Annotated in this window: 97 protein-coding genes and 3 pseudogenes (1 of these 100 running past the window's edge); 49 read left to right on the forward strand and 51 right to left on the reverse strand. The window is 62.4% G+C overall.

The window, feature by feature from the left end:
• Positions 1-28: 28 nt before the first annotated feature.
• Together icd and VLJ37_08280 are read right to left on the reverse strand one after the other, a co-directional pair.
• Positions 29-1,288, reverse strand: a complete 1,260-nt coding sequence (gene icd / locus VLJ37_08275; GenBank protein ID HSA59666.1) for an NADP-dependent isocitrate dehydrogenase — start codon at positions 1,286-1,288, stop codon at positions 29-31.
• 15 nt (positions 1,289-1,303) lie between these two features.
• Entirely contained in the window at positions 1,304-2,434 is a 1,131-nt protein-coding gene (locus VLJ37_08280) for a citrate/2-methylcitrate synthase (protein HSA59667.1), read from the reverse strand.
• A 131-nt stretch (positions 2,435-2,565) separates the two neighbouring features.
• Here VLJ37_08280 and VLJ37_08285 point away from each other — a divergent pair, with 131 nt between their 5' ends.
• Entirely contained in the window at positions 2,566-4,206 is a 1,641-nt protein-coding gene (locus VLJ37_08285; GenBank protein HSA59668.1) for a ChaN family lipoprotein, read from the forward strand.
• 2 nt (positions 4,207-4,208) lie between these two features.
• The gene (locus VLJ37_08290; protein HSA59669.1) at positions 4,209-4,676 is read left to right on the forward strand and encodes a polyketide cyclase; all 468 of its coding nucleotides are present in this window, start codon (positions 4,209-4,211) and stop codon (positions 4,674-4,676) included.
• On the opposite strand, the gene VLJ37_08295 is transcribed toward VLJ37_08290, so the two are convergent.
• Genes VLJ37_08295 through VLJ37_08305 form a run of 3 tightly spaced genes read right to left on the reverse strand, consistent with a single transcriptional unit; the run spans position 4,654 to position 7,930 of the window.
• Entirely contained in the window at positions 4,654-5,460 is an 807-nt protein-coding gene (locus VLJ37_08295) for a methyltransferase domain-containing protein (GenBank protein ID HSA59670.1), read from the reverse strand. The two genes, VLJ37_08290 and VLJ37_08295, sit on opposite strands and share 23 nt — an antisense overlap.
• Positions 5,461-5,502: 42 nt before the next feature.
• On the reverse strand, positions 5,503-6,576 hold the full coding sequence (locus VLJ37_08300; GenBank protein HSA59671.1) for a hypothetical protein: 1,074 nt from the start codon (positions 6,574-6,576) through the stop codon (positions 5,503-5,505).
• A 37-nt stretch (positions 6,577-6,613) separates the two neighbouring features.
• Positions 6,614-7,930: an inositol-3-phosphate synthase gene (locus VLJ37_08305; protein ID HSA59672.1), complete on the reverse strand. Its 1,317-nt coding sequence runs from the start codon at positions 7,928-7,930 to the stop codon at positions 6,614-6,616.
• A 191-nt stretch (positions 7,931-8,121) separates the two neighbouring features.
• Here VLJ37_08305 and VLJ37_08310 point away from each other — a divergent pair, with 191 nt between their 5' ends.
• The gene (locus tag VLJ37_08310; protein HSA59673.1) at positions 8,122-8,463 is read left to right on the forward strand and encodes a hypothetical protein; all 342 of its coding nucleotides are present in this window, start codon (positions 8,122-8,124) and stop codon (positions 8,461-8,463) included.
• Positions 8,464-8,520: 57 nt separating this feature from the next.
• Here VLJ37_08310 and VLJ37_08315 read toward each other — a convergent pair whose 3' ends face one another.
• Positions 8,521-10,059, reverse strand: a complete 1,539-nt coding sequence (locus VLJ37_08315; protein ID HSA59674.1) for a YifB family Mg chelatase-like AAA ATPase — start codon at positions 10,057-10,059, stop codon at positions 8,521-8,523.
• A gap of 84 nt (positions 10,060-10,143) precedes the next feature.
• On the opposite strand from VLJ37_08315, the gene VLJ37_08320 reads away from it, so the two are divergent.
• Entirely contained in the window at positions 10,144-11,682 is a 1,539-nt protein-coding gene (locus tag VLJ37_08320) for an NCS2 family permease (GenBank protein ID HSA59675.1), read from the forward strand.
• On the opposite strand, the gene VLJ37_08325 is transcribed toward VLJ37_08320, so the two are convergent.
• Both VLJ37_08325 and trxB read right to left on the reverse strand, forming a co-directional pair.
• A complete protein-coding gene (locus VLJ37_08325; GenBank protein ID HSA59676.1) occupies positions 11,657-12,340 on the reverse strand; it encodes a DUF2461 domain-containing protein in 684 nt (227 codons plus the stop codon). The genes VLJ37_08320 and VLJ37_08325 overlap by 26 nt on opposite strands.
• Complete coding sequence (gene trxB / locus VLJ37_08330) at positions 12,340-13,272, reverse strand: thioredoxin-disulfide reductase (GenBank protein ID HSA59677.1); 933 nt, start codon at positions 13,270-13,272, stop codon at positions 12,340-12,342. Before trxB ends, VLJ37_08325 begins: the two co-directional genes overlap by 1 nt.
• Positions 13,273-13,356: 84 nt before the next feature.
• On the opposite strand from trxB, the gene VLJ37_08335 reads away from it, so the two are divergent.
• Together VLJ37_08335 and VLJ37_08340 are read left to right on the forward strand one after the other, a co-directional pair.
• Positions 13,357-14,502, forward strand: coding sequence for a hypothetical protein (locus VLJ37_08335; GenBank protein HSA59678.1), 1,146 nt, complete (start codon positions 13,357-13,359; stop codon positions 14,500-14,502).
• Between the two features lie 41 nt (positions 14,503-14,543).
• A complete protein-coding gene (locus VLJ37_08340) occupies positions 14,544-17,369 on the forward strand; it encodes a hypothetical protein (GenBank protein HSA59679.1) in 2,826 nt (941 codons plus the stop codon).
• A gap of 11 nt (positions 17,370-17,380) precedes the next feature.
• On the opposite strand, the gene VLJ37_08345 is transcribed toward VLJ37_08340, so the two are convergent.
• From VLJ37_08345 to VLJ37_08355, 3 genes are read right to left on the reverse strand one after another with little or no spacing between them, the layout of a single operon-like run.
• Complete coding sequence (locus VLJ37_08345) at positions 17,381-17,833, reverse strand: single-stranded DNA-binding protein (GenBank protein HSA59680.1); 453 nt, start codon at positions 17,831-17,833, stop codon at positions 17,381-17,383.
• 10 nt (positions 17,834-17,843) lie between these two features.
• Positions 17,844-19,781: a hypothetical protein gene (locus tag VLJ37_08350; GenBank protein HSA59681.1), complete on the reverse strand. Its 1,938-nt coding sequence runs from the start codon at positions 19,779-19,781 to the stop codon at positions 17,844-17,846.
• Positions 19,782-20,582, reverse strand: coding sequence for a DUF3142 domain-containing protein (locus VLJ37_08355; protein HSA59682.1), 801 nt, complete (start codon positions 20,580-20,582; stop codon positions 19,782-19,784).
• A 72-nt stretch (positions 20,583-20,654) separates the two neighbouring features.
• Between VLJ37_08355 and glmU the strand changes: the two genes are divergently transcribed.
• The 3 genes from glmU to VLJ37_08370 are packed head-to-tail and all read left to right on the forward strand — an operon-like array spanning position 20,655 to position 25,457.
• Positions 20,655-21,983 carry a bifunctional UDP-N-acetylglucosamine diphosphorylase/glucosamine-1-phosphate N-acetyltransferase GlmU gene (glmU, locus tag VLJ37_08360; protein ID HSA59683.1) on the forward strand — a complete coding sequence of 443 codons (1,329 nt, stop codon included), beginning with the start codon at positions 20,655-20,657 and terminating at the stop codon, positions 21,981-21,983.
• 2 nt (positions 21,984-21,985) lie between these two features.
• A complete protein-coding gene (glmS, locus tag VLJ37_08365) occupies positions 21,986-23,821 on the forward strand; it encodes a glutamine--fructose-6-phosphate transaminase (isomerizing) (protein HSA59684.1) in 1,836 nt (611 codons plus the stop codon).
• A gap of 16 nt (positions 23,822-23,837) precedes the next feature.
• On the forward strand, positions 23,838-25,457 hold the full coding sequence (locus tag VLJ37_08370; protein HSA59685.1) for an AsmA-like C-terminal region-containing protein: 1,620 nt from the start codon (positions 23,838-23,840) through the stop codon (positions 25,455-25,457).
• 184 nt (positions 25,458-25,641) lie between these two features.
• On the opposite strand, the pseudogene VLJ37_08375 reads toward VLJ37_08370, so the two are convergent.
• Positions 25,642-25,863 (reverse strand): annotated as a pseudogene (locus VLJ37_08375) (sigma factor-like helix-turn-helix DNA-binding protein).
• A 1,464-nt stretch (positions 25,864-27,327) separates the two neighbouring features.
• Positions 27,328-28,275 (reverse strand): annotated as a pseudogene (locus tag VLJ37_08380) (DEAD/DEAH box helicase family protein).
• An 82-nt stretch (positions 28,276-28,357) separates the two neighbouring features.
• Here VLJ37_08380 and pcrA point away from each other — a divergent pair.
• Positions 28,358-30,514: a DNA helicase PcrA gene (pcrA, locus tag VLJ37_08385; GenBank protein HSA59686.1), complete on the forward strand. Its 2,157-nt coding sequence runs from the start codon at positions 28,358-28,360 to the stop codon at positions 30,512-30,514.
• Here pcrA and VLJ37_08390 read toward each other — a convergent pair.
• The 6 genes from VLJ37_08390 to VLJ37_08415 all read right to left on the reverse strand — a co-directional run bounded on the left by VLJ37_08390 (position 30,498) and on the right by VLJ37_08415 (position 37,589).
• Entirely contained in the window at positions 30,498-31,835 is a 1,338-nt protein-coding gene (locus VLJ37_08390; protein ID HSA59687.1) for a hypothetical protein, read from the reverse strand. The genes pcrA and VLJ37_08390 overlap by 17 nt on opposite strands.
• Before the next feature lie 54 nt (positions 31,836-31,889).
• The gene (locus tag VLJ37_08395) at positions 31,890-32,384 is read right to left on the reverse strand and encodes a response regulator (GenBank protein HSA59688.1); all 495 of its coding nucleotides are present in this window, start codon (positions 32,382-32,384) and stop codon (positions 31,890-31,892) included.
• Between the two features lie 197 nt (positions 32,385-32,581).
• Positions 32,582-32,971, reverse strand: a complete 390-nt coding sequence (locus tag VLJ37_08400; GenBank protein HSA59689.1) for a type II secretion system protein — start codon at positions 32,969-32,971, stop codon at positions 32,582-32,584.
• A gap of 12 nt (positions 32,972-32,983) precedes the next feature.
• A complete protein-coding gene (locus VLJ37_08405) occupies positions 32,984-33,838 on the reverse strand; it encodes a shikimate dehydrogenase (protein HSA59690.1) in 855 nt (284 codons plus the stop codon).
• Positions 33,835-34,806 carry a bifunctional riboflavin kinase/FAD synthetase gene (locus tag VLJ37_08410; GenBank protein HSA59691.1) on the reverse strand — a complete coding sequence of 324 codons (972 nt, stop codon included), beginning with the start codon at positions 34,804-34,806 and terminating at the stop codon, positions 33,835-33,837. Before VLJ37_08410 ends, VLJ37_08405 begins: the two co-directional genes overlap by 4 nt.
• Entirely contained in the window at positions 34,803-37,589 is a 2,787-nt protein-coding gene (locus VLJ37_08415) for an MXAN_5808 family serine peptidase (protein HSA59692.1), read from the reverse strand. Before VLJ37_08415 ends, VLJ37_08410 begins: the two co-directional genes overlap by 4 nt.
• A gap of 75 nt (positions 37,590-37,664) precedes the next feature.
• On the opposite strand from VLJ37_08415, the gene VLJ37_08420 reads away from it, so the two are divergent.
• The 3 genes from VLJ37_08420 to VLJ37_08430 are packed head-to-tail and all read left to right on the forward strand — an operon-like array spanning position 37,665 to position 41,042.
• A complete protein-coding gene (locus VLJ37_08420; protein HSA59693.1) occupies positions 37,665-38,228 on the forward strand; it encodes a hypothetical protein in 564 nt (187 codons plus the stop codon).
• 10 nt (positions 38,229-38,238) lie between these two features.
• Entirely contained in the window at positions 38,239-39,522 is a 1,284-nt protein-coding gene (locus VLJ37_08425; GenBank protein HSA59694.1) for a hypothetical protein, read from the forward strand.
• Positions 39,519-41,042: a PAS domain-containing sensor histidine kinase gene (locus tag VLJ37_08430; GenBank protein ID HSA59695.1), complete on the forward strand. Its 1,524-nt coding sequence runs from the start codon at positions 39,519-39,521 to the stop codon at positions 41,040-41,042. The genes VLJ37_08425 and VLJ37_08430 overlap by 4 nt, the downstream gene beginning before the upstream one ends.
• A gap of 1 nt (position 41,043) precedes the next feature.
• Here VLJ37_08430 and VLJ37_08435 read toward each other — a convergent pair whose 3' ends face one another.
• Complete coding sequence (locus VLJ37_08435; protein ID HSA59696.1) at positions 41,044-41,433, reverse strand: response regulator; 390 nt, start codon at positions 41,431-41,433, stop codon at positions 41,044-41,046.
• Positions 41,434-41,543: 110 nt separating this feature from the next.
• Between VLJ37_08435 and VLJ37_08440 the strand changes: the two genes are divergently transcribed.
• Genes VLJ37_08440 through VLJ37_08460 form a run of 5 tightly spaced genes read left to right on the forward strand, consistent with a single transcriptional unit; the run spans position 41,544 to position 46,740 of the window.
• On the forward strand, positions 41,544-43,994 hold the full coding sequence (locus VLJ37_08440; protein ID HSA59697.1) for a DNA translocase FtsK: 2,451 nt from the start codon (positions 41,544-41,546) through the stop codon (positions 43,992-43,994).
• Positions 43,984-44,607, forward strand: a complete 624-nt coding sequence (locus tag VLJ37_08445; protein HSA59698.1) for an outer membrane lipoprotein carrier protein LolA — start codon at positions 43,984-43,986, stop codon at positions 44,605-44,607. The genes VLJ37_08440 and VLJ37_08445 overlap by 11 nt, the downstream gene beginning before the upstream one ends.
• Before the next feature lie 2 nt (positions 44,608-44,609).
• Positions 44,610-45,317: a ComF family protein gene (locus VLJ37_08450; protein ID HSA59699.1), complete on the forward strand. Its 708-nt coding sequence runs from the start codon at positions 44,610-44,612 to the stop codon at positions 45,315-45,317.
• Complete coding sequence (locus VLJ37_08455) at positions 45,314-46,096, forward strand: inositol monophosphatase family protein (GenBank protein HSA59700.1); 783 nt, start codon at positions 45,314-45,316, stop codon at positions 46,094-46,096. The genes VLJ37_08450 and VLJ37_08455 overlap by 4 nt, the downstream gene beginning before the upstream one ends.
• On the forward strand, positions 46,093-46,740 hold the full coding sequence (locus VLJ37_08460; GenBank protein HSA59701.1) for a tetratricopeptide repeat protein: 648 nt from the start codon (positions 46,093-46,095) through the stop codon (positions 46,738-46,740). The genes VLJ37_08455 and VLJ37_08460 overlap by 4 nt, the downstream gene beginning before the upstream one ends.
• 2 nt (positions 46,741-46,742) lie before the next feature.
• On the opposite strand, the gene VLJ37_08465 is transcribed toward VLJ37_08460, so the two are convergent.
• Both VLJ37_08465 and VLJ37_08470 read right to left on the reverse strand, forming a co-directional pair.
• Entirely contained in the window at positions 46,743-47,471 is a 729-nt protein-coding gene (locus VLJ37_08465; protein HSA59702.1) for a hypothetical protein, read from the reverse strand.
• Between the two features lie 73 nt (positions 47,472-47,544).
• On the reverse strand, positions 47,545-48,171 hold the full coding sequence (locus VLJ37_08470; protein HSA59703.1) for a hypothetical protein: 627 nt from the start codon (positions 48,169-48,171) through the stop codon (positions 47,545-47,547).
• Positions 48,172-48,295: 124 nt separating this feature from the next.
• Here VLJ37_08470 and VLJ37_08475 point away from each other — a divergent pair, with 124 nt between their 5' ends.
• From VLJ37_08475 to VLJ37_08500, 6 genes are all read left to right on the forward strand, one after another.
• The gene (locus tag VLJ37_08475) at positions 48,296-50,191 is read left to right on the forward strand and encodes a hypothetical protein (GenBank protein ID HSA59704.1); all 1,896 of its coding nucleotides are present in this window, start codon (positions 48,296-48,298) and stop codon (positions 50,189-50,191) included.
• A 218-nt stretch (positions 50,192-50,409) separates the two neighbouring features.
• A complete protein-coding gene (locus VLJ37_08480) occupies positions 50,410-51,357 on the forward strand; it encodes a hypothetical protein (GenBank protein ID HSA59705.1) in 948 nt (315 codons plus the stop codon).
• On the forward strand, positions 51,357-52,127 hold the full coding sequence (locus VLJ37_08485; GenBank protein ID HSA59706.1) for a hypothetical protein: 771 nt from the start codon (positions 51,357-51,359) through the stop codon (positions 52,125-52,127). Before VLJ37_08480 ends, VLJ37_08485 begins: the two co-directional genes overlap by 1 nt.
• Positions 52,124-53,023, forward strand: coding sequence for a hypothetical protein (locus tag VLJ37_08490; protein HSA59707.1), 900 nt, complete (start codon positions 52,124-52,126; stop codon positions 53,021-53,023). Before VLJ37_08485 ends, VLJ37_08490 begins: the two co-directional genes overlap by 4 nt.
• Before the next feature lie 100 nt (positions 53,024-53,123).
• Positions 53,124-55,847, forward strand: a complete 2,724-nt coding sequence (locus VLJ37_08495) for a protein kinase (GenBank protein ID HSA59708.1) — start codon at positions 53,124-53,126, stop codon at positions 55,845-55,847.
• Positions 55,825-57,438: a sigma 54-interacting transcriptional regulator gene (locus VLJ37_08500; protein ID HSA59709.1), complete on the forward strand. Its 1,614-nt coding sequence runs from the start codon at positions 55,825-55,827 to the stop codon at positions 57,436-57,438. Before VLJ37_08495 ends, VLJ37_08500 begins: the two co-directional genes overlap by 23 nt.
• 27 nt (positions 57,439-57,465) lie before the next feature.
• Here VLJ37_08500 and VLJ37_08505 read toward each other — a convergent pair whose 3' ends face one another.
• On the reverse strand, positions 57,466-58,911 hold the full coding sequence (locus tag VLJ37_08505) for an aspartate aminotransferase family protein (GenBank protein ID HSA59710.1): 1,446 nt from the start codon (positions 58,909-58,911) through the stop codon (positions 57,466-57,468).
• A gap of 40 nt (positions 58,912-58,951) precedes the next feature.
• Here VLJ37_08505 and VLJ37_08510 point away from each other — a divergent pair, with 40 nt between their 5' ends.
• From VLJ37_08510 to VLJ37_08525, 4 genes are all read left to right on the forward strand, one after another.
• Positions 58,952-59,764: a hypothetical protein gene (locus VLJ37_08510; protein ID HSA59711.1), complete on the forward strand. Its 813-nt coding sequence runs from the start codon at positions 58,952-58,954 to the stop codon at positions 59,762-59,764.
• Between the two features lie 113 nt (positions 59,765-59,877).
• Positions 59,878-60,261, forward strand: coding sequence for a hypothetical protein (locus VLJ37_08515; GenBank protein ID HSA59712.1), 384 nt, complete (start codon positions 59,878-59,880; stop codon positions 60,259-60,261).
• Positions 60,262-60,327: 66 nt separating this feature from the next.
• Positions 60,328-61,029, forward strand: a complete 702-nt coding sequence (locus VLJ37_08520) for a ferredoxin (GenBank protein HSA59713.1) — start codon at positions 60,328-60,330, stop codon at positions 61,027-61,029.
• A gap of 2 nt (positions 61,030-61,031) precedes the next feature.
• Positions 61,032-61,868 (forward strand): TatD family hydrolase, encoded by an 837-nt coding sequence (locus tag VLJ37_08525; GenBank protein ID HSA59714.1) that lies wholly within the window; start codon positions 61,032-61,034, stop codon positions 61,866-61,868.
• Here VLJ37_08525 and VLJ37_08530 read toward each other — a convergent pair.
• The 3 genes from VLJ37_08530 to VLJ37_08540 form a co-directional block, all read right to left on the reverse strand.
• Positions 61,842-63,074: a hypothetical protein gene (locus VLJ37_08530; protein HSA59715.1), complete on the reverse strand. Its 1,233-nt coding sequence runs from the start codon at positions 63,072-63,074 to the stop codon at positions 61,842-61,844. The genes VLJ37_08525 and VLJ37_08530 overlap by 27 nt on opposite strands.
• On the reverse strand, positions 63,071-64,024 hold the full coding sequence (locus VLJ37_08535) for a glutathione synthase (GenBank protein ID HSA59716.1): 954 nt from the start codon (positions 64,022-64,024) through the stop codon (positions 63,071-63,073). Before VLJ37_08535 ends, VLJ37_08530 begins: the two co-directional genes overlap by 4 nt.
• A gap of 114 nt (positions 64,025-64,138) precedes the next feature.
• A complete protein-coding gene (locus VLJ37_08540) occupies positions 64,139-64,411 on the reverse strand; it encodes an HU family DNA-binding protein (protein HSA59717.1) in 273 nt (90 codons plus the stop codon).
• A gap of 274 nt (positions 64,412-64,685) precedes the next feature.
• Here VLJ37_08540 and gyrA point away from each other — a divergent pair, with 274 nt between their 5' ends.
• The gene (gene gyrA / locus VLJ37_08545) at positions 64,686-67,121 is read left to right on the forward strand and encodes a DNA gyrase subunit A (protein HSA59718.1); all 2,436 of its coding nucleotides are present in this window, start codon (positions 64,686-64,688) and stop codon (positions 67,119-67,121) included.
• Positions 67,108-67,548 carry a DUF192 domain-containing protein gene (locus VLJ37_08550; GenBank protein ID HSA59719.1) on the forward strand — a complete coding sequence of 147 codons (441 nt, stop codon included), beginning with the start codon at positions 67,108-67,110 and terminating at the stop codon, positions 67,546-67,548. Before gyrA ends, VLJ37_08550 begins: the two co-directional genes overlap by 14 nt.
• Positions 67,549-67,552: 4 nt before the next feature.
• Here VLJ37_08550 and VLJ37_08555 read toward each other — a convergent pair whose 3' ends face one another.
• Together VLJ37_08555 and VLJ37_08560 are read right to left on the reverse strand one after the other, a co-directional pair.
• On the reverse strand, positions 67,553-68,566 hold the full coding sequence (locus VLJ37_08555; GenBank protein HSA59720.1) for a peptidylprolyl isomerase: 1,014 nt from the start codon (positions 68,564-68,566) through the stop codon (positions 67,553-67,555).
• Between the two features lie 81 nt (positions 68,567-68,647).
• The gene (locus VLJ37_08560) at positions 68,648-68,923 is read right to left on the reverse strand and encodes an acylphosphatase (GenBank protein HSA59721.1); all 276 of its coding nucleotides are present in this window, start codon (positions 68,921-68,923) and stop codon (positions 68,648-68,650) included.
• Positions 68,924-69,033: 110 nt separating this feature from the next.
• Between VLJ37_08560 and ruvX the strand changes: the two genes are divergently transcribed.
• Positions 69,034-69,474, forward strand: a complete 441-nt coding sequence (gene ruvX, locus VLJ37_08565; protein HSA59722.1) for a Holliday junction resolvase RuvX — start codon at positions 69,034-69,036, stop codon at positions 69,472-69,474.
• On the forward strand, positions 69,471-70,433 hold the full coding sequence (gene mltG / locus VLJ37_08570; protein HSA59723.1) for an endolytic transglycosylase MltG: 963 nt from the start codon (positions 69,471-69,473) through the stop codon (positions 70,431-70,433). The genes ruvX and mltG overlap by 4 nt, the downstream gene beginning before the upstream one ends.
• A gap of 46 nt (positions 70,434-70,479) precedes the next feature.
• Here the strand turns inward: mltG and VLJ37_08575 are convergent.
• Both VLJ37_08575 and VLJ37_08580 read right to left on the reverse strand, forming a co-directional pair.
• Positions 70,480-71,241 (reverse strand): annotated as a pseudogene (locus VLJ37_08575) (FAD:protein FMN transferase).
• Between the two features lie 21 nt (positions 71,242-71,262).
• Positions 71,263-72,774, reverse strand: coding sequence for a hypothetical protein (locus tag VLJ37_08580; GenBank protein HSA59724.1), 1,512 nt, complete (start codon positions 72,772-72,774; stop codon positions 71,263-71,265).
• 280 nt (positions 72,775-73,054) lie between these two features.
• On the opposite strand from VLJ37_08580, the gene VLJ37_08585 reads away from it, so the two are divergent.
• From VLJ37_08585 to VLJ37_08595, 3 genes are all read left to right on the forward strand, one after another.
• Entirely contained in the window at positions 73,055-73,384 is a 330-nt protein-coding gene (locus VLJ37_08585; GenBank protein HSA59725.1) for a hypothetical protein, read from the forward strand.
• Positions 73,377-73,835 carry a hypothetical protein gene (locus tag VLJ37_08590; protein HSA59726.1) on the forward strand — a complete coding sequence of 153 codons (459 nt, stop codon included), beginning with the start codon at positions 73,377-73,379 and terminating at the stop codon, positions 73,833-73,835. The genes VLJ37_08585 and VLJ37_08590 overlap by 8 nt, the downstream gene beginning before the upstream one ends.
• 311 nt (positions 73,836-74,146) lie before the next feature.
• On the forward strand, positions 74,147-75,166 hold the full coding sequence (locus VLJ37_08595) for a hypothetical protein (GenBank protein HSA59727.1): 1,020 nt from the start codon (positions 74,147-74,149) through the stop codon (positions 75,164-75,166).
• Here the strand turns inward: VLJ37_08595 and VLJ37_08600 are convergent.
• On the reverse strand, positions 75,141-76,007 hold the full coding sequence (locus tag VLJ37_08600) for an FAD:protein FMN transferase (protein ID HSA59728.1): 867 nt from the start codon (positions 76,005-76,007) through the stop codon (positions 75,141-75,143). The genes VLJ37_08595 and VLJ37_08600 overlap by 26 nt on opposite strands.
• 308 nt (positions 76,008-76,315) lie before the next feature.
• On the opposite strand from VLJ37_08600, the gene VLJ37_08605 reads away from it, so the two are divergent.
• A complete protein-coding gene (locus VLJ37_08605) occupies positions 76,316-78,133 on the forward strand; it encodes a long-chain fatty acid--CoA ligase (GenBank protein ID HSA59729.1) in 1,818 nt (605 codons plus the stop codon).
• 180 nt (positions 78,134-78,313) lie between these two features.
• On the opposite strand, the gene VLJ37_08610 is transcribed toward VLJ37_08605, so the two are convergent.
• The 3 genes from VLJ37_08610 to VLJ37_08620 form a co-directional block, all read right to left on the reverse strand.
• Positions 78,314-79,204 (reverse strand): hypothetical protein, encoded by an 891-nt coding sequence (locus tag VLJ37_08610; GenBank protein HSA59730.1) that lies wholly within the window; start codon positions 79,202-79,204, stop codon positions 78,314-78,316.
• Between the two features lie 294 nt (positions 79,205-79,498).
• A complete protein-coding gene (locus VLJ37_08615) occupies positions 79,499-79,717 on the reverse strand; it encodes a hypothetical protein (GenBank protein ID HSA59731.1) in 219 nt (72 codons plus the stop codon).
• 35 nt (positions 79,718-79,752) lie between these two features.
• Positions 79,753-79,974: a hypothetical protein gene (locus VLJ37_08620; GenBank protein HSA59732.1), complete on the reverse strand. Its 222-nt coding sequence runs from the start codon at positions 79,972-79,974 to the stop codon at positions 79,753-79,755.
• Positions 79,975-80,247: 273 nt separating this feature from the next.
• On the opposite strand from VLJ37_08620, the gene VLJ37_08625 reads away from it, so the two are divergent.
• Positions 80,248-81,270 (forward strand): hypothetical protein, encoded by a 1,023-nt coding sequence (locus VLJ37_08625; protein ID HSA59733.1) that lies wholly within the window; start codon positions 80,248-80,250, stop codon positions 81,268-81,270.
• A 171-nt stretch (positions 81,271-81,441) separates the two neighbouring features.
• On the opposite strand, the gene uvrA is transcribed toward VLJ37_08625, so the two are convergent.
• Positions 81,442-84,294 (reverse strand): excinuclease ABC subunit UvrA, encoded by a 2,853-nt coding sequence (gene uvrA, locus VLJ37_08630; protein ID HSA59734.1) that lies wholly within the window; start codon positions 84,292-84,294, stop codon positions 81,442-81,444.
• A gap of 168 nt (positions 84,295-84,462) precedes the next feature.
• On the opposite strand from uvrA, the gene mgtA reads away from it, so the two are divergent.
• Positions 84,463-86,994, forward strand: a complete 2,532-nt coding sequence (gene mgtA / locus VLJ37_08635) for a magnesium-translocating P-type ATPase (GenBank protein HSA59735.1) — start codon at positions 84,463-84,465, stop codon at positions 86,992-86,994.
• Positions 86,991-87,737 carry a ZIP family metal transporter gene (locus tag VLJ37_08640; GenBank protein HSA59736.1) on the forward strand — a complete coding sequence of 249 codons (747 nt, stop codon included), beginning with the start codon at positions 86,991-86,993 and terminating at the stop codon, positions 87,735-87,737. Before mgtA ends, VLJ37_08640 begins: the two co-directional genes overlap by 4 nt.
• Positions 87,738-87,766: 29 nt before the next feature.
• On the opposite strand, the gene VLJ37_08645 is transcribed toward VLJ37_08640, so the two are convergent.
• Genes VLJ37_08645 through mfd form a run of 5 tightly spaced genes read right to left on the reverse strand, consistent with a single transcriptional unit; the run spans position 87,767 to position 95,057 of the window.
• Positions 87,767-89,140 carry a phosphoglucomutase/phosphomannomutase family protein gene (locus tag VLJ37_08645; protein HSA59737.1) on the reverse strand — a complete coding sequence of 458 codons (1,374 nt, stop codon included), beginning with the start codon at positions 89,138-89,140 and terminating at the stop codon, positions 87,767-87,769.
• Positions 89,137-90,021 carry a 4-hydroxythreonine-4-phosphate dehydrogenase PdxA gene (pdxA, locus tag VLJ37_08650; GenBank protein ID HSA59738.1) on the reverse strand — a complete coding sequence of 295 codons (885 nt, stop codon included), beginning with the start codon at positions 90,019-90,021 and terminating at the stop codon, positions 89,137-89,139. The genes VLJ37_08645 and pdxA overlap by 4 nt, the downstream gene beginning before the upstream one ends.
• Positions 90,018-90,626 carry a SurA N-terminal domain-containing protein gene (locus tag VLJ37_08655; protein ID HSA59739.1) on the reverse strand — a complete coding sequence of 203 codons (609 nt, stop codon included), beginning with the start codon at positions 90,624-90,626 and terminating at the stop codon, positions 90,018-90,020. The genes pdxA and VLJ37_08655 overlap by 4 nt, the downstream gene beginning before the upstream one ends.
• 4 nt (positions 90,627-90,630) lie before the next feature.
• Positions 90,631-91,590, reverse strand: coding sequence for a peptidyl-prolyl cis-trans isomerase (locus VLJ37_08660; GenBank protein HSA59740.1), 960 nt, complete (start codon positions 91,588-91,590; stop codon positions 90,631-90,633).
• On the reverse strand, positions 91,587-95,057 hold the full coding sequence (gene mfd / locus VLJ37_08665) for a transcription-repair coupling factor (protein ID HSA59741.1): 3,471 nt from the start codon (positions 95,055-95,057) through the stop codon (positions 91,587-91,589). Before mfd ends, VLJ37_08660 begins: the two co-directional genes overlap by 4 nt.
• 123 nt (positions 95,058-95,180) lie before the next feature.
• Here mfd and VLJ37_08670 point away from each other — a divergent pair, with 123 nt between their 5' ends.
• A complete protein-coding gene (locus tag VLJ37_08670; GenBank protein HSA59742.1) occupies positions 95,181-96,533 on the forward strand; it encodes a hypothetical protein in 1,353 nt (450 codons plus the stop codon).
• On the opposite strand, the gene VLJ37_08675 is transcribed toward VLJ37_08670, so the two are convergent.
• Genes VLJ37_08675 through hisA form a run of 5 tightly spaced genes read right to left on the reverse strand, consistent with a single transcriptional unit; the run spans position 96,530 to position 99,294 of the window.
• On the reverse strand, positions 96,530-96,868 hold the full coding sequence (locus tag VLJ37_08675) for a histidine triad nucleotide-binding protein (protein ID HSA59743.1): 339 nt from the start codon (positions 96,866-96,868) through the stop codon (positions 96,530-96,532). The two genes, VLJ37_08670 and VLJ37_08675, sit on opposite strands and share 4 nt — an antisense overlap.
• On the reverse strand, positions 96,865-97,245 hold the full coding sequence (gene hisI / locus VLJ37_08680; protein ID HSA59744.1) for a phosphoribosyl-AMP cyclohydrolase: 381 nt from the start codon (positions 97,243-97,245) through the stop codon (positions 96,865-96,867). Before hisI ends, VLJ37_08675 begins: the two co-directional genes overlap by 4 nt.
• Positions 97,242-97,817, reverse strand: coding sequence for a peptidylprolyl isomerase (locus VLJ37_08685; protein ID HSA59745.1), 576 nt, complete (start codon positions 97,815-97,817; stop codon positions 97,242-97,244). The genes hisI and VLJ37_08685 overlap by 4 nt, the downstream gene beginning before the upstream one ends.
• Positions 97,787-98,563: an imidazole glycerol phosphate synthase subunit HisF gene (gene hisF / locus VLJ37_08690; GenBank protein HSA59746.1), complete on the reverse strand. Its 777-nt coding sequence runs from the start codon at positions 98,561-98,563 to the stop codon at positions 97,787-97,789. The genes VLJ37_08685 and hisF overlap by 31 nt, the downstream gene beginning before the upstream one ends.
• Positions 98,557-99,294 carry a 1-(5-phosphoribosyl)-5-[(5-phosphoribosylamino)methylideneamino]imidazole-4-carboxamide isomerase gene (gene hisA, locus VLJ37_08695; GenBank protein HSA59747.1) on the reverse strand — a complete coding sequence of 246 codons (738 nt, stop codon included), beginning with the start codon at positions 99,292-99,294 and terminating at the stop codon, positions 98,557-98,559. Before hisA ends, hisF begins: the two co-directional genes overlap by 7 nt.
• Positions 99,295-99,347: 53 nt before the next feature.
• Here hisA and VLJ37_08700 point away from each other — a divergent pair, with 53 nt between their 5' ends.
• Positions 99,348-100,103: a hypothetical protein gene (locus VLJ37_08700; protein HSA59748.1), complete on the forward strand. Its 756-nt coding sequence runs from the start codon at positions 99,348-99,350 to the stop codon at positions 100,101-100,103.
• A 9-nt stretch (positions 100,104-100,112) separates the two neighbouring features.
• On the opposite strand, the gene VLJ37_08705 is transcribed toward VLJ37_08700, so the two are convergent.
• Positions 100,113-104,555 carry a sigma 54-interacting transcriptional regulator gene (locus VLJ37_08705; GenBank protein ID HSA59749.1) on the reverse strand — a complete coding sequence of 1,481 codons (4,443 nt, stop codon included), beginning with the start codon at positions 104,553-104,555 and terminating at the stop codon, positions 100,113-100,115.
• A 172-nt stretch (positions 104,556-104,727) separates the two neighbouring features.
• Between VLJ37_08705 and VLJ37_08710 the strand changes: the two genes are divergently transcribed.
• From VLJ37_08710 to VLJ37_08745, 8 genes are all read left to right on the forward strand, one after another.
• A complete protein-coding gene (locus VLJ37_08710) occupies positions 104,728-105,105 on the forward strand; it encodes a hypothetical protein (protein ID HSA59750.1) in 378 nt (125 codons plus the stop codon).
• A 2-nt stretch (positions 105,106-105,107) separates the two neighbouring features.
• Positions 105,108-105,722 carry a hypothetical protein gene (locus VLJ37_08715; GenBank protein ID HSA59751.1) on the forward strand — a complete coding sequence of 205 codons (615 nt, stop codon included), beginning with the start codon at positions 105,108-105,110 and terminating at the stop codon, positions 105,720-105,722.
• Between the two features lie 26 nt (positions 105,723-105,748).
• The gene (locus tag VLJ37_08720) at positions 105,749-106,768 is read left to right on the forward strand and encodes a hypothetical protein (GenBank protein ID HSA59752.1); all 1,020 of its coding nucleotides are present in this window, start codon (positions 105,749-105,751) and stop codon (positions 106,766-106,768) included.
• An 8-nt stretch (positions 106,769-106,776) separates the two neighbouring features.
• Positions 106,777-107,001 (forward strand): hypothetical protein, encoded by a 225-nt coding sequence (locus tag VLJ37_08725; GenBank protein ID HSA59753.1) that lies wholly within the window; start codon positions 106,777-106,779, stop codon positions 106,999-107,001.
• On the forward strand, positions 106,998-107,513 hold the full coding sequence (locus VLJ37_08730; protein HSA59754.1) for a hypothetical protein: 516 nt from the start codon (positions 106,998-107,000) through the stop codon (positions 107,511-107,513). Before VLJ37_08725 ends, VLJ37_08730 begins: the two co-directional genes overlap by 4 nt.
• A gap of 167 nt (positions 107,514-107,680) precedes the next feature.
• Positions 107,681-108,202: a hypothetical protein gene (locus VLJ37_08735; GenBank protein HSA59755.1), complete on the forward strand. Its 522-nt coding sequence runs from the start codon at positions 107,681-107,683 to the stop codon at positions 108,200-108,202.
• A gap of 65 nt (positions 108,203-108,267) precedes the next feature.
• Positions 108,268-109,014, forward strand: a complete 747-nt coding sequence (locus tag VLJ37_08740) for an ABC transporter ATP-binding protein (GenBank protein HSA59756.1) — start codon at positions 108,268-108,270, stop codon at positions 109,012-109,014.
• Between the two features lie 6 nt (positions 109,015-109,020).
• Positions 109,021-109,794: an ABC transporter permease gene (locus tag VLJ37_08745; protein HSA59757.1), complete on the forward strand. Its 774-nt coding sequence runs from the start codon at positions 109,021-109,023 to the stop codon at positions 109,792-109,794.
• A gap of 118 nt (positions 109,795-109,912) precedes the next feature.
• Here the strand turns inward: VLJ37_08745 and VLJ37_08750 are convergent, their stop codons facing one another.
• The 5 genes from VLJ37_08750 to VLJ37_08770 all read right to left on the reverse strand — a co-directional run.
• On the reverse strand, positions 109,913-110,350 hold the full coding sequence (locus tag VLJ37_08750) for a hypothetical protein (GenBank protein ID HSA59758.1): 438 nt from the start codon (positions 110,348-110,350) through the stop codon (positions 109,913-109,915).
• 135 nt (positions 110,351-110,485) lie between these two features.
• On the reverse strand, positions 110,486-111,235 hold the full coding sequence (locus VLJ37_08755) for a hypothetical protein (protein ID HSA59759.1): 750 nt from the start codon (positions 111,233-111,235) through the stop codon (positions 110,486-110,488).
• Positions 111,232-113,040, reverse strand: coding sequence for a BatD family protein (locus tag VLJ37_08760; protein HSA59760.1), 1,809 nt, complete (start codon positions 113,038-113,040; stop codon positions 111,232-111,234). The genes VLJ37_08755 and VLJ37_08760 overlap by 4 nt, the downstream gene beginning before the upstream one ends.
• Positions 113,024-114,856, reverse strand: a complete 1,833-nt coding sequence (locus VLJ37_08765; GenBank protein HSA59761.1) for a VWA domain-containing protein — start codon at positions 114,854-114,856, stop codon at positions 113,024-113,026. The genes VLJ37_08760 and VLJ37_08765 overlap by 17 nt, the downstream gene beginning before the upstream one ends.
• Positions 114,853-115,343 carry the final stretch of a VWA domain-containing protein gene (locus tag VLJ37_08770; GenBank protein HSA59762.1) on the reverse strand. It continues 514 nt past the right edge of the window, so the window shows 491 of its 1,005 coding nt (coding positions 515-1,005); the start codon falls outside the window, past its right edge; its stop codon occupies positions 114,853-114,855. Before VLJ37_08770 ends, VLJ37_08765 begins: the two co-directional genes overlap by 4 nt.

Genomic DNA, 115,343 nt, shown 5'->3' on the forward strand with positions numbered 1-115,343 from the left:
GGGGGCGAATACAAGATTCGCCCCTGCATTACATATTTTTGACGATTTCCTTGCCGAACCCGGAGCAGGAGACGAGGGTCGCGCCCTCCATCAGGCGGTGGAAGTCGTAGGTGACTGTCTTTTTGGAGATCGTCTTTTCCAGCGCCGTGACGATCAGGTCCGCCGCCTCCTGCCAGCCCAGGTACTCGAGCATCATGACGCCGGACAGGATCACCGAGCCTGGGTTCACCTTGTCCTGGCCCGCATACTTCGGCGCCGTGCCGTGGGTGGCCTCGAAGATGGCTCGGCCGGTGACATAGTTGATGTTGCCGCCGGGGGCGATTCCGATGCCGCCGACCTGCGCGGCCAGGGCGTCGCTGATGTAGTCGCCGTTGAGATTGAGCGTCGCGATCACGTCGTATTCATCGGGGCGGGTCAGAATCTGCTGTAGAAAAGCGTCCGCGATGACGTCCTTGATCAGAAGTTTTCCAGCCGGCGGTTTCCCCTGGCAATCCTCCCAGCCCACCGTTTGATCGCCGAACTCGCGCTTGGCCAGCTCGTAGCCCCAGCGCATGAAGGCGCCTTCGGTGAACTTCATGATATTGCCCTTGTGGATCAGGGTGAGGCTCTTTCGCTTGTGAGCCAGCGCGTACTTGATCGCGGCGCGCACGAGACGCTCCGTGCCCTCCCTGGAAACGGGTTTGATGCCGATGCCCGAGGTCTCGGGGAACCGGATCTTCTTGACGCCCATGTCCTTTTGGAGGAACTCCAGGACCTTCTTGACCTCCGGCGTGCCGGCCTCCCATTCGACGCCGGCGTAGATGTCCTCCGTGTTTTCCCGGAAGATCACCATGCCGACCTTTTCCGGGTGCTTGACGGGCGAAGGGACGCCTTGAAAATACCGGACCGGACGGAGACAAACGTACAGGTCGAGCTCCTGACGGAGCGTGACGTTCAGGCTGCGGATCCCCTTGCCCACGGGCGTCGTGAGCGGGCCCTTGATCGCGACCAGGTACTCCTTGATGACGTCCAGCGTTTCAGTCGGGAGCAAATTCGGAGGGCACTCGGCCCCGTAGACCTTCTGCGCCTTCTCGCCCGCGTAAACCTCGAACCACTGGATCTTCCGCTTGCCCTTGTAGGCCTTTTCGACGGCCGCGTCGAAGACGATCTGCGACGCGCGCCAGATGTCCGGGCCCGTCCCGTCGCCTTCGATGAAAGGGATCACCGGCTGATCCGGGACGATCAGCCTTTCCTTCTCAATGCGGATCTTCTCCCCGGACTGGGGCCTTTTCAATTTGGATGCGCTCATAGGGTTCCTTGGTGGTTAGCGTTGATCGATGGGGACGTATTTCAGGCCCCTGGGCCCGATGTACTCGGACTGGGGGCGAATGAGGCGGTTGTTCCGGTATTGCTCCAGGATGTGGGCCGTCCAACCGGCCGACCGCGACATGGCGAAGATCGCCGTGAAGAGATCCACCGGGATGCCCATCGTCTGGTAGAGAGTCGCCGAATAGAAATCGACGTTCGGATCGAGGCCCTTCAACTCCTTCATGATCTTCTGGATCTCGACGGACATATCAAACCACTTCATCTGGCCGCTCTTGCGGCTGAACGCCTCGGACATCGCCATGAGGTGTTTCGCGCGCGGGTCGATCGTCTTATAGACCCGGTGCCCGAAGCCGAAAATGACGCGCTTGTTGGCCAGTTCGTTCTCGATGTATTCGCGGACGTGCGAAATATGCCCGATGGCGCGCAGGGTCTTGATGACTTCCTCGTTGGCGCCTCCGTGCAAGGGGCCCTTCAGGGCGGCGATGGCCGCGGTCACGGCCGAATAGATGTCGGAAAGCGTCGCCGCCACCACCCGGGCGGTGAAGGTGGACGCGTTGAACCCGTGCTCGGCGTGGAGGACGAGGGCCATGTCCATGGCCCGCGTCGCCTCCGGAATGGGGTCCTTGCCGGTGAGCTGGTAAAGGAAGCGCTGGGCGACCGACTGGCCCGGCTTGGGCGGGACGTACTGGTTGCCCTTGCGGAAGCGGTCGAAGGCGGCGACCAGGGTCGGGATCTTCGCGATGATCCGGAGGGCCTTGTTTTCGTTCGCCGACATCGAGCGGTCGCCGGCCTCCGGATCGAAGTGGGCGTGCATGGAGACGAAGGTGCGCAGCATCCCCATTCCCGAGAGGCGGGGTGCCAGCCTCTTCAAGGTCTCCATGATCTCGTACGGGATCTCCGCGTTCTCGTCGAGCGTCATGCGGAGTTCATTCAGTTCCGACGACGTGGGCAGGCGCATATGGAGCAGGAGATGGATGACTTCCTCGAACGAGGCGTTATCGGCCAAATCGCGGATGTCGTAACCGCAATAGATGAGTTCGCCCTTCTGTCCGTCGATGTCGCAAAGCTTGGTCTGGGCCGCGACGATGTCTTCCATGCCGGCCTTGAACGTGGGTTTTTCCGCCACGATGAAATCCTCCCGAAAACTATGAAAGCCTGAATCGCACCTCTTAGGTGTAAGCCAAGTTTCTATCCCGGCATCTTCGAATGTCAATCGAACTTTCGGCCCGAATGTGCTAGATTTTATTGATAATCATCATGCCGTCGCCGAATTCCATTTCGAAGGCGCTCTCACCCCGCCAGGAGCTATTGAAGATCCAGAAAAAGATTTTTACCAAGAACGACGAGATCATCCGCAGCCAGGCCATGGTGCGCGAGCGGGGATTCGATCTCTACGAGCGCCGTTACAAGCGGCGCGTCCGGACCTACGAAGCCCCTTCCGGCGCCGGAGAGCTGATCGACGCCATCCGCGAGAGCGACATCGTCTACATCGGGGACTATCACACCAACCCGCAGTCGCAGCGGACGTTGCTCCGGATCCTCAAGCAAGTCGTCGGTCTCGTTCCGCGGCTGGGCGTGGGTCTCGAGCTCGTCCAGAAGCGGCATCAGCGGCACCTCGACGACTATCTGGCCGGCCGCGTCTCGGAGGATACCTTCCTGGAACGGATCAAGCTCCGCAAATACTGGTATTTCGACCTGTGGGAGAATTTTAAACCGATCTTCGACTTTGCCCGTTTTCACAAGATTCCGGTGTTCGGCATCGAATACTCCCTGGGGGGCGACGCCACGCTCACCAAGCGGGACCGGGAGAGCGCGCGGATCGTCGCCTCCGTCGTCGAGGGCGAACCCGACCGCAAACTGATCGTTTTTGTGGGCGACCTGCATACGGCCCCCGAGCACCTGCCGGCCGAGGTCGGACGCGTCCTTCAAACCAAGGGCCTCCGCAAAAAGGACCTGATCGTCTACCAGAACAGTGAGGCCATCTACTGGCGCCTGGCCGAGAACGGGATCGAAGACAAGGTCGAGATCGTGCGCGTGAGCGAACGCGAATTCTGCGTGATCAACACCCCTCCCATCGTTTGGCAGCAGACCTTCCTGAACTGGCTCGAGCACGAGGAGGGCGAGATCGACTACACCGATGCCCGGCACAGTTTTCTGGACCTTCTCCACCGGATCGCGGAGTTTTTGGAGCTTCGCGTCCCGCGGAGGGCGGAAGACGTGGAGGTGTTCACCTGCGGCGACCTGAGCTTCTTGAAGGCGCTCCGGGAGGAGGGGAGCTTTTCGAAATCGGACATCCAGAGGGTCAAACAGCAGATTTTGGCCTCGGAGAGCTACTGCATTCCCCAAAAAAATTACGTCTATCTCGGCAATCTTTCCCTCAACCACGCCGCGGAGGAGGCGTCCCACTACCTCAAGTATCTGAGCGCCGGAAAGGAGTTCCCGCGGGATCCCGTCGACGCCTTCTACGCCAACGTCATCCACGAGGCGGTTGGATTTTTCGGCTCGAAGATCATCAATCACAAGCGGAAGTGTTTCCACGAGAGGGAATACGCCGGTCTCATCTCTTACCTGACCTCCGAATCGGCCTCCCGGGAGCGCCATCGGGAGCTGGAGATCGCCCTCCTGGTCCTGCGCCACCGGGAGATGGACAAACGCGGGATTTCCATCCGGTCCCGCCAGTTCTTCCGGTCCCGGCACGACCTTTTCTTCGGCGTCACCCACGGCCTGGGATACATGCTGGGCGACCGGCTCTACTACGCGATGCTGGACGGCCGGGTCTCGAAGCAAGAGATCCGCGAGCTCTACTACGACGCCATGGGAAAAGAGGGGGAGCCGTTCGATTTGTACCGTAAATGGGCTCGCCGCCTGCGGGGTGTGAAGATTCCGAAACGAGTGTGACCATGCAAGCCGCCGATTACCATTTCGTCACCCATTGGAAGATCCGAGGTCCGATCCGCCTGGTCTTCGACATCCTCAAGGAAGGAGAGTCCTATTGCCGATGGTGGCGGCCCGCCTACGTGAGAACGGATGTGGTGGGGACGAAGAAGGTTCGTGCCTTGGTCCGGGCGAGGCTTCCTTACACGCTCGATTTTACGACCGAACTTGTCCGGGAAGTCCCGCCGCATGAAATCGAGATCCGCGCCTCGGGGGAACTTTCCGGACGCGGACTTTGGAGGCTGGAGGAAAACTCGTGCGACGTCGCCGTCACTTTTTACTGGGATGTCCGCGCCGAGAAGGCTTGGGTCAAGTTTCTCTCGCCGGTCTTGAAACCGCTCTTCCGATGGAACCACGACTGGGTGATGAGGACGGGGGAGGGTGGGTTACAGGCGGAAATCGACCGCCGGATCAGATCTTCGTCGCCCGCGTGAGCAGGTATTCGTGGCGCACGATGTTGTCGGCCGTGTAGGCCGCGATCAGGTCGGCCGATTCCTTCAAATAGGCCTGAAGTTTCGACGGTTCCTTTTGGAGCGCGTCTACGGTCCTGACCATGGGACCGATCTTCGACATTTGCCACGCCATCAAATGCTGGGGGCTGAGCGCCGGGATGGCCATGATGCCGCGCTCGAAGAAGATGTCCTTCACGCGGTCGCCCAGCCGTTCGCGCACCGGGTTGACGTCCCCCCAGAGCGTCGGAGCGGGGACGCCCTGAGGCGGCGGGACGTATTTTGATGTGAGCGCGAGGGTGCGGCCGATCAATTGTTCCGGCGGCCACGTCGCGAAGGCGATCGTCCCCCCAGGCTTGAGGACTCGCAGCATCTCTTTGACGACGACTTCCGGCCGCGGCGCGAAAATGTGGCCGAACTGACTCAAGACGACGTCGAAGGCGGCATCCGGAAACGGGAGTTTCTCCGCGTCCCCTTCCATCCACTCGATGTCCTTTAATTCCGCGACGGCCGCGTTCCGCCGGGCCTGTTCGAGGAGCTCGGGGGTGAGGTCAAGACCCGTCAGTTTTGCTCCCAGCCGCGCCGCCGTGATGGCGACCACGCCGGTCCCCGTGGCCACGTCGAGCACCTTTTGGCCGGCGCGGACGCCCGCGAACCGGACGAGATGACCCGCCGGCTGGGCCGTGAAGACCGCCACTTCTCCGAAGTTGCCGAGAGCCCACGTCTCGCGCTGCTTCGCCTTGAACTCCGCGATGGGATCCGAAGCCATGACCTTCACCTCCTACAAATCGAAGTTTTCGGCAAGACGGTTCTATCGAGGCGGTCTCGCCCCGAATTTGTTCGAGAACACGAAGACGTTGTCGAAGTCCGAGAAGGTATCGCGGACGAAGCACAGGCCCCGATCGCAAGGGCCCCGCTTGTAGAACCTTTGCGAGACCGCCTGATCGTCATCCGCCGCAAACACGTTGTGATGGATCCAGGCCCCCTTTTGGGGCCTCCCCTCGATGTGAACCGCGCCAATGGCGGAATCTCCATTATAGCCTCGGTAATAAATCGAGTTGTGATGGATCCGTATGACGCTTCCGCCGATGACGCGGTCGTTGACGGCCTGCGCGTGCATGTCCAAGGCATAATGCGCGTAGCCCGCCGCGTTCTTTTTACGGCCGGTGAAGACGTTGTAGGACGCTTCGTAGCCCGTCCCGGGGCGCCCTGTCGCGGCAATGGCGTGTCGGTTGGTGTCGAAGAGATTGGCCTCGACGCGGACCGAGGCCTGGTCGACAACGATTCCATATCCGAGACCCCCCCTCTGATTATGGTGAATGAAGCTGTGATGGACGTAGGCGCCGTCGGCCCCGGGATTGAGCGAGACGGCCGCATAGGGAAAACGGCTGAGCTCGCAATTATCGATCTCCAAACCTGCGAAGGCGCCCTTGATGCCTCCCACCGGAGGGGGGGTATAGGGATCTTTGCCGCCGATGCCGCCGTCGGGGCCTTGGAGCCTCAATCCGGTGATCCGGATGCCGGGACCCCCGGCCAGAAAGACGAGCCGGGCGTCGGCGCTGGAGGTGTAAAGCAGGGCGCCTTTCGAGCGTCCGCGCCCCCGGCCGCTCGCCAAGGTCATGCCGGACGGGATCTGAACCTCGGACTCCCCCGTCATATCGATCTTGGCGCCGTCTGAAATATAGACGATCCCGCCGCTCCCCATCGCAGACAGGGCGGCGAGAAGCTCTTTCTTCGTTTTGACGACGATGGAGGCGTCGGCCGCGGACACGATCCGGGAGTAGCCTTTGCCTCCTCCGATCGGGTCTCCCGTCGGATTGGATTCGGCTCCGTAGGTTTCGGGGTCGGGCGTCTGGGCGAAAAGCGGGCCTGATAGGAGGCCCACCAGCGAAACGAGGAGAATGGCACTGCGAACGGAGGGTCTACTCGTAGTATTCGAGCCCCAAATGGGTGATTTGCTCCTCGCCCATGAGGTAGCGAAGCGTGTTCTTCAGCTTCATCTCCTGGATGAAGAGGTTGTGCTCGGGGTAGAGGCCGGGGGCCGTCATCGGGCTCTTGTAGTAGAAGGAGAGCCATTCCTGGATGCCCTTCATGCCGGCGCGTTGCGCGAGGTCGGTGAAGAGGACCAGATCCAAGACGAGCGGCGCTGCCAGGATGGAATCGCGGCAGAGGAAATCGACCTTGATCTGCATCGGGTAGCCCATCCAGCCGGTGATATCGATGTTGTCCCAGCCTTCCTTGTTATCGCCGCGCGGCGGGTAATAATGGATGCGGACCTTGTGATACATCTTGCCGTAGAGTTCGGGATACAGCTCGGGCTGAAGGATCGTCTCCAGGACGGAGAGCTTCGATTCCTCCTTCGTCTTGAACGAATCCGGATCGTCCAACACCTCGCCGTCGCGGTTTCCCAGGATGTTCGAGGAAAACCAGCCTTCGATGCCCAGCATGCGGGCCTTGAAACCGGGCGCCAGGATCGTCTTCATGAGGGTCTGGCCTGTCTTGAAGTCCTTGCCGGAGATGGCGCAACCGTTCTGGAGGGCCAATTCCTGAATGGCCGGGATGTCGACCGTCAGGTTCGGGGCCCCGTTGCAGTAGGGGATCTTCGACTTCAGCGCCGCGTAGGCGTAGATCATGCTGGGGGCGATGTCCTTGTTGCTCTCTTCGAGACCCTTTTCAAAGTTCCTGAGCGACTTGTGGACTTCCTGGGGTTGCAGGTAGACCTCGGTGGACCCGCACCAAATCATGACGACGCGGGAGAGGTTGTTCGTCTTCTTGAATGCCTCGATGTCCGCGATGAGCTGGTCGGCCAGGTCCTTCTTGTTCTTGCCGGTCTTGACGTTCGATCCGTCGAGCTTCTTCACGTAATGCTTGTCGAAGACGGCCTTCCAGGGCTTGACCTTCTCCAGTTCGGGCTTCAAGGCGTCCAGATCTTCCTTCTTGAGGACTTGGGCCTTCTTGGCCGCTTCATAGGCGTTGTCCGGGAAGATGTCCCAGGCGCCGAAGACGATGTCCTCCAATTTCGCCAAGGGGGCGAATTCCTTGATCAGGGGATGGCGCTTCTCGGTGCGTTTGCCGAGGCGAATGTGGCCCATTTGGGTGAGAGAACCGATCGGTTTCGCGATGCCCTTTTTGAAGGCCTCGACGCCGGCGATGAAGGTGGTGGAGACGGCCCCCAGTCCCACCAGGAGGATGCCGAGTTTACCGGTCGCGGGCTCGATCTTCGTGCCTTTTTCGATCATACGATGCTGCTCCTTGCGGTTTGAGTTGAAGGGTGCCTCGTAGCAGGCGGGAAGTCCCCGTGTAAACCCCAAACTTATAGGGTCTTTCGGCCCGATTCGCCGATTGGTTCCGTCCTTTTTTTGGACGCCAAATGGGTTTTTCCGCAACTTCTCGGCGGGGGGGTGCGAAATAAAAGTCACAAGGAGTGAACGTGCTCGTTGGTTGGTTCAAAAATCTGTTCGGCGCCGCCCGCCCGGAAGAGGTCGGACAGGGGGCCCAGGCCTTCGAGAAGAAGGCCAAGGTCAACCTGATCGATATTACGGACGGGGTCTCCTTGACCGAGGAGGCCCGCAAGCGGTCGACCGAGCTTTTGTCGATGATTCGGAGAGGGGGAGTCCAAATCGATCGGCTTCGCCTGTGGCTGACCGCCCGGCGGAAGATCAAGAACAACATCGCGGATTTTTACGACATCCCGGACATCATGGACGAGGTGACGGAAAAGATCCTCGATGCCGCTCAGGAAGATTCACGCCTGCGGAAGATGTTCGGCTAGCTACCGCTACGAGCCGTAGCGAGCGCTGTCCCGCGGGAAGCGGGGCTAGGACTCCCTTTACATTCCGTAATTTCGATCGAGGCTCCGGTAGTGGATGGCCTCCGCGAGGTGTTGCGTTCTTATCCGCGGCGCCGCCTCGAGGTCTGCGATCGTCCGCGCCACTTTGAGGATGCGGTCGTAAGCCCGCGCCGAGAGGGAGAGCCGGGCCACCGCCTTTTCCAGGAGACCGGAGCCCTCGGCGTCGATCTCCGCGTGTTTTCGCAAGAGTCTTCCCGTCATCTGCGCGTTCGCGTGGATCTTCGATGCTCCAAACCTCTTTTTTTGGATCTCCCGGGCCTTGAGGACGCGGCCGCGGATCCTTTCGGACGACTCGCCCTCGGCCACGGCGGTCAGCTCGCCAAAAGGGACGGGTGGGACCTCGATTTGGATGTCGATCCGATCCAACAAGGGGCCCGAGACGCGGCCGCGGTATTTCTGGACTGCGACGGCCGTGCACACGCATTCCTTGAGTTTTGATCCCAAGAATCCGCACCGGCAGGGGTTCATCGAGGCGATGAGCGTCGCCCGCGCGGGGAACGTCAGGGTCGTGAGGGCGCGGGCGATCGTAATGATCCCGGATTCGAGGGGCTGGCGGAGGATCTCCAGGACGTTCCGCGGGAATTCCGGCAATTCGTCCAGGAAAAGGACCCCGTTGTGCGCGAGACTGACCTCGCCGGGCCTCGGATGCGTCCCGCCGCCGGCCAACCCCGCCGTCGAGATCGTGTGATGAGGCGAGCGGAAGGGGCGTTCGGTTACCAAGGTTTCCCTTTCCCGGAGTAAACCCACCACGCTGTAAACCTTGGAGGTTTCGAGGGCCTCTTCAAAGCTCATCGGCGGCAGGATGGTGGGAAGCCTTTGCGCGAGCATCGTCTTGCCCGAGCCCGGCGGGCCGATCATCATCACGTTGTGCCCGCCGGCGGCGGCGACCTCTAGGGCCCGTTTGGCCTGGGTTTGGCCTTTGATTTCCGAGAAATCGAGGGCGTGGAGGGAGGGGTGGGGGGATTGGGGAGAACGGGCCTGTGCGGGGCCTTTCGGCTCTAGAGGTCGCTCGCCGGTGACGTGCCCGACAACGTCGGCCAAATGCCGGACGGCGAACACGGAGACCTCCGGGATGACGGAGGCCTCATGGGCGTTTTTCTCGGGCAGGATGAGCTTTCTTATTTTCTTTTTCTTGGCCAGGAGCGCGATGGAGAGGGCGCCGTGGATGGGTTTCACCTCGCCGTGGAGCGAGAGTTCCCCCAAAAAGAGGGAGTCCTCCAGCCGTTCGGGGGGGATCAGCTCGGACGAGGCCAGCAGCCCCAGGGCGATGGGGAGGTCGAAGGCGGTTCCCTCCTTTTTGACGTCCGCGGGCGCCAGGTTGATCGTGATCCGGCGCCTTTCGAACGAGTAGCCGGAGTTTTTGACGGCGGCGATGACCCGGTCGCGGCTCTCCTTGACGCTCGATTCGGGGAGCCCCACCGTATTCCAGTTGGCGAGCCCCTGGGCGATGTCCACTTCGACCTCGACGAGAAACCCGTCGATCCCCAACAGGCCGGCGCTGAAGACTCGCGACAACATGACGACATGAGAAAGCAAGGGGCGTGCCAATAATTTTGAGCTGAGCTTGAAAGCAAAAGGGTTCGGAATTAAGGACGGTCGGGTATGAAAAACAGACTCTTCGTGGGGCAGGACCTCGATGGCTTCTTTGGCCTCGCGATCGACAACCTGATCCAACTCCTGCTGATCCAATCCCTTTTGATCGGCCTCTGCCATTTTCCGCCGGAGATCGTCTACGGGCGCATCCTGCCCGGTGCGGCGTTATCGGTGCTCTTCGGGAACTTCTATTATTCCTGGCAGGCGCGGAGGTTGGCGAAGAGGGAGGGGAGGAGCGACGTCTGCGCCCTTCCCTACGGCATCAACACCGTCAGCCTCTTCGGTTTCATCTTCTTCGTCATCCTGCCGGTCTATCAGCAGACCCGGAACGCCGAACTCGCCTGGAAGGTGGGGCTGCTCGCCTGCTTCCTGAGCGCCGTCCTGGAGATCGTCGTGAGCTTCTTCGGGGCGTGGATCCGCAAGGTCACGCCGCGGGCGGCTCTCCTCTCGGCCTTGGCGGGGATCGCCATCACGTTCATCTCGATGGACTTCGCCTTCAAGATCTTCGCGCGCCCCCTGTTGGCGTTGGTGCCGCTGGCGATCATCCTGGTGACCTATTTTTCGGGCCGCCGTCTTCCCTTCGGGATCCCGGGCGGCCTCTATGCCGTCGTCATCGGCTCCGCCATGGCCTGGGCGGGCGGGGTGATGTCGGCCGATCGGGTCGCGCAGGCCTGGGCGGAGATCCGATTCTACCCGCCGCAATCTTCCGTCGCGGAACTTTGGGAGATCCTGAAGAGCCCGTACGTGTTCACCCACCTCTCGATCATCGTCCCCATGGCGCTCTTCAACGTGGTCGGCTCGCTCCAGAACATCGAATCGGCGGAGGCGGCGGGGGACGCCTATCCGACGCGGAGCTGTCTCGTCGCCAACGGCCTGGGCTCCGTCGTGGCGGCCGCCCTGGGGAGCTGTTTTCCCACCACCATCTACATCGGCCACCCCGGCTGGAAGGCCATGGGGGCGCGGGCCGGATATTCGGTGATGAACGGCGTCTTCATCGCGGCGATCTGCCTCTTTGGGGCGGTGAACCTCGTCTCCACCGTCATGCCGCTGGAGGCGGGCATCGCCATCGTCCTTTGGGTCGGCATCATCATCATGGCCCAGGCCTATCAGGCGGTGCCGTCGCAGCACGCGCCGGCGGTCGCCTTGGGGCTGATCCCGGCGCTAGCCGCCTGGGCCTTGCTCATCGTCCAAGGGGCCCTGATGGCGGGCGGATCGAGCCTGTCGGCCCTTGGGGTGAACGGGACGATTCAAAGCTATTCGCTGACCGGCATCATCGCCCTCAATCAGGGGTTCATCCTGAGCTCGATGATCTGGGCGGCGATCGCGGTCTCGCTGATCGACAACGAGTTCGTGAAGGCGTCGCTGTGGGCCTTGGCCGGCGCGGTTCTGTCGCTCGTCGGTGTCATCCACACGTATAAGATCGAGGGAAACGACGTCCTTCAGCACTACGGCTGGACGGTGGGTTGGCCCCACGCGGCCGGCTACGCCATGGCGGGGATTCTCTTCCTCCTGGCGAAAAGCCTCAGGAAAGATCCAGCGCACGCGTAAGAAAATCCACGAGACGCTTCATCCTCCGGCAAGCGTTCGCCACTTCCTTCAGGACGTCGTCGCGGCAGACGTGTGCGTCTTGCATGGGGATCCAGGTTAGAAAATCCTTCCGCTTGATGTCCGCGATGCACGGATGCTTCGGATCGAAGCCCTTCGGGGGGCGCTTCAACACGTCACCGTCGAGGACAAAACCCTTGCGGGCCTTTTTCCACGCCTTCGGCGCGGCGGCGATGGCGTTCCTCACCTTCGCCAGGGCGATGGGGTCGGGATGCCAGAGGCCGGCGGCGATGAAGCATTCCTTCGGTTCCAGGTGGAAGTAAAAGCAAGGCGCGTGCGCGTCCCGGCCCGCGAAGCGGTGGCGGAACTGCATGCCGATATGGGTCTTGTAGGGCGTCTTGTCCTTGGAAAAGCGCGTGTCCCGGTAGATGCGGAAGAGGGAACCGCCCGACGCACGCGGGTCGGCGACGAAGCCGGGAGCGACCGAGGGTAAAACGACCGCGAAGTGGGCGATGAAGCGGAGGGCCGGATCGCGCACGACAGCTTCGTAACGGGCCTTGTTGGCCGCAAACCACTCCCGGTTGTTGTGCTTGGCCAGGTCCTTGAGGAACTTGAAGAGGTCGGAGGAGAAGAACTGCTCGGCTGACGCGCTTTTTGCCATCAGTGCCCTTTGTGCCCTTCAGCCTCGAGGTAGCGTTCGCAATCGATCGCCGCCTGGCAGCCGGATCCCGCGGCGGTGATCGCCTGGCGGTAGACGTGGTCCTGGACGTCGCCGCAGGCGAAGACGCCGGGGACGTTGGTCTTCATCCCGTCCTTTGTGATGATGTAGCCGTTCCCGTCCATGCCGATCTGGCCCTTGAAGAGCTTCGTGTTCGGATCGTGCCCGATGGCGACGAAGAGGCCGGCGACCTTGAGCGTCGAGGTCTCGCCGGTCTTGACGTTCTTGAGCTTCAGACCCTCGACCTCCTTCTCGCCGATGACGTCCTCCACGACCGTGTCCCAGATAAAGGAGACCTTGGGATTCGCCCTGGCCCTGTCCTGCATGATCTTAGACGCCCGAAGGGCGTCCCTTCGATGAATCACGGTAACGCGCGTGCAAAAGCGTGTGAGAAAGGTCGCCTCTTCGATGGCCGAATCGCCGCCGCCCACCACCGCGACCTCCATGTTCCGGAAAAAGGCCCCGTCGCAGGTCGCGCAGGTGGTGACGCCCTTGCCCATGAGCCGCCTTTCGTTCGGCAGCCCGATCAGGCGGGCCGAGGCGCCGGTGGAGATGATGACGGACTGGGCTTGATACTTCTCGTCTCCCACCTCGACGACAAACGGTTTTTTGGAGAAATCGACCCGGGTGACGTCCTTGGTGAGGTAGCGCGTGCCGAAGCGCTCGGCCTGTTTCCTTAAATCGGCCATCATCTCGGGGCCCAAGACGCCCTCCGGGTAGCCGGGAAAATTTTCGACCTCCGAGGTGAGCATGAGCTGGCCGCCGGCCTGATAGCCCTCGATCATGAAGGGGTTCAAGTCCGCGCGCGCCGTATAGATGGCCGCTGTGAGCCCCGCGGGTCCGCTTCCGATAATGATGACATTCTCGACCGCCATGTGAGTTTCCTCCCAAAAGGAAGGTCAGCCTGCCCGAAGACGATTTCGCCCGCAACTCCTTTCACCCCCCGGCGATGGACTCTCGTGATCCCGTCTTCCCATTGGGGCCTCTATCAAGGCGTGCTCGGGGCGTTGGCCTCCTCCCAGCAGGTCTCCCTCTTTTTCTTCGCGGGGGCCGCCTCGGCCCTGGAAACCCGGGCGGGTTTCGAGACGGCGACGGGTTTCTTGAGAACCGCGGATTGGTCCCAGGGCGAGGCCCTGAGGCGAAGGGTCGTCGGGTTCTTGGAGCGGCGCGATGTCGCCGCCGCCTTGATGCCCCACATCCAGAACCTCGCTCGGTTCGCCGGGGTGGACCCGGGAACGGCCTTGCCGGAGGCTCTTCCGGAGCGCCGGGCCCCCTGGTGGTTCGAGGCCAGACACCCGCTCAAGTCAGGTCGAGGCATGGTTCCGATCGAGGACGGCGCGCTTGCGATGGGGGACGAGCGTGCCCTGGACTGGCTCCTCAAGGTCAGGGACTTGGTGGAGACAGGCGGTTGCCCGCCCGGTTTCAGCGCCTCGCCGCACCTCATCTGGATTCCCGAACGTTCCGCCCAGGCCACCCAGCTCAACCGCCACGGCCTCGTCTATCGCCCGGAGGACGAAACCTTCGAGACGGTCAATGCGCCCGGACGCATCAGGATCCGCGCGCTTTTTCCCTATCCCCTGCGTTTGGGGCGCGAGCAGCGGACCGTCGCGATGGCCCTGACGACCTTTCAACACCAATACTGGTCCGAGACCCCGGAGGGCCTTGAGGCTAGGCTGGGGGCCGACCTCATGTCCCGCCTCCCGGAAAAAGTCTTGGTGCACCAACATCATTTCATCCACCCCCAGGCCATCCTCCTGCCGGGGTTCGGCCAGGCCCTGGCCGCCCAGTTCGGCGCCCGGTTCGTCTTCCTTCAGGCCGGGAGGGTCTGGTTGGGACGGCCGACGGGGGAGGGCGTCCAGGACCGGACCGACGAAGCGCCCGAGGAATGGATCGCCTACTTTCGGCGGCTGGCGGGGATCGAGACCTTTCATCAGAGGCCTCCCTCCGAAGAGTCCGTGCCCGAGGAATTGCCCGAAGGCGGACCGGGACAGAGGGTGGAGAGGATGATCGCCCCGACCAACGAGGAGGGGCACGTCGCCTTGGACGCCACGCAGCCTTTGATCCCCCTGGATTCGGCCGGGAATGAGCCCAAGGGCTCAGAATAATTGACAACTTTCTGATTTTTCAGGCGAATACCCACTTCGCCATGAGCGGTTTCCCGAGTTTTACCTATGTCCCGCCCGCCTGCCTCGAGCTCATGCAGCGCGTCGTGACCGCCCTGCCGGGCGCCAGCGTCCCCTCCCTCCTCCAAAACACCTTAGCGTTGACCGACCTTTCGGCGCGGGGCTTGGGTTTCGAGCACGATCTCATTCGCCGCGCCTTGTCGGACCCTTCGACCTTGGATCAGGCTCTCGCCCTTTACCAAAGGCCCGGCCGACTCTTTTACGCCGTCGCGCCGCACGCCGAGGAGCTTCGTTCGGCCTTGGGGCTTTCGATTGAAATGCCCGAAGCGATCATCGACCGTCCCGAGGATAAGAGGGCCCAATTCGCCTGGCAGCGCTTCGCGGCGTTGGAAAAGGGTGCGACGGAGTTCGTGGACCAAGGCGTTTTCTACGATCCCGTCAGCGCGATGTCCCACGGCGTGATCCATTATCTCGACCGCGAGGGACAGAACGACCGCCGCCTTCAGCGCCGGGCCCGCGGCGAGGACTGGACGCCGCCGCCGTCCTTCGGGGTGCTGTCGCGCGAAAGTCCCGAGCGTTTGGAACAATACAATCGCTGCGAGAACGACCATCTCGGCGACCTGGCCTTCGACTATCCCCCGGAGTTGCAGATGGTCGTCGTTCCCAGGGTCTACGCCCCGCTCTTGCGGAGCCGCATGGAGTGGCAGGTCGTCATCAACGCCTCGGACCAGTTGAAAGGCGCCTTCACGCCCGAAAAGGCCCGCGAATTGCCGAAAAGCGTCCGCCTCCTGACGGGCATGAAGGGGCTCCCCGGCGGAAGGACGCCTCTGGAACTCTTCGACGACGTCCTGAAAGAGGCGGGACTGGAAGTTCCCGTGAGCGACGCCATGGGCTACGCCTCGGCGTCCCGGATCGTCCGCGAACAGAGGCTCAACCGGGCCGGGAGACGAGGGCAGGGGGACCTTCTGGAGATCGTCCTCTCGGACCCGCACACCCTTAACGCCTTGGAGATCGCAAAACGCTGGACCAACGCCGGCGACCGCGGCGTGCGGCAGGAGACGTACAGAGGCGTCCCCCTCGTCGTCGTCGAGAACCTGAATTTGCGCCCTCCTTTGAAGGTCACCATCGTCTCCGACCGGGACGTCATCCGCGCCAACGAAAAGGCCTCGATCGACAAAAACCTCCAGGCCATCAAACTGGGCAAGGATCTCTTCGAGCGGATGCTTTCGTCCGTCATGGACGGACAGATGGGCGACCCGCTCCTCTACAGGGAGTTCGCCAAGTTTTACGAGGAACGGATGGAGCAGGCGGAGTACGACATCCTCGCGGCGATGGAACTTGAGGACATCCCGGAGAACAAACGGGTCATTCTGCCCGGCGTCCGGAAGGACCTCTACGGAAGCTGGACCACGACGTCTTTCGAACCCCTCTATCAGCTCGTCCAAAAGATCTTCAACCCGGAGACGCCCGAGCACGAGTGGCAGGAGGCGATGGTCCTCTTGAAGCTCAAGATCGGCGAATACTACTCCGTGAGAAACCCCCAATACGGCTTCTGCATGGCGGTGGACCGGGCCGCCGTGATGGCGGGCCGCTACTTGAGCCGCGAAAAGCTCGTTCAGACGGTCGAGAGGCTCCGCGCCAAAGGCCTCTTGGTGGATCAGGACGGAAAGCCGCTCAGCCATGAAAAGATCGACCGGAAGGTGGGCTTGAGAGCCACCCCGAACGGAGCCCACTTCTTCTTCAGCACGATTCCGCAAGGGCTTTCGCCCGAGGGACTCCAGATCGCCGAGCAGCTCCCCAACCGTCACGGAAGAAAGAGGATCAAGAGGCTCCCCAAGAGCTATGAAGAGGCACACCTCCACGTCGAGCGCCTCCAAAACAGCGTCTTTTTTGATCCGGAGATCTACAGTCAGATCGTCGACCTTTCCCGGGAATTCGGCGGCATTTTCGCGGGAGCCCCCGCGGCGCAGCGTTTGAAATATTTGAGCCTGCTGGAGGCCCTGAACAGCCATTTTGAAAAGGCTCTCGGCGCGTTGATCGCGAGCAAGCACGTCTACCCCCGCATCCACGACACGCAGGAACTGTTGAAACAACTCGTCGTCCGGATGAGAATCCTGATCGGAAGGGTCCGTGAAAATTCCGATTTGGGGCCGGAGGAGATCGCCCTTTTGAACCAGGGCATGATCGAGACGTTAACGGTCGCCAATCTTTTCTTCATGTTGCCGCCCGAGGAAATGGAGAACGAGGTGCGGCACCTCTTGAGGCGGCTGAAGGCCGTCCTGCATTATGCCAAGAGCGGGGATATCGAGGATCTCTTTCCGCTGAAAAGCGGCGATTCCGCCAGCGGCGAACCGGGCGTGAATGCGATGCTCGCCGAGCTCAAGCAATCGATCTTTCCCGCGGTGAGCGGGGGGCTCATCGAGCTGACCTACCGGATGAACGTCCGGCTGCACTCGGGCGGCGAGGCGGTGGAAAAGAAACACGTCATGGACGCCCTCCAGCAGATCGCAGGCTCGCTGAAGGACGCCGTGAAGAGCCTGGACGGGGCGGATTTCAAGCCGCGTTCCTTCCTGGACGGAGTGGCCAACACGCTGGACGGCATCGCCAAGGACTTTCAGGCCAACAAGAAGATTTCAAAGCTCCAGAGGCTCTTCATCTATCAGGCCCTGGTGGAATGCCTCATCCACACGCGGCGTTTCCTGGTGCTGCCCCCGGACCGGGCGGGCCTGGAGTTCCAGTACACGGTAAAGCGGTTCCTGAAGATCCACGGCTTCGTCCAGGGGACCGTCGAAAGTCCGTTGTGGTTTTTCGGAAACGGAAATTCCAACCCGCCTCCTCCCGCCGGATAGGGAAAGCAAGATCAGAACGGAATATCGTCCTCGTCGCCCAGGATTCCGGGGCCGGCCGCGGGGGCTTCGTTGGAGGGTGCCTCGGGTTCGGAATGGCCGCCGGCGCCCGCGGAGCGTCCGCCGCCTCCACCGCCGGGTCCGCCCAGGAACTGAACGGTATTGGCGACGATCTCGGTGGTGCGCTGCTTCTGTCCTTCCTTGTTCTGCCACTCGCGGGTCTGGAGACGTCCTTCGATGTAAACCTGACGGCCCTTCCTGAGGTACTCTTTGCAATTCTCCGCCTGTTTTCCAAAGACAACGATGCGGTGCCACTCGGTCTTCTCGCCCGGATTCCCGTCCTTGCCGGACCAGCGCTCGGTGGTGGCGATGTTGAAGTTGGCGACAGGCTGCCCGCTGGGGAGGAAGCGGACCTCGGGGTCGCTGCCTAGGTTGCCGATCAGGATGACTTTGTTGATGGATGCCATGGAGGAGGTCCTAGTTCCCTTTCCTGCCGATTTCAAGCCCCACGGTTCGAATCGTCTGGGCCTCGGGGCTTTTGTCCAAAAAGGCCTTCCAGCCCTCGGAATAGTTGTTCGCCCAGTTCACCAATGCGTTGTAGGTTTTGTCGGCTTCCTTGAGAACCGCCTTGGCTTGAGGAGCCTTGCCGCCCGCCTTCTCCAGCCAGGCCGCGTAGGCCTTGAGCGCCAGGTAGGGCTCGAGGGACGTGAAGTGCGCCAACAGCAGCTGGGCCTCTTGATCGCCCGTCCAAGGGAGGGAGGTGTCGGTTACCGAGGACGCTCCCCCCTGAGCCAGGTCCGGGTGCCCCTGGGCGTACTCCAGGGACCCGAAGCGGCCGAAGAGCGAGCGGTACCAGACGGTGTCGGGCTTGTAGAAAAGCCTGCCGTCGTTCTTCCCGAGGAAACGCGCCCAGGCGAGACGCCCCGCGGGGCTCTGATCGGAGGCCAGCTTCGCGGCGCCGCGCCAGAGCGCGGCCTGGTCCGGATTGACCGCGCCGACGAGCTTGGCCCCGCCGTTCCAGTCGCCCCGGGACGCCAGGCGGATCGCGAGCGCCAGCCGCGCCTCCGACCGGACGGCCTCTTGAGGGTTGTCGGCGAGCGACTTCAATGAGGCGTCGTCCAACAGGACGCGAATCAGGTATTTTTTCGAATCCATCGGAAGCTTTTCCAAGGCCATGATCTTGGCCCACTCGCGCCGCATCAGATAAAGCTTGGCTTGGACGGCCTGGCTGAAGGCGTTGGGTTTCAAGGACTCGGCCTCCGCCAGGGCCTGATCGTAGTTGCCGGTCTTGTAGAGCGCCAAGAGACGGAATTGTCCCCAGAGCTGCGTCGGGTTCCCGGGGGCATCCGGAAAACCCTCGGGGAGGGGCCTGTCCTTCCGCGCGAACTGGCCCGCCTGCTTGAGAAGGCGCTCCTGGAGATTGACGGACCACGGGGCCCCCGCGTTCGATTCCGAGAGCCGCCAAAGGGTCGTCCAGGTCTTGGAGTCCTTATCATCGAACCAAGGAGCCAAGGCCGCCAAAAGCACGGGATCCTGCGGAACGTCCTGAAACTCGGGGATCAAGGATTGCTTGAGCAAGAAACGCATCTCGGCCAGGGCGCGGATGGGTCGGCGGCGGTAGACATCGAAGACGATATTCCACGCCTTCCTGCCCTCGTCCTGAAGGTAGTAGAGCCGGAGCTTGGAGAGGCGGACGAGATCGGCGAGAGGGTGGTCCGGAAAATCCTTGATCCACTCGTCGTGAAGGGCCTCGAGGGCCTTCCAGGATTCGGGCGCCGTTTTCTTTTGAATCTCCTCCTTCCATCCGTCCGGGATCTGCGTGCGCATCGCCTGCTTCAGGGCGATGAAACGCAACGTCCCCAGTCGCGCCCTGAAGTAGCGGTTCATGTCCTCGAGGGAGGACCGGCCGAAGATCGTTTTCATCTCGACGACGGCCAGCGCCTGCGCGAACACGCCCTGATTGTTCTCCGCCAGGGCGACCGGCAGGTTCATGACCCGGTCGAAGAGACCCTGGGCCTCGGCCGTGGCCTTGTCGTACTCCCCGCCCCGCAGGGCGGCGTTCAAGCCTTCCGCGCTCAAGGGCTCGGGCGGTTGGTATTCGACGTAGACGCCCTTGGCGTCGGTCGTCCCGTTGAACTCGTAGGAAAGCTTCCAGAGGACATCGAATTCACGGGGGCGGTTGAGGCGGAAAGGCTGCAGAAAGAGAAGCTCCGGGACCGTGGGCAGGTCCTCGATGAAGCCGCAGGCGCTGTCCCCCTCGCAGGGGACGACGGTCAGCCACTGCATGATCGTATCCGGAGACTGGAGGGGGATGTCGATCTCGTCCATTGCAGGACCCCCGCAGGCGAGGGCCCGGGTCTGGCCGAGCGCGAAGGGGAGCAGCAACAGGAATGTGAGGGCGATGGTCTTCTTCATTCAGAGCACTTCCTTGACTTGGGCGATCCAGGGAAGGCCCGCCGGAAAGATCCAGGCCCCGCGATAGAGTGCGCTTTTGGAAAAAAGAGGAAGGCTGCGCAGCCATTCGCGGTGTTGTGTGACCTCCCCCGAGCGCGATTTCCGCTCGAAGGCGCCGAAGCCCATCTGAAACGGAAGACCCTGCCTCTCGAGATCCCGAAGAACGGCGGCGGGTCGGCCGTCCGCGAAGGCGTCGCCGGTATCGAAGACCTGCAGGACCTGGCCGGCCACGGTGTCCCGGAAGAGGGCGCCGAAGCGGGGATCGCGAAGGTGGTCGATCAAGCTCGTGATCCAGACCTCCGTCCCATGAAGTGAACCCTTCTTGAGGGCCCGCAAGGCCTCGGACCAGTTCGCCAGGCGGCCGGAGGGGCAATCGTAGTCCAATTGGACGACGGCCGGGAGAAGACCTGAGCCTTTGACGTGGTCGAGGATCGAGCCGATCTGCCGGTCCAGTTCCTCGGAGGTCCTCGGGGCCGGCTCCCTCCACGCCTCATGGACGGAGTCGTCAAGGCGGATGACGATGACCGGGGATGGGATCCGCGCGGGGGAGAGGGCGAGCCGGCCCTGGAAATGCCCGTCTCTCCAATCGATCGTCCCGGCCCAGACGGCGGCCTGCAGTTGCGGCAACGATTTCCGGCCCGTTTCGAAAAGCCGCCGGTCTTGAGAGGACCAGATCCATTGGCCGATGGGATGGGCCGGCCGCCCGATGCGAGGGCTTAAAAAGAGGCCGGAGGCTAGAAGTAAGAAAATGAGCGATTTCAAATGAATACAGTTCGTTTCAATAGGCCTTGACCCTTCCCAAGGCGGGACGATACTGAACCGGCTTCCTAGCTTATGTCAGAAAAAATTGCAGTCCTCATTTTGGCCGCCGGCAAGGGAGAGCGCATGCGCTCGGACCTGCCCAAGGTCCTCCATCCGCTCGGGGGGCGGCCCCTCCTGGCCTATGGTCTGGAGACGGCGAAGGCCTTGAAGCCCTCCAAGATCGTGGTCCTGACGGGACACGCGGGCGACCGCGTCCGCAAGGCCTTCGCCGGCGAGAAGGTGACCTGGGCCGTCCAGCCCAGGCAGATCGGGACCGCCCACGCCGTCTTGTGCGGATTGGAGGCCCTGAAGGGCCGGGGCCCCCTTTTCATCCTCTATGGAGACATCCCCCTCCTGAGGCCTGAAACCTTGCAACGGATGAGGACGGCCTTCTCGGAAGAGGACGCCTCGCTGGCGATCCTCACCGCGCGTCTGGAAAATCCAAAGGGCTACGGCCGCATCGTCCGCGAAGGCAACGGGGAGATCACGCGCATCGTCGAGGAGAAAGAGGCGGAGGATTGGGAGCGGGAGATTCGCGAAGTCAACACGGGCATTTATCTCGCCCGTATCGAGGACGTCCGCGGCCCCCTCCAAAAGGTGAGGAAGAGCATCGTCAAAGGGGAATATTATCTCACCGACCTCGTCGAGGAATTGATCGCGGAGGGGAAGAGGGTCGTGACCGTCGGGGCGGAGGATGAAGACGAGGTCCGCGGCGTCAACACCCGCGCCGAGCTCGCCCGGGCGGATGCCGCTCTGCAGGATCGGATCCGGCTCCGCTGGATGGAGGCGGGCGTGACGATGATCGCGCCCGAGACGATCCGGATCGACGCCCGCGCGCGCCTGGAGCCGGACTCCGTTTTGCACCCCGGGGTCGTGATCGAAGGTTCGTCGAAAGTGGCGCGGGGCGCTGAAATCCTTCCCTACAGCGTCATCGAAGAGAGCGAGATCGGCGCCGGCGCCCGGGTGGGTCCCTTCGCGCACGTCCGTCCCGGTTCGAAGATCGGTCCCGGCGCTCATGTGGGCAACTTCGTCGAGCTCAAAAAAACCTCGCTGGGAGGCGGGGCGAAGGCGAACCACTTGGCGTATCTGGGCGACACCTCCGTCGGAGCGCGAGCGAACGTGGGGGCCGGAACGATCACCTGCAACTACGACGGCTTTCACAAGTACCCGACCGTGATCGGCGAGGAGGCCTTCATCGGGAGCGACACCCAACTCGTGGCCCCTGTGAAAGTCGGCAGGAGGGCTTGGGTCGGGGCCGGCACGACGGTGACTCAGGACGTGCCGGACGGGGCCCTGGCGGTTTCGCGCCTGAAACAACAGAACATTCCGGGATACGATTCGAACAAGAGAAAGAAGAAGTAATTATGTGCGGGATCGTCGGTTACGTCGGCGCTCAGAATGCCACGCAAATCCTCGTCGAAGGCCTGAAAAAACTCGAATACCGCGGCTATGACTCCGCGGGCGTCGCCGTTCTTCACGCGAATGAATACGCCGTCATCCGCGCCGAAGGGAAGCTCAGGAATCTCGAGGCGAGGCTCAAGGAGACGCCAGCCTCCGGCTCGATCGGCGTCGGTCACACGCGCTGGGCCACCCACGGGAGGCCCACCGAGAACAACGCGCACCCTCATCGCGCCGGGCCGATCGTCCTCGTCCATAACGGCATCATCGAGAATCACGCCCGGCTGCGGGATTTTCTCAAGTCCAAGGGCCACTCCATGAAGTCCGAGACGGACACGGAGATCGTCTGCCACCTCATTTCGCAGCGTCTCTCCGAGGGGTTGCCGATGCGCGAGGCCTTTCAGAAGGTTCTGACCGAGATCGAGGGCTCCTACGCCCTGGTGGTCATGAATCAGGCGGAGCCGGATCGCCTCTACGTCGCCAAGAAGGGCAGTCCGCTGGTCGTGGGATTGGGGGAGGGCGAAGGTTTCGTCGCCTCGGACGTCCCGGCGCTTCTGGCCCACACGCGCCAGGTCCTCTTCTTGGAGGACCTCGACCGCGGCGTCGTCACGCGGGGCCGCGCCGAGATTTGGGACGCGGCGGGGCGCAGGGTCGAGAGGCCGATCCGCCACATCACCTGGAGCCAGGAGATGGCGGAAAAAGGCGGCTACAAACACTTCATGCTCAAGGAGATCTTCGAGCAGCCGCGCGTGGTCGTGGACACCCTCACCGGACGGGTCTCGGATGATCACCGGAGGATTTCCCTGGACGAGGCCGAGAGCCTCTTTGAAGGAAGACGCGCCTCCGCATGGAGTTCCGTCACGGTGATCGCCTGCGGGACGTCGTATCACGCCGGTTTGGTGGGAAAGTATTGGATCGAGGAGTTCGCGCGCGTCCCGGTCACCGTCGACCTGGCCTCGGAATTCCGCTATCGCAACCCGATCCTCGGGAAGGAGTCCCTGGTCATCGCCATCAGCCAGTCCGGAGAGACCGCGGACACTCTGGCGGCGCTTCAGATGGCGAAGGAAAAGGGGGCGGCCGTCCTCTCGATCTGCAACGTCGTGGAGTCCTCGATCCCGCGGGCCTCCGACGTCACACTCTACACGCGGGCGGGCCCCGAGATCGGCGTCGCCTCCACCAAGGCGTTTACCACCCAGCTCACGGTCCTGCTCCTTTTGGCCCTTCGCTGGGGGGAGGCGCTGGGACACGTGACCCCGGCCCTGATGGCAGAGGCGATCACCGCCCTGGCGCGGGTTCCGGAGGAGATGGAGCGGCTGCTCAAGGCCCAGAAGGCGGTGGCGGACGTGGCCGAGTGCTACGCGGAGGCCGGGGGCTTTCTCTTCTTCGGCCGGGGGCCGAACTATCCCGTGGCCCTGGAGGGGGCCTTGAAACTCAAGGAGATCTCCTACATCCATGCGGAAGGTTACGCGGCGGGCGAGATGAAGCACGGGCCGATCGCCCTGATCGACTCGCGGATGCCGGTCGTGGTGTTGGCGCCCCGGGACAAGACGTATGAAAAGATCCTCTCGAACGTCGAGGAGGTGCGGGCCCGCGGGGCGCTGGTGATCGGTGTGGGCGCGGAGGGGGACCGGGAATTCAAGTCCAAGTGCCGCGACTTCATCGGCGTCCCCGAGACGCCCTGGTACGTGACGCCGATCCTCTATACGATTCCATTGCAACTGCTCGCCTATCACATCGCCGATTACAAAGGGACCGACGTGGATCAGCCGAGGAATCTCGCGAAAAGCGTCACCGTCGAATAACCGCGAAGGAGTCGATGTGAAGAAAATCGCCGTCATCGTGGGAGCGATCGTAGCCCTCTTGGTCGTCGTTCCCTTCTTCGTCCCGAAAAGGCTCTATCTGGGTTGGGCGATCACGGCCGTCGAGTCGCGTTACCCCGTCAAGCTCAAGATCGAGGACGCCGGGTTGTGGCTCTTGCCGCGCGTGTCCGTGAGCCTGAAAAACGTGACCGCGACGAGCACGGAGCCTGGCGCGGAAACCTTGATCAAGGCCGGACGCCTGAGCGTCGGCATCGGGTGGCTCGATCTCCTTGCAAAACGGCCCGCCTTGATCATCGGCTTGCGGGACGCGGTCATCGGAGACAACCTCCGGGCCGACGGGGACATTTCGACCGACCTTGTTCCCGCGGAGTCCGGCCGGCCCGGGCGGCTGAAGCTGGCCTCGCGGAACCTGTCTCTCTCGGCCCCGGGAAGCCTGGCGATGAAGAATGAAAAGGTTTCCTTCGAGTCGGATCTTTCAAAACACGGTTCGAAGACGGAGATCAAGAACGGGACTCTCAAGGTCGGGCCCCAATCCTTTGCCGTCGGCGGTTCGCGCTCCGATAACGGCGCCCTGAATCTCACCCTGGCCTCCGACGACCTGAACTTGGGCTACCTGAAGAAGATCCTCCCGGGGCTGAAGGGTCTCCCGCCGGTCGAGGACGCCGGATTGAAGGCACGGTATGTGACGGACGGGTCGCCACGTTCGAAGCCGACGATTTCGGGCGACCTCACCGCCAAGAAGGTGAGCCTGGACGACCAGGAGCTGAAAAACGCCTCGGCCAGTTTCGTCTATCGCGACCCGTTCCTCAAGATTTCGAACCTCAAGGCGAACACGCTGGACGGGACCTTGACCGGCGGCGCGGCCCTGTCGATGGCGCCCGGCGCGGAAAGCTACGACTTCGACATCGACGTCAAGAACGCCGCGGTGAACCAGCTCTCTTCGGTCGGCAAATTGGTCCAGGGCCGGGGCGATCTGGCGCTGAAAGGTCGGGGCCAGGGCTTCGACCGGGACCGCTTTGTGAAATCGTTGCGCGGGGACGGCAACCTGAACGTGCGCGAGGTCCGCATCCCGGCCCTGGGCGTGTTTCAGTCGATCGCCTCGTCCCCGGTTTGGGCGCTGCTCAAAAAGATTCCCGGCACCTTGGATGACTCCGCCTTGCAGGGCCTGAAGGGGTTGGATTCCAAGATGCACGACCTGGCGGGCGCGTTTCAGATCGTGAACGGCGCGATACAGGTTCCCCGCGTCAATCTCCAATTTCCCAACGCCGTCACGTCCCTCGGCGGCGGGATCGGCCTCGACAAGACCTTGGATTTTTCGGGCAACGTTTCCCTCGAACGGGCCCTGGTCGGAACGTTCATCAAGAACCCCCGCGTCTTGGACGCCCTCACGAAGTCGGGGCCGCTGGCCGTTCCCATCAAGGTGACGGGCAGCGTATCGCGTCCGGTGGTCCTGCCGGATGCCGGCGCCATCCGGTCCAAGCTCCAGACGGCGCTTGCGCAGGGGGTGCAGGAGAAGGCCCGGGAGACCGTGGAGAAGGCCGTGAAGGAGGGCCAGTTGCCGAAAAAGGAAGACCTGCCGACAAAGGAGCAGCTCAAGGATATTTTGAAACAGTTCTAAGGAATCTGAAAAGATACCGCGAATAATGCCTTGAGAATTGCCCTATCCCTCGAATAAGTTAAATCTCCTCTGTTGCCGACGCCTTTTTCTTCACATTGATTTCCGGTTCCTCCGACGCCGGCTCTGTCGCCTGTAGCTTTGCCCCCAGAATGCGCGCGGCATAAAAGTCGGTGTCCTCATAGTAGAATTCCTCCAACAGGTTTCTACGGCTGGGATGACGAAGCCTGCGAAGGGCTCTTGCCTCCATCTGCCTTACGCCCTCGACGCTGAGTCCCAAGTAAAGAGCCCCCACTTCGTCCAACATGTGATCGTCGCCGTATTTCGTGTCGTAGGATTCATACACCGAGTCTTCGAGCCCGAACCGGAGACGGAGGACATGTTCCTCCCTGAGCGTTAGGGTCTTCAAGCAGATCCGAATATTCCGTCCTCCCTCGAACAGGCCGGCGAACTCCTCCGGAGTGGGCAGCGGGTCGTCCATGAGGAGTTGGACGCCCAGGAGCGCCCGCGCGGCGAGGGGACCGTCGAAGGGATCAGGGCCCTCAACGGGCACCGTCTCGAAATCGTAGGCGTCTTCCTGTAGCTTCGCCCCCTCCTCGCCCAAAAGAAAACCCATCTCCTCCGGCGTGGCGACACCCGACCGTGTCAGCAGATCGTGGACGGCCCGGAGTACGGCGGGTCTCAGGGCTGTCCTCTCCCCCCTGAAGAGTTGAATGAAATCCTGTTGGCAGGAACGATCGCACAAGACGCTCCCGACGCTTCCCTTTCCCAAGAGCAAGACTGCCATCCGCACCCATTGAATGAGCTTTCTCGTTGCCGTGTTTGCCGAGTTGTCGATCGGATAGAGTTCGCTGATGATCCGAAAGCTGTCCCGCTTCCAGGCCCCTTCCAAGGCCGGTCCGACCTTGGCCGCGAGGGCCCGGGCCTCGGCGATGCTTCTCGGCATTTCCCCATAGAGATACCGGTCGAGCGTGTCGAGGCTAATGCCCAAATCGCGTGCCATCAACCCCGGGTCGCCGTCGTAGCGCTTCAGGGCCTGGCGAATGAGCTTGGGGAAGAGGATAGGCTGAATAACCTTGTCGCCCGTCCGGACATACTCAAAGCGGAGGAACGCTCCTCTTCCTCCTCGGACCGCTTGAACCTGGAGTGAGGGCTTCCCTCCGTGACCGTTCCCGGGTTTGTCTATGAGGGGATCGAGGACCTTGCCCGTCTCGGAGTAATCGGGGATGCCGAAAAGGCGGGGGAGACTTGCCGGGTGGGAGAGGGGGCGGCCCTTTCCCTGCATGTCAACGACCAGGATCGTCCGCTGGGGCTCGTCCTCCGATCTTCCCAAGGGCCGTCCGATCTGCTGGCCGTAGCGGCGGAGCGACCCCCGCTCGAATGTGTTGATGACGCCGGCCGTCCCCCGGGCGCGATAGCCGTGCGATAGTTTTCCGATGGAGGCGAGGACCCTTGGGCCGTCCTCCCGTTCATAGGCCTGAACGACGCGCCGGACCTCGTCGTCCGTCATGCCCGAATGAACGGCGGCCGCGATGCCGCGCCCCAGCCGGTTGTTGAAAACTCGCGCGAGCCTTTCGGCATGCTCGATCGTGGCGACGTTCACCATCACCCTCTTGCGTTCTTTCTTTCCGATGAACCGGTCGATGTAGACCCGGACGATCGCATCGTCGTAGGCCTTCGAGGCGACGGGGACGAGAAGCTCCTCTCCGTCGATGACCTTTCGCTCCATCGGGATCACATCTTCGTATTGGAGGCGCACGCCGTGGACGCGGTGCAAATAGCCCTTGTTGATGAACCAGGGGAGGCCGTGGGAGACGATGGGCGTGTCGGCGCCGAAAATAGGAAGGAGGGAGACCTGATCGGCGGTGAGCCCCAGGAGGTATTTCCCCGTCGTCCTTTGAAGAAAACCCTGTGTGTCCAGAAAGCCCAGGTGCCTCAGGATATTCCTCCACATCTTCGCGCGCGCGAACGTCGCTTCATCGACGACGACGAAACCGAATTCCATGGGGTTCAGTCTCTTGAGGTGACTCGGCTTTCCCAACGTATAGGCGCTGGCGAGGATCAAGTCGTGATCGCCGGAAAAATCCTTGCGATCGCCGTCGATCACGCCGACCTTGCCCGGAAAGGTGGAACGGAGATCCGAGAGGATCTGGTCCTTGATGATCTTGTAGGGCACGACGACGAGGGTCTTCTTGCCGGGAAAGAATGGGACGGCCGCTTGGGCCAAGGGGCCGATGACGAAGGTCTTGCCCACCTGCCACGGGTCGCGGATCAGGCCCCGGTCGGCCCCGGTTTGGATCGAGCCGATGACCGCATGGAAATAGGCTTCTTGATAATCCCGGAGAGTGAGGCCCACGGCGTCGGTCTCGATATCGAGTGCAGTTTCTTGAGCGGTCGCGCTGACCTCTTCGGTCTCGTCCTCTTCTTGAAATTCCGCGTCGGCTCTTTCCGGTTGCAGGCTGGGTTTCTGATGGGGCGTATCCGGCCGGACCCTAGAGCTGGCGCGCGGAAGGGCGGCGGAGAGGCGACGGTCGGCCTCCGAGATGAGTTGCAACCGCTTGAAACACAAACTGGCCTCCCGGTGAAAGCGCTTGAGCGCGGGATCTGTGAGCACCGATCGGATGATCTCTCCCGCGACCTGCGGGGAGGCGGCCGCCTGAGATTGAAGGAGACCATAGGCGTCGGAGAAACGTTCATGGCCTTGATCGATCATTCGGAGGGTCAACCGCGCCAGGTCGTCGCCGGCGCCGATCATGGAGGCATGGCCCAAGGCGGGCGACGCCATCGTGGAGGGGAGGTTTCCGGCAAGGATAGGAGGCATGACGGCGAGGCTTATCGATGCGAGGTTGAACTTGTTGATGAGAGACTGGCATGCCTATAATTTCTCTGAGAATGGATAGTCTTTGGAATTAAACCCCGAACAACTCAAGGCCGTCGAGCACACCGAGGGCCCGCTTCTCATCTTGGCGGGCGCCGGGACCGGCAAGACCCGCGTCATCACCCACCGGATCGCTTATCTGGTCCAGGAGAAGGGGGTCGCGCCCTGGAATATCCTGGCCGTCACCTTCACCAACAAGGCGGCGGAGGAGATGCGCCACCGGGTCCACGCCCTGTTGGGACTGGGCAAGCACGACATCTGGGTCTCGACCTTCCATTCCACTTGCCTGCGGATCTTGAGAAAGAGCCTCCCGCCGGGGGAGAACCAGTTCGTCATCTACGACGACGACGACACGATGACCCTCATCAAGAAGTGCATGGAAGACCTGAAGATCGAGGACCGGGCCCTGCCGCCCCGGGCGGTCTACGCGCGGATCGCCGCCGCCAAGAATGAACTGGTCTCCGCCGAACAATACGCCAACGGGGTCGAGGATTTCTTCGAGACAAAGGTCGCGGAGGTCTACAAGCTCTATCAAAGGCGCCTCCACGAGAACAACGCCTTGGACTTCGGGGACCTCATCTTCCGCACGGTGCGCCTCTTTCAGGAATCGCCGGACGTCCTGAAGCGCTACCAGGACCTCTTCCGCTACATCCTGATCGACGAGTACCAGGACACCAACCGGGCCCAGTACGTGCTCACAAAGCTCCTGGCGGACAAGCACAGAAATCTCTGCGTCGTCGGCGACGACGACCAGTCGATCTACCGCTGGAGGGGCGCGGACATCGGCAACATCCTGAACTTCGAGGAGGACTACCCCGGCTGCCTCGTGATCCGCCTGGAGCAGAACTACCGTTCGACGCAGACGATCCTGTCGATCGCCAACCAGGTCATCGCGAAGAATCGGGGACGCAAGGGCAAGAACCTCTGGACCGGCGAGAAGGGCGGCGAGAAGGCGGTCGTCTTCGTCGGCGCGGACGACCGGGAGGAGGCCCGTTTCGTCGTCGAGGAGATCGTCCGCCGGCAAAAGGCCGAGCGCCGCAAATACAACGATTTTGCGATTTTTTACCGGACCAACGCCCAGTCACGGGGCTTTGAAGACGAGCTCCGCAAGAACCGCGTCCCCTATACCATCTTCGGCGGCATGAAGTTCTACGAGCGGAGGGAGATCAAAGACGTCTTGGCCTATTTGCGCGTGCTCGTGAACCCGAAGGATTCGGTGAACCTGAAGCGCATCTTTAATGTTCCGCCGCGCGGGCTCGGGACCAAGTCGGAGGAGTCCTTGGAGGCCTTCGCCTCCGAGTACGAGATCCCGCTCTACGAGGCGATGGGGCGGGTTTCCGAGGTGGCGGCTCTGAACTCCGGCGCCAAGAAGAAGATTTTGGAATTTCATGCCTTAATGGAGGCCCTTCGGGCGTCCCTTAACCGCGGCGGTGGTGTCGCGCAGGTCATGGAAAAGGTCATCGACGACACCGGCTACCGCGAAATGCTGGAGGCCGAGGGGACCGTCGAGGCCGAGGGGCGCCTGGAAAACCTGGACGAGCTCTTAAACGTCGGCGAGGAATTCACGAAGGCCAATTCCGAGTTGAAACTCGCCGATTTTCTGGACCAGATCGCGCTGGCCGGAGACACCGACAACTACGACCCCGCCCAGGGGATGGTCCCGATGATGACGCTCCACCTGGCCAAGGGCCTCGAGTTCCCCGTCGTCTTTCTGGTCGGCTTGGAGGAGGGGCTCTTTCCGCATTCGCGTTCGCTGGATGACCCCGAGGAGATGGAGGAGGAGCGCCGGCTCTGTTACGTCGGCCTGACCCGGGCGCGGAAAAACGTCTTTCTGACGCTCGCGGCGCGGCGCCGCCTCTACGGGGGCGAGCAGTTCAACCTGCCGTCGCGGTTCCTGGAGGAGATGCCGGAGGAACTTTTGCAGAAAACGGAAACCGGCGTGCGTTTCCGGAAGGCAGAGGACTTTTTCCATGACGACTTCGCGACCCACGATTTCGACCAGTCGCCTCAGGAAAATTCCTCTTATCGGGTGGGTCTGACCGTCAAGCACCCTTCCTTCGGCGTCGGCGTCGTGAAGAAGCGGGAAGGGAAGGGGGAGTCGGAGAAGGTGACCGTCTACTTCCAGAACGGCCTCGTGAAGACCCTCGTCGTGAAATACGCGAACCTTACAGAATTCGAATAACGACGCCCGAAGAGAGTTTGACGAGGTTCCCGCGGTCCAAGAATTCCTTCTCGCCCTTTTTGCCCTGCCTGTAGATGTCGGAGGCCGGATCGTCGCCGGTGATGACCGTCACGTCTCCGTCGAGGGCCGTGATCGTGTAGAGCCCCCCTCCCTTGGAGCCGATGAGCGCATGCATGCGCGAGACCGGCGAGGCGGTCCTCCGGTCGCGGATCGGGACGTACATGAGGCGCAGATTGAGGTTTTTCTTGCGCATCACTTCCAGCGCTTTTCGAATCCTCTCCCGGACCGCAGGCTCATTCTGTCCTCCGTCGCGTCCGAGCACGTAGACCAGGTCCTCGGAAGGCAGGGAGAGGGAGTGGAACCCCACCGCCGCGTTCCACCGTAAGGGCGTCGGGAGGGCTTGTACGGCGCCGGAGTCCTTATCCATGCCGTCCCACAGATGGGCCATCGGCGCCGGTTCCCAGGGCAGACTCTGGGGCGGGACGCCTCCGATTTCCTCGGGATCTCTTCGGAGCTGGGCTCCCATCATATTTCCCACCGACGTGCCACCCGGCATAGCCGTGGCGGGCGCCGCCGGCTGCGCACGCGGAGCGCGGGGTGCCGCCGGACCTCCCGGCTGCCCCGTGAAGCCGGTCATGGAGGCCTGCACAAAACTTCCGGCGTCCGCCACGGTCCGCGTGGTGTGCGCGACGTGCGTCATCCCCCTCACGATGTCCCCCTCGGCCCGCTCCAAGACCATGATCCACTGTTCGGGGATACCCATGCTCCGGAAGATTTTCGGGAAATCCGTGTAGCCGTCCCGCACGCCGATGCCGGCGACCACATGGCGTCCGGAGGCGAACATGCGCTCCACCACGGCCCGGACATCCGCCGGGCCTTTGTGTCTCGATCCCTGATCGGCGCCGTCGGTCATGACGAAGGTCATCGTGAAGACGTCGTGGTCCCTGTGCCGATCGGCATAGACGGCGGCGGCGCTCAAGACCTCCTGCAGGACGGCGAACGTCTGGTCGAAGAGCGGGGTTCCTTGATTGGGATTGTAGTTCCCCTCGTCCATGCGGACGGCGTCCTTGGGTTTGCTGAAGCCGAACAGTTCGGTGCCGTTCAGGTAACGGGTCCTGACCTGAACATTGGCCGGGGATTGGGCGAAACCTTTCAGATATTCATTGTGGCCCCGGCGGATGGCCGGCGCGTTGCCGTATTGCGTGATGGAACCCGAATCGTCGGGCATGAGCGTGACCAGGAGCAGGGGAGGGAGGCTGGAGACCTGCAAGACTCCGGTTTGTAAGGGGATCAGGCCGAGGGGATTGACCGGGGTCGACATGGGGGCCTCCTGAACGTGACCCCTCTTCGACCGGAATTCGCAAATGTTGCTTTTTTAAAGGCTCCAAAGGTGGACGCGGGCGTCGTCCAAGGTCTGGGCGGAGTCTTCCTCGTCCTCGAGCAGGGTCTCGTCGTCCTCCATCACCCTTTGAACGAAATGGAGGACTTCCTGGATGCTGTTGTAGGGCTTGAGGAGGACGTGGATGTCCTGGGTGCCGACGTCGAGCCGGAGGCGCTTGAAGTCGCAGACGTAGCCGGTGGTGAGGACGATGCGGGGGTGGGTCGCGTCCGCGCGCGGCATGTGTTGGAGGCGCTGGATCACCTCAAAGCCGTCCATGTGCGGCATGACGATGTCGCAGATGAGGAGGTCGGCGCCCGAGCGGTCGATCTCCTCCAGGGCGGCCTCCGGATTGGTCGTGGCAAAGCAGTCGAACCCCGCTCGTTGCAGGATCCTTTTCCAGGCCCGGAGGAGGATTTCGTTGTCGTCCACCACAATGACGCGGCGGAGCGCTTCACCCTCCCCCCGGAGTTGAGACGCCGTGTGGGACATACCAAGAGACTTCACAGCAAGCCGGATGCCAGAAACCGAGGGGACATTCCAAGCCCAGGAAAAGCCCTATCTAGCTGATATTTCTATTGAAAATAGTTGTATTCGGCTGAATACGCGCGCGGAAAAAGGGTAGATTTGCACTCCCGGCCACGTCTTTTTTGACATTTCGCCCGGCGCGGGCAAGGCCCGATGCCTCGCTATTTCCTCGCGTCGTCGCTGATCTGCGTGATCCGGCCCGATTCGTCGATCGACGCCTCGTCCAGGGTGGGGTCCTTGTCGATATTGCCGGAGCATTGGAAGACGAAGGACCGCTTGCCGGATGCGACCAGCCGGTAGTCGTAACGGCCCTTGCCCTGGGGGGCCCAGCCGAGGTCGGCCATGTCCGTCGCGAAAGAACCGGCCTTTTCGCGGCGGACCTTCTGAGCCTCGTAAAAGGAGCGCAGGTTGGCCGTGCACTCCTCCTGCCGCGTGCGGATCTGGTGCTTGAGAAAGCGGGGGACGAAAAACGCGGCAGCCAGGGAGAGGACGGCCACGACGACCATCAGTTCGATCAAGGCGAAGCCGCGGTGTTGAAGAAATCGTTTCATGGAAGGCCGCTTCTAACGCCGTTTCATCGCGTCGAGAAGCGCTTTTTTCATCACCTTGAGGTCGGGCTTGCGCCCCGTCCACAGGCGGTAGGCCAGGGCGCCCTGGTGGAGGAGCATGCCGTCTCCGGTGTGGATCGTCAGGCCCCGGCGCGCGGCGGCCTTGAGAAGGGGGGTCTTGGGGGGCTTGTAGACCAGGTCCGAGACGACCGCCGTTTTCTTAAGGTTCGCCAGGGGGAGTCGCGGAAACGCCGTGCCGTCCAGTCCCACCGACGTGGTGTTCACGAGAAGGTCCGTCGCCGGAAAGCGGCTCGCCAAGACCTTCGTCTCGAGAGGGATCGCCGAGAACGCCACGCGGCGGAATTTTTTGGAAAATTCGCGCGCCAGGGCCCGGGCCCGGGGGAGCGTCCGGTTGGCGATCAGGATGATTTTCGCGCCGGCCGCCGCGAGGGCGTAGATGACGGCGCGCGCGGAACCTCCCGCCCCCAGGACCAGGACCGACTTCCCCCGGGGCCGGAATCCCGCCTCCTGAACGAGCGATCGGAGGTAGCCCGGCGCGTCCGTGTTATACCCCTTGAGCCGCCTGCCCGAGACGACGACCGTATTGACCGCCCCGATCGCCTTCGCCTCCGGTGAGACCCAGGAGAGGTGCTTGAGGACGGCTTCCTTGTGGGGGATCGTGACGTTAAAGCCCGCGAGAGGCAGCAGGGGGACGTCCCGCACGAAACCTTTCAGCCGGTCCGGCGTCACGTGAAAGGGAAGGTAGAAAAACCGGAATCCCGAACGGCGAAGGACCGCGTTGTGCATGGCCGGCGAAAGGCTGTGCGCGATGGGGTCGCCGACGATGCCGAGGAACCTGAATGCCGTCACTTTCTCTCCGCGAAAACTCTTGCCGCCATTTGGATGTCGCTCCGGATCTGGTTGGCCAGGTCCGAGGGCGTGGCAAACCGGATCTCCTCGCGTATTTTTTGCAAGAACTCGACGCGGATCCTCCGCCCGACGATGTTCCGGCGGAAACCCTCCAAGATGTGGGTCTCGATGGTCACGGGACCCGAGCCGAACGTCGGGTTGGGGCCGATGTTCGTGACGCTCCGGAAGCGCCTGCCTCCCGCGGTCGCAAACGACACGTAGACGCCGGTCGGGAGGATCGCGTCGTTCTCGGAATCCAGGTTGGCGGTATGGAGGCCCAACTCCTTGCCGCCGATCCCCCGGCCTTTCACCACCTTTCCTTCGATGAAGTAGGAACGGGCGAGCAATTCCTCCGCCCGCGGCAGGTCTCCGGCCGCAAGGAATTGGCGGACCTGAGTGCTCGAGACGAGGGTCTCGCCGACCAGAAAAGGGGAGACGACATGGACGTCGATGCCGACCCGGCGCGCCAGGGCCTCGAGGGTTTCGGCCGTTCCCGAGCGCCTCACGCCGAACGTGAAATTGTAGCCCGCGAACAATTCCCGCGCCTTGAGGCGCTCGACGATGACGCGCTCGAAGAACTGCTCCGGCGTCTGCTGGGAGAACTCCTTGGTGAAATTCTGGACGACGACCCGGTCGATCCCGCAGTCTTCGATCAGCGCGACCCGCTGGCGGATCGTGTTGATCATCTTGGGGGCGGCCGAAGGAGCGACCACCGTCACGGGGTGAGGGTCGAAGGTGTAGACGACGCTCGTTCCGCGAACGGCCTTCGCCCGCGCGACGACCTGCCGGAAGATCTCCTGGTGACCGCGGTGTACTCCGTCGAAGACGCCGAGCGCGACTACTGAGCGGGGGGACCTGCTGGCAGGCTCCCCCCGGGCCCCCCGACCGGCGCCTTCGCGCGAAGTGAATTCGACGCTCGGGCGCGTCACTTCTCTCTCCAGACGATCCATTGTTTTCGGGAGGTTAGCTCCCGGTCGTCCTGGGCGGCCAAAGTGATCAAGTTCGCGCCCTTCTTGAGGGGCAGCTTGGTCTCGAAGGCGAGCGTCTTGGAGGCATTGGACGGGGTCTGGTAGAACGCCTTGTTTTCGCCGACGAAGACGAAGAGGTGGCGAAGCTCCACGTCGTCGGTCGCCGCGCCTTTGAGCGTGTAGGTGTCGCCCGAGACCGTGAGCGGCAGATTCTTCCAGTCGAGGTCGATCACCGGCGGGGCCTGGAGGACTCCCTGGGACGGGAGCGGATTATCGGCGTTTCCGGAAAAATCCAGCCGGTCGGAGAGATCTTCGCCCAGATGCATGTCGTGGATGTTGAGGTCGAACGACAGTTCCCCTTTCAAGGTCTCCGGCACTCGGAACGTGAGCGCGACCTGGGACTCCCCGCCGGGCGGGATCGGCTTCAATTCCTCGCGGCCCTTTTCGATGAACGTTTCCTCCCCCTCCACCTTCTTGAGGTTCACGACGGGCGCCTTGCTCTCCCCCTTGCCGCCGTTCTTGACCGTGACGTCGAGGGTCACCGTTTCGCCGCGATCGGCCTTGCCGTTGCCGTTCCCCTTCGAGCCCCGGGTCCCATTGTCGATCAGACGATAGGAATATTCGAAAAGCGGGGCCTCAGGCTCCTCGATCTGGAGCGAAAGGGCGGGCGCCTTGGGAACGCGCCCTCCGTCCTCCTGAAAGACAATTTCCACGGGAATCTTCCGGCGATGCACGAAATCCGGGATCTTGAGGGGCGACTTCCAGGAGCGGGTCTGCCCCGGACCGACCGTACCCAAGGGGAATTCGAGGTTGGCAAAGAGGGGATCCTCGCTCTTGGTGACGGCGGCCAGACGGCGGAAAGGCCCGTCACCCTTGTTTTCCACGGTCACTTTGAGGAACCCGGACTCGCCGGCCGAGAGCCCCTCGCGCGGCCTTTCGTTCTCATCCAGAAGCTCGACGGTCGCGACGCCGGAGGGCTTTCCCGTCCTGCCGCCGGCGGACCAGTCCACGCCCAACGCCTCCAGCGCCTTTTGGATCTTGTCCTCCTCGGACTTCTTCAGCTCTTCCAGGAGCGGCGGGAGGGCCCCGATCACGCTCGGGCGCAGGATGGCCCGGTCGGACGGCATGTATTGGGCCAGGTTCAAGGACAATTCCAAGATGCGAGCGGCCATCACGACCGGGAAATCGCCGGAGAGGTCGATCTTGCCGGCGTTGTCGTCCTCATCATCGGTGCCGTCCCGGTCCTTGTCCGGGGCCAGGTAGGTCATCTGGACGGGAGGGGGGGGGAGGCCGGGGTCCTTGTGCTCCTCTTCATCCCCGTCGTGCATCTCCTCCAAGTCCAGTTCGCGTTTTTTCACGTCCTCGAACAGGTCCACGCGGCGCGTGAGCTTGCCCTTGTCGTCGGTGAGCTTGGCGGGGACCGTGGCGGGCTGCAGCCCGACGTCGGGATTGATGCCCTTGGATTGAACGGCGTAATCCTTGGCAGTCAGGTATTTTGCGATGGTGAGCTTGAGCGCCGATCCGTCCTTCAGGTCATAGACCGTCTGGACCGAACCCTTGCCGAAGGACCGGTTGCCGATGACAACCGCGCGGTCGTTGAACTGGAGGGCTCCTGCGACGATCTCCGAGGCCGACGCGCTGTTCTCGTTCACGATGACGACCAGCGGGATCCCCTCTCCGCCGTCCCCGGGACCGGCCTTTTCCACTTCGAGCGTCTCGCCGCGCGCGCCGACGGTCTTCACGATCACGCCCCGGGGAAGGAAAAAGTCGGAAAGGGCGACCGCCTGGTCGAGGAGACCTCCGGGGTCGTTCCGTAGATCCAAGATAAGGCCTTCGATCCGGTTGCCGCCGGACTCGAAGCCCTTGAGCGTCTTGGCGAACTGCTCCATCGTGTCTTCCTGAAAATTCTTGACCTTCACCAGGCCGAAGCGCTTGTCGTCGAGAAGACGTCCGGCGACCGACTGGATGTGGATCAGGGCGCGGGTCAGGGTGAACTTGAGAGGATCGGCCGCGCCCTCGCGTGTGATGACGAGAGAGACCTTGCTGCCCACGGGACCCCGGAGCTTCTCCACCGCCTCGGTCAGACCCATGTTGATCGTCGACTCGCCGCCGATTTGAACGATCTTGTCCTTGGCCTTGATCCCGGCCCGGTACGCCGGGGTGTCCTCCAGGGGGGCGAGGACGGAGAGGTCGCCGTCCCGGATGCCGATCACGATCCCTAAACCTCCGAAGTTGCCCTTGGTTCCGATCCGGAATTCGTTGAAGACCTTGGGCGAGAGATAGTTCGAGTGCGGGTCGAGCGTGTCGGTCACGCCCGTCATGGCGAGGGTGAGGCGCTCTTGGGCGTCGAGCTTGCCCTTGTAGAAGAGTTCGAGAAATCCCAACATTTTGGACAGGGTGACCGGGAGCTCGTCCAGCGAGACCGGATTGGAGACGGGCAGCGCAAGTTTTTTGTCGCCCATGAGGAGCGTCAACTCCTTGGACTTTTCCTTGACCAGAAAGGGAGGGATGTTACGCACGAGCTCCTTGACCGCCTCGGAGAGCATCTTGCCCGCGTTCACGGCCTGGGGATCGACGTAGTTCTTCTCGATGAAATCGATCGCACGGGAGACGACCTTCATCTCGCGCAGGGGCACGTTCTCGGGCGAAACCTTGTCGTCGGTCTTGACCCGGACGGTCAGAAAGCTCACGCCTGCGGCCACGAGGAGGAAGACGGAGGCCCAGGTGATTTTCGAAAGATTCATTCCTGATTCATTAGTAGCTGGGGGCGGCGCTTTTTCAAGTGAAAGTTCGTTCATGTTTCTATAGACTTATTGTTTATGCTTCGCCGCGCCCTTTTCATTTTTTTCTTCTTCGTCGTCATGACGGCCCCCTTCTCCCGTGGAGGGGCCACGACCGTCCTTCCTTTGAGTCTCGAGCGCTTAGCCGCCCAGGCGGAGCGGATCTTCGTGGGGCGTTGCCAAGGCGTTTCGACCGAGCTGGACGAGCGCGGCGTCCCGGCGACCTACGCCCGGTTCCAAGTGGAGGAAGGGCTGAAAGGCGTCGCCGGCGGCGGAACGGTCCTGATCAAGCAATTCGGGGCCTCCCGGCCCGAGCTGAAGGTGGCGGAGGGCGAAAGCGTGCTCGTTTCCCCCAAGACGATGACCTTGGCCGGCGCCTCTTACCGGCCCGGGGCCTCGTATCTCCTCTTTCTCTATCCCGAGAGCGACTGGGGATTCACCTCGCCCGTGGGCGGGGGACAGGGACGGTTCGAGATCGACGGCTCCGGCGCGTCGGCCCTCACGGTCAATCCGCTCGACAACCGGTTTTTGAAGACGTTCCGGGATGGGCCGGTCCCGCTGGACCGGATGATCGGAGAGATCAGAACGATCGTTGATCGATGAGGTTTGATCGATGAGGGCGCTGGTTTTCATCTTGATTCTTGTCCTGCCGCTTCCGCTTCGAGCGGCGGGGCCGATCCTCGTGGATACCGAGGTGACGGGACTTCCCGTGCTTTGGAAGGACGGCGTCGTGCACGTGAACCTCGAGAGCGGGGCTGACGCCACGCTGGGCACCCTGTCCAACGCCGAGGCCGTCGCCCTCGTCCGCGAGCTGTTTGACGACTGGACCGTGACCGCGATCGGCGGCGTGGCGACGGCCGATGTCAATTTCGCGGAAGGCGAGACCCTGGGCTCCGTCGACGCCTCGAACTTGAATGACTATTTCACCTACTGCCCGCCCGGGAAGGCCTGTCCCACCGAGGACCCGCCGTTCGTCTCCGGAAGCGCGAGGACGGGTCAAAGCCCGATTCTCTTTGACGACGACGGGTCGATCACGGATGCGATTCAGGGCAAGGGCGCGAGCTTGAGCATCTTGGGATTCGCCGGCCCGCGGGTCGTCGAGCGGGAGGATGGCATCCTCACTATTACGGAGGGTCAGGCGGTCCTGAACGGAAAATTCATCAACGGCACGGACGCCGCCGCCGATCCTGAAGTGCCGGTGGAGGATTTCAAGGGGGCGATCTTCCACGAGATCGGCCACATGATCGGGCTGGATCACACGCAGGTGAACCTGGGCTCCGCCGTGAAGTACTTGAAGGGGGACCAAAGCGAGTCGGAGGCCATCCCCACCATGTTTCCGCTCTTCATCGACGGCGCGGCGCAACTCACGCCCCATTTCGACGACCGGGTGGCGATCTCGTCGCTGTATCCCGCGACCGCCTTCGACGCGGGATTCTGCCGGATTGACGGGACGGCCTTTCGCGCGGACGGGACGACCGAGCTGCAGGGGGTGAACGTCATCGCCGCGAACGAGGCCGACCCCCTCTCGGAGTCCACCAGCTTCGTGTCCGGCTCGCTCTACACGGGGACTTCACCTGACTGCGATGCCGCGGCCGGCGGTTTCGTCATCGCCGGTCTTAGGCCCGACGTCTCTTATACGCTCAAGTTCGAGCCGATCAGCCAGGCCTTCACGGGAGGCTCGTCGATCGAGCCGTGCGACCCGCCCCAAAAGGATTTCGAGGCGGCGGCGCTTCCCGGAGTCTTTCGCTGCGCCGCGGGCGGCGAGACGATCACCGTGGGAAGCGAGTCGACGACCGACGTCGTGACCACCAAGGCCGTCGCCGTCTCTCCGCCGTCTCCCCCGGCGTCCTCCGGAGATGGAGGGGGCTGCGCACTCGTCCCTCCATCACGGCCATGAACGCATCGGAACTACAGTGTACCGGCCTCCTCGAGCTGATCTTGAACAGCTTGGGGGAGGGCGTCATCGTGGCCGACACGGCCGGAAAAATCCTGCTCTTCAACCCGATGGCCGAGAAGATCACCGGGCAAAGCGCGGAGAATACGCATTACGAACAATGGAGCGAGACCTACGGCATTTTCCGTCCCGACGGCGTGACGCTCTTCCCGACCGATGAGAATCCCCTCATCCGGGCGATTCGCGGGGAATCGACGGACGAGGTCGAGATGTTCATGAGGAACCCGAAGATTCCGAACGGGGTCTGCCTGCGTTCGACCGGACGGCCGATTAGAAACGAGAGGGGCGAGATAGTCGGCGGGGTCGTGGTCTTCCAGGATATTACGGATCGGTTTCTGTCCACGGAGCGCGAGCTTCAGAAGAGCTTATCCCTCTTGAAGGCCACGCTGGAATCGACCGCCGACGGCATTCTCGTCGTGGATTTGCAGGGCCGGATCGTCAGCTACAACCTGCGATTCGTCCGCATGTGGAGGATTCCGGACGAAATCATGAAACGGTCCGACGATGACGCGGCCCTGGCCTTCGTCATGGATCAGCTCGTGGCCCCGAAGGATTTTCTCTGCAAGGTGCGCGAGCTCTATGCCACGCCCGAATCCGAGAGTTTCGATATTCTGGATTTCAAGGACGGGCGCATCTTCGAGCGGTATTCCAAACCGCAGATCATCGGAGGAAAGCCCGTCGGCCGCGTGTGGAGCTTCCGCGACGTGACCGCCCGGCGAAGGGCGGAGGAAGAACTCCGCGTCGCCTACGAGGAACTGAAAAAAGTCGACCAGATCAAGACGAACTTCGCCTCGATGATCTCGCACGAGCTCAAGACGCCTCTCGCCGCCATCCAGGAAAGCGTGGGCATCGTCCTGGACGGCATCGACGGGCCCCTGGAGCCGGCCCAGCGCAAGACCCTCGACATCGCCAAGGTGAACGCCGAGTGGCTGGGGAGGCTCATCGGCAACTTTCTCACGTTCACGAAGATCGAATCCGGGCGGATGGACCTCAGGGTCTCGTCCGTCGACGCCAGGAAGATCGTGGAGGAGGCCTGCCAACTGATGAAGCCGCTGGCCCAAAGAAAAGGGCTTCAGTGCCTCAAATTTCTTCCCAAAGAGGCCGTTTGGGTCCGTTGGGACGCCGACAAGATGAAAACGGTGGTTCTGAACCTGTTCGACAACGCCGTGAAGTTCACGGAGGCGCCGGGAAGCGTCCGTGTCCGGCTCGAAAGCGCCGGAAACGAGGTCACGATCGAAGTGGAAGACACGGGCATCGGCGTCCCGGTGGAGGAGCGCGATTCGATCTTCGACATGTTCGCCCAAGCGGCGTCGCGCCTGCCCTGGAAGACGGGGGGGTTCGGCATCGGGCTCTCCATTTGCAAATTCATGGTGGAGAGGCACGGGGGGCTCATCAGGTTGGAAAGCACGTGCGGCCGGGGCAGCCGCTTCACCGTCAAGCTGCCGGCGGAGGTAACCTCTTAGTCTAGTTCGGCGAGGCCTGGTGGATGTAATCGTTGATGGTGTTCACGAGGATCGTCGGGTCGTACGGTTTCGCCAAGAATCCCACCGCGCCCTGGTCCATGACGAAATCGACGACCTCCTTGTCGTTGAAACAGCTCAGGACGAGGATGGGGGGGACTTTGACCCCCTCCGGGAGCCAGTGGCGGGCGTTATTCAAAAAGACCGTTCCGTTTGCGTCCTTGAAACCCAAATCGAGCAGAACGAGATCGGGGCGGTTTTCTCTCAGCCGGTGCAGGGCCGATTCCACCGTATAGGCGGATTCGCAGTCGAACCCTTTGCTCTCCAGCCTCTTGCGGAGCAGCTCCTGAAGGTCGCGATCGTCTTCCACGATGAGAACGCACTTGCGGGGCATCGATGTCTCTCCCACGGAATCAATAATTTTATCAAATAAATCAACATCGTCCAACCAAATTGGTCTTTGACAAGACTTTCCGGTTTCCGGTAGTTTTTACGCGCACTTTCATGTCGTCACGCGCAAAAAAAGGCTTTGAACGGGGGGCCCGCGGGGAAGGTCTCCCCCGCGGACACGCCAAGGAGATCTACGGCGTCCTGTCGCTCGCCGCGGCCGTATTTCTGACGCTCTGCCTCTTCTCGTACAATGCCGCCGATCCGTCGTTCACGACGCTCGCCGTCGGGCGGAATGTCCAGAACCTGGGCGGCGTGGTCGGCGCCCATCTCTCGGACCTCCTCATGGCCCTCCTGGGCTACGGGGCGTACTTGATTCCGTTCGCCCTCCTCGCGGTTGCGGTGACGCATTTCGCCCAGCGCAATCTGAAGGACCTCCGTTTCGGAGGGCTCCGCATCCTTTCCTACGCGGCCCTCATCCTTTTTTGCTCGCTCTTCAGTCACCTTCGGTTCGGCGAAGTCATGCTGGGCGGCCGCGAGATGGACGCGGGAGGCCTCCTCGGCTGGTGGGGGGGAGTGCGTCTCGCGAGGCTCTTCGGGAGTCTGGGGGCCTATCTCTTCACCGTCTCGGGGATTCTCCTTTCGGTTCTCGTCATCACACGGCTGTCGCTCGTGCAGGCGGCGCAGTTCTTCCGGGGCATTTTCTCCTTCCTCACGCAAAAAGCCGTCGGCGCGGTGACGACGGCCTTGGTGGTCGCTTGGGCGCGGTTCCGCAAAAACGTCTCCCGGCTCTTCGAGGGGCTGGGCGCCCGCTGGAAGACACGCAAGAAGACGGCCCCGCTGGTTGTCAAGGGCGAGCCCAAGATCATCCACGGAGCCGGCGCTCCGCCGTCGCCCGCGCCGCCGCGCCCCGCGCCCCCCCTCAAGATTGTCCCCCTGGCGCCCGAGAAGAAGGAGGAACCTCAAGTCGCAAAAAAGACAGATGAGGGGTATCGGGGAGAGAGCGGAATCTCTCCCCGATTGGAGTCGGCATCCGGCTCGGCCGGTGACGACGGACCGCAACCCAAGATCTTGCCGCGCGTCGACCTACAAGAAGCCAAGAAACTCGACAAACGCGACCAGTTGGACCTGATCTCGCCGATCGTCGCCGACTTTCAGCTCCCTCAGCTCTCCTTCTTGGACTCCGAGAGCCAGGAGACGGTGAAGGTGGACGAGGAGAGCCTCAAGCTCAACTCGAAGGTCCTCGAGAAAAAACTCATGGATTTCGACGTCGAGGGACGGATCACGGAGATCCATCCGGGGCCGGTCATCACGATGTACGAGTTCGAGCCGGCGGCCGGCGTGAAGGTCAACAAAATCGTCAACCTCGAGGACGACCTTTCGCTCACCATGGGAGGCAAGAGCGTGCGCATCATCGCGCCGCTCCCCGGCAAGGCCGCGGTGGGCATCGAGATCCCCAACATCACGCGGGAGACCGTGTGGCTGAAGGACGTGATCGGGCATCCCAAGTTCCTCAAGGCCGACTCGCCGCTGACTCTCGCCCTGGGCAAGGACACGGAAGGCATCCCTTACCTTGCGGACCTGGGCAAGATGCCGCACCTCTTGGTGGCCGGCGCGACCGGGGCGGGCAAGAGCGTTTGCGTGAACTCCATGATCCTCTCGCTCCTTTACAAGGCGACCCCTCAAGACGTGCGCCTGATCATGGTGGACCCGAAGATGCTCGAACTCTCCATCTACGGGAACATTCCGCATCTCCTGTTGCCGGTCGTGACGAACCCGAAAAAGGCCTCGATGGCGCTCCGCTGGGCCGTGCGCGAGATGGAGAGGCGCTACGAGGTCCTCTCGCACAAGGGGGCGCGGAACATCGCCGGCTACAACAAGCAGGTGCCGAAAGAGGAGAAGATGCCGTACATCGTCATCATCATCGACGAACTGGCGGATCTGATGATGACGGCCGCAAAGGACGTGGAAAACTCCGTCGCGCGGCTGGCGCAGATGGCGCGCGCGGCGGGCATTCATCTGGTCCTCGCGACCCAAAGGCCGTCGGTGGACGTGCTGACCGGACTGATCAAGGCGAACTTCCCGGCGCGCATTTCCTTCAAGGTCTCCTCCAAGCACGATTCGCGGACGATCATCGATACGGTCGGCGCCGAGCATTTGCTGGGCTATGGGGACATGCTCTGCACGATCGGGGGCGCCGGGGGGCTGTTGCGCGTCCATGGGGCGTTCGTGTCCGAGACGGAAATCGCGCGCGTGGTGGACCACTGGAAGTCGCAGGGCCAGCCCGAGTTCCTGGACGAATCGGTGCTCAAGCCCATGGAGGAGGAGGGCGCGGCGGGGGGCGTCGGCGGCGACGACGACCACGACGAGCTCTACGATCAGGCCGTTCAGATCGTCACGGAGACGCGGCAAGCCTCCATCTCGATGATCCAGCGGCGCTTGAGGATCGGCTACAACCGGGCGGCGCGGCTGATCGAAAAAATGGAAGCGCAGGGAGTCGTCGGGCCGGCGGACGGATCGAAGCCGAGAGAGGTTTATGCGGGGAATCTTTCTTCGAATGACGGCTAATGCCGCGGTGATTGTCATCGCGTCCGCCGCCCATGCGGGATCCGCCGGAGGCGGATTGGCGGAACGCGTCCAAGACGCCTACCGCAATACCGAATCGTTTTCGGCTTCGTTCACCCAAAAAACGGTCGTCGAGGTCCTGGACCGCGAAGTGTCGGAATCCGGAGAATTGGTGTTCTCCAAGCCGGGCCGGTTTTCGATCCGGTACGGGGGCAAGCGCGAGCGTCACTACCTCTCCGACGGCGAGACCCTCTGGATCTATCACCCCAAGGACAAGGAGGTCGAGGTCATCGACCACGTCCAGGACGTGGTCTCCAAGGAAGCGTTGGCTTTCTTGGGCGGCTTGGGCGAGATGTCCAAGGAGTTCAAGGTGTCCGAGGGAAAGGACGATTCGTTGACGCTGGTTCCCCGATCGAAGTCGTCTCCGTTCTCAAAGATCATCCTGACCGTCGATCCCGCCGACCATCTCGCGCGCGGCGCGACGCTCTTCCCCAAGGGCGGGAACAAGAGCGAGTACGTCTTTTCCGCCGTGCGCGCGAACGAACCCGTCTCCGAATCCACCTTCAAGTTTTCCAAGAGCGGCGTGAGGGAGATACGCCCGCTGGCCGCCGAATGATCATGCCCGTCTTCTCCCGACTCCTGAGAGCCCCCCTGGCGATGCTTTTTCCGCCGCGCTGCGAGGCCTGCGGTGACTTCATCCGGCCCGGGGACTCCCTTTGCGGCGTCTGCGAGGCCCGCTGGCCGGCCTTGGGCTCCCCCTCGTGTCCGGTCTGCGCCGAGCCTTTCGCCGCCGGCCCCGATCATCGTTGCGGCCGCTGCATCACCGACGCGCCCGCTTTCGACCGTCTCCGGGCCTCGGGCCGGTACGAGGGATTGCTCCTCGAGTTGGTGGTCCGTCTCAAGTACCGGGGCGAGGAGAAGCTGGCGGGACTGTTGGGGGACCGCATGGCGGGGTCGACCGCCTTCGGGGGCGTCGACTTGCTCCTCCCCATTCCCCTGCACGCGGGGAGGCTCCGCGAGCGCGGCTTCAACCAAGCGGTCCTGCTGGCCCGGCGGCTCTCCCGGCGGACGGGCCTGCCGATGAACCCTTTTCTCCTGAGAAAGGTCCGTCCCACGCCCGCTCAGGCGACGCTCTCCGTGGAGGAGAGGCGAAAGAACCTCCGGGGCGTCTTTCAATTGAAGGAGCCGGGACGCGTGGCCGGTCTGCATGTGATGCTGGTCGACGACGTGGCCACGAGCGGCGCGACGCTTCACGAGGCGGCGCGCGCTTTGAAACAGGCGGGCGCGGAGCGGGTCGAAGCGGTCGTGGCGGCGAGGGCGTTATGAGGAGCCGTTTCCTGAAGACGGCGGTCCAGGCGGCCAAAGCGGCCGGTGCGATCCAGAAAAAATCCTACGGCAGGGTCCGCAACATCGATTACAAGGGGGAGATCAACCTCGTCACGGAGGTCGACCGCGCCTGCGAGGAGAAGATCCTCAAGATCCTCCGGACAAACCATCCCGATCACGACATCCTGACGGAAGAGACGGGTGCCCATCTCAAAGGCTCCGACTACAAGTGGATCGTCGATCCGTTGGACGGCACGACGAACTACGCCCACGGCTATCCCTGCTTCTGCGTCTCGATCGCCCTCGAGCACGAGGGCCGGATCATCGCCGGAGTCGTCTATCACCCGATCTTGGACGAGCTCTTTTGGTCGGTCCGGGGCGGGGGAGCGTTCCTGAACAAGAAGAAGATCCGGGTCTCGTCGATCAAGGCCCTCAATCGGGCCCTGCTCGCGACCGGTTTTGCCTACGACGTCCATACGGCCAAGAACGACAACATCGACCACTTCACGAACTTCCTCAAGACCGCCCAGGCCGTACGGCGCGACGGCGCCGCGGCGATCGACATGTGTTACATCGCCTGCGGACGGTTCGACGGCTTTTGGGAGTTGGGGCTGAAGCCCTGGGACGTGGCGGCCGCTTCTCTCATTCTGGAGGAGGCGGGCGGACGCTCGACGCTCTTTGACGGGAAACGCCTGGACCTCTACGCCGACCAGATTGTCGCTTCAAACGGCTTTATCCACCGCCCAATGGTTGCTATACTGGCTCGAGGCAAACGATGACCGATCCCGACAAGGAAAACGTCTCCAAGGAGATTTACGAGGCCTTCCGCCGCATCAAGGAAAAGGATTTTGAAGGCGCCGAATCCCTCTTGAAGAACGGCCTGGAGAAGGCGGAGACGGAGAAGAACGTGACCCAGTCGGCGCTCTTTTTCTCGAGCCTGGGGGTCCTCTCCAAGATCAAGGGCGAATTCAAGGACGCCTGGCGCTACTACGAAAAGGCGGAAAAACTCCTGCCGGAAGACCCCGCGCTCAAGATCATCATGGCCAAACTGTTGATCGACCGCTTCGCCCAGTACGACAACGCCCTGAAGAAGCTGAAGCACGTGCTCAAGGTGGCCAAGGGCAGCGCCTCGTTCGAACACCAGGCCCACGCGACGATGGCGATGGCCTACCTGAAGAAGGGCGAGAAGAAGAAGGCGATCGAGATGCTGGACGAGGCGATGGTCGATGATTTCGCGAACGTGACCTCGGCCGAGAATCTCAACTTCGACGTGATCGAGGCCTTCCTCTCAAGAAACCTCGAGATCGATCGCTGCCAAAAGTACGTGGAAAAGGCCTTGGCCCTCGCGCGTTCCCGCCGCGAGGTCCGTCCCGTCCAATTTTTGGAAAAACTCCTCGAGAGCTTCGAAGTGACGGTCCATTAAAATCAAAGCGGCCCGTGAGAGAAGACGCCGCCCGGCGGGGCGGACGGGTTCTCGTCCGCCAGTATCCACCCCATTCCCAAATCCCGTGCGGCGACGGCGCCCTCCAATCCGTTGGTTTGGAGGACAAAACGCGCCCACGGGCTCGGGGCCCAGCGGAGGTCCGAGGCGTCGAAGGCGCGCGTGACCTGCAGGGCGCCCAAGGCCGCCAATTCCCCGGGATGCGAGGCGAAGTAACGCACTCGCCCGTGGTCGATGCCGGCGTCGCCCTGCTTCCAGAGGTCTTTCAAACGGACGAAGCCGCGGGTCTGGAGGCGACCTTTGGCATCCAGGGCATGTGTCCGCAGGTACGTGGGCTCTTCATCGGTCAGGGGATCGGTGCAGTGCTTGTAGGAGCGGAAGACGGCCGGCATCTCCAGGCGGAAGGCCGCTTGAAGGCCCTGGCAGCGGGGGGCGAGGTAGAGCTCCCCGGACTCGTAATCCGGCTGGTGGAGGAGAAAGAGCCCCAGGCAGGTCTCCCCCGTCGGGGATGTCGCCTGGAGAAGGCGCGAGTGCTGCATCAACGAATTCCAAGGGTTTTGAGGGTTTCCCCGGAGGCCGAATTCCTGCGCCGTCCGGATCCAGTTGACCTCCAGCATGGGTTCGAAGGCCGGCCCGCCCGGACGGGCAAGCGACTGGAAGAAGGCGAGGGACTGAAGGGCCGCGACGGCTTGAGGGGGAGAGATCGTGAGCACGCGTCCATTTTCGGTCGCCCGTGAGATAAGTTGTGTGACGGTTCCTGCGGCTGCAATTCTAAGCGCAAAGCCCCTACAGGTCCGGCGGAAGGAGAAAGGTCGGGCCGAGGCGGAAGTTGAGGATGTATTCGAAGTCGCCTCCGACGGGGTTATCCACGGCGGCGAAGTAGTTCCGGATCTCGACGCGAAACGCGAGCCAGGAAATGTTCGGCCGAATCTTCATGCCTCCGCCGACGAATCCGCCGATCCGGTTCGATCCGTCGAACCGGACGACGCCGGCGCCGAGGGAGGTGAAGAGGTCCGCCTCGATCATCGATTTGCCGCTCCGGAACACCGACGGCATCGTGACGACGAATGCGCCGTCCATCATGTAGACGTTGTCATTAGCCACCGTCGCCCCGAAGGCGCTGGATCGATCCGGGTTGGACGGACTCCAGGCAAAGTCTCCGGCGATTCCCAGGGTGTTCGTGAAATTGAACTGCAGATTGCCGCCCACGACGAAGGAGTGATTCAATTTCTCGCCCAAAAAATCGCCGCCGTAAGGGGAGAGTTCAAAGCGGCGGCTGACGGCCTTGCGGCGGTCGTAATCGAGGGCGTCGGGGATCTCCTCTTGGTGCTTGTCCTTGGCGCGGGCGGCGACGGACACGAGGAGGAGGGCCAGGAGCACCAGAAGGTTAATGACGCTTAACGTTTTCTTCATTTCTTCATCCCGCCCCCCTCGGACCTATAGAGAAAGATCAATCAAATCAACGAATTAAATTCCTCTTTTGGAGCCCCTGCCTGGCACGCCCCCTGCACTCTCGATCGCTGGGAGATAAACACCTATGAAGACGACGAATCGCATCTTGTCCGGCTGTGGAACCCTGGGGGCCCTGTTATGGATGCTCGCCTCTTGCGGGGGCGGCGGGGCCTCGGGTCTTCGGGTGGAACCGTCCGAGACGCGCGCGTCGGAGACGGTCCTCCTGATCGGAGAAGGATTGGAAGAGGGGGACACGGTTTGCTTCGCCCCCAAGGGCAAGGGCTCGGGTTGCGGCTTTCCCTCGGTCCTGGAAGGGTTGGAGCCCACGGGGGACAAAGACGGCGAGATGCGGGCGCGCGTGACCATTCCCGGCCTCATCCTTCCCGGGGACTATGAGATCAGGATCGGTCGCGGCGATGACTTCAGCGAAAGCGCGGACCTGACCGTTCTGCCGCGCAACGGCGCGGATAAGGACGGCGACGCGGGCGAGGCCCCGGCGCCTGAAGGAGACGGCGGCGAGGTCATCACGCCGGACAACCCCTCGGGCGGGACGAGTCCCGATGTCCCCGACCCGACGACGCCTCCGACCCCGGCCCCGGTCGACGAGCCTTTTGGCCTTTCGCTCGACGGCACCCAGAACCTGACCGAGACGCGGCTGGACCTGATCCGCGTTCAATACAAGGCCACCGGGCCCGTGGCCTCGCTTTACCTCTACGCCCCCTTGAGCCCCGACGGCGATTGCGAGGGGGACCTGGTGATCGACCCCTCCGGAAACGACCTGAATGCGGGAAGCGCGAATTACTTCAAGTACGAGCCCCTCTTGAACGGCACGGCCTGCGACGAGGCCCTGGGCAACTGCCGCGGTTTCACGGCCCAGCCGGCGGCGCCCCTCCACTGCCGGATCGACCTGGCGCAGAACTCGGGCGTCTTCTACACGCGCCTCCGCCACCCGAACGCGACCTACACCCTGGTCGCGCAATCGAGGGACGGCGGCTTCCTCGAGACAGCAAAGACCTTCACGGCTGCGGAGCCCACCTTGACCCCCAAGATCGAGATCTCCGCGACCAAGCCCCTCATCATGGTCCGGTTCGACTTCGCTCACGCGATTTCCGATCCCTCCTTCACGATCTCCGGCGCCTGCCTTCCGGACCCGGCGGCGCCGAGGATCGTCACGAGATATCCCAACGGCAGCGGGACCTTTCAGCAGGGTTGCCGGCTCACGCAAAAAGAGACCGCGATCTCGATGACCGTGCCCGGCCTCGGGGCCTCCACGATACAGGCCGTCACGGTGAAGCTGGGCTACCCCGAGACGAAACTCCAGAAGGGGGCGATCTCTTCGTTGCCGAGCGAGCCGGGCGCGATCAACCTGTATCCGAGCCTGGAACGGACCTACGATGTGACGGACGTCGCCACGGGAAACGTCTTGTTCACCGGCTCCATCCCCTGGGCGCAGGAGATGAAGCTTTACGTCCGGACGTCTCAGAGCTTCATGCAGGAGGCGAAATATGAGATCCTCCGTTCCGTACCGGCGAATTCTGCGGAGGCGCTCGGGACGGTCTTCAAGGATGTCGTCCGCGACCACACCCACAGCGCTTGGCGGCTCTCGGTGGTCGATTTCGACGGCCAGGAGCACGAAGGAGCCTCCGTCTCGGCGGGCTACGAGTCGGAGCTCATCGACGTCAAGGTCCAAACCGGGCGAAAATGGTACGACCCCGCGGGTGTCTTCCGGTTGAGTGGGGAGTTCACGGCCAGGCACGCCAAATCGCTCGAAGTCCGCTGCAACATGCTTGACGGTTCGGGCAGAAAGATCGGCTATTTGGACGAATCGATCCCGTTCTCTCCGGACGTTTACGACAGCCAGACGGTCAAGGAGGAGTTCGTCGTACGCGGCGAGGGTGCGGAGTGTTTCTACGTGATGATCGATTTTGACGGCCAATGGGTCCCGTGGAACGAAGGGCGGGCCGAACGGTACAGCAAATAATGAGGTAAGGCGTCCCGCTTCCCGCGGGACAGCGCTCGCTACGGCTCGTCCCGAAACCACAAAAACTACTGGCTCGGGACGTCCCTTGCCTTCAAAGATCTAAGGGGAAAGGGACGTAGAGGTCGCTAGTCAAAACACGTGCCAAAAATTCTGAAAGGGGCTTATAATAATTGACAATTCCAGGTATGTTTCCGTCGATAATCAAAATGATAATCACTATGCTTCGGAAAATACTTCTGATTTTGGCGGTCCTTTCCGTCTCCGGCGGGGCCTCCGGCTGTCTGACCGGGACCGGACGGACGGGGGGAGCGCCCGGGACCGGCCCCATGCTGGCGCCCGTGACCGACGGAGTCGGCCGATCCGAGGGGGGAGGGCTGCCTTCCTCGGGCATGGGCGGCGGGGATGTCCCGTCGGGGGTGACGGACCGGGGAGGCGGTGACGGAGCAGGCGATCCCTCCGACGGCTCGACGACCGACGCGACCAGTGACGCGCCGATCGTCGTCTCCGGCCTGCCCCTCGGCATTTCGCCGGCCCCGCACTGCATTCAGCCGGGGACCTCGCTCTATTTTTCGCCGGTGCAATTGGCCGTGACGGGCGCCGTCGACGGCCTCGGACGGATCGAGATCCTCGTCAAGACCGAACTCTTGGCGCAAAGCGGCACCGCCGTGCCCGGGCATGTCATTGACCGAGTCATTCCCTTTTCGGCCCCCGAGGATCCCCTGAAACAGTACGGCCGGGCGGCGACCTTGGACGGTTGCCTCTTCGCTAGGCTGTATGCCCCTCCGTCGGCGGCCGGCAAGTTCGTGAGGATCGCGACGGCCGAGCCCATCTGCCAGTCGGACTGGGATTTGGAGCCGGTGGTGGGGTCGTCCTACTCGTTCCGGATCAAGGATCAAGGGGCCGGCTCGGACCCGCAGGCGACGGGGGCAGTCAACACGGCCGGCGATGCCATGGCCATGACGATGACCAAGGAAGGGAGTGAAGGACCGCGGGTGAATGTGAAGCGATTCGGGGGCGGGAGTTCAGCGCAGGCGTCCCTGGAATTCGCCATCCCGGCGATGACGCCCGTGTCGTCCCTCCCCGATTGCGGCGGCCTCGACACAGGGATCCCGCCTGTCACGTCCCCTGCCGTCAACAAGGGCACCTTGATGGAGAGGGCTCCCTAATGCGTCGGTTCGCGCTCATTCCCGCCATGGCGGCTTTGTGCCTCGCCGGCTGTCCGGCGCCGGGCGCGACGTCACGGGGCGGCGGATCGTTCGTCTCCGCGGTCTCACCCGACGGGGCGGCGGGGCCCGACGGCCGCATCGGCGTCGCTGCCGCGGACGGGGGTGCGGAAGGCGACGCCGGAGGCCCGGCGCCTGCGGACACAAAGGGCACGTCCTCCGATGAAACCTCGGAGACTCCGGTCAACATCGTCGGCGTGCCCATCGCCATGACGCCGGGCGACTTGTCTTGCATCGATTCAAGCAACCAGGTTTCCTTCAAGGATCTCGAGACGGCGGTCACCGGCCGGATCGATGTGGAGGGGAGGCCCGAGACGTCGATCAGGGTGCGCCTCGTCGGTTCTTACGGGGGGATCCAAATGCGAGGGGCCGTCTCCGTCCACGACACCGCCTTTCCCGATTCGGATCCGTGGCGGATCGCTACGGGTTCCAACGGCTGCATCATGCTGAAGATTTATGCCCCGCCGGGACGCGTTCTCCGGTTTCTGGCCTCGGTGCCCTGCTGCCAGCCGGATCTGGGCGTCGGGGAGGCGACCGAGGCCATGGCGGCATTGAAGATCGGGCCCGGCTGTGCGCCTAAGACCGCCGAAATGGCGTTGACGATCCCGGGTGAGACGGAAGCCAAATCCGTTTCGCGCTGCGACGGTTGGACGGGAGAGTTCGGTCAGCCGGCCTCCCAAACGGAGTCCGGGGTGATGGAGATCCGCCGATGATCCCTAGGAAAGGCATCCTGAGGACGTTTTGCACCTTGGCCCTCCTTTCTCATCTGGGATTGGGGTGCCTGGCGAAGGGCGCTCAGACGGCGGGGGGCGTGAGCCTGACCCCCTTTGCCAACCCGACACCGGGCGGCATGGCCGGTCCCGAGGCCTCAGGCGTTTCATCGGCCATGGGAGGTCCCGACGCTGGGATTACGGACGGGGCCGGCGAGTCGGACCCGTCGGGTGGGGAGGTGAGGACCGAGGAAGGGACCGTCAGCGATACGCCGATCACCGTGGTTGGGGCGCCGCGCGGCCTCAGCGGCAAGGGCTCGGAGAACTGCAAAGAGACGGGCTTCACCCTCTGCTTCGCGGACGTGAAGGTCGTCGACCTAGGGCCGGAGCCGGAGACCGACCGCCGCCAGTACCGGATTGAAGGGTGTCTCCTCAAGAAGTTCGGCGACTCGGGGCCCTTCGTGGGGGTGAAGAACAATCCGATTGAATTTCAGGACCTCCTTTTTCCCGAATTGGTTCTGAAAAGCACTTCAACCGGCACAACGTGCGACATCCAGCAACCGAGCGTCGTGGCCGGCCGGCCGAACCCGGCCCCGCGCGTCCGCCTCAAGGCCGCCTACTGCGGGAGGGTGACAACCTTGGATCTCCCGCTTCCGGAGCCGGCTTCCTCCCCCCTGACGTTCGACCCGTGCGGCGCGCCCGGGCCGACCGATGTCTCTTCGGGCGGCGACGGGGGAGGGAAGACGAACGACGACGTCAAGGGAGGGATCCAGACGGTGCCGCCCAGCACAACGGAAACGCCCCCGTCCCCCCCCGAAGATGAGCCGTCGGGTCCGGCCGATCGCCTCGAAGTGTCCCCCGGGTATCGGAGACCCTTGGGGGAGATCGTCAGCCCCTAGAAAAATAGCTTGTTTCTAAAAAGAATATCTTTTCTTGTAGTCATTTTCTTATCATTACGATAAAATAGTTTCTGTTTAGTAACTAACCCTTGTGTTTCTGATGGGAACTGCTTCTTCAGACTATCGTATTGAGAGATCGTTGGGCCGGGGTGGGATCGGCGAGGCCTTCCTGGCCCTCGAGACGGCCACCGGGAGGCGGGGCGTCCTCAAGCGCGTCCTCAAGTCCTCGCTCGCCAAGAAGATCGATTCGCTTCGGAAGGAGTTCGAGACCCTGAGCCGTCTCGCGCATCCCAACATCGCGCGCGTCTTTGCGTCCGGCGAGGACGACGAGGCCGTCTTTTTCTTCGAGGAGTTCGTGGACGGCAGCGACCTCTTCGCGGCCACGCTGGCCGCGGACTACAACCAGATCCTCTCCTGTCTCGTCCAGGTCCTCCGGGCCCTTCACTACCTTCACGGCCAAGGTCTCCTTCACGGCGACCTGAAGCCGGAAAACATCCTCGTCGTGCGCGGCGCGCCGCTCTTTCGCGATGACGCGGTCAAACTGATCGATTTCGGCCTCGCCCGGCATCTGGAGGACGTCAGTCCCAAGGACAAGCCGTCCGGCACCATCCATTTTCTGGCGCCGGAGGCGCTGGCCGGCAAGGGCTATGACCACCGCGCGGACCTCTTCGCCCTGGGCGTTTGTCTCTATAAGATGCTCGCGGGGCGATACCCCTTCGAGGAAGAGCGCGGGAACTTGAGCCGTCTCATCGACGCCCAGCTGAAAAAGACGCCGCCGGAGCCCAGGACCTTCCGCGCGGACCTCTCGCCGGGCCTGAACGACCTGACGATGAGGCTCATGAAGAAGGATCCTTCGGAGCGCTTTGAAGACGCGCGCCGCGTCCTGGAGGCCTTGAACGCCGCCGAAGGAGAGTCGTTCGCGCTTCGGACCGTCTCCGAGATCAAGACCTCGTTGCACAACCGCCGATCCTTCTTCCGGGTCAATCCTCCCGAAGAGACGGCCGGCGATGAGGCCGCGAAGCCGTGGGCGCGCGAGGAGACGGAAACCTTCCTGAAGGACCGATTGATGACGGATCCCCTGCCGCCGGAGGTCTTGGAGGCGGCCGTTCGGATCGCCGGGTGTGTTCCCCTTCGCGTGATCACCCTCGTGGAGTTCTGGCTCGCGGACGGAACCCTTCGAGTCGACGGGGACCGCGCCGTCTTCGATGTCGCGCGCCTCTCCTCCGCCCGGAGCTTCGACGACGTCGTGGCGATGAGGCTTTTGAACCTGGAGGCGAAGAAAAAGGAGATCCTCTCTCTTTGCGCCTTTTCCCGGGTCCCCCTCTCGGCGGAGCTGGTCCGGCGGATCACGGGGGACGCCTCCGGGGACGCCGCCGCGCTTCTCGATCAGCTGGAGAACGAGGGCTGGCTCGTCCGCGGGCTGGACGACGGCCGGGACGCCTTCCGCGTGGAGGGCGAACGGCGGGACGAGCTTATCCGCTCGCTCGCCTCGGCCGCGACGCCGGCGGAGCTCCTCGCGCTGGTCCGTGAAACCTATCTGGCCGGAAATCATCTCCGGGCGCGCCTGCATTTGGAGGAATGGCTCCGGCGTTTCGGGGAAGGCGTCGAAGGCGCGCCCCGCCCGTTGCGCCAGGAACTTTTTGAAACGGCCTCCCTCGTCCTCCTCGAGACCGGCGATCTCGACCGGGCGGACGCCTTCGTCCGGCGTCTCCTCGAACTGCCCGATCTGACCGACGTCCAGCGGGGCAAGGCGTTCAATCGCTTGGGATGGATCGCGCATAGCCGCGGCCGTTACGCCGAGGCGGAGGCGATCTTCCGCCAGGCGGAGGCCCCCTGGGAGAGATCCGGCGACCCCCGGGGCCGGATGTCCGTGCGGAATTTTCTCGGAATGACCCGGCAGGCGCTCAAGGACTTCGAAGGGGCGATGGATCTCTACCGCCAGGCGCTGGGTCTCCTGCCGCAGGGCGACGAGTGGCGGCCGGTCATCCTCATGAACATGGGACTCTGCGCCCAGGAGGCGGGGGCGTTCGACGACGCCCTCGCTGCGATGGAATCGGCCCTTCGGGAATCGGAAACCGGCGCGAGCCTCCAGACGCGCGCGGCGATCTTGGGCAATCTGTCCCATCTCTATCTCACGCTCGGGCGGCTCGACCGGGCCGGGGCGCTGGGACATGCGTCCCTCAAACTCGCGATCGAAAACGGGCTGACGGGGCTGGAGGGCCAGAATTACCTCTTTCTCGCGCACGTGGCGGACAAGGAGGGCCATGTCGAGGATTTCGGCCGATACGTCCAAAAGGCCCGGGGGGCCCTCGGGCGGGCCGGCACGGCGGCGGAGCGGGCGCGGGCGGCCCTCTACGACGCTTATTACCGTTTTACGGCGGGGGACGACGCCGGATGCGCCGCCGCCGTGGAGGACATGAGAAAAAATCACCCCGGGGATGCCGAGATCCTCGCCCAATGCGACCTCCTGGAGGGCAAGATGGCCGCAAGGGCGGAGCCGGCCGACGTCAGGCGGGGAGAAGCCGCCCTGGAACGGGCCCGGGGCTATTACACCGCTCGGAACGACGACGCGAATCTGACGGAGATCCTGAGCGCCCTCGGCTGGCTGCTTCGCGCGGAACGCCCCGGGGACGCGGAGGCCCGCCTCCGGGAGGCGCTCGAGACCTTGGACCGGCTCGCGGCGCGCATTCCCGAGGCGTGGCGCGGGAGTTTCTTCCGCGACCGCAAGAGGGAAAAAATTCTGGAGACTTTGGAGCGATTGAATCTTAAAACGACCGACACTTTCAAGGGAGGGGGCCCCCATGGCGAACGCAGGACTCATTGAGATCGCGCGCATCAACCGATTGCTCGCGTCCGAACAAAACGTGAACTTTCTGCTCGAGACGATCCTGGAGATCTCCCTCGACCTCCTCAAGGCGGAGCGGGGTTTCCTGCTCCTCTTGGAGGAGAGCGGCTTCAAGGTCCGCGTCTCGCGAAACATGGACCGGCAGAGCCTGGAGGAGGGGACGGACGAGGGCCGGTTCAGCACGACGGTCGCCCGCGAGGCCGCCGTGACTGCCAAGTCGGTCCTCGTGACCAACGCCCAGGAGGACGACCGGTTCCAGGACGCGGACAGCGTGATCGAACTGGACATCCGCGCCGTGATGGCCGTGCCGATGCGGATGGGCGCGGACGTGATGGGCGTCATCTATGTGGACAACCGCCTGAGCGAGGGGGAATTCGACGCAAGCCATCAAACCCTTCTCGAGGGCTTCGCCGACCAGGCCGCCCTGGCCCTCCGGAACGCGCGCCAGATGGAGGAAATCCGCCGGCGCGGACGGGATCTGGAGGTCTCCCAAAAGCAAATCCAAGAACTGAACGACCTGCTCAAACAACGCCTCGACGTGACGGAGCAGGAATACGCCGCCGTCCGGGAGCGATACCGGCTGCAGCAGGAGGAGATGCATCTCCGGTACGCCTACGACCAAATCGTCGGAAAGAGCCCACGGCTCCGCGACGTCCTCAAGGTTCTGGACCGTGTCACGGACTCGGACGTGACCGTGTTGATCCAAGGCGAGAGCGGCACCGGAAAGGAACTGATCGCCCGAGCCCTGCATTACAACGGCCCGCGAAAGGCGGCCCCGTTCGTGGCGGAAAACTGCGCGGCCTTCTCCGAGCAGCTGCTCGAGAGCGAGCTGTTCGGGCACAAGAGGGGGAGCTTCACGGGGGCGACGGCCGACAAGAAGGGGCTCTTCGAGGTCGCGGAAGGGGGGACGGTCTTTTTGGACGAAATCGGCGAACTCTCGTCCTCCATGCAGTCCAAGCTGCTGCGAGTGCTTCAAGAGCGCCAGATCCGTCCCATCGGCGGCAACGAGTACCGAAAAATCAATGTCCGCGTCATCGCCGCCACCAACCGGGATCTCAAGGCGATGGTCAAGGAAGGCAAATTCCGGGAAGACCTCTACTACCGCGTCAACGTCGTGAAGGTCGTCCCGCCGCCTCTCCGGGACCGCAAGGAAGACATCCCCCTGCTCATCGATCACTTTCTCAAAAAGGTCGAGGAGGAGACGGGGGCGAAGATCAAGGTTCACCCCAAGGCGATGGGACTTCTCCTCCGTTACGACTGGCCGGGAAACATCCGGGAGCTCTCGAACGAACTTCAGCGTTGCGCCGCGATGGGCCTCAAGATCATCGACGCCGAGTCGCTCTCGGACAAGCTCCGGGAGGAGTTCACCCTCGGCCCCAGGGCGACGTCGCTCGACCAACAGGTGACGAGCCTGGAGAAGAACGTGATCGTGGAAACCTTGAAGAAACACCATTACTCGCGCCTCAAGACCGCAAAGGCCCTGGGCGTGTCGCGCATCACGCTCTACAAGAAGATGAAGAGCTACGGGATTCTGGCGAAGAAGTCGGATTATTCGCGGGTGAGCGCCTAGGCATTTGTCTCAGCACTGCTGGGACGGTCAATCCAGAAGAGGCTCTAGAGAAATTTCCTTCGGCTCGACGCCCTTTCGTGACGCCAGCGCGTTCTTGGCGAGCATCATGCCGGTCTCCCACGCCCCGCCCGGGAATTTGTGGCATTCGGCGACGACCTCGGCCAAGGATTTGGCGAAATAGTCCACGTCCGCTTCGGTCATGACGAGGGGGGGCAGGAGCTTGACCAGGTCGATGTCGTGGCCGGCCACCTGCGTGAGGATCCGGTGCTTGGCCATGAGCGGGACGACGATCATCTGGCCGAAAAGGCCCTTGTTCGCGGCGTGGATCATCGCCCAGGCGGCCTTGAGCTTGAGGGACTTGGGGGACTTGAACTCGATCCCCACCATCATTCCCTTGCCGCGGACCTCCTTGAACATCTCGAACCCGCCGCAGGTCTCGCGGACCTTCTCCAAAAAGAGATTCCCGAGGCGCTCCGCGCGCTCGAGGAGCCTTTCCTCCTCGATCAGGTGAAGGGTCGCGAGACCTGCGCCCATCGCCAGCGTGTTTTTCCCGAACGTGTTCGAATGAACCACGCAGCGGTCCATCCGGGAAAAAACCTTCTTGTAGACGTCCCGTTTCATGAGGATCGCCCCCGCAGGGACGAAGCCGCCGGAGAGGGCCTTGGCGACCGTCACCAAATCCGGTTCGATGCCCCAGTGCTCGTAGGCGAACCAGCGGCCCGTTCGTCCGAGGCCGGACTGGACCTCGTCCGCGATCAGGAGCGTGCCGTACTTGCGGCATAGTTCTTGGGCCTGGGGAAGAAACGAATCCTCCGCCACGTAGACGCCCTTGCCCTGGACCGGCTCGAAAATGAAGGCCGCGACGTCCCTCTTCCTGAGCTCGCGCTCGAGAGCGCCGAGATCGTTGCAGGGTATCATCGCACCGGGCAGCAAGTCTCCGAAGCCGGACCGGAACTCGTCGTTCCCGTTGGCCGAGAGGGACCCCAGCGTCAGTCCGTGAAAGGCGTGGTCGAGGTAGAGGATTCGCCCGCGGCCCGTCGCTCCGCGCGCCATTTTGATCGCGCCTTCGACCGCCTCGGTGCCGGAGTTCGTGAAAAAGACGGTGTCGTGCAGCCCCGGCACCAAGCTCAGGAGTTTTTCGGCCAGGAGTCCGGCGACGAGGGCGCAGTCCATCTGGACCATGCTGGTGAGGTCCATGTCGAGAAGGTCTTTGATCGTCTGCTTGATCCGGGGGTGATTGCGCCCGATCGAGAATACGCCGTAGCCGGAGAGGAGGTCCAGGTAGCGGGTTCCTTCGTCGTCGTAGAGGTATTGGCCCTCGGCGCGCCGGTAGACCTTGTCGAAGCCGATCGTGCGCAAGACCTTCACGAACTGCGGGTTGACATGCCGTTCGTGCAGCAAGTAGTTCTCACCCCAGCGCTCTTCGAGTGTCTTCTTGATGTCGAAAGGCATGACGTCGATGGCTACCAACATGAAATACAAAAGGAAAGCTGCTTTTTTGCTCCTTTTGATGGTGTCGTTCACGAGTGATTCGTTCGCATCGGCGCCGGAGGAGGACCCTGTTCTGAAGTGCCCCGAGGCCGATGCGCCTCCGCCGCCGATCTTGGATGCCGACCTGCCGAAGGTGGTCTCCCTCCTGGAATCGCTCAAGGACACGCAAGGCCGGACGGTCTGGAAGACGACCCCCGAGCTTTTGGCGGATTTGAAGGACGTCTTCACGTCAACGCCCCGCAAGACGAAGCTCGAGCAGTTCTTCCAGCTCCTGTTTCTGATTCAGAAACAGGCGGGGGACCGGACGCTTCCGCTGACCGTGGAGCCACCGGTGATCACCGATCTCCTGCTTGCCGCCAAGGTTTTTACGGACCCGGCGTTTCCCAGGCGGATCACGAGCGTGGAACTCAAGCGGAGCGGGTCGAGCGGGGCGCCTCTTTATAAGGTGCAGTTCTCGGACCAGGAGGTTCGTTTTCCCATCAATCAAGGCAAGGGATTCCAGACTTGGGACCAGGGCATGTGCCAGATCGCCAAGGAGCTCGTGTTTTATCCCGGCTTCTCCTTCCGCATCCGCACCGCCCGGAACTCCAAGAACCTCATCGTGGAGCAGTTCGACAAGGTCGAGATCTTCGGCCAGTTCGGAACGCGCAAGATCTTTTCGATCGACTTAAGCTACGTCGATCTGGAGAAGGTGGAATTCATCGCCGGCACCGACCAGGGCAAGGTGAAGGCCCGCGTCGCCCGGCGGGAGTTCGAAGTGAACAAGCATTCCAAGCTCTTCAAGTTCATCGGGACGATGATCCCGAATACCTCCAAGCAGCGCATTGACTGGTAGTTCCGAGAAGCTCATACTTCCTCCAAAATCAAACCAGACAATGCCGCTTCCCGCGGCACGTTGCGTCCGCCAATAAATCGTTGGCAGACGCAATGGAAAACAGAGGAGGGTTTATGGGACAGATCGCCAAGCACGTGTGGGTCAAGGCGGAGAACAAGCCCGGGACGCTCGCCAAGGTGACGGCGCCTCTCAAGGAGGCCGGCGTCAGCATCACCGCCTGCTGCGCCTGGGGCGAGGGGAATCAGGCCAACGTCACTCTCCTCACCGAAAACAACGCCAAGGCCATCGAGGCCTTGAAAAAATCGGGTTTTTCCCCAACCGAGCAGGAGGTCGTGACGACCGTCCTGCCTCATCGGGTCGGGAGCCTGGCCGAGGCGGCCCAGAAATTGGGACAGGCCAACATTGACATCCAGTTTTGCTACGGCACCACCTCCGGAGGCAACGCGCTCGCCGTCTTCGTGACGAATGACAACAAGAAGGCCGCGGGATTGATCTAAGCCAAGTGCCCGGCTTGACAAGCAGTTCCGTCCTTGGAATACCTGACGGACCTTAAGGAGAGCCCTATGGCCGAAGCGGCCCCCTCGATGGAAGAATACGCGGTCAGCGAGGCGTGCATCGCCTGCGACGCCTGCTGCAACGACTTTCCCGACATCTTCGTGATGAACGCGGATCACACCCGCGCGATCGCCAAGAATCCCTCACCCAAGGGCAAGTTCGACCCTTGGGACATCATCTATGACTGCCCCGTCGACGCCATTTCACTCATCAAGGGCGAGCTGCCGCCTCCGCCGGAGGGGAAGAAAAAGAAGACGGAAGCCGCCGTCGCCGATGCGGGACCCGTGGAAGACAACCGGCCTTGGGAGATTCGATGGAGCGAGGCCCAGCAGCTCCGGGGCGAGGAGTCCTACTGGGAACGCATGAAGCGCTACGGCATGGCGACGACGATGGAGGAGACGGGCAAGCAGATGCTTCTGCGCGTGGCCTTGCCCGAGCGCGTTCCGGATCACGCCCTCAAATACAAGTGGAACCTCCCGGACAAGATGCCGGACTACAAGTTTGACATCCAGCTCGCCCGGGACGGAAGGGCCCTCAAGCTCAAGGGCTGGCTCGACGACCAACGCGTGCGCAAGCTCTGCGGCGTCGCCAATTCCTTCCCCGACCGGTTCTTGAGGGAACTCGAGTTGCCCGCGAAGGCCAAGGAGCTCAAGTTCAACTACAATCCCCAGGACAAGGTCCTGGACGTCGTGATCGACAAGGCCGTTTGACCGTGTTGATCGATTCCCACGCGCATATCCATTTCAAGGATTTCGAAGGAAAAATCGACGACTTGTTGAACCGCGCGCGCGACGCGGGCGTCGGGGCGATCGTCAACGTCGGCACCGACCTGGCCTCCAGCCGCGAGGTCGTTGTTCTCGCCGGGAAGTACCCGCAAATCTTCGCCGTGGTCGGCGTCCATCCGCATGACGCGGCAACGATGAAGGAAGGCGACCTTCAAGCGCTTCGTGAGCTCGCGCAACATCCAAAAGTCGTTGCCGTCGGAGAGGTCGGCCTCGATTATTACTACGAACACTCGCCGAGAGAGGTCCAACAGGCGAGGCTCGCCGACTTCATCCGCCTGGCGCGGGAGGCGGGCAAGCCCCTCGTGATCCATTGCCGGGACGCTTCCGGAAGCCCTCGGGAAGCCCTTCCCGGGCTGTCGACGCCCTCCGGTGCTGTAGACGCTTTCGAGGATTGTTTCCGGATCTTCGACGCCGAGGACGCCTGGGGCGTTGGCGGTGTCTTCCATTGCTTCACGGGCGATGCGAAGACGGCGGCCTTCATCGCGTCGAAGGGCTTTTACGTTTCCTTTTCCGGCATCGTGACCTTCAAGAAGTCGACCGCGCTTCAGGAGGCGGCGAGAACCGCGCCCATGGACAAGATCCTCATCGAAACCGATTGCCCGTTTCTGGCCCCCGAACCGCACCGCGGCAAGCGCAACGAGCCGGCCTACGTCCGCCTCGTGGCGCAAAAGATGGCCGAGCTTCGGAATGTCCCGTTCGACGAGTTGAGCCGTCGTACCGCCGCCAACACGAAGGCACTATTCCGTGCGCTCCTCGACCAATGAGGGGCCCAAGTGGTCGTCTAGCTCCATCAGGAAATCGCCCGGATCTCGTCCTTTCTTCCTTTTATCGATCGCCGCCTTCACGTAGGCCCGGGTCGCGGCCCCGGCGGATCGAAAACGGTCGGTCACGATCTCGAAGACTCGCCGGTTGGCCTCGGCAAAGGCCGGGCCCTCACGGATGAAGTCCTCCGGATCGCTGTTCGACTTGCCCTTGTCGCCGTCGGAATAGAACTCCTCGCGGCCCGTCAGGGCCTTCCCCGTCATCGCCGCGATGGCCCTGGAGAGATCCGGATAGAGGCGGTTGGAGGCGTCCCGAAAATCTCGGGATTTGTCCAGGTTCGTGCCCCGGAGGGCCGAAAGGGCCTTGTCCCTCATGCCCCCGTCGCGGCCCTGGGGGTCGGCCACGTAGGTCTCGAAGAAACGGTGGGCATTGGAGACGACGTGGACGAAGCTCCCCATGAACCCCTTTTCGTCCCAACCCCAGGAGAGGAGGACCCCCAGGCCCTGCTTGAGGAGGACCGGCGTGATCTGTCCTGTGTGAAAGGGCTGGTGGAGGTCTTGAAGGTAATGGAGGCCCCCCGCCAGGAACCTCCAGCCCCAGTAATCCTCGTCCAGGGCGAAGGCGAGACCCGAGAGGTCAAAGTAGATTTCGATCCTTCGGGAGGCCTCTCCGATCGCGCGAAAGGGGAAGCCGAAGGTCGAGACCGGATGTTTGAGGGAAAACGGGGGCTTTTCCATGTGCCGGAAGGCCTGGGAGTTCGGGCCTTGGATCGCCCCGAACCACTTCTGGTCGGGGAACATCGGCTGCGGATTTCCCTTCCCGTCGCGGACAAAGAGGTCCTGGTCCCGGCCGTCGTCGGCGTCCGTCGCGTAGAGGGACAGGATCTCGATCGGCGTGAGGGTCTTTTTGCCCTGGGGAGAGCCTTCCGGGTCGCGGAGGGACTCGACGGCGCCGATGTCGATCTTCGGGTTGATCTTCAAATAGTAGGAAAACTGCCAGGCGTCCCCCAATTCCGGGCGAATCGACCGAAGCTTTTCCAAAAAGGAGGAAAGGGGGTGGATCTCGACGGACTCGTCCAACCTCCAGTCACGGGAGACGTCCTCCAGGGCGAGCCGCGCCATCTCCCGGTGGTCGCTCAGATTCCAGCCGAGGGCGTTCAGCGGAAGACAAACGGCCAAGAAGGCGAGAGAAAGGGTCCGGCTTTTCATCGGCTCCTCAAATTGTCCTCGAAGAGATCGACGATCTGCCGCTCGTGCCGCTTCCCGTCGGTCTCGTTCCATTCCCAGAGCATGCCCGGGCTCGTGATGTTGACCTCGGTCAGTTTTTCGCCGATCACGTCGGCGCCCGCAAAGAAAATCCCATTCCTCCTCAAAAAGGGGCCGAGGCGCGCGCAGAGCCTCTTTTCGCGCGCCGAGAGGCGGGTTCTCCTGAGCCGGGCCCCCAGGTCGGGATTGGCCAGGAAACCGCCGGGAGGGGGGATGCGCCGGAGGGCCCCCAGGGGCCTTCCGTCGATGAGAAAGATCCGTTTCTCCCCCCGGGAGACCTCCGGGAGGAAGGCCTGGACCATGACGGGTGCCCGGCCCCCCCGGGTCATCTTGCGGACGATGCGGTCAAAGTGGGGATGGCTCGTATCGGCGCGTTCCACGCCCCGCCCCCCGAAGCTGGAGAGGGACTTGAGGACGACCGTTCCACCGATCTTTTGAGCGAACCGGCCGATGGCCTTCGCGTCGGCCGTCACGCGCGTCGGAGGGATCCAATCCGGGAATTCGAGAATGATCAATTTCTCGTTCCAACGGGCCAGGGACCGGGGGGCGTTGCAGACCCACGTCGGAGACGGGACACGGGACAATAGACGGGCCGCGCGCAGGTACGTCCCGTCAACGGGGGGGTCTTTTCTCATGACGATGAGGTCGAAGGCGGAGGCCGGCAGGAGGCGCTCCTTGGAGAGCCGGAAATAGGGCGATTTTTCCAGGACGGCGGCCGGATTGGCCCGAATCCGGACCTCCCGGCCCTTCGTCCCGAGCTTTTGAGGATCGGAGACGAAGACGGCGTGGCCGCGGCGTTGAAACTCGAGCAGGAGGAGGTGCGAGCTGTCTTTGCGGAGGTTGTACGGTCCGTTCGGCCCTTTGAGGGGGTCGAGAATGCCGAGGATTTTCATACGTTGGAAAAGACAAAGGCCCCATGACGTCTTCCGACGCCAGGAGGCCTTCGTCAAGCTATTGGCTAGCTTCCTTCACGAGCCGTAGCGAGCGCTGTCCCGCGGGAAGCGGGATTAGCCCACCGCCTTGCGCAGTTCCTTCCCCGCCTTGAACTTGGGGACGCTGCAAGCCCGAATATTGATCTCCGCCCCCGTCTGGGGGTTCCTCCCTTTGCGAGCGCGCCGCTTCGAGACGGAGAATGTGCCGAACCCCGTCAAGGCGATGCGATCGTTCTTCTTGAGCGCCCGGGTGATGTTGCCCGTCACCGAGTTGAGCGCCTTTTCCGCGACGGCCTTGGAGCACTTGCAGTCCTTGGCCACCGCGGCGATCAATTCCGCTTTGGTCATCTGGAATCACCTCCTTCCTGTATAATTATGTCTAACGCACGCCGGCAGCGGCTTTCCCGCCCACGCTGCCCGCTAAGCCGCCATTGTTCTATCTCGGCGGTCCTTGTCAATGAAATTTAGGGGAGGATTTTTACTTTTCCCTTTTTTTGCCGAAAAACCGCCAGGCCTTGATTTTTCTGGGCTTGCGGTCGGCTAGTTGGCACGAGTTTTGGATTGCATTTGGCCCAAAAAAGCGGCAAAAAACCCGCACGATAGCGAACGGAGGAAGGCTTTCTTGGGCACCGAAATCATCTCGGTCAATATCGAAGACGAAATGAGGGATTCCTACTTGGATTACGCGATGAGCGTGATCATCGGGCGGGCGATCCCCGACGTCCGCGACGGCCTCAAGCCCGTCCATCGCCGCATCCTCTACGCCATGCTTCGGGAAGGGCTGCTCTCAAACAAGAAATTCTCAAAATGCGCCGGCGTCGTCGGGGAGGTCCTGAAAAAGTACCATCCCCACGGCGACTTGGCCGTCTACGACGCCTTGGTCCGCATGGCCCAGGACTGGAATCTCCGGTATCCTCTTATCCACGGCCAGGGCAATTTCGGTTCGATCGACGGCGACCCTCCGGCGGCCTACCGGTACACGGAGGCCCGTCTGATGAAGCTTGCCGAGGAGCTCTTGGCGGACATCGACAAGGAGACGGTCGATTTCATCCCGAACTTCGACGGCTCGACCGAGGAGCCGGTGGTCCTGCCGGCCAAGGTTCCCAATCTGCTGATCAACGGCTCGGACGGCATCGCCGTCGGCATGGCGACCAAGATCCCCCCGCACAACCTGAGGGAGGTCTGCGACGCGCTGGTCGCCCTGGCCAAGAATCCCGGACTGACGATCCCGGAGATCATGAAGATCATCCCGGGGCCGGATTTCCCCACCGCGGGCTTCATTCACGGACGCGAAGGCATCAAGGACGCCTACACCACCGGCAAGGGCATCATCCAGATGCGCGCCAAGGCGGTGATTGAGCCGGTCGCTCGGGGCGACAAGGAAAACATCGTCATCACGGAGATCCCGTTCCAGGTGAACAAGGCGCGTCTGATCGAAAAGATCGCCGACCTGGTCCGCGACGCCAAGGTCGAGGGCGTGAGCGACATCCGCGACGAATCCGACAAGGACGGCATGCGGATCGTCGTGGAGCTCAAGAAGGGGACGGTCGCGGGCGTCGTCCTGAACCAGCTCTACAAGCACACGGCCATGCAGTCGACCTTCGGCGTCATCATGCTGGCCATCGTGGGCGGGCAGCCCCGGACGATGAACATCAAGGAGATGCTCGAGCTGTTCCTGGAGCATCGCAAGGAAGTCGTCACCCGCAGGACGGCCTTCGAGCTCAGGCAGGCGGAGGCCAGGGCCCATGTTCTGGAAGGCCTCAAGATCGCCCTGGATCACCTGGATGAAGTGATCGCGCTGATCCGCAAGTCGAAGACCCCTCAGGAGGCCAAGGACGGCCTCATGACCAAGTTCGATCTCTCGGAGATCCAGTCCCAGGCCATCTTAGATATGCGACTCCAACGCCTGACGGCGTTGGAGCGAGACAAGATCATCGAGGAATACGAGGAAGTCATCGCGCTCATCAAGAAGCTCAAGGCCATCCTCAGGGACGAAAAACTGATCTTGGGCATCATTGTGGACGAGGTGAGCGAGATCAAGACGAACTTCGGCGACGAGCGACGCACGCAGATCCAGGGGGAGACTCAGGAGCTTTCCATCGAGGACCTGATCGCCGAGGAGGACATGGTCGTCACCATCTCCCACGGCGGATTCATCAAGCGGAATCCCATCAGCATTTATCGCGCCCAGCGGCGCGGGGGGCACGGCAAGACGGGCATGTCGACCGGCGAGGAGGATTTCGTCAGCGACCTCTTCATCGCCTCGACCCACAGCTACGTCCTGATTTTCACAAGCTTCGGAAAGGTGCATTGGGTCAAGGTCTACGACATTCCCCAGGCGGGGCGTACCGCGAAGGGCAAGTCGATCTCGAACCTGATCCAAATGGGCAATCACGAGCGGCTGGCCGCCGTCCTGCCCGTGAAGGAGTTCGTGGAAGGCAAGAATATCATCTTTGCGACCAAGAACGGCGTCGTCAAGAAGACCGATCTCACGGCCTACAGCCACCCGCGCGCAGGCGGCATCATCGCGTTGGGCGTCGAGCAGGACGACGAGCTGATCGAAGTCTCTCTGACGGAGGGCCAGCAGGGGGTCCTTCTTTCCACCAAGGAAGGCCAGGCCATCCGGTTCTCCGAGGACGACGTCCGTCCGATGGGCCGGGGGGCCACGGGCGTGATCGGTATCCGGTTGGGCGAAAAGGATCAGGTCGTCAGCATGGAGGTCCTGCGCGAAAAGGCGACCGTCCTGACCGTCACCGAAAACGGCTACGGCAAGCGCACGGACGTCGAGGAATACCGCATCCAGTCGCGCGGCGGCAGCGGCATCATCACGGTCAAGACGACGGACAAGAACGGGGCCGTCGTCGGCGTCAAGCAGGTGACCGATGACGACGATGTCATGCTCATCACCAACCAGGGCAAGGTGATCCGAATGAGGGTCAAGGAGATCTCCGTCATGGGCCGCAACACCCAGGGCGTCCGGCTCATCCACCTGGAAGAGGGCGAGAAGGTCGTCGCCTTCGCCAAGCTCGCCGAAAAGGAAGAGGATGCGGGCGCTTAAGCCGGCCTTCCTCTTTTTTTCTCTGGCCGTTTTCGGCGGCTGTCAGCAATCGGCCGATTCATTCATCGTCATCAAGAAGACTGGTGGGGAGACGCTTCAAGTCCGGGTGGAGGTGGCGGATACGCCGGCGCTTCGGTCCCGCGGCCTCATGTTTCGCGAGGAGTTGCCCGAAGGGACCGGGATGCTCTTCGTCTTTCCGGCGGTAACCTCCGGCGCCTTCTGGATGAAAAACACGCCGATTCCCCTCGACCTCATCTTCGTCAAGGCGGGCGCGATCGTCGCCCTGATCGAAAACGCCGTCCCTTTTGACGAGACCCCGCTCTCGCCCGGGGCGTCCTATACCATGGCGCTTGAGGTGCCCGGGGGCTACGCCTCGCGCCACGGCGTGCGCGTGGGAGACGGGTTCGAATGGAGAAAGCGGGAATAGGCCGTTAATTGGTAGCCGGGGCGGGGGGCTCGGCTGGAGCACCCGGTTCCGCGGGGGCGGGAACGGCCGGCTCGACGGGCGCGGAAGATGCTCCGGGCGTCGTGGGCGCACCCGGCGCCGGGGCGGCCTCGTCCTTCTTGGAGAGATACTCGACCTTGTACTTCTTCTTCAGGTCGTCCAGGAGGGTGGTGCGAATGTCGGCCTGGAGGCGGAACTTGATGCCCGCCTCGGCCTCCTCCAGCGGTTGCTGCTTCTTTTCTTCCAGCACTTTGACGACGTGGAAGCCGTCCTGGGTCTTGATCGGCTCCGAGATCTCGCCCGCCTTCATGGCGAACGCCTTCTCGGCCACCGGCAACCATCCCCAACGCTCGAGTCTGCGGTCCTTGATCGTGATGTAGCCCAGTTCCCCCATGGCGCTCTTGGTGCGGTCGTCCTCGGAAACCTCCTTGGCGACCTTGCCGAAGTCCTCGCCCTTGACCAGGCGGTCGCGGACGGATTCGGCCAATTTCAGGGCTTCCTGTTCCGAACGCTTGGCCGTGGGTTTTTTCGCGTCCTTCTTCTCGTCCTTTTTCTCTTCGGGCTTGGCCGCCTCCGCCATGGCGGCGCGGATCAGGATGTGCGCGACCTTCACGCGCTCGAATTCGTCCTTGTGGGCGTCGTAGTATTCCTTGACCTTCTTATCCAATTCCGTGTCGAGAAGGGCCTGGGCGACCAGGATCTTCTCGTACAAAGCGATCTTGTCCTTGAGGTCCGCCGCGCGGTTCAGGCCCCGGTTGACGCTCTCCTGATAGAGCATTTCCTGCTCCACGTAATTTTCCAGGACCTTCTGCCGTCCCTGGGGCGTTCCGAGCCGCGGTTTCAGGCGCGGATTAACCCGTGCCAACGTTTCGAGATCTTCGTTGGTGATCTGAGCGCGCCCAACCTTGACGAGAGGCTCTCCCCCCTTGCCGCAGGATGCAGCGGTCGTCAGAACAAGTGAAGCGAGAACGGCGATGGTGAGTAAACGGAATGACGGCATACGAGAATCCCCCTTTGTTCGATGCGCCATGATAAGAAAGCGGCGCGTTAAGTCAAATGAAAACTCTTTAATATTAAAGGCCTACACAATTCTGAAGTCGGTGAAGCTCCCATGGAAGTCTTCCCAATTCTCGTCGATTTTGTCGACGCGCGCCGCCGGCGGCCCCCGGCGGCACCAGACGACGATCTCTTCGACCGCCGTCTTCTCACCCTCGAACAACGCTTCGACCTGGCCGGACGGTAGATTTCGGACCCATCCGGTCAACCCACGGCGTTGGGCCTCTTCTTCCGCGTACATTCGGAAGCACACGCCCTGAACGCGGCCGGAGATGAGGACATGGACACGGGCTTTGGTCACCCGTCCTTCCTACGTTTCCGCGCTTGCGGCATCAACCGAATTCATCGGAAGATGGCAGCACACCCTTGGGGTGCGATTCAGGGTGTTTGATTTTTTGGAGGAGCTGAAACGTGCGAATCATGTGCTTAGATGTGGGTTCAAAGACCATTGGCGTCGCGATGAGCGACCCCTTGGGCTGGATCGCCCAGGCGGTGAAGACCATTCGACGGGGGGCGACGCAGGACGACAGCCTCGATCTCAAGAAGATGATCGAGGAGAACGAGGTCAAGACGATCGTCGTGGGGCTCCCCCTCAACATGAACGGCACCGAAGGACCGCAGGCCGCGAGCGTGCGGCGCTTCGTCGACGAGATGAGGAAGGTCATCCCCGACGTTCCTGTCGAGTTCTGGGATGAGAGACTCTCTACCGTCGCGGCAGAAAGGGGACTGTTGGAGGCCGATCTTTCGCGTGCGAAGCGGAAAGGCGTCATCGACCAGATGGCCGCGGTCCATATCCTTCAAGGCTATCTTGAGGCCCGCCGGGGCGCGGAGTCCGAAGGAGACGGCGAATGAGACGCCTCTTCGCAGCCCTCATGATCGCACTGGGGGTCGTGGCCGCCGTCTTCGGGGTCAGTTTCGTATTCTTTCTGCGGACTTCGTCCCCGTCGGCTGAGCCCCAGACGGTCGTGGTGGAAAAGGGCACGACCGTCTCCAAGATCGTCGAGGTGCTGCATGCCAAAGGCGTCGTCTCGCGGCCTTCGCTCTTCAAGGCGTACGTCCTCCTGATGCAGGCCGCCCCGAAGATCCGAGCCGGCGAGTACGTCTTCGCCCCGGGACTCACGCCGCCGGAGGTGTTGGCGCAGCTCCTGAAGGGGGATTTTTCCACGCGCCGGATCACGATCCCCGAGGGATGGTCGGTGAAGGAGATCGCAAAGTCTCTCGCGGCCCAGGGTCTGGTGAGCGAGGAACGGTTTTTGGAAAAGGCCCGGAACTTGGAAGGCACCCTGTATCCGGACACCTATGAAATCTACAAACCCAGGGACGAGGGGGAGGTGCTCAAGCGGTTCACGGACCGGTTCGAGGAGGTCTGGAACAAGGAGTTCGCCGCGCGCGCGGCCTTCGTGGGGATGAGCCGGCAGGAGGTCGTGACGCTGGCCTCGATCGTGGAGAAGGAGACCGCAAAGGCGGACGAGCGGCCCCTCATCGCGTCGGTTTTCCTGAACCGCCTGAGGCGGGGCATGCCGCTGGCCACCGACCCCTCCGTCATTTACGGCATCTCGAACTTTGACGGCAACCTGACCAAGCGCCATCTGAGCACGCCCGGCCCTTACAACACGTATCTCAACGTGGGTCTGCCGCCGACGCCCATCGCGAATCCCGGAGAGGACGCGATTCGCGCCGTGCTGTATCCGGCGACGACGGAGTACCTCTACTTCGTCTCCAAGAACGACGGGTCGCATTATTTCTCCAAGACTCAGGAGGAGCACACCGCGGCGGTGAGGAAGTATCAGATCGAACGAAGACGGCCCTGATCTGCGGGTGGTTTGCCAGAACCTTTTCCGATTCAGCGGGACCCAGGACGAAAAGGCCCGTGGCCAGGGCGTCGGCCGTCGTCGATGTCGGGGCGATGACCGTGACGCTTTTCAATCCCATGGCGGGTTTTCGGATTCGAGGGTCGATGATGTGGGCCCCGCGCTCGTATTGACCCGAGGTCGAGACGGCTTGGTTCTCGGCCTCGATCTCGCAGAGGATTTCGGCGGAGCCCGGTACGTCCGGGTTTCGAATTCCGATCGTCCAGCGGCCGGAGGCGTAAAGATCCCCCGCGTCAACGAGGAATTTCTTAAAACCGGCCCGCCGCAGAATACGTGACATGGCATCGACGATGTAGCCCTTGGCGATCCCTGAGACGCCGATTCGAACGCCGGGACGCAAATAGGCGAGACCCAATTCCGGGATAACGACGACGTCCCGGAACGTAATATTCCTTTTTCGCGACGCGAAGGTGATGTCGAACGCCCCGTCCGTCATCTCCGAGATCTCCCGCGCGCGGAGAAGGATTTTCGTCATCTCGCGATCGACCGGCACCAGGGCCTTGCCGGCGTTCCGGTTGAGGAGCGTAGCCTGGCTGCCTTTCCGCCACTCGCTCACCGAATGTTCGAGGCGCCGGGCTTCCGCGAACGCCTTTTCCATGGAGGAGAAGGCTTTTCCCTTCTTGGACGCGGCGGCCTCGACGGTCATGGTGACTTGGACGTCGCCCATGAGGACTTGGGTGCGGGCGAACGTCGCGGCTTGGAGAGATCCCGGGACGAGGAGGAGTGCGAGAAGAAGGGCCCGTCTCATGGCGGGACCAGCTCGTGCTTCTTAGGCCCTTTGGTCAAGCGTTTCCTGCGCGCCTTCTCCATCGTCATCCACGCCCGGAAAGGGGCCGCCGACGGCCCGGCCGTCCCGGACCAGGCGGTTGAAGCGTCGTTTGGCCTCCCGGTCGCGGGCGATTTGGGGCGCGGTGTGGCTCCGGAAGGACGCAAGGGAGAGTTCCGTCAGGCTCCCGACGCCGACGGCGGCGCGCAAGAGCCCGTCCTCGTTCAGGCCGATTCTTCGGACGGTGACCGAAAGGGCGCCCATCTGGTTCGTCTCCGAATCGTTCGGCACGAAAATACCCTTCGACTGCAGGAGAGAGGCCAAGGGCTCGATGGAGCCGCCGACGGTATCGATGACGTTGTTTGCGGCGCCGATGACGGCCCGGACTTCGGAATTCGCCAGGTACTCGGCGACCTCCTGCGTGATCGGGTGGGGTCCGGCGTTGGGGGAAAAGATCGTTGTTTCGGGCGCCTGGGCCAGGGCCGAGGACAATTCGGCGACGATCGTAATGTTGTTTTCCTGGACCGCCGAGAGGAGAGCCGGGTCGATGTCGCTCTTGGCGCCTACCTGCAGAAAGAGGGGAGCCTTGATCCCGTCGCGCCGGGCGGCGGCGAGTTTGTTCACATCGATGTCCATGATGCCCGAGATGGAATGACCATCCTGCACGGCGAACCGGACCATCGGGGTCCCGACGTTGCCGTAGCCTTGAAAGAAGATGGGCCCCTTGTGACCGCTGAGCAATTTTTGCCGCGTCGTTCGGAGAGCCTCATAGACGCCCCGGGCCGTCAAAGGGCTCGGGTCGCCCATGCCGGCGTAGGTGGGGAAGAGATGGTCTTTGGCCCCCATGAAATTAAAGGGCGCGATCTCCGAGAAATAGGTGCAGAGACCAGGCGTCATGTTTTGATCGGAACCGCTGATGTAGATCCCGAGCTCGCGAGCCACCGAGGCCGTGACCGCCACGGCGTCGCGACGGCCTTTTTCGCTTGCAGGATGAGAGGCCGTAGCCTTGCCCCCGCCCAAGTTGGTGAGGACGGGGTGGCCGATCGCTTCCAGGTTGGCGTCGATGAACTGCCACTTGGTCGTCATCGCCGTGGACTTGCGGACGACGTCGGCGATGAGCGCCGCCTCCGACTTGTTTTCGCGCGGGTCGTCGCTGAAGAGCATGATGCCGCCGAGGCACTGGAAGGCGCCGTTTTGGATCGCATTCCACTCGTTCCGGATCGCGCCGTGCAGGAAGATGGCGCCCAGGACCTGGGCCTCTTGGTTCCGGTAGAGGACGAGGCCGAGCCCGTTCTCCCACAGAGGCGTCAGGGCGGGGGCCAGGGCGGCGCCGAGGTCCGCGGCGCGCGGCAAGAAAAGGACCTCCGTACCGCTGGAAATCCGGGTCGGCGTGAATCCGTCCGCGGGGTTTTCCATCGTGGCGAGATTCGGGAGAACGCCGCTTTGAAAGGTGTGGGCGGCGAAGAGATCCTGGATGAGGGGGGACCGGAACGCGGGAACGGCACCGACGGCCATGGCAACCTCCTATGAGATTGCCGGTTCCTTCGCACATCTTTGGATTCGGTTGCGAGGATTTTTGTCCTCTTTTGCCTTATTTCTGAAAAACAGCGGCGGGGGAAGGGCTCAAACACAACCTATTATTTAGGTTGAAAAAAGAAAGATCGCGTGCCAAGGTGAGCGAGTGCTGGAAATCCTCTTCGGAAATAGGACGGCGGCCAAAATCCTCCTCTTTCTCGAAAGATACGGGGAAGCTCATGCTTGGGCATTGTCCGGGCATCTTCATATCCCCCTGAATATGGTTCAGAAGCAGCTCGAGCGATTTGCGCGCGCGGGGATTCTGGAGAGCCGCTTTCAGGGCAGGCGGAAAGTCTACTCCTGGAATCGGGAGTATCCCCTTCTAAAGGAATTGAGGCTCGTACTCAGAAAAGGGCAGGAGGGAAGCTCCGATCCCGCCGATGGGAGTCATCTTTCGCTCCAAGAGCGTGTCTGGCAGTCGGAGGCGCTGATTCGAGAGGCGGAAGCCGTGAATCCGCGCCATCGTCCCGTCCCCTTCACCAAGTCCTTCGACAGTTTTGCATCCTATGAGCGTTGGAGAAAAAGACAAAACAACCCCTGGCTTGTTTAAAGGGTCCCGTTTGGTCGAGGTGTGCCGTCTTCTCAACGAGGCCGGGGCGCGCTATCTCGTCGTCGGCGGGCATGCCTGTAACTTGCACGGCCTGATCCGCGCCACCAAGGATATCGACCTCCTGATTCCGAAAGACGAGACGAACACGGAGGCGGTCCTGAAAGCCCTCAAAGGATTGACCTGGGGCATCGCGGGCGAGCTTGACGCCGCCGAAGTGACGAAGAAGACGTTCACGATCATCGGGGACACCCCGCGCGTCGACCTGCTGACCGTCGCCCACCGCGTTAAATACGCGCACGCGGAGCCCAAGTCCCTGACGGCGAAGATCGAAGGCGTCAAAATCCACTATGTCGATCTGGAGACCTTGCTCGAGACGAAAAAAACGGGCCGCCTCCAAGACGAGGCGGACATCGAGCGTTTGAGACAAATCGCCGGCAAAAGGGACCGCTGAACGTCCGTTGCATTCTTATCACGCAGCAACTCTCCCGCCGTTTCGACGAAGGAGCCGCCATGACCCCCGTTTTCTTTCCTCTGGGAGCCACCTCAAGCTCTGCATGGATCCCTCTGGAAACGTTGACGACGCTGGCGTTGCAGGCGGAAGAAATGATCCGGCAAGACCGGGCCGCCTGTCTCCACGCCTTGCTCGAGGGGCACGGTGTCCCGCCGAGCGAACAAGGGCGGGCCGTTCGCGAGCTGGCGGTTGGGTTCTCCCTCTTTCGGGCCTTCGACGCTTATCGGCGCCATTTGACGGGAGAAAGGCCCTTGGAAAATCCGCCGATCGAGATCGAGCAGATCGAGCGCGTTGCGCGTCACGTCGCCGAGGCGGGGCTCGAAGAGGCTCTCGCGGCGGCGGAAAAGGAGAGAAACAATGAGAATTATGAGTATGAGTTGATCTACATCGTCCGCGATTTCGTCAAAGGCGGATATGCCCACCGGGCTCGGGAGATCCTTGAGGTGGCCGTCGCCGCCTGTTGGACGGGGGAGTGGGAAAACGAGTTAGGAGGGGATTTCACGTGGGATCGCCGGATCGGAATCCTCGGTCAGGTCGCGAATCAAGTCGCGGAATTCGGCCTGGTCGGTCGGCCGTCGGAGATGTTTAATTTCCTTCTCGCAAGGGCGGAGGATGCTTCTCTTCGTTCTCGGGCTCTTCTTGAACTTGCCGCCGAACTTTTTCCCGGAAATGAGTCGCAGTCCTCGGCATCCCATTTCGCTTTCAGAATGTGTGCTTCGGAAGAGCATGCTTCCGAGTCGATCGATCTTTTTCTGGCCGCCTGCGAGGAGGTCGCTCGCGTGGGCGAATCCAGCACCGGATTTGCAGCGACCGTCTTCCTCATTGCAGCTCACTCCCCCGGTGAACGGGATGCTGAGCTGTTGGATCGAGCGGCGTCCGTCGCGCGCCGGATCAAGAATCCGGCCGATCGCTTCTACGCTCAAGAAGAGATGGCGCACAGACTGGCGGAATACGGTCATGACGATCGCGCAAAGAAAGTGCTGGAAGAGGCTTTCGAGTCCTTTTTGGAGGGCTATTTCGACGGCGCCCTTTACATGTTCGAGGACGCCGCGGCCATTCTTTGCGACTTCACGTTACTTATGACTGCGCTCGGAGATCCCGATCGGGCGATGGAACTCTCAGAGAAAGCCATCGAAAAGCTGGAAACGTTCGGCTCTTCCGATCTCGCCGAGGAGATCCGGGCAGAGCTCGCCTACCATCTTGAAGAGGCGGGACGCGATGATCTTGCTGAAAAAATTCGAGCTGCTATTCCTGAAAACACGCCGCGGTGACGTCGCCCACGATGTGGATCTTGCCGTTCCGGTCCTCCAAGATGACGCCGAAGCCGGGCTCGGGGATGGAGGCGAACATCGTCCGGGCGTTCTCCCGGCCGGAAAAGAGGCCGGCCTTGGCCAAGGCCGACGCGTTGGTGGCGTTCCGGGCGATGACAGTCACGCTTTGGAGATCGGTCCGCGAATTCGGAAAGAGGCGCGTGTCGGCCGTGGCGATGCTGGAGGCCTCGAGCGACACGCGGCAGAGTCCCTTGCCGGAACCGTTCGGGTCGGCCACGTTGAGCCTCCAGTAATCCTGGCCATCACGGCCCATGGTGCGGAACACCGGGCCCGACTGGATCATGAAGTCGCCGTACCCCTCCGACTTGAGCGTGCCCGCCATGCGGTCGACGACGTAGCCGTTCCGGATGCCGCTGAAGTCGACCCAGGCCTTTTTCTCCAGCTGGACTTCCCCGCGACCGAAGTCGACCTGCAGCGTCGCGGTCTTTTTCCCTGACGTCTGGACGACGTCGAAGAGACCGTGTGTCCACTCCGAGATCTGCATGCAGACGCGCAGCAGGGTCAGCATCGCGCCGCTCACCTTCACCTTTTCCTTGCCCGCGCCCTTGTTGATCCGCCCGAGCTCGCCCGAAGATTTTTGATCCAGGTCCTTGTAGAGGCGCTTCGCCTCGTCAAAGGCCTTGCGGATCGCCTTGTCGGGCGGCGATTTCGCCCCCGATGCCGGATGGACCTGGACCGCGGCGTTCACGCCCTGGGCGATCGCGTCCGTCTTGACGGTCTTGGCGGCAGGGGAGGCCGTGGACGCCGAACCGAGAGTCCAAAGCCCAAGAAACAACGTCATGAAAAGGAGCCGAATGTGCACGTAGTAATTGTAGCAAGAATGAGGGAATAGCGGAACGGCCGCGATAAGATAGGGCACCAAGCCGCGCTTTAGGACATGGGCCCGGCGCGATTCTTGTCATGTTGATCCGGCCGTGCCGACGCGCTCGCGGTCGTTATTTTCATTTTGATAATGATTATCATTTTGATAGCAAAACAAGTGACGTCTTTCTGACCCACCCCTAGAAAAATCAGCGGGATAGCTCCCCTAAGAAGATGGTCTCGCTCCTGCATCGAATGAAAAGGATCCAGGGCTCGATTGAGGCCTCCATGACGGAAGGCGACATTTTTTCCCGGTTGAGCAAGACCGCACGACGCTTCCCCCATCGTCAGGCGATCGGATTTTTCCGCGGCGGTCACCTCCAGTACTGGACCTACCGGGAATTCCTCGAGGAGGTGAAATTGGCCGCGCTGGGGCTCTGGTCCCTGGGGTTCCGGCGCGGGGATCGCTTTGCGTTTCTCGCCCCGAATTCCGCCGAGTGGGCCGTCCTGGATTTTGCCGCCTTTCGCCTGGGGTTAGTGACCGTCCCCATCCATACCACCCTTTCGGCGGGACAGATCCGCCACCTGCTGCTCTTTTCGGGCGCCAAGGGCCTGGTCTTGGGCCGCGGGGGCGCCCTGGAGGGTTTCCAGGTCCTCTGTTCCCTCCTGGCCGGCCTCGCACCGAGGCTGCCGGGACTGATCCGCAGCGAATTCCCACGATTGAAGCATATTTTTTTCCTCGAAGACCTGCCCGTGTTGATGGAGGGTCAAAAGAGGGCGATCAGTTTTTTCTTTGGCGAGATCCTGGACCGGGGAAGGAAGTTGCGTGACCGGAATCCGTCATTACCGGAAGGCCCCCGGCCGGAGGATCTGGCCAGCATCTGTTATACCTCCGGCACGACGGGCGAGATGAAGGGCGTCATGCTCACGCACCGGAATCTCCTCAGCAATGCCCTGGCCTGCACCGAGGCGACCGGCGGAAATCGCGACGACGTCCACCTGGCCACTCTCCCCTTGAGCCACGCCTTCGAGCACACCTGCGGTCTCCTCATGCACCTCTTCATGGGTGCGACCGTGGTCATCGGACGGGGACCCGCCTATTTGATGGAGGACCTCCAGGCCGCGCGGCCGACCCTGACGGCGGCGGTCCCGCGCATGTTGGAGAAGATCTGTCTGGCCCTTAAGGAAAAATTGTCCAGAAAAGGCCGGCTCGCCGCGGGCCTCTTCCATTTCAGCCTCAAGAGGACCCGGCTCTACCGGGAATGGAGCGAGGCGAAGAACCCGCTGCGCGCCATCGTCTTCCTGGAGAACCACCTGGCCGACCGCATCTTCTACCAGAAAATCCGGGATGCCTTCGGCGGGCGTCTGAAGAAGATCGTTTGCGGTGGCGCACCGTTGGATCCCCACATCGCCGGTTTTTTCCTCGACGTGGGGATCAAGGTCCAAGAGGGCTACGGCCTCACTGAGCACGCGCCGACCATCGCCGTGAATCCCTTTCACCGGTTGAAATTGGGTTCCGTGGGAAAGCCCCTTCCTCAGGTGGATGTCCGCATCGGGGAGGAGAACGAGATCCTCGTCCGCGGTCCCTGCGTCATGAAAGGTTATGAGAAAAACCCGAAAGAGACCTCCCGGGTCCTAGACGGGGACGGTTGGCTGCACACCGGGGACCAGGGATTCCTGGACGAGGAGGGCTACCTGTTCGTGCGCGGGCGATTGAAGGAGATGATCGTGACCGGTTATGGCAAGAACGTGTATCCGGCCCCCATCGAGCAGGCGATTCAAAGAAGCCCCTACGTCAAGCAGGCCATGGTCGTGGGCGAGGGCAGGCCTTATCTCGTCGCCCTGGTGGTGCCGGACAGGGAACACCTCAAGGCCAGCGGGATCGAAGGGAACGGCCATTCGGGAGGCCATCTCCAGCGCCTCCTGTTGGAGCAGATCACGCGTTTCACGTCGGACTTCGCCGAACACGAAAGGGTCAAAAAGGTCCTCGTGATCCCCGAGGCGTTTTCCGAGACGAACGACCTTCTCACGCCGACCCTCAAGCTAAGGCGGCCCAAGATCGAAGACGTTTATCGGGCCGGGATTGATTCCCTCTATCGAGTCTAGGAACCCCAAAATCGGATTTTCTTCCTCCCATTCCCGATTGTTTCTGGTCTTGAGCTTGAAACCGGCTCAGACGGCCTTTGCCACGGAGGTTCGCGAGGGTTTGTCCGCCAGGGCCTTTTTGAGAAGAGACGTCCGCGGCGACCTCTCGTCCCGAGGTTTATGGACTTGGTTTTGCGGTCCTTAAGCCGCCTCACGCGCAGGAGATTTTTCCGCCGGCGGCTGCTCGCCGCCCGATTTAGACGTTTCCGGTCCTTCATAGACATCGACCCGGAAATTGTCCCGCTTGTCCCCTTTCTTCTGTGACTTCTCGCCCGTAAGACCGGAATGGGCCTTGATCGTGTATCCTTCGGGAACCTCGAGATCAATCGTCGAATTCCCCTTTTTCAGCTCGAATGTCCGGACCGTCCCGTCGGGGTAGACCACCTCAACGGTGCTGGGGTCCTGGGGATCAAGGGAGTTAACGTCGAAGATCTTCATCAAAAGCCGTCTCATCGGAGACTCAGAAGGCGCGACCGGGGCTGATGCTACGTCACCAGTCCCGGAACCAAAGCCGCCTCCGGTCGAGATGGAAACGGCGCGCCGGGATAATTCCCCCACCGTGGTAGCCGGCAAGGTCCCGTAACCCGATGCGGCCTGCGGCCTGGAAGGGCTCTGATAGGTGGCGTCCACTCCCACCCCCTGCCGGGCCGCCACAGTCGGGGCCGAGTTAAAGGCCCTAGAGGCGCGATCGTCGCCGACGAACAGGGAGGTCACCTTGTTCATCCCCCGCTTCTCCGTCAAGTCCTTCAGCTTCCGGGAGGCGTGTTTCGCCTCGCGACATCCCTTTTCCGCGTCGGCCTTGGCCTGCGCCTCGCACCGGTCCGTCTTTTTGTTCTCCGCCGCCTTCTCCGAGTTTTTCTCGGAGCCCGCGACGGGGCAACCCGCAGGTTTGGCGGAGACCGGAGTAGCGTCTTTGGGGGTCTCCTGCGGGATCGTGTTCGGAATTTCCGGCGGGAGAGAGGGAGAAGGGCTTGCCTGGGGCGGTTCGCATGAATTAGGGGCTGCGGGAGGCGGGGTCTTAGGCAAACTCATGGGGACCTCTTTTTCGGACACGGTAAAGACCATAAAATTTTCTCCTTCTGATTTTCTTATGAGCAAGCCGGATGCCAAAAAATGAATCTATCTATCTAATGGATATTATTGCAATTTATATGACTCCATTTTTTGTAATATTCGTTTTGTTCTCATTATAGGTCCTATCCAAAGGGCTCATTAGGTGAACACCAGCTGGGGATGAGTTTAAGGACGCTCGATCTCCGCCTGGAAAAGATGGGGCTGTCGCTGAAGAAGAAGCAGTTGGAGAAGTATTTGGGGCTTTCCTAGCGATCAGAGAACGGAAGAATAATTTTTCAGGATGTTTCCGTCCCGGGTTCCGAGGGGAAGCGACCGGACTCTGCTGTGGGCCACGAGGAGGCGATCGAAGGGGTCCCGTGTCCAGGTGATATCGAAGGCGGCCAGACAAAGATTCTCCAACGCCACATCGTCGATCTGGAACCTCGTATCTTTACGCAGATCCGCGACGATCTGCGGCAGGTCGGCATCCATTCCCCATTTTTTCTGGTCTTGAGCCTGCAACCGGCTTAGACGGCCCTTGCAACGGAGGCACGGGTGGATTTGTCCGCCAGGGGCTTTTTGAGGTACTGGCCGGTGAAGGAGGCCGACGTCTTGGCGACGAGTTCGAGGGCCTCGGCGACGAGCCGGTTGATGACTTTCACGTCGGGGCCGATGTGATCAGCCAACTCCCCCTGGCTTAGATCCAACGGCCTGAGGAATTCCTCCCGAAGAATCTCGCCCGGGGTCATGGGCTTTCTACTTGATGCGAATCATGGTTCCCCTATTATCATCGTGATAAGTTCTGCACGAATGGAGTCAGTTTTGACCCCCAATATCCTCTCTTTTACCTGTGACCGCAGGAATAAATAATAAGTAATATCAAATAGATAGACTTCGGCTCTTGTTCCGTCCCCCGTGGAATAATTCTTGCAAGCTTAGGTTCCTAACGCCAATTGTTCGGTACGGATCGCTTCAAGAAAGAGCGGTCGGAGTGACACCCGTCATTTTGGGAAAATGCCCTTATGCTCGCCAAGCTTCTCGCCTATCGGGATTTCGCCAGGATGACCTGGGTCATTCGCAAGGAGCTCAAATGCGAAATCGAAGACGTGGATGCCGCCCTGGCGCCGACCCTCGTCTTTCCGGGAATCCTCTTCGGGTATGATGCCTTCGTTCGAACCGGCTGCCATAAGATCTTTTGGAAATTTCTCAAGGCGGTCCTGTACTACGGGGACCGAATCATCGAAAACTTCATCCACCGTTACGGCACCGACGTCTTAAAAGGGCTCCTCGATTCTCAAAAGACGAAAGATGATTTTTTTCTTTTCCCTCAAGATATGACCGACCGGATCGGAGTCGGGAGGGAACACGAGAGGCTCGCCGCGTACTATGATCAGATTCGATTTGATTGTGAGCACTTCGAGGCGTTGGATCCATCGGGTCGCGAACGCATGTTGCAATGCTTCGTCGCCTCTTCCTACGCCGCGATCGAGTCGACGATCTTCGAGGACGGCTGGCGGAAGTTGGATCGGGAGGATCCGGATATCGCCAAGAAATTGCTCGAGTCGGTGGCGCGCACCGAATACGCAAAGAACGTCCGCGTCGTCATGGAGTGCCTGCGCATCAAAGAGCTGTTCGGAGGATTCCCCGTTTACCCCGTCGACGACCACACAATGGTTTGTCGGACCAGCCACTGGTTCACGCTGATCGACGACCTATTGGATTTCAAGGAAGACGTGACGCTGAACGTCCCCAACCACCTGGTCGCCTTTTCCCATGCCGAGGGGGAATGGAAAGACATGGAACGGTGCTTGAACACGTCGTCCTTGGCCGTCATCCCGCCCGACGTTTTGAAAAAGACTGCGCCCCGCACCATGGAGCGGTTTTGGTTCGAGTACAAGAGCGCCAAGCGGTCCTTCGTTGAGGCCTTCCCCCTTTGCCCGAGACTCCTTGCGGGGCTCATCGAATGGAGGGCTTTGGGAGCGCGCCATCTTTCCCCCTTCCTGACGCCCGCCGGACAAACGCTGAACGCCCAAAATGCCGTCTGAGTTTGTTTTACGTTGACCTCACCCCTGTCGTCGAAATGCTCTCTTGCAGGATCGCGATCGCCTCGGAGAATAGGAATTTTAAAACCCCATTTTTGACGGTTGGTAGACCCCAAGATCGAATTTTTCCTCCTCCCATTCCTGATTTATTCTGGTCTTGAGCCTGAAACCGGCTCAGACGGCCTTTGCCACGGAGGTTCGCGAGGGTCTGTCCGCCAATGCCTTTTTCAAATACTGGCCGGTGAAGGAGGCCGTCGTCTTGGCGACGAGTTCGGGGGGGCCCTCGGCAACGATCCGGCCTCCGTTGTCGCCGCCCTCGGGGCCCAAGTCGATCAGATGATCGGCGGTCTTGATGACGTCCAGGTTGTGTTCGATCACGACGACGGTGTTCCCGGCGTCGACGAATTGGTTCAGAACGTCCAGGAGCTTTTGGATGTCCGCGAAGTGAAGGCCGGTCGTCGGCTCGTCCAGAATGTAGAGCGTCCGGCCGGTCGCCCTTTTGGAGAGTTCCTTGGCCAGTTTCACGCGCTGGGCCTCGCCGCCGGAAAGCGTCGTCGCTGACTGGCCGATCTCGATGTAACCCAATCCCACTTCCATGAGGGTGGCGAGCTTCGACTTGATGGCCGGGATGTGGTCGAAAAACTCCAGCGCCTGCTCGACGGTCATGGTGAGGACGTCCGAGATCGACTTGCCCTTGTAGAGGATTTCCAGCGTCTCGCGGTTGAAACGCTTGCCCTTGCAGACCTCGCACTCGACATAGACGTCCGGGAGGAAGTGCATCTCGATCCGGAGAATGCCGTCGCCCTCGCAGGACTCGCAGCGGCCGCCCTTGACGTTGAATGAGAAGCGCCCCGGTTTGTAGCCGCGGGCCTTCGATTCGTTCAGTTCCGCGTAGAGGTCGCGGATGAACGTGAACACGCCCGTATAGGTGGCCGGGTTGGAGCGGGGCGTGCGCCCGATCGGCGATTGGTCGATGTTGATGACCTTGTCGATGTGCTCCAGGCCCTCGATCGCATCGATCTTGCCGGCGGGCTCCTTGGAGCCGTAGAGGCGTTGGGCGAGGCCCTTGTAGAGGGTGTCGTTGATGAGCGTGCTCTTGCCCGAGCCCGAGACGCCGGTCACGCAGATGAAAAGGCCCAGGGGGATTTCGACGGTGAGTTCGCGGAGATTATTCTCGGAAGCCTTCACGAGCCGGATCGCCCGGCCGTTGGCCTTGCGGCGTTTGGCGGGGACGGGGATCCTGATCTTCCCGGAGAGGTACTGGCCCGTCAACGACTTCGGGTTTTTCGTGACCTCCTCGGGCGTCCCGCAGGCGACGACGTAGCCGCCGTGGATGCCCGCGCCCGGGCCCATGTCGACGATGTAGTCCGCGCTTTCCATGATCTGTTCGTCGTGTTCGACCACGAGCACGGTGTTGCCCAGGTCGCGCAGGCGCATGAGGGTGCCCAGCAGCCGGTCGTTGTCGCGCTGGTGGAGTCCGATCGACGGTTCGTCCAGGATATAAAGGACACCCACCAAGGAGGATCCGATCTGGGTGGCGAGCCGGATGCGTTGGGCCTCGCCGCCGGAGAGGGTGCCGGCCGTGCGCTCGAGGGTCAGGTAATCGAGGCCGACGTTCGCCATGAACGAGAGGCGCTCGCGGATCTCCTTCAAGATCCGTTCGGCGATCTCCGTCTCTTTCCTGGTGAATTTGATCTTCTGGAACCAGTCGACGGCCTTTCGGACCGACATCCGCGTGGTCTCGAAGATGGACTGGCCCTCGATCTTGACGGCCAGCGACTCCTTCTTGAGCCGCGCCCCGCGGCACTCCGGGCAGGGGCGGACGTTCATGTAGCGCTCGATGTCCTCCCGGATCCAGTCCGAGTCGGTCTCCTTGTAGCGCCGCGCGAGGTTGGGGATGACGCCCTCGAACTGGCTCCACATGGAGTCCTTTTTCTCGTCCAAGTCGTAGGTCATTTGGACGCGGTCTTCCTCGGAGCCGAAGAGGATGACGTTCTGAACCTTCTTGGGCAGCTTTTCCCACGGCAAGGCCAAATCGAAGCCGTAGTGCTTGGAGAGTGCCTCGAGCATGTTCCAGTAAAATTCGGACGCCCGCCGCTCCCATGGGACGATGGCGCTCTCGCGCAGCGAAAGGGTCCTGTTGGGGACGATCAAGTCCGGGTCGAAGAACATCTTGGTCCCCAACCCGTTGCACTCCTTGCAGGCCCCCAAGGGGCTGTTGAACGAGAAGAGTTGCGGCGTGATCTCGGGGTAGGAGACCCCGCAGTCGATGCAGGCGAATTTATCGGAAAAAATGACGGTTTCGCCGCCCAGGACCTCCACCTTGGCGATGCCATCCGCATGCCGGAGAGCGGTCTCGAGGGAATCCGCCAGGCGCTGCTCAATCCCGGACTTGAGGATCAGCCGGTCGACGATCAAATCGATGTTGTGCTTCTTTTTCTTGTCGAGCTTGATCTCTTCGTCGAGCTCCTTCATGTCCCCGTCCACCTTCACGCGGACGAAGCCCTGGCCCTTCAGTTGCTGGAGCTCCTTCGCGTATTCGCCCTTGCGGTTGCGGACGATGGGGGCGAGCACGTGGATCTTCGAGCCGTCCTTGAGCTTCATCACCTGGTCGACCATCTGCGAGACGGTCTGGCTGGTGATCGGCTTGCCGCACTCGTAGCAGTGGGGCCGCCCGACGCGGGCGAAGAGGAGGCGGAGGTAGTCGTAGATCTCAGTGACGGTGCCGACCGTCGAGCGCGGATTGTGGGAGGTCGTCTTCTGTTCGATGGAGATGGCGGGGGAGAGGCCCTCGATGGAATCCACATCGGGCTTGCCCATTTGTTCCAAGAACTGGCGTGCGTAGGCCGAGAGAGACTCTACGTAGCGGCGTTGGCCCTCGGCGTAGATGGTGTCGAAGGCGAGCGACGACTTGCCCGAGCCCGAAAGCCCAGTGATGACGACGAGCTTATTGCGCGGCATCTCGACGTCGATGTTTTTCAAATTGTGCTGGCGGGCGCCTTTGACGTGCAGGTTTTGAGGTTCCATAGAAGGTAAAAAGCCCGAATATTCAAGCGTAGGGCGGTTTCGTTATCGATTCAATGGCAAACTAGTTGCTAGGTTCACTTTTGGCCCGAATCCAAGGCCCGCCCTGCGCCAGGTCGTCGACCCGATTCGCCTCTTGGTTTCGAGGGCCGCCGCGGCTATTTTAGGGCGATGACCCGCTCCAAAGAAGCCCGGCAAGCCGGTCCGGAGTCCTATTGGAGCCACGACGGCGGCGAGCTGTTGCGCCAGCTTCGGTCGAGCCGCGACGGCCTTTCGTCGGACGAGGCGGCGAGGCGGCTGAACGAGGTGGGTGCGAACGAGCTGAAAGAGCATCGCCCCTTGTCCCGGTTGCGCGCCTTCACCGACCAGCTCCGAAACCCCCTCCTGCTGCTGCTTCTGTTCGCCGCGGGGGTCTCGGTGGCCACCGGCGAATGGATCGACTCCGCGATCGTGTTCGCGATCGTCCTGGTCAGCGTCGGCATCGGCTATTCCCGGGAGTATGGCGCCCAGGTGGCGGCGGCCGAGCTGCAGGACCGAATACGGACGCGGGCGAGCGCATTGAGGGACGGGCGCGCGGTCATGATTCCGGTCCGGGAGATCGTTCCGGGGGACATCGTTCTTCTGTCCGCCGGAAGCCTGGTCCCCGGGGACGGCGTGGTGTTGGAGGCGACCGATTTCTTCGTGAACGAAGCCGTGTTGACCGGCGAGAGCTTTCCCGTGGAGAAGAAGGCCGGAACCGTCGATTCCCAAGCGGAGCTTGTCGAGCGCAGCAACTGCGTCTTTCTCGGGACGAACGCGCGGAGCGGCACGGCGCGATGCCTCGTCGTCGCCACGGGGCGCGCGACCCAATTCGGGGCGATCGCCCATCGCCTGGCTCTCCGCCCCCCCGAGACCGATTTTGAGAAGGGGATCCGAAGGTTCGGATACCTCCTCACGAGCACCATGTTCGTGATGGTGCTCGTGATCTTCGCCGTGAACATGCTCCTGGGGCGCCCGCCCGTCGAGACCCTGCTTTTTTCCGTCGCCCTCGCCGTCGGCCTGAGCCCCGAACTCCTGCCCGCCATCCTGAGCATCAACCTGGCGAGAGGCGCGCAGATGATGGCGCGTCACGGCGTTCTCGTCAGGCACCTGAACGCCATCGAGAACCTCGGCAGCATGGACGTTCTCTGCACCGACAAGACGGGCACGCTCACCGAGGGAGTCGTGAAGGTCGAGGGCGCCTACGACGAGTCCGGAAAATCTTCTCCTGAAATCCTGCGGCTCGCCGCCTGGAACGCCGCCCTGCAGACGGGGCTCGCCAATCCGCTCGACGACGCCATCCTTCAGGCTTCGTCCCCGGACTTGAGCCTCGTCAAAAAGATCGCCGAGATCCCCTACGACTTCATCCGCAGACGCCTCAGCGTGATCGTGCGCGAATCCGGCGTCATCCGTCTCATCACCAAGGGGGCGTTCGAGTCCGTGGTGGAGACCTGCTTGCGGCTCGCGGACGGAACGCCGCTGGACGCCGGACGTCGGGCCGATTTGGAGAGAAGGTTTCAGGAGTGGAGCGGCCAGGGCGTCCGAGTGCTCGCCGTCGCCGCGCGAAAGATCCCCGAAAAGTCCTCCTATGGCCGGGACGACGAGCGCGACCTCGATTTCATGGGTTTCTTGACCTTCCTCGACCGCCCCAAGGACGGCGTCCCGGAGGCCATCGCCGATCTCGCGGGGCTCGGCGTCGCCGTCAAGCTGATCACCGGCGACAACCGGCCGGTCTCGCAACACGTCGCGGCGATGGTCGGCTTGCGGACCGACCGCGTCCTCACGGGCCGCCAGATCAAGGAGATGCACGACGACGCCCTTCGCCAGGCCGCCGAAAAAACCGATTTGTTCGTCGAAGTGGACCCGAATCAAAAGGAAAGAATCATCCTCGCGCTCAAAAAAATGAGCCACGTCGTGGGCCTGCTGGGCGACGGCGTGAACGACGCCCCCGCGATGCACGCGGCGGATACCAGCCTGTCGGTGGAGGAGGCCGTGGACGTGGCCAAAGAGGCGGCGGACTTCGTCCTCTTGGAACGCCATTTGGACGTCATCCGGCGCGGAATCGAGGAGGGGAGAAAGACCTTCGCCAACACGCTCAAGTACGTGTTGACGACCATGAGCGCGAACCTCGGCAACATGGTCAGCATGGCGGTGGCCTCGATGTTTCTCCCCTTTCTTCCCCTCCTGGCGGGCCAGATCCTTCTCAACAATTTCCTTTCGGACATCCCGGCCTTCGGCATCGCTGACGACAGCGTCGATCCGGAGCTGGTCGACCGGCCCAGGCGTTGGAACATTCGGTTCATCGGCGCCTTCATGGTCGAATTCGGCGTCCTGAGTTCCGTCTTCGACTTTCTGACCTTCGGCGCCCTTCTCGGGATCTTTCGCGCAGGTCCCGAATTGTTTCGAACGGGGTGGTTCGTCGAGTCTCTTCTCACCGAACTTGTCGTCGCCTTCATCGTCCGGACCCGGCGGCCTTTTTTCCGCAGCCGGCCCGGTCGGTTGATGCTTCTCTTGACCTTGGGCACCGTCCCCGTCGCCTTGGCGCTTCCTTATCTCCCCCTCGCGGGGTTCTTCGGATTTACGGCCATGCCGGGCGCGGTCGTGGGCGCGCTCGTCGGGATCACGCTGCTTTACGTCGCTGTGACGGAACTTGCGAAGAATTGGTTCTACAGGAGGGCGGCGTGACCATCTGGATTGCGAGTCTTCTCAGCGTCTCCGCGGTGAGCCTCGTATCGCTCGTGGGCGTCATGGCGCTGACCGTCCGGCAGGACCGGGTTCAAAGGATCACGCTTTATTTGGTGAGCTTCGCCGCCGGCGGACTGTTCGGAGACGCCTTGATCCATCTTCTTCCCGAATCCTTCGCGAGAAACGGGCCGTCGCTCTCCGACTCGCTGCTCGTCATCGCAGGCATTCTGATCTTCTTCGTCCTCGAAAAGGTCCTTCGCTGGCGCCACTGCCACGTCCCGGTTTCCGACCGTCACGTCCATCCGGTCGTGGCCATCAACCTGGTCAGCGACGCCCTCCATAACTTCATCGACGGCGCCCTGATCGGCGCGAGTTACCTGGTGAGCCTTCCGATCGGCGTCACGACCACCGTCGCGGTCATCCTTCACGAAATTCCCCAGGAGATCGGGGACACGGGAGTGCTTGCGCACGGCGGCCTTCCGATCCGGAGGGTGATTCTTTTCAATTTCCTCTCCGGGCTGGTCGCCGTTTTGGGAACGATCCTCGTCCTGGCCGTTGGTCCTTACTTCGGAAATCTCGTCCAGGCGATGCTTCCGGTCACCGCCGGCGGGTTTCTCTACATCGCCGGATCGGACCTCGTTCCCGAACTCCACCACGAGGAGCGGCTCTCGAGTTCGATCGCCCAATTCGGACTCATCCTGCTGGGGGTGGGCATCATGGCCCTGCTGACCTTGTTGGAATGAAAGGACGCCCGCGGGGTTTGGGATATTTTCTAGGCGAGACCCAGGAGGAGGCGGCCTTCCCGAATCAGGTCGCGGGTCTGCTGGGGGGAGTGGGTCTCGGCGTAGATCCGGAGAAGGGGCTCCGTACCGGAGAGGCGGAGGAGGAGCCAGGAGCCGGTCTCCAAGAGATACTTCGTTCCGTCCAGCCGGTTGACCCCCCGGATCTTCAGGCCGGCGAGGCTCCCCCGCGCGTCCTTCGTCATAGCATCCTCAACCTGGGTCCTTTGTTCGTCGGAGAGGTGAACGTCCTCCCGCACGAAGTGAAAAGGGCCGATTTCCCGCTCCAAGCCCTTGAGAATCTCCCCGAGCCTTTTGTTCTTGGCCGACATGATCTCCAGGAGCATCAGCCCGCAGAGGAGGCCGTCCCGTTCGTAAACGTGGGAGGGGATGCCGATGCCGCCCGATTCCTCTCCGCCGATCAGGGGCGTCGTTTCGAGAAACTTGGCGCAGATGTGTTTGAACCCGATCGGCGTCTCGTGGACTTTGAGGCCGTGCCGGGCGGCGATGGCGTCGATCATGCCCGTCGTGGAAACCGTCTTGACCACGTCGCCCCGTTCGCCCCGCTCGATCAGGCGCCCTAGCAGAAGTGCGAAGATCTGCTGCGGCGTGACGAAGATTCCGGTCTCGTCCACCGCGCCGATCCGGTCGGCGTCGCCGTCGGTCGCGAGCCCCACGTCGAATCCTTCCCCCGGCACGAGGGCCGTCAAAGCGCCCAGGTTCTTGCCGATCGGTTCGGGATTGAGACCGCCGAAGGCAGGGTTCTCTTCGCCGTGGATTTCATGGACCGGCCGTTCGAGGACCTTTCCGAGAAAACCCCCGCCGGCCCCGAAGAGGGGGTCATAGGCGACCTTCCAGTTGGATCTTGCGATCGCCTTGACGTCGACGCGCTCGCGGAGGGCCTTCACGTAGGCGTCCTGGGGGTCAAAGGAGAGTATCCTCCCGTCGCCGGTTCTCTTGACCGAAACGCCTTCGGAAAGCCTCTTTTCCACCTTGGCCGTGAACTCGGGCGAGGCGGAGCCGCCGTAGGACTCCTTGAATTTGACCCCGTTCCACGGGGCGGGGTTGTGGCTCGCCGTGATGACGACCCCCCCCGAGGCCTTCAAGTTCTTCGTCATGACGGAGATGCAGGGCGTGGGGCAGTAATCCTTGGAGAGGTGGACGGTGAAACCGTTGGCCGCCAAGACCCCGGCCGCGCGCTCGGCGAATTCGCGGGAGAGGAAGCGGCGGTCGTGTCCGACATAGATCGCTGCGCCTTTCGGCGCGGCGGCGACATCGGTGTACGCCTGGACCACGCGCTCGACGTTCTCGAACGTAAACTCGTCCCCAATGATCGCCCGCCACCCATCGGTGCCGAATTTTATCATTGTCTCCCCTTGGCCATCTTGGCCGCCGTTAAAATGGCCGCGATCATGCTCGACGGATCCGCGACGTTCTTCCCGGCGATGTCGAATGCCGTTCCATGGTCCACGCTCGTCCGGACGAACGGGAGGCCCAACGTGATATTCACCGCGTCTTCGAAATGAAGCAGCTTGAGCGGGATTAGCCCCTGGTCGTGGTACATTGAGACCACGCAATCGAACTCGCCCTTCACCGCCCGGTGGTAGACGGTGTCTGCGGAGAGGGGGCCGGTGATGTTCCAACCTTGAGACAGGGCTTTTTTCACGGCCGGAAGGATCACGCGCCGCTCTTCGTCGCCGAACATCCCGGCCTCGCCCGCGTGGGGATTGAGGGCCGCGACGGCGATGCGCGGCCTATGGACCCCGAACCGGCCCCGAAGCGAGGCCTGCGTGATCTCGATCGTCTTGAAAATGCCGCCGGCACTCAGTATGCCAGCGACCTTCGCGAGGGGCTCGTGGATCGTGACCAGGACCACTTTGAGGCTTGGCCCCGCCATCATCATGCGCACCTCCCGCACGTGGGAAAGATGGGCCAGGAATTCCGTGTGGCCGGGGTACCGGTAGCCGCCCGCATTGAGGTTCTCCTTGGAGATGGGGGCCGTGGCGATCGCGTCCACGCTGCCGCGCAGCGCCGCGCGCGCCGCCTCCTCCACGTAATACCCGGACATGCGTCCGCACTGGACGTCCGTCAATTTCCGCGCGCGCTTCCAGTCATAGTAGGCCGTGTCGCCGAAGAGGAGGACATCGCAAACCCGGCGGACGGCCTTGGAAGCGAGGGCCTTGCGCACGACCTCGGGACCGATGCCCTTCGGGTCGCCCAAAGTGACGCCGATCAAGGGCCGTTTCATTGTTTGATTTCGACGAAGGTCTTGGAGCGCGCCTCATCGAGGTACTTGACGAGCTCTTCCGACGACCGGGCCTGGAGGAGTTCCATCCGCGCGCGGATGCGGGCCTCGTCGCTCGGCTTCGCACCCGCCTTGCGCGCGACGTCGTCCTCCGAGATCTTGATGCGCGGAAAGATGACCTGGCTCAGGAACTTCATCTGGCGGATCTGATCGCCCAGATCCTTTTTGTATTTTTCGAACGGCGTGCCTTTTCGGGAGAGTTCGGACTTCAAGATATCGAGCGTGATGCCGTTCCGAGTGACGACGTCGTTCACCGCGGCGTCGATTTCGCCGTCGGTGGCGGCGACCCCCAGGCGTTCCATCTCGAGCTTGAGGAGTTTTTCCCGGATCAGGGCCTCGAGGGGGTCCTTGGAGGCGGCAGGAGCCCCCGCCATGCCCTCGGCGAGCCGGGGATTGGCCGACCGCTGGGCCGAAAACTTTTTCACGTCCGAGAGGGTGATGATGTCGCTGCCCACGACCGCCACGACCCGGTCGACGATTTCGGCGGCGGCCCGCCCGGAGGCAAGTGCCGAAACGGCAAGCAAAATCAGGAAGATGGATGTTCTCATATGGCTATTGGACCCCTAGAGAGACCTCTTTGAGAGCCTTGTCGTCAATCGTAATTTTCTTGTTGCGGTAAAGCTGGTCAAACCAGTCCTTGAGGGCGGGGCCGGCCTTTTCCTCTTTGATGCGGCGTTCGACCTCCGCCGACACCTCGGGGAGGGGCTGCTGGCGGCTGGGCTGTTTGTCGGTGACGCGGAAGATATGATAGCCGTACTCCGACTGGATCACGTCGCTGGTCTGCCCCGTGGCCAGCGTGAAGCACGCCTGTTCGAAGATTTCCGGGTACTGACCGCGCGAGACGTAGCCCAGGTCGCCGCCGTTCTCCCGGTCCGGACTCTCCGAATATTTCTGGGCGACGCTTGCGAAGTTTTCGCCCTTCTCCAGGAGGGAGCGGATCTTTTCGGCCTTGTCCTTCTTGTTGGTGACGATGTGACGGCAGCGGATGCGGTCCGGGAGCCTGAAGACCGAGCGGTACTTCTTGTAATAGTCCTCGATCTCGCGTTCCGTGGGTTTGAGCGGCGCGGTGACTTCCTGTTCGATCAGCTTGTCGATGATTTTCTTGTTTTCCCTCCGTTTCGCCCAATCCTCCCGGCGGACCTTTTTCTCTTCAAGAATTTTTTCGAACTCGCCCTCGCGGTAGCCGGACTGGGCCTCCGCGGACAACTTTTCTTGCTCCTCGGGGGTCAGGGAGATGCCTTTCTCGCGGGCCGTCTGGAGGAGGACCTTTTCCTGGATGAGGCCGTTCAAGAGCGTCTTTTTGACGACTGTCTTCCCTTCGGGATCGGCCAGGACGTCCGGCCCGTAGTCGTCGGCCTGTTCGGCCAGCACCCTTTGAAGATCCTCCGCCAGGATTGGCTCTCCGTCGACGGTCGCGACGACCACGGGACCAGCGGGTTTTGAGCAGCCCGCGAGCAGCAGGAGCAACAGGATGAGATGGCGGAGCTTCATGTCGGGAGCATCTAATGTCATGAGAGGTGAAGCGTCAATTCCCGCAGAAATTTCTTGGCCGCCGCCAGCGCCTCGGCGGGTTTCTCCAGGCCGTGGGTGACGATGAACCGAAAGTCCGGCGTCAGCCGGTAGCGCTTGGGGGATTGGGTGATCCGCTGCATGAGGAGGTCGGGGTTTAAGGGCGAGGACGGGTCGAAGGCGAAGACGAAGTGCTTCGCGTCCGCGCGGACCTGCTTGATGCGGAGACGCTTCGCGTGGACCTTGAGACCCGAGAGCTCCAGGAGGTTTTCGGCCTCCGCCGGCGGCTCGCCGAAGCGGTCCCTCATTTCTTCACGGACGATGTCCGCCTCCAGCTCGTCGGAGAGGGACGACAGCCGGCGGTAGGTCTCGAGGCGGACCGGCGGGTCGGGGATGTAGTCCTCCGAGAGGTACGCCGGGACCGCGAAGTGGAGCTCGGGGTCGATCTCCTCCAGGACGTGCTCGCCCTTCAGCTCGTGGACGGCCTTTTCCAAGAGCTCCGTGTAGAGATCGTAGCCGATCGCCGCCATCTGGCCGGACTGGCTCGACCCCAGGAGATTTCCCGCCCCGCGGATCTCCAGGTCGTAGGACGCCATCTTGTAGCCGACGCCCAGCTCCGAGAAGCGCTGCAGGACGGAGAGCCGCTTCGTCGCCTCCGGCGTGAGTTTCTTGCCTTCCTCGACGAGCAGATAGGCGTACGCGCGGTGGCCGCCGCGGCCGACGCGTCCGCGGAGCTGGTAGATCTGGGCGAGGCCAAAGTGGTCGGCGTCGTGGATCAAGATGGTGTTCGCCGTCGGGATGTCGATGCCGGATTCGATGATGGTCGTGCAGAGCAGCAAGTCGAATTCCCCGTGGAAGAACCGGACCATCACCTGCTCGAGCGCGTCCTCGTCCATCTGGCCGTGGCCGACACCGATCCGGGCCTCTGGAATGACCCTCTCCAGCCTCTCCTTCATCCGTCCGATCGTCGCCACCTCGTTGTAGACGTAGAAGACCTGGCCGCCGCGCTTGAGCTCTCGAACGATCGCCTCGCGAACGACCTCCTCTTCGAACGGCATGACGAAGGTGCGGATGGAGAGCCGGTCGGTGGGCGGGGTTTCGATGACGCTGATGGGCCGGATGCCGACGAGCGACATGTACAAGGTGCGGGGGATCGGCGTCGCGGAGAGGGCGAGCACGTCCACGTTCTTTTTCAGTCTCTTGATCTTTTCCTTTTGCTCGACGCCGAAGCGGTGCTCCTCGTCCATGATGAGGAGGCCCAGGTTCTTGAAGGAGACGTCCGGTTGGAGGAGGCGGTGCGTCCCGACGACGACGTCGACCTCGCCCTGGGCGAGCCTTTTGACGGTCTCCTTCTGCTCGGCGGGCGACCGGAACCGCGAGATCATGTCGATCGCGACCGGATAGTCCTTGAAGCGCTCCAAGAAGCGTTCGTAGTGCTGGAAGGCCAAGAGCGTCGTCGGCACCAAGAAGGCCACCTGCCGCCCGTCGAGGACGGCCAAAAACGCCGCGCGGAGGGCGACCTCGGTCTTGCCATAGCCGACGTCCCCCAACACGAGCCGGTCCATGGGCTTGTCCTTCTGCATATCATCTAAGACCTCGGCGATCGCCCGGTCTTGATCTGGAGTCTCTTCGTAGGGGAAGGAGGCCTCGAAGGCCTCGAAGAGTTCGTTGGGCGGGGGGAAGGGCGGCTTGTGGCCCGCCGTGCGCGCGGCATAGAGGTTCAAGAGATCGCCCGCTAGCTCCTTGATGACCTTCTCCGACTTGGCCCGGATCTTCGCCCAGGAGGCCCCTCCCATCTTGTCGAGCCTGGGAGGTTTTCCGTCCGCACCCGTGTAGCGCTGGACCAGGTTCATCCGGTAGACGGGCACGTAAAGCCTGTCGCCGTCCCGGTATTCGATCGTGAGGAAGTCGTTCCGGGCCCCCTCAATCTCCATCGGTATGAGTCCCCGGTAGAGCCCGATCCCGTGTTCCTTGTGGACGACGGGGTCGCCGGTCTTCAGCTCCGCGAAGGCGGAGAGGTCGAGGCCGCCCTTACCCTCGCGGGCGGGCTTGCGGACCTTGGGGCCGAAGATCTCCTCGTCGGTCAGGATCGTGATCCGTTCGGAGGGGAGCCGGAAGCCCGCCCTCAGGTCGCCGGAGAGGAGGGTGACGCTCGCCTCGGGCGCCGCGGCCTCGATGAAACGTGAGGTCGAGACCTCTCCCAGGTGCGGCAGGTAATGGAGGAGGAGGTCGCGCAGGCGCTCGGCCTGGGGCACGGAGCCGGCGACCAGAAAGACGCGGTCGGTCAGAGCCCAATTCTGGATGCGCTTGGCAAGAGGGGCCAGGGGCTCGACGCCCTTCCTGCTCCTCTCGATCTCCCGGCGGACCTCGTCGTGGGATTCTGCCTGGAAGGCGATTTCCTCCGCAGGCCTCGAAGACACGGAGCCGAGCGTGATTCTCGTTCTTTGAGCGATTCCCTCGCGAAAGGCGCCCGTCAGCAAGACGTCTTCGGGGCGCATGAGGGTTTCCTTGCCGGCCACCAGGGTCTTCACCTCGTCCGCGTGTTCTTCGATCACCGCCTCGAGGGCGGCGAAATCGTCGGCGAGGATGACGGCGTCCTCGGGCAGCCAATCCCAGAAGGACGTCGGGCGGTCATAGAAGAGAGGGAGATACGTCTCGATCCCCGCGAACGGAATGCCCTCCCGGACCTTTTCCAGGGGTCCCGCCCAATGGGAGCGGGACAGGTCGCGGTCCTCGGCCGTCCTTCGCGCCTTTTCGGCGAACGTCGCGGCGGTCTTGTCGTTCAGGACGACCTCGCGGACGGGGATGAGGGAGGCCGCCGTCAAGGCGCCTTGCCCCTCCAGAGACCGCTGGGTCTTGGCGTCAAAGGCGCGGATGGACTCCACCGTGTCGCCCATCCATTCGATCCGGAGCGGATAGGGATGGAGGGGGTGAAAGACGTCGACGATCGCCCCGCGGACGGCGACGTTGCCGGGATCGACGGCGAGCGGGACGTTCTGATAGCCCCAGGCGGCCAGGTTCTCGAGAAATTCGTCGCGATCCAAGTCTTCTCCGGTCTTGATCGCGAGAGGCGTCTCCAAGACCGGCTTGGGCAGAAGGGGGGTGAGGACAGCCGGGACCGTTGTCGCCGTGAAGAGGGGAGGCGCCTTCCGCGTGAAGGCCTGGAGCGTTCTGAGTCGCTCGCAGGTGATCTGGACGTGGGGCGACAGCGGCGTGAAGGGCAGGGCGTCGTGCGGGGGAAAAAAGAAGGTCTCGCCCTCGGCAAAATCCCCTAGAAAGAACTCAAGGTCTTTGAGGAACCGCGCCGCCTCCCGCGCGCGCGGAGCGAGGTAGATGAAACAGCGCCCGGCGCCGGAGGTGAGGAGCCGCGAGAGGACGTAGGCCTTCGAGGAGCCCACGAGACCGCTCAAGGTCAGGGCCCGGGCCCCGGACCGGATTTGATCGGCGAGATGTTCCAGAGGCGCGGGCACAGGGGTTCCCTTGGTATTCAAGAGAACTGGAACCGTCAATCCCATCGATAATTATGGGGTGTCCGTTGGCAGAGATTTCGACTATAATTCCTAAGATACCGATATGATTCAGTTTTGATTGTTATGGCCGGACCTCCTACAACACCGCGGATTCCCGAGAGCGTCGGCAACGCCCTGCACAACGCCGATCGGGCCATGGGTGAAGCCCTTCATGTGGCGGAGCCTTATGTCGATCTCGCCAGGGCCCTCCCGCTGTCGCCCCGTCCCTCGGATGCCTATGAGGCCCGCCGTTCTCCCACCGACCAATTGGCGGACATGCGCCGGTTCATCATCTTCCGCCCCGGCCGGGCCCATGAGGTGGCGGCCATGGGCGATCGTACGGAGCCCGGGGCGCGTCCGGCCTCCGACGACGTGATGCGCGTGATCCGGGACGGGCGGATGATCGCCGTCCCGTCGCGCGGGACGGAGGAAGCCGCGCGCGCCGGAACGGCCCATCCCGCTCAGGCCGCGCAGAACGCCGCCCAACTCCGGGAAATGCTGTCCAGCCTGACCAAGGAGGAACTGAGCGTCTTCGAGCGGATCTTCATGGCCCACTTCGAGGGCGGGATCCCCGTCGGCGAGAAACTGGCGGCGGGCCAGTTCAAGTTCCTGTCCAAGTCGGAAAAGGCCTGGGTGGAGTTCTTCCAAAAATTTCTCCCGTTCACCTTGGAGAAGAAGGTCAAGACGGGCGACGTCGAGATGCTCGTCTTCCGGGGGCTCTTCGAGGACATGCACAAGGAACAGGCGGCCAAGGGGGAAAAGGCGCCGGTGTTGTTCCTCGTCTCCGACATGAAGTTCCTGGACGGCAAGACCGACAAGTTCGCGCGGTTGCAGATTGCGGGGCAGGACCTCCTCAAGACCATGTCCGAGCAGCAACCCGGCAACGTCCTGGGCAAGGAAATGCTGGCCCAAATCGCCGAAAAGCTCGGCGGCGAGGAATTCTCCTACCTCTCGCTTTCCCACCGGATCGTGAATCCGGACATGGTCGATAAAACGAAAAACCCAATCGCCGAAGCCTATCGGACTCCGGAGCAGATGAAGGGCCAAGCGATCCGCGAGGGGACGAGGGACGTGAGCCAGGGCATCGCCCTCTCGGCGCGCACCGAGCAGTTGATCGCCGAGAAGCTGGACATCAACCTGAAGGCGCAGGCGCGCGGTGATCTGGGCGCCGTGGAGCGGCGCGGGGGCGAGGCCCAGGGGATGCCGGGCGTGGATCTCGGAGGCCTCTTTCTCGGGAAGAAGAAAAGGAAGGGGATGGGGACGGACTACGACGAGGCGGGAGGCCAGTCGCCGTACGTGCCGTGGTGGCTGGCGCCCATGCAACCCAAGAAGTTCAAGGGCAAGGCGCGGTGGTGGGTGCCGTTCCTGTATTTCCTCGGGGCCTCGGCTGTGGGTCTCGCGCTGGTGTATGCCTTCCGGTATTGGATATCCCGCTAGCCCGGCGGCCACGAAAACAAACGTCCCGACAAGAGATGCAGGTGCAGGTGCCAGACGCTCTGGCCCGCGGACTCCCCGTTGTTGACGACCAGCCGAAAGTCTTTCAGTCCTTCCTTCTTCGCGATCTCCTTCGCCGCCCAGTGGAGATGGCCAACCAACTCCTTGTCGCCCGCCTCCATGTCGTTGATCTTCGCGAAGTGTTTACGCGGCAAGATCAGGATATGCGTGGGCGCCTGGGGGTTGATGTCCCGGAAGGCGAAGCAGAGATCATCTTCATAGACCGTCTTCGACGGGATCTCCTTCGCGATGATCTTGCAGAAGAGGCAATCCATTATTTTTTCGTATACGCCTGTTTAGGATCGAAGATCCGTTCGGCGACGATGCTTGCTCTGTCCCCCTCGATTTTCCGGAAAAAGCAGCTCCGGTAACCCTCGTGGCAGGCGGCCACCTTTTGTTCCACCTTGATCAAGAGGGCGTCCGCATCGCAGTCGAAGTAGACGCCCTTGACGGTCTGCGTGTGCCCGGATTCCTCGCCCTTGATCCAGAGTTTCTTGCGCGAGCGCGACCAGAAGGCGACGTAGGGGCCCTGAAGCGTCCTCTCGACCGCCTCGCGGTTCATGAAGGCGAACATGAGGACCTCGTTCGTCTTCTCGTCCTGGATGATGGCCGAAATCAGACCATTTTCATCAAATTTCAGTTGGTCAATGATCATTGGATTTCGATTTTAACGATCTTGTCGCCGACGGCGATCTTCTTGACCACGTCCATGCCGGCCGTCGTCTTGCCGAAGACCGTGTAGCCGTTGTCCAGGAACGGCGTCGGCGCGAGGGTGATGTAGAACTGACTGCCGCTCGAACGTTTTTCCGGATTCACCTCGTCGCCCAGGCGCGCCCAGGCGAGCGCCCCTTCGACGTGTTTGTGCGGGTTGTTTTTCAGCTCGGCCGGAATCGTATACCCCGGCCCGCCGCGTCCCGTGCCCTCGGGGTCGCCGCCCTGAACGACGAAGTTCGGGACCACGCGATGGAACGTCAGCCCGTCATAGAAGCCCCCCTTGGCGAGCTGGACGAAATTGGTGACGGAGAGAGGGGCCTCCTTGGGGTAAAGTTCGACGGTGATGTCGCCCTTGGAGGTCTTGATGACGGCCTTCGTGTGTTTTTCGACGTCGGCGAGCGGCGCCTTGGGTTCCGTGAATTTGGAGGCGGACATGGCGATCCTTTCTGCCCCGATCAGGGACAAGACAGCGGTGATGACGATTACAACCTTACCGGCACATCGTGTTGCCATAGATACTCCTTTGTCTCCGAGAGTGTGAATTCGCGATAGTGGAAAATCGACGCCGCGAGCGCCGCGGCCGCCTCGCCCTTCGTCAATGCCTCCAAGATGTGATGCGGATGCCCCGCCCCGCCGGAGGCGATGACCGGGATGGTGACGGCCTTCGAGACCGCCGCGGTGAGCTCCAAGTCATAGCCGTCCTTGGTGCCGTCGCGGTCCATGCTGGTCAAGAGGATTTCGCCGGCGCCCATCTTTTCCATCTTTTTCGCCCAAGCGATCGCATCGAGTTTGGTTTCCTTGCGGCCCCCATGGGTGAACACGGTCCATTTCTTCGGCAGTTTTTTCCCATTCGACACGGCGTGTTTCGCGTCGATCGCCACGACGATGCACTGCGAACCGAATTTCTCCGACGCCTTCTTCACGAACTCGGGGTCCGCCACCGCCGCGGTATTGATGGAAACCTTGTCGGCCCCGGCGTTCAGAAGGTCGCGGATCTCCTGGAGGCTGCGGATGCCGCCGCCGACCGTGAGCGGCATGAAAACCCGCTCGGCGGTTTTGGCCACGACGTCCAGGATGATCTTCCGCTTCTCGTGCGAGGCGGTGATGTCCAGGAAGACCAGCTCGTCCGCGCCCTGGTGATCGTATTCCTCGGCGACGAGGACGGGGTCGCCCGCGTCGCGGAGGTTCACGAACTTGGTGCCCTTCACGACGCGCCCGTCGGCGACGTCGAGGCATGGAATCACTCTCTTGGCTAGCATAAGGTCAACGCCTGCTTGAGGTCGATCGTCCCTTCGTACAACGCCCGCCCCAGAATGCAACCGCCGGCTCCGAGCTCCTTCGCTTTTTTCACGTCGTCCAGGCTTGAAAGGCCGCCGGAGGCGATGATGTGGACGCCCACGGAGTCGATCATCTTCTTCAAGCCCTCCCAGTTGGGACCCGTCATCATGCCGTCCTTGGTGATGTCCGTATACACGAGGTGCTGCAGGCCCATGCCCTCGAACTGCTGGGCGATGGCGACCGCGTCCTTGTCGCTCACGTCCTGCCAGCCGTGGATGGCGACGCGTCCGTCCTTGGCGTCCAGGGAGACCCCGATGCGGTCTTCGTATTTCACGCACAGGATCTCCACCAGGTCCGGGTCCTCGACCGCCGCGCTGCCGATGATGACGCGCCCCGCGCCCATGGTGAGGAAGATCTCCGCCGTGTCCTGTGTGCGGATGCCGCCGCCGATCTGGACCGGCAGATCGATCGAGGTCATGATCTTTTCGATTGGCCCCACGTTGACGGGCTTTCCTTCCTTGGCCCCGTTCAAGTCGACCACGTGCAGCCACTGGGCCCCGGCGTCCGCCCACTTTTGGGCCGCGTCGAGAGGATCGTCGAAGTAAACCGTGGCGTCTTCGAAGCGCCCCTGCTTCAGGCGGACGCATTTGCCGTCCAGAATGTCGATGGCGGGGTAGAGGATCACCCCGATTACTTTAAGGATTTCCGGCATCCTTGCAAGAAGAATGACCGGTGGGGTAACTTCTGGAGGCTTTCCGGCCGATAATGAAAAAAACCATGTCTTTCCGGCGCTTCATTCTGGGTCCCCTGGCCCTTTTCTTCCTGTCGGCCTGCCTTCCGTCCATGAGTCCGGCGGGATCTCCCGCGAACCCGGCCGGTGTCAAGGAATCCGCCGATGCCGGGACTGTTTCGCGCGCCGAGGCGCCGGAGGCGCCCGCCGCCGAGGCCGACCCGCAGATCGCTTCAAGCGATGGGGGGTTCGCGCCGAAGCCGGATGAGGCGAGCGTCCAGGATCCCGAGTTGGTGAGGGATTGGCGGGCCTTTTACGGCGACGGCCCTTGGTTGGAGCTTTCCAAGGTCGCGCCCGCTTCGCTCACGGAGGCGTCCGCCGGTCCCTTCACGCTTCATTTGGACGTCGAGCAATACGTGATGAGCACTCAAGTGATCACGGGAATGGCCTGGGTGGATGCGCCTCCGGGCATCACCATCAGACTGGTCTTGAAGCCGGAGGGAGGCGATGCGTCCCGCTTTCAGGCGGTTGATGCGAAGACGCAGAATTGCGAGGTGGAAGGCTGCGGTTATAATATGGAATTCCGGGATCTCTCCGTCCCCGACGGGCTGATTGACGTTTACGCCTATCAGGGAGCCCTCAAACCGGACGGCACCCGTGAGACGCCTCCGGCGGACGTGACGGCCTTCTTGAACGACCCCCGGCGCCGCTATCTCGGTACCTTCTCGACGAAGCTCACCCTTCAGGACCGGACCCGCCGGAATTCGCAGATGGTCCGACCACCGCTCTAGCTCCACGGCTCAGCGCACGTAGCGGTCCACGAAATCACGCAGGGCGCGGTCGTCGCGCGGCACGCCGAACTTCTCCAGCTTCACGTAGAGATTCCTGCGGCTCATGCCGAGGGCCTTGGCGGCGTTCGTTCGGTTGAAACTCTCGTCGCGGATCGCCCGGAGGATCCGTTCCAATTCGACGTCGATGGCTTCCCCGGGGCCTTCGCCGGATGGCTCACCCGCCTTGACCGGAATGGGTCCTGCCGCGGGGGATCGACGGAGCGCTGGCTTGAATTCGAGGGAATCAGGCGTGATGAGGCTCCGCTCCGCGAACAACGCGGCCGTCTCCAAGGTATTCTGCAACTCCCGGATGTTGCCGGGCCAGTCGAACCTCAAAAAAAGCTTCATGGTCTCGGGCGCGACGTGGAGCTGTTTCTTGCCCTCGCGCTCGGCGATCTTTTTCAAAAAATGATCGGACAGGAGAGGGATGTCCTCGCGCCGCTCGCGCAGCGGCGGAAGGGCGACGGTGACGCCGTTCAGCCGGAAGAAAAGGTCTTCCCGGAATTTTCCCTCCTTGACCAGTTGAGCCAGGTCCTTGTTGGAAGCCGAAACGACGCGGGCGTCGACTTTCACCACTTGCGTCGATCCGATCGGCCGTATGTCGCCCTCTTGCAGGAAACGCAGGAGCTTGGCTTGCAGCGAAAGGCTCATGTCGGCGATCTCGTCCAGGAAGATCGTGCCCCCGTCGGCGTGTTGCAGGAGTCCTTTCTTGTCCGCGACGGCGTGGGTGAAGGCGCCTTTCTTGTGTCCGAAGAGCTCGCTTTCCAACAAGGCCTCCGGGAGGGCGCTGCAGTTTTCGGAGACGAAGGCCTTCTTCGCCCTCGTGCTGTTGAAATGGAGGGCGCGGGCGATGGCCTCCTTGCCGGTGCCCGATTCGCCGAAGATCCAGACGGGAACTTTGGAATCGGTGATTCGGTCCACGAGCGACAGCACCTTCAGCATCTTGGGCGATTGCCCGACGATGTCCCCGTACTCCTTCTTCAGGACCTGGCGGGAACGCAGGACCTCGCGCTGCAACTGGCCCATTTCCGAATCCTTGACCTCGATCTCCCGGGCGAGCTCCGTGTTGCGGGCTTTGAGCCGCTCGATCATTCGTCCTTTCTGAAGGGCCAGGGCGGCGACGGTGGCGAAGAACTTCAAGGCGGCCAGGTGCTCGCCCTGGAAGAGTCCCTCCTCCATACGGTGATCCATATAGAGCACGCCCGCCGGTCCGCGGTCGCCCGGAATGGGGAGGGCGAGGATCGAACGCAGGCCCCGCAGCTGCACGCTCTTGGCCTCGCGGAAGGCGGGGTCTTGGAGGGCGTTGTCGGTCACGACCGGCTGGCCGGTCTTCATGGCGCGGCGGACGGCGGAGAGGCTGGCGGTGTAATCCTCGCGTTCCAAGACGGCCGAGTCGATGTTGCGCGCCACGGCGATCGAAAAGCCGGGCAGGGGACCGACGGCGGAGTCGCTCTGGAGCAGCAGGAGCCCGTTCTCCGCGCGTCCGAGCCTGAGACCTGCGTCCATCAGCCGGCCGAGCACCCGGTCCATGTCCTCCTCTTCCAGGAGGGTGAGATTCAGGTCCGCGAAGTCGTCCAAGAGTTTTCCGGCGAGGGTGACGGGTGGCATAGGATTCTCCTCGGGTTGATGGCTCCCCTGCAAACGTTTCCAATCGGCGCGTTCGACGAAGTGCACCTGAAGCTCTGGCGGCAGCGATGCATAGACCGCCCGCAGGCGGGCGGGGGGCCACGCGGGAGGTGACTCCAAGGCTTCGCGGACCTCTCGAGCGCGCTCGGGGGAACGGAGGCGTTGCAGAAACGGCACCGCATCGGCGAAGCGTCCCGTTTCCGCGAGGGCCAGCGCGTGGTGCTTGAAGGCCTCGTCGAGGTCATCGGCCTGACCCGTCAGCCGGAAGAAGTCTTCGGCGCGGGCGATTCTCTCGAGGGCGTCGGCCAGGCGTCCCTCGATCCGGGCGAGACGGGATTGGTTGGCCCAGACGAGGGCCAGATCCAGCGGGCGGTCCAGGGAGCGCGCGACGGCCTCGGCACGGGCGTAGGCGGAGCCGGCCGCGGGGAGATCGCCCCGGTCCAAGAGGAAATTGCCCCACTGAAGATGCGTGGAGAAGACGCCGGCCGGATAGCCGGCCGCTTCGTAGAGCCGGCCCGCTTCGCCGCTCAAGGAGGCCGCATCCTCCCAACGTCGTTCCGCCGCCGCCAATTCCGCCAGGTTACGCAGGATCTCGGCGCGTTCCCGTCCGGCCGGCGGCGCTAGATTCAATCCCCGTTCGAATTGCTCCGCGGCGTCTTTGAGATGTTTGGCGCGCATGAGGGAGACGCCGAGCAGGGTACAGGCCCGGGTGAGAAAGGGGCGATGGGTGACGTCGCCTTCGTCGCCGGCTTGGAGGCAACGGCGGAACCGGCCGGCCGCTTCGTCGCCACGGCCGGACGCCTGATGATACAGTCCGGTGCTCAGCCAATATTTCACGGTGCGGAGCGTCTTGGGCTCATCGGCGGCGTCGAGGGCCCTCCATTCTTCAGCGGCGGTCAACGCGTCTTCGTAGCGGCCCAGGGCGTTGAGCAGGTTCATCTTCAGACGCAAGAGGCGCGATCGCTCATCGCGGTCATGGAGCATTTTCAGGGCGCGTTCGGCGAGATCCAGGGCGTCCGCAGTCCGGCCCCGGCCCTGCAGGGATTCCACCGCCGACCGCGCCCCACGCAGAATGATATCTTCCCGGTTCAGCGCGAGGGCATGATGGAGTTTTTGAATGTCGCTGTCGGGTGTTGCGGCCATGCCATCAAGCCAGCGGACATGGAGCGTCCGGAGATCGTTGGCGGGCAAGGCCAACAGGGCGGCGTCCTCCAGCGACGGCACCGAGAGGCGGACGTTCCCCGCCTCGTGAACCAACAGTCCGCGGGCTTCGAGTTCCCGGAGGCCTTTCGCCGGATCCGGCTCCAAGGCCTCGAGCCGCAAGGGGTCGATGGGAACGTGCGCGGCCGCCACGACCTCGAGGATCCGTTTCCCGTCCGGCGGGAGCGAGGTGATCCGTTCCCGCAGGATGGATTCGAGGTTGTGCAGCCGCGGCAGGCCTTTCAGCCAGGCGTCCAATTTGGGACGGGATGGGCCGGATGCGTCACGGTAGGAAGAGACCATTTCGAGGAGGAGGCGCGGGTTGCCATCCGTTTGCCGGAAGAAGACATCGACGGCCTTCTCCGTGGGTGTTTCTCCCAGGGCCGCGAGCAGCAATTCGCGGGCCGCCTCCCGGCCGAGGTTCTCCAAGGCGACATCGCGGCCGGCATGCGCTTGGAGAAGAGAGCGCAGAAAATCACGGCGTCCTTCGCTGAGGCCGTCGTCGTTCCAGTGGAGCACCACGAGGGCTCCCGGCGGCCGGGTGGCCCGTTCTTCCAAGTGCGCGAGTTCCGCGTCGCCGGCGGCGTGGAGGTCGCGAAAGAGTTTCAGCCGGTCCGATGAACCTTTGAGCGCCGCCTCGATGGAGAGTTCCCGAAGAAAACGATTCTTGCCGACGCCGGTGTGGCCGTGCACGGCGAGCCAGGACGTCTCTCCCCCGCCATCGAGCCGCCGGATCGCCTCTTGAAGGAGGGCGGCGGCCGGTCCGACGGTCTTGAGGACGACCGGTGGCGCGGAGGGCGCGGCGCCGACGTCGTCTCCCCTCAAGGCGCGCAGAACGTCGCCCGCCGAGGCGAAGCGGTGCGCCGGGTCGGTTTCGAGGAGCCGGTCGATGACGCGCGCGGCGAGGCCGTGCGTCTTGGCGAGCGACGGACGGGCTTCCTCCAGGGGAGTCACGGGTCGCTCGACGAGATCGCGCAAATGCCGGGCGCCGCCCCTTGGATGAACGCCAGCCAGCGATTCATAGAAGACGACGCCCAGGGAATAGAGATCGCCGGAGGCCGTCGTCTTTCCCATCAGGCGTTCGGGCGCCGCATAGGGGATCGTCGCGGCCCGGGGGGCGCGCGTATCGGCGCGCAGGAGAGGCGACGAAAGACCAAAGTCCAGGAGTTTCAATTGGCCGTGGACGTCGACGAGAAGATTGCCCGGGGAAAGGTCGCCGTGCACGACCCCCTGCCCGTGGAGATAGTCGAGGGCTTCCAAGGCCTGTTCGAAGTTTTGCAGGATCGCTTCGGGGGCCGCATTTCTCGAGGCCTCGAGAACGGGGCGCCCCTCGAAATAGTCCATCCACAGACAAGGCCCTTCCTCTCGGCCGGTGATTGCGAGAGTCGTCGGACTGAAGCCCCGGACCGCGACGATGTGAGGATGACGGAGCCGCGAGAGGATCGAAAACTCGCGCGCCAAGGATTCGGGGTCCGCGGCGAGGATCTTCAGGGCCACGCCCTCGCCCTCGGGCGTCTCGGCCAACCAGACCGAACCCATCCCGCCTTCGCCCAAAGACCGCCGGATCTTCCATGTCCCGGGAGCCATGATCGGCACAGTGTATACCGTACTGTGCATTTGACCAAAGGATTTGCTTGCGCAGAGCGAGCAATAATCTCATCTCAAAATGACACGCGATTGAAACCTATGTAAATCTAGTGACTTATATGTTGGCCTGTGTTGGCACCTGAGTTGCTATACACCCTCCCAGGGAGGAACCATGGGCATTTTAAGTGCATTGGGCGGCTTCTTCGGCGGCCCTCTCGGTTACGGGTTGGGGTCCCTGGTCGAAGGCAAGTCGAGCGCCACCGTCTCCTACGGGAAGCCCGTCGATTATTCCGAAGCGCTTCAATACGCGTCTGACAACAACAAGACGACGGCCTTGGGGCAGATTCAAGCCCAGGGGTTTGCGTTGCAGCAGGCTTCCCTTGACCGTCAGATGCAGCTCGCCGCGCAGCTCGAACTCGGAATTGAGAAGCTCGATACGAAATTGCAGGCCTCCAAGCTGGAATACGTTCAGAGGATGACCGCCGAGGAAAACCGCCATGTCGAGAAAGTGGCCCGATCGGGGGGGATTCCGGAACCGGAGGTCATCTGAACATGAAAAAAACGAATTTACTTTTGAACGACCCTGTCCTCGACGCGCTCGATGCGCGCCTTACCATGAGCGTTCCCAGCGTCGCCGCCATCGCGTCCGCCGGACAGGCTCAGACCGGGCAGGAGATCATGGGGATGATGGCCGCGATGAGCGCGGGCCGTTCCTCGCAACCGATCGTCACAACGGGGGCTCAGGGGTCATCGGCCGGTCCGGCGATCGCAGCGGGAGTCGTCGGATTGGCCGTGGGCGGGATCGTGGGCGCCGCCTTGGCCGGTTCCTCCAAGGGGACATCGAAGAAAGCCGCTTCGTCATCCACGACCGGTCACACGCCCGTCAGCTTGACGACATTCAAGCGGCAGGCGGCGGATAAATTGGCGCCCGCGGCGATGCCGGCTCCGGCCTCGCCCCCGGTCCAGAAGGGCGAGGGACCAAGGCTTCCGGCGGCTCCGGTCCCGGAAAAGTTGCCCGTGCCTGCGCCGAAACCGGCGGTCCCCGCCGCGACGCCGCCACCGGCGCCGACCGCGTTGCCGGCACCCGTCGCCTCCCACGAGCCGATCGCCTCTTACACGCCGCCGGCCATGTCGATGGTGCCTCCCGCCGCATCAACGGGGGAATGAGGAAAATAATTAACGAAGGAGGACTTATGTCTGGACTGACATGTGGAGATCGTGGGCAGGAAAATTTGGGGGACTCCCTCTGCAAGTCACCGGACGACCATCCCGATCCGAATCAACGCGGGCTCGTCACCTATCGTGACGGCCGCGTGGCGGCGGTCATTCGCAGCGAGGGCGGGAATACGGTCTTCGCAGGCCCCAAGGGGACGGGGGAAATCACCGTCGCCGATTTGGGAACGGCCGCGATCACCCTCATGCGCACCATGGCGGGCGGCGAGATCGGAGACTGCGCCGCCCGCGACAAGGGCGGTCTGTCGTTCTCCGCGTTGCAGAACGTTTACAACGGTTCACCAATCACCTGGTCGCAATCGCATTTGGCCGTCCTCTACCGAGCTCTGGGTCAGTCGACTGGGCAATCCGGCAACGCCTTCTTCTGTTCGAACCGCGAGAACGCCGGCGGCATGGTCGTCAACAACGACACCTTTCACCGCCCGGCCCTGCTGGCGGCGATCAATGCGTTGGCCGAAAACCGCGGCAAGTTCCCGGAACTGGACGACGACCACCATGGCGCCATGCTTCAATCACTCCGCGCCGCCGCCGGCGTGCCGGAATCGCAATCGCCGTGGGACCAGATCAAGGGTGTCATGGGATATCTCTTCGGCGGTCTCTTCGTCTTCATCGTCGGCGGCGCCGGCTCTCATTTTCTGACGGAGTGGCTCAAAAAGTTCGGCGGTCCCAAGGACCCTCCCGGCGGCGATGCGAAAAAGCCGGGCGGTGATGTCTCCCGGAAGCCCGAACCGGCGACGCCCGTGGCGAAGCGCGAAGGCGGGCCGGATCTCGGGGCCGTCATCTCGGGATCCCTCCTGGGCGTGGGGGGATTGGTTTTCGCGAAGGCCCTCTCCGTCGTGGGCCGGGCTCCAGCCGCGCCAGGTCTTGTGCCGCAAGGAGCGCTCGGAAGCGGGCCGATCATCGTTCCCAAAATCAAGTCCGAAAACGGTTGCGAGCGATGGCCCTGGGAAGACGAAAAGAAGTGCGGCGGCGGCGCCTAGGAGAAAACATGAAAGACATTCCATTGCGCATCGCAACCATCGAGGAATATCTGGGAAACCGGATCACGGGCTTTGAGGCCGGCCGTCGCCTGGGTCTGCATCGCGTTTCGTTTTGGAGGATCTTGAAAAAATACGAATCCGCGGGACCCCGGGGGCTCGAGCACGGGCTTCGGGGACGGCCATCGAACAACGCGAAGATCCATAGAGACTCTGAAAACAGGGAGATGACATGAAAAAAATAGCGCTCTTTTTTTTCCTGATCCCCATGGCCCTGCACGCCGCCGAAGGCGGCCGGAAGGGCAGGCTCGACGTCGGGGCCGACCTTGGAATCGGCGTTCGCTCGCCGGCTCGCGGGATCGTCCAGCTGCATTTCGGCGGGTTCCCGGCGAATAACATCCGCCTCGGCGTCACGGGCGATTTCCAGATCGGCGATTCACCCTATGAAGGTATCGTCGGCTTATCGTTCGGATTCGGCGGGCTGTTTCACTATTACTTCGACCTCTCCGGATCGAGAATTGCACCGTTCGTGGGCGCCGGCCTCGGTTGGCGGCATCTCATCGCGGAGGATTACGACCTGAACGAATTGGACGCGACCCTCACGGAGGCTGGCGTTTCGATCCCGATCGGCGCCAAGGGGCGCTTCGTCTATGAGCCGCGGGCGTCGTTTCATTACATCCGCGGAGGCGGAGAGAATTCCTGGGACGTGAGAGTCTTCCCGGCGTCGTTCTCATTGAGAATCCTCTGAATCGGGTCTTGCGCACGCCGGCCGCATCGACATGATTCCCGATGGGTGGTCCGCCTGGGCGTTCTGGACCTGGCCCGGGAGGGCGGGAGCCTTTCCTTCGCCTGCGTCGCCACGGGGATGAGGGGGGTTGGCTGCAATGATGAATCAACTTTTACGAGGAGCATCACATGAAAAGAATGATGATAAGGCGGTTTCTACGAATCACTCTCTTGGCGCCGGGCCTGTTGCTGCTGGTCCAAGGCCATCTTCACGCTCAAACCCTGATCAAGAATTACCTGCGGGATCAACGGGCCCTCACGGCCGTGACGCCTCCGGCATCATCGGAGGAACCGGCAACGCACTATCGATACGTCATCGATCGCGTCGAGGGCGTGACCGAAGTGCTTCAAAAAAATTGCGAGGAAGCCTCGCCCTGCCTGTATTTTGGCCCGCTGGTGAGGGCCTCCAAGGATTTCCTCGGGAGCGGCGGAACCAAGACCGGATCGGAGCCCTTCAACCGCAGGCTGGAAATGAAATTCGTCTTTCCGCCGGATGCCGCCTCGGCGGCCGCGACCGCTGCCCAGTTGGACGGATGCCGGAAGATGTTTCAGATGAAAATGGGTGACCCCCTGCACTACCGCCTGGAGGTCACGCAGCCGGTTTCGGAAGAGACTTCGTTTACGTGCGAGATCGTCGAAACGACGCGGTAGAGACCCCGATTGAAAGCCTGATTTTCCCTTTACACTCCGAATCCTTCCGCTAACCTCGCGCCTCCATGGCGCCTCAAGATTCGATCGTCCGCGCCCGCGACCTGGTGAAGCGCTACGACGGCTTTACCGCCGTCGACGGGATCTCCTTCGACGTCCGGAAGGGCGAGTGTTTTGGTTTTCTCGGACCCAACGGGGCGGGCAAGACGACGACGATGCGGATGATTTACGGCTTCTCCGCACCGACTTCCGGCGCGCTCGAGGTCCTCGGGATGCCCGTTTCACAGAACGCGCGCGCCATCAAGCGGCGCGTCGGCATCGCCCCGCAGGAGCTGAGCCTCGACCCGGACCTTTTGGTGCTCCAGAACCTTCTCATCTACGCGAGCTATTTCGACATCCCCAAGGCCGAGGCGCGGAAGCGGGCCGACGAGCTGCTTCAATTCTTCCATCTCCTCGATAAGAAGAACGAGAAGCTCGACCACCTCTCCGGCGGCATGAAGCGGCGGCTCTTGGTCGCCCGCGCCCTCATCAACAAGCCGGAGGTCTTGGTCCTTGACGAGCCGACGACGGGCCTGGATCCCCAGTCCCGCCACGACATGTGGGAGCGCGTGCGGGATCTGAAGAGGCAGGGCGTCACGACGATCCTCACCACGCACTATATGGAGGAGGCCGAGGAGCTCTGCGACCGGATCGTCCTGATCGACCACGGCAAGATCGTGGAGGAGGGGAGGCCCGACGACCTCATCGCCAAACACAAGGTCGACAGCCTCGAGGCCGTCTTCCTCAAACTGACCGGTGAGCATTTGAGGGATTGACGAATCATGACGATCTTCATCCGATACGCATTTAAAGTCTGGTACCGCGATTTTCTCGTTTGGACACGCTACTGGTGGACGAGCCTCATCGGTGGCCTCGGCGAGCCCGTGCTCTACTTTCTGGCGATGGGCTACGGCCTGGGCTCCTTCGTGAAGGACATCCAGGGATACCCCTACGTCCAGTTCCTGGCGCCGGGTCTCATATGTTCCACGATCATGCACAGCGCCTCGTTCGAGACGACCTACAGCTCCTACACGCGGATGGCGATCCAGAAGACCTACCATTCGATCGCGGTGACCCCCATCAACGTGGGCGAAGTCATCGCCGGCGAGATCCTCTGGGGCGCGACCAAGGCGATGCTTTCAGGCGGAATCATGCTCGTCGCGGTGATCGCGATGGGCATCCTTCCTCAGGAATACCTGCCGAACCTGGTTTTCCTGATCCCATTGCTCGTCGTCGAAGCCATCCTCTTCTCGGCGCTGGGGATGCTGATGACCTCCTTTGCGAAGGACTACGATTTCTTCACTTACTATTTCACCCTGGGTCTCGAGCCGATGTTCCTCTTTTCCGGCACGTTCTTTCCGCTCGATTCCCTGCCGCCTCTCGTGCAGAAGGCGGCGCTTTTTTTGCCGCTCGCCAGCCCCGTGGCACTCGCGCGGAGCCTCGTCCTGGGGGTCGCGTATCCCCACGGTCTCTGGGAAATCCTCTGGCCGTTGATCCTGATGGCAGCCATCTCGGCCTGGGCGATTCAAAGAATGGTCAGGAGGCTCATGGTATGAAGATCAAGACGTTGCTGTTCGCAGTCTTGCCCTGTCCTCGTCCGCCGAGGCCGGCGACGATTCAACTCCATTCAGAAGGGCCTTTGAGGTGATGAGGGAATGTTTCATGATCCCGAACTCAAGGGCATGAGGGCATCGGTTTGCCTGCCTCCTTCAGTTTCACTCCGTCCCAGTGCACCGGCCTCCAAGTCCCTTCGTCGTCGCCCTTGCGCAAGTAGTAGAGCCCCTGGTCGCCCGGGTCCAGGCTCGCGTCTTGGTCACCCACGCACCCGCGCTTGTAGTCCTTGTGAAAGATCACGACCGGCAGGACGTCGCCGGGCTTGGCCTTGCCCATGCAGACTTTCGTGACCGTCAAGGCGGCCGTGTACTTGACCGTATCCGCGCAGTCGTTGCTCTCGACAATACCCCCGTTCTGTCTCTTGCCGCCCACGCCGCCCAGCACGATGAGGTCGGACTGCTCCTTCAACATCTTCGCCCCGAAGGGGGGCGTGAGCGCCTGGGCCGTCGTCGAAATGAAAGTAACGAGCCCGGCGATCAGACCGAAACGTTTGATCATGCCGTCCTCCCGAGTGAAGCAATCCTATATCTTACGCAGTCGATGTCATGTGGTAAATGTCTCCCCTGATCAAAGCAAAAACTCTACCGGGCGCCGTGTCCCAAGGAGCTTGAATGGCCCGGAATGATCGGGGGATCAGTTCGTCACGAGATGATCTTTCTTCACCCAGCCTTTCTTTCCATCCGCCAGTTCCATCGCCACCCAGCCCGACTCCTCGCGCTCAAGAAGAGAGACTTCGGCGCCTTCATGAAGCTCGAAGAGCAGGACATTCGCCTCGCCCGGCCCGGAATAAACCTTCGCCTCCGGCGAGACGACGCCGATGGGACGTTCAAGAAACTCCTTCTGGATCAGTGAGGCGGCCATCAGAAGGAGGCCGGCGCCCACGATCCAAGACGACCAGCGAAGGAGGTCCTTTTTCCAATAGAGGCGGGCGGCGGCGACGGACCAGAAACCGAACCAGAGACCCATGAAGCCGAACCAGTTCTCCCGGCGGCTCATCCGGCCCGCGAGGTCTTGCAGGATTCTGACGGCCAGATTGCGGTGTCGCGGCTCGATCCGGTCGGTCGCGCGGGCCCGGAGGTAGGCGAGATTCGCCTCGAGGTCCGGGTCCCTGGGTTTTAACCTCGCCGCCAACCGATACTGGAAGAGGGCTTCCCCGACCTTCCCCTGGCGAAATAGCGCCTGTCCGAGGTTCCCATGGATCGCACCGTTTTCGATCCCCTGCTCCAGGAGCGAACGGTAGCCTTGGGCGGCTTGATCGTAATGGCCGTCGTCCATGGCCTGGTTGGCGCCGTGAAGGATCTCTTCGGGCGTTTGCGGAACGGCGGCGAAGGCGAACGCGCCGGCCCGGCAGAGGAAGAACAGCGCCAGGGTCAGTCGCTTCATGTGCGGATCTCCTTTCCGGCCCGTTCGACCAATTTTCCCAGTTCCTCGGCGAGGCGTTTCCTGAACTCGGCCGTCACCGGTTGGCCGCCGTAGAGCGCCTCGTCGCATTCCTCCAGGAATCTCCGGACGGCATCCCTCGTCTCCCGGGACACGTGAAGGGGCTCGAGGCGTGCGTGGACGTCCGCGGGTGTCAAGGAACCGCCGTCGATCCCGGCCTTGTCGCCCAAAAATCCCCTCAAGATGTGAGCGGCGCGTTCCGGGAATTCGCGGTCGGTGGCCCGACCGAGGTTTCGGACGCCTTGCCAGGCCGTCTTGGAGGCCCTTTCACGTTTCAGGAATCCCGAATCGGAGCGTATGCGATCGAGACGCCGGCGCCATTGCCAGGCGATCAGGAAACCCAAGAACGGAACGAAGGCCGCGAGGAGAAAGGCGGAGCGCATCTTCGGGGAGACGTCTTGGAACCCCAGCGCCGACAAGCCGCGGTCGATCGGCATCAGATCGTGGGCGAGGACGGTCACCTCCTGCTTTTTAGTTTCGGACCCGCCCGAGATCGGCAGGTTGGTGGATTCAGGATGACTCGAGGGGCGGACATGGATGGGGATCGGATCGGTCGCGACGGTCTGGTACTGCCCGGTCTTCGGATCAAAGTAGCTGAGACGGAAGGGGGGAAGGGTCATCTCCCCGGTCCGGAGAGGCACGATGGCCTTCTTGAAGGTCTTCGTCCCCTCCAGCCCCTGATTTCCCGTGGCCGACTTGAAACTGGGCTCGTCGTCGTAGGTCTTGAAATCCGAGCCGCCGTCCAGTCGCGGAGCCGGGACGTCGCGGATATCGCCGTTGCCCTGGACGCTCAAGGTGAGTGTCGCCGACTCCCCGACCTCGACGTCCCGCGCGCTCAGTTGGGCGCTCAACCGGGGCGTTCCGACGAATCCCGCGAAGTCGCCCGGCCTTCCTTCCGAGGGAAGTGGACGGACGTTGACGGCGATCGGATCGGCGGAGAAACGCCGCCTCTGGGCCGGCTGGAACATGCCGTTGAAAAACGGATCGTTCCCGAAGAGGGGATCTTCGCCGAAGAAGGGATCACGGAACGGTCCGCGTCGCGACGGGAGCAGGAGATCGGCGTCCACTTCCGTGGGTCCGATCTCCGTCTCGCCGGGGGCGACGGGAAACAGGGCCCACCGGATCTCGTTCACATCCCACGTCTGGCCGTTGATGACCTTTTGGGTATGGCGGACGTCTCCCAACTGTTCCTTCTGGAAACCGGAAAAATCGGGGGCCTTGAGCTCGCTGCCGCGGAGGGGAACGCGGCTGTAGAAGCGGAAGGTATAGACGATCTGCTGATGGACGTAGGGGTTTGTTTCCGAGACCTCCGCCGTCACGAACGCCATTCGGTCGCCGGCCTCCTGAGGGGTTGCCGGCGCCTGGGCGCCCTTCGCGACGGTGAGCGTGACCGTGCCGCTTTGATACGTCTTGCCGCCGACGGTGATTTCGGCGGGCCCGATGGTGAACTCCCCGGCGTTTCTCGGCATGAGCTGGAATTGGAACGTCTTGGAGGCGCTGTACCGCCCGTTGACGATTTGGATCTGCGAGGAGGTCCCCAAGGGCCGAATCTCGAACGCATCGGCGTTTTTCAAGACGGGTTGGGGCGGGCTGGTCAGACCGCTCACCGTCACCTGTGCCGTGATCGGTTCTCCGGGGGACGCCGTCGTCCGGTCGACCGTCAGCTCAAGCGACGGCTCGTCGGCGCGCCCGAGGGCGGGGACGAGGATCAAACCCGCGATGATGAAAATCCTACCAATCTTTGCCACTTTTGCCTTTCCCGTTCTGACGGCCCTTGGGAATAATCCGTCCCCGGTCCTCATGCAAGGTGGAGAGCCAGCGCTCCGCCTCGTCGCGCGTCATCTTCCCCGCGACGGGTTGTTCGCCCTGACCCGGATGATCCTCTTGCTCTTGATTTCCCTGCGTTTTCTGAGGGACCTGTGATTCCTTTTCCCCTCCCTTCTTCTGCTGGTCTTGCGGTTCCGCCGTCTGCTGTTGGTCTTGCGATTCCTTCGGTTGTTGTTCTTGGGATTTGCCCTGTTTCTGGTCCTGCGCGCTCTGTTGCCGGCCCTGATCATTCTTTTGATCCTGACCCTGATTGGATTTTGGTTGCTTCGGCTGTTCTTGTTGTTGCTCTTTTTTCTGCTCCAGCCTGCGCCGGGCCAATTCCAGGTTGTAGCGCGCGTCCTCATCCTTTGGATCGATCTTCAAGGCCTCTTCGTAGGAGGAGACGGCGTCTTCCAATTTGTCGGAGCGGAATTGGGCGTTGCCGCGGTTGTACAACGACCGCTCCTGAAGACGCGCGTCCTTCGAAGCGGATTTTGCGGCGGCATCGAAGAGTTTCCGGGCGTCTTCGTAGCGCTTTAGTTGGTAGTAGGTATTGCCCAGATTGTATTGGAGGCGGGTGTCCTGGGGGTGGTCGATCTGGGCCGAGAGGAATTTCTGGAGGGCGTCGTCGTATTTCCCCGCCCGATAGAGACGTTCCCCCTCCTGGATTGTGCCGGGGAGGTTGAAGGCCGCGGCGGACTTTGGACCGAAAAGCGGAGAGAAAAGGGCGGAAATCAAGATCATGAGGGCCAGGCGTCTCTTCAGCAAACCGCCGTTTTTGGTTTCGCTCATTAAGGACTCCGCGATCAGCAGGAGGAGGGCGGGCAAGAGGAACCACGCATAGCGCTCGATGAAGTGCTTTTGCCGTCCGGCCTTCAGTTCCTTTTCTTCCAGCTTCCCTCGCATTCCGGCGTAGATCGCCTCGAGGTCGCGGTCGTCGGCGACGGAGCGGGCGTAGACGCCGCCGGTCTGCGAGGCCATTTTCTCCAGAATGGATTCATCCAGCCGGGTGAGGACGATTTGTCCCGAGGCATCCTTCTTGAATCCTCCTCCTTCGGCCGGGATCGGCGCCCCGCCCTCCGTGCCGACACCCAAGGCGTAGATCCGGACGCCCTGTTCGGCGGCCTTCTTCGCGGCGTCGAGGGCGTCTCCCGAGAGGTCCTCGCCGTCGGACATCAAGAGCAGCGACTGGCTGTCCGGGTTTCCCTGTTTCAACGACTTCAGCCCGAGATCGATCGCCTCCCCGACGTTGGTTCCCTGGGCGGTGATGAGGTCGGGGGACAGGGGATCCAGAAAGAGCCGGATGGCCCCGTAGTCGAGGGTGAGGGGCGTCATGACGAAGGCGCGGCCCGAGAAGGCGATCAATCCCACGCGGTCGCCTTGCAGGAGGTTCAAAAAGTCCTCGACCTTGCGCTTGGCGCGCTCCAGCCTGCTGGGCGAGACATCGCCCGCCAGCATGCTCTTCGAGACGTCGACGGCGATCATGATGTCCACGCCCCGGCGCCGGACCTCCTCCCAACGGAAACCCCATTGGGGACGCGTGAGGGAGACAAGGGAGAGAGAGACGGCGAAAATCAAAAGGACGTTCTTCCATCGTCTCCGCGTGACCGAAAGGTCCGCGGCCAGACGTTTGTCCAAGCCGGCACTGACGAAACGCTTCAAGGCCCTCTCCCTCTGACGCCATCCCCAGATGAGAAACGCGATCAGCGGCGGGATCAGGAGCAGGGCGTAGAAACAGGACGGCATTCCGAATCTCATGGGATCTTCCTCAACCAGGTCCTGGTCAGGACGATTTCCGCCAGAAGCAATGAGAGTCCGGGGATGAGGAACCAGGAAAAACGCTCCTCGTACTCCATGTACTCCTTCACCTTGGCCTGGCTTTTTTCCAGACGGTCGATCTCGCCATAGATCTCGGACAGCGACTTCGTGTCCTTGGCGCGGAAATAGCGCGCATGCGTGATCTCCGCGATTTCTTGCAGAGTCGGTTCGTCCAAGTCGGCCTCCTGATAGACCGTCTGCGGGCCGAACAGGGAGTCGATGACGAAGGGGGCGGGGCCTTCGGAGCCCACGCCGATCGTGTAGATCTTCACGCCGAAGGCGGCGGCCGCCTCGGCCGCCTGCTTGGGGGTTAGATCCCCCGCGTTGCTCCGGCCGTCGGTCAAAAGGACCACGATCTTCGATTTGGCCTTCAAGTCCTTCAGCCGGTTCACGCTGACCCCGACGGCCGACCCGATCGCCGTGGCGT

Source organism: bacterium (assembly GCA_035454885.1).
In the GTDB taxonomy this organism is placed as follows: Bacteria; UBA10199; UBA10199; order JACPAL01.

Coding starts and splice junctions, on each gene's coding strand:
- VLJ37_08625 (HSA59733.1), top strand. CDS start 80,248: ATGCTCGCCAAGCTTCTCGCCTATCGGGATTTCGCCAGGATGACCTGG.
- VLJ37_08400 (HSA59689.1), bottom strand. CDS start 32,971: ATGAAACGATTTCTTCAACACCGCGGCTTCGCCTTGATCGAACTGATG.
- mltG (HSA59723.1), top strand. CDS start 69,471: ATGAGACGCCTCTTCGCAGCCCTCATGATCGCACTGGGGGTCGTGGCC.
- VLJ37_08485 (HSA59706.1), top strand. CDS start 51,357: ATGCGTCGGTTCGCGCTCATTCCCGCCATGGCGGCTTTGTGCCTCGCC.
- VLJ37_08495 (HSA59708.1), top strand. CDS start 53,124: ATGGGAACTGCTTCTTCAGACTATCGTATTGAGAGATCGTTGGGCCGG.
- VLJ37_08340 (HSA59679.1), top strand. CDS start 14,544: ATGAGCGGTTTCCCGAGTTTTACCTATGTCCCGCCCGCCTGCCTCGAG.
- VLJ37_08550 (HSA59719.1), top strand. CDS start 67,108: ATGCGGGCGCTTAAGCCGGCCTTCCTCTTTTTTTCTCTGGCCGTTTTC.
- VLJ37_08610 (HSA59730.1), bottom strand. CDS start 79,204: ATGAGTTTGCCTAAGACCCCGCCTCCCGCAGCCCCTAATTCATGCGAA.
- VLJ37_08470 (HSA59703.1), bottom strand. CDS start 48,171: ATGAAGAAAACGTTAAGCGTCATTAACCTTCTGGTGCTCCTGGCCCTC.
- VLJ37_08475 (HSA59704.1), top strand. CDS start 48,296: ATGAAGACGACGAATCGCATCTTGTCCGGCTGTGGAACCCTGGGGGCC.
- VLJ37_08645 (HSA59737.1), bottom strand. CDS start 89,140: ATGATAAAATTCGGCACCGATGGGTGGCGGGCGATCATTGGGGACGAG.
- VLJ37_08765 (HSA59761.1), bottom strand. CDS start 114,856: ATGAGATTCGGAATGCCGTCCTGTTTCTACGCCCTGCTCCTGATCCCG.
- VLJ37_08295 (HSA59670.1), bottom strand. CDS start 5,460: ATGGCTTCGGATCCCATCGCGGAGTTCAAGGCGAAGCAGCGCGAGACG.
- VLJ37_08725 (HSA59753.1), top strand. CDS start 106,777: ATGAAAGACATTCCATTGCGCATCGCAACCATCGAGGAATATCTGGGA.
- uvrA (HSA59734.1), bottom strand. CDS start 84,294: ATGGAACCTCAAAACCTGCACGTCAAAGGCGCCCGCCAGCACAATTTG.
- VLJ37_08580 (HSA59724.1), bottom strand. CDS start 72,774: ATGGCCGTCGGTGCCGTTCCCGCGTTCCGGTCCCCCCTCATCCAGGAT.
- VLJ37_08445 (HSA59698.1), top strand. CDS start 43,984: ATGACGGCTAATGCCGCGGTGATTGTCATCGCGTCCGCCGCCCATGCG.
- hisA (HSA59747.1), bottom strand. CDS start 99,294: ATGCCGGAAATCCTTAAAGTAATCGGGGTGATCCTCTACCCCGCCATC.
- VLJ37_08450 (HSA59699.1), top strand. CDS start 44,610: ATGCCCGTCTTCTCCCGACTCCTGAGAGCCCCCCTGGCGATGCTTTTT.
- VLJ37_08515 (HSA59712.1), top strand. CDS start 59,878: ATGGGACAGATCGCCAAGCACGTGTGGGTCAAGGCGGAGAACAAGCCC.
- VLJ37_08320 (HSA59675.1), top strand. CDS start 10,144: ATGAAAAACAGACTCTTCGTGGGGCAGGACCTCGATGGCTTCTTTGGC.
- VLJ37_08350 (HSA59681.1), bottom strand. CDS start 19,781: ATGAAGAAGACCATCGCCCTCACATTCCTGTTGCTGCTCCCCTTCGCG.
- VLJ37_08655 (HSA59739.1), bottom strand. CDS start 90,626: ATGAGAACATCCATCTTCCTGATTTTGCTTGCCGTTTCGGCACTTGCC.
- VLJ37_08745 (HSA59757.1), top strand. CDS start 109,021: ATGACGATCTTCATCCGATACGCATTTAAAGTCTGGTACCGCGATTTT.
- VLJ37_08315 (HSA59674.1), bottom strand. CDS start 10,059: ATGTTGTCGCGAGTCTTCAGCGCCGGCCTGTTGGGGATCGACGGGTTT.
- VLJ37_08500 (HSA59709.1), top strand. CDS start 55,825: ATGGCGAACGCAGGACTCATTGAGATCGCGCGCATCAACCGATTGCTC.
- pdxA (HSA59738.1), bottom strand. CDS start 90,021: ATGAAACGGCCCTTGATCGGCGTCACTTTGGGCGACCCGAAGGGCATC.
- VLJ37_08530 (HSA59715.1), bottom strand. CDS start 63,074: ATGAAAAGCCGGACCCTTTCTCTCGCCTTCTTGGCCGTTTGTCTTCCG.
- VLJ37_08730 (HSA59754.1), top strand. CDS start 106,998: ATGAAAAAAATAGCGCTCTTTTTTTTCCTGATCCCCATGGCCCTGCAC.
- VLJ37_08700 (HSA59748.1), top strand. CDS start 99,348: ATGAAAAAAACCATGTCTTTCCGGCGCTTCATTCTGGGTCCCCTGGCC.
- VLJ37_08600 (HSA59728.1), bottom strand. CDS start 76,007: ATGACGTTGTTTCTTGGGCTTTGGACTCTCGGTTCGGCGTCCACGGCC.
- VLJ37_08585 (HSA59725.1), top strand. CDS start 73,055: ATGGTTCAGAAGCAGCTCGAGCGATTTGCGCGCGCGGGGATTCTGGAG.
- VLJ37_08540 (HSA59717.1), bottom strand. CDS start 64,411: ATGACCAAAGCGGAATTGATCGCCGCGGTGGCCAAGGACTGCAAGTGC.
- VLJ37_08290 (HSA59669.1), top strand. CDS start 4,209: ATGCAAGCCGCCGATTACCATTTCGTCACCCATTGGAAGATCCGAGGT.
- VLJ37_08740 (HSA59756.1), top strand. CDS start 108,268: ATGGCGCCTCAAGATTCGATCGTCCGCGCCCGCGACCTGGTGAAGCGC.
- glmU (HSA59683.1), top strand. CDS start 20,655: ATGTCAGAAAAAATTGCAGTCCTCATTTTGGCCGCCGGCAAGGGAGAG.
- VLJ37_08395 (HSA59688.1), bottom strand. CDS start 32,384: ATGTCCCACACGGCGTCTCAACTCCGGGGGGAGGGTGAAGCGCTCCGC.
- VLJ37_08285 (HSA59668.1), top strand. CDS start 2,566: ATGCCGTCGCCGAATTCCATTTCGAAGGCGCTCTCACCCCGCCAGGAG.
- VLJ37_08435 (HSA59696.1), bottom strand. CDS start 41,433: ATGCCCCGCAAGTGCGTTCTCATCGTGGAAGACGATCGCGACCTTCAG.
- VLJ37_08720 (HSA59752.1), top strand. CDS start 105,749: ATGTCTGGACTGACATGTGGAGATCGTGGGCAGGAAAATTTGGGGGAC.
- VLJ37_08415 (HSA59692.1), bottom strand. CDS start 37,589: ATGAATCTTTCGAAAATCACCTGGGCCTCCGTCTTCCTCCTCGTGGCC.
- VLJ37_08555 (HSA59720.1), bottom strand. CDS start 68,566: ATGCCGTCATTCCGTTTACTCACCATCGCCGTTCTCGCTTCACTTGTT.
- icd (HSA59666.1), bottom strand. CDS start 1,288: ATGAGCGCATCCAAATTGAAAAGGCCCCAGTCCGGGGAGAAGATCCGC.
- hisF (HSA59746.1), bottom strand. CDS start 98,563: ATGCTAGCCAAGAGAGTGATTCCATGCCTCGACGTCGCCGACGGGCGC.
- VLJ37_08520 (HSA59713.1), top strand. CDS start 60,328: ATGGCCGAAGCGGCCCCCTCGATGGAAGAATACGCGGTCAGCGAGGCG.
- VLJ37_08455 (HSA59700.1), top strand. CDS start 45,314: ATGAGGAGCCGTTTCCTGAAGACGGCGGTCCAGGCGGCCAAAGCGGCC.
- VLJ37_08685 (HSA59745.1), bottom strand. CDS start 97,817: ATGGCAACACGATGTGCCGGTAAGGTTGTAATCGTCATCACCGCTGTC.
- VLJ37_08670 (HSA59742.1), top strand. CDS start 95,181: ATGGCCGGACCTCCTACAACACCGCGGATTCCCGAGAGCGTCGGCAAC.
- VLJ37_08420 (HSA59693.1), top strand. CDS start 37,665: ATGCTTCGCCGCGCCCTTTTCATTTTTTTCTTCTTCGTCGTCATGACG.
- VLJ37_08480 (HSA59705.1), top strand. CDS start 50,410: ATGCTTCGGAAAATACTTCTGATTTTGGCGGTCCTTTCCGTCTCCGGC.
- VLJ37_08705 (HSA59749.1), bottom strand. CDS start 104,555: ATGGCTCCCGGGACATGGAAGATCCGGCGGTCTTTGGGCGAAGGCGGG.
- VLJ37_08715 (HSA59751.1), top strand. CDS start 105,108: ATGAAAAAAACGAATTTACTTTTGAACGACCCTGTCCTCGACGCGCTC.
- hisI (HSA59744.1), bottom strand. CDS start 97,245: ATGATCATTGACCAACTGAAATTTGATGAAAATGGTCTGATTTCGGCC.
- VLJ37_08305 (HSA59672.1), bottom strand. CDS start 7,930: ATGATCGAAAAAGGCACGAAGATCGAGCCCGCGACCGGTAAACTCGGC.
- VLJ37_08440 (HSA59697.1), top strand. CDS start 41,544: ATGTCGTCACGCGCAAAAAAAGGCTTTGAACGGGGGGCCCGCGGGGAA.
- VLJ37_08430 (HSA59695.1), top strand. CDS start 39,519: ATGAACGCATCGGAACTACAGTGTACCGGCCTCCTCGAGCTGATCTTG.
- VLJ37_08755 (HSA59759.1), bottom strand. CDS start 111,235: ATGAAGCGACTGACCCTGGCGCTGTTCTTCCTCTGCCGGGCCGGCGCG.
- VLJ37_08615 (HSA59731.1), bottom strand. CDS start 79,717: ATGGATGCCGACCTGCCGCAGATCGTCGCGGATCTGCGTAAAGATACG.
- VLJ37_08735 (HSA59755.1), top strand. CDS start 107,681: ATGAAAAGAATGATGATAAGGCGGTTTCTACGAATCACTCTCTTGGCG.
- VLJ37_08345 (HSA59680.1), bottom strand. CDS start 17,833: ATGGCATCCATCAACAAAGTCATCCTGATCGGCAACCTAGGCAGCGAC.
- trxB (HSA59677.1), bottom strand. CDS start 13,272: ATGGCGGTCGAGAATGTCATCATTATCGGAAGCGGACCCGCGGGGCTC.
- VLJ37_08535 (HSA59716.1), bottom strand. CDS start 64,024: ATGAAAATCCTCGGCATTCTCGACCCCCTCAAAGGGCCGAACGGACCG.
- VLJ37_08325 (HSA59676.1), bottom strand. CDS start 12,340: ATGGCAAAAAGCGCGTCAGCCGAGCAGTTCTTCTCCTCCGACCTCTTC.
- VLJ37_08710 (HSA59750.1), top strand. CDS start 104,728: ATGGGCATTTTAAGTGCATTGGGCGGCTTCTTCGGCGGCCCTCTCGGT.
- VLJ37_08660 (HSA59740.1), bottom strand. CDS start 91,590: ATGACATTAGATGCTCCCGACATGAAGCTCCGCCATCTCATCCTGTTG.
- VLJ37_08620 (HSA59732.1), bottom strand. CDS start 79,974: ATGACCCCGGGCGAGATTCTTCGGGAGGAATTCCTCAGGCCGTTGGAT.
- glmS (HSA59684.1), top strand. CDS start 21,986: ATGTGCGGGATCGTCGGTTACGTCGGCGCTCAGAATGCCACGCAAATC.
- VLJ37_08505 (HSA59710.1), bottom strand. CDS start 58,911: ATGTTGGTAGCCATCGACGTCATGCCTTTCGACATCAAGAAGACACTC.
- VLJ37_08425 (HSA59694.1), top strand. CDS start 38,239: ATGAGGGCGCTGGTTTTCATCTTGATTCTTGTCCTGCCGCTTCCGCTT.
- VLJ37_08390 (HSA59687.1), bottom strand. CDS start 31,835: ATGTCGACCCCGGTCAATCCCCTCGGCCTGATCCCCTTACAAACCGGA.
- VLJ37_08605 (HSA59729.1), top strand. CDS start 76,316: ATGACGGAAGGCGACATTTTTTCCCGGTTGAGCAAGACCGCACGACGC.
- VLJ37_08460 (HSA59701.1), top strand. CDS start 46,093: ATGACCGATCCCGACAAGGAAAACGTCTCCAAGGAGATTTACGAGGCC.
- mgtA (HSA59735.1), top strand. CDS start 84,463: ATGACCCGCTCCAAAGAAGCCCGGCAAGCCGGTCCGGAGTCCTATTGG.
- VLJ37_08490 (HSA59707.1), top strand. CDS start 52,124: ATGATCCCTAGGAAAGGCATCCTGAGGACGTTTTGCACCTTGGCCCTC.
- VLJ37_08750 (HSA59758.1), bottom strand. CDS start 110,350: ATGATCAAACGTTTCGGTCTGATCGCCGGGCTCGTTACTTTCATTTCG.